Source organism: Ruegeria sp. CL6 (assembly GCF_056536465.1).
In genome coordinates this window covers 1-100,583 of sequence record NZ_JBQFPR010000010.1, presented here as the reverse complement: position 1 = coordinate 100,583, position 100,583 = coordinate 1, and the positions used below count along the sequence as shown (strand labels likewise).

The window sequence follows — 100,583 nt, the reverse complement described above, 5'->3', positions numbered from 1 at the left end:
GGCGCGATGATGAACGGGGTGACCATCGGCTATCTCGGCTATTTGCTGGAGATCTCGCCCGACGACCGCCGCCCGGCCTATTCCGCGTGGTTCAACAGCTTTGCGGCCCCGGCGGCGCTGGCGCCGCTTGTGGGCGGTGTGGTGGTCAGCATGATCGCCATCGAAGCCGTGTTCATCGCTGCGATCCTGGCCGCGCTGGGACAGGTCGCGATCGCCGCGCGGCTGACACGGGGTTGAAATAGCACCTTGTTCAGGACCAAAGCGTTTCCTCTCAACCCGCAATTCAGATGCGATCCTGTCAAAAGGCAAGATGGCATGTCTAAACATGGGCGAAGCAGAAAACGTTGAGCGCAGCGATTAGAATTGTTCCGTTCAGAACATGACGGCGAGGTCTCTTCTCGAAAACTCCAGAAAGCGGGGTACATGTCGAATTCCGCCACATAGCATCGCGGCGCTGATCGAGGGATATTCGAGGACTGACAAACGAACTTGGTGAGGCACGCGCCTCTGAACAAAGTTCACCGCGCCGTCACCCAATTTTGACCCGTGTGTCGGTGACGAACTCGTAAGGGGGCAGATCGAGGTTGCGGGGCGCGGGGCCTTTCCGAATTCTGCCAGACGTGTCGTAATGTGAACCGTGACACGGACAGAACCAACCGTCCCAGTCTCCGGTGGGTTCGCTGCCGCCCTGCCCGAGTGGTATGCATCCCAGATGGGTGCAAACGCCAATAACTACCAGCCATTCCGGTCGCTGTACGCGCTCGGCGTCAGGTTGCGGGTCGATCATTGGTGCATCGTCTTCTGCTATCGCCAGCGCGATCCGCTCTTTAGTCCGGTGGTCGATAAAGATCGGCTTGCCTTTCCATTTAACAGTGATCCTCGTTCCTGGTCCGACACCTTCAAGATCTATGTCGACAACGGCTTGGGCGGAGATGTCTGCACTGGGGTTCATGCTGTTAACAAGTGGCCAGACCGCCGCGCCCGTGGCCACGATGGCGGCACCGCCGGTGACGAAGTATAAGAAATCGCGCCGAGTTTCAGGCTCTGAAGGTGCCTGTCTTTCAGAAAATTCAGACATATTGTTCCTCCTGTGCGTCAGGACGGGTTCATCGAATTATAGGACTCGGACGAGGTGGATCAGTCGCCTTGGTCCTCTTCTTCACCGCGATGCCCCATTCCCTATTCATCAGAGTGATCTTCGTCGGTGTCACCGTGCAATGCCTTTACAGTTAGTGCACCGGCCGTCAGGTGCAGTTCAGTTGCTGCTCTCCGAATTGGATTTGCTAACATGGCAATTTCCCTTCCTTATTGGGTTACAAATTTGTTCTGATCAGTTGGCCGTTGCTGCTCCTTGTTGCGCAGTGTTCTTGCCGCAAAGCCGCCAGCCATACAGGGCGCCGTTCTCAGTGTTTGCCGTGGCCGCGATGCATTAAGAAATGCATGCCCACGCAGACCAGCAAGAACAGCAACGGAGAACTGAGCAAAGGATAGAGTGTCTCGCGGTATTCCCAGCCCAGAACAGCGGCGCCCAACGCGATCGCAATGACAACCGGGAGCCAATTACGCTTGGCACCGTTGGCCGTCTGATCTTCGGTTTTGGGCGCTTCGGCCGTTACGTCAGAGCTGACCCTTTCGGTCGTCTCCTGTGTGGCGCGGGTTTCGTCGAAATTTGATTGGGTCATAGCTGATTTGTCTCCTTTTCGATGATCCATTGTTTGAGAAAGATGCGCTCATAGACGAAGACCAAGCCGATGCCAGCAACGGCATATACTACGATCATCGGGTCGGAGCGCAGCTTGAGTATTGTGAACGCGGTCAGGACTACGCAGTCCAGCGCCAGGGCGGTCAGCAAGACCCATCCACGGGCTTTGATCTGACCGCGCAAGCGTCGCCAGACACCCCAATGCACCGCCATGTCCATCACCAGGTAAAAGAACGCCCCCAACGAGGCGATGCGAGACAGGTCGAACAACACCGCAAGCAGGCCCGCAATCACGACCGTGTAGATCAGCGTGTGAGACTGGATGCTGCCCGTCATGCCGAAATGGCTGTGCGGGATCATCTTCATGTCGGTCAGCATCGCCAGCATCCGGGACACAGCGAAAACGCTGGCGATCAGCCCCGAGGCCGTCGCCACCATCGCCAGCGCCACGGTCAGGTAGAACCCGCCCTGCCCCAGCACCGGCCTGGCAGCCTCGGCCAGGGCATAGTCCTGCGCCGCGCGGATTTGCTCGGGCGGCAGGCTGACACCGACGGCAAGGGCGACCAGCAGGTAGACCACCGCGCAGATCGCGATCGAGATCATGATGGTGCGCCCGACATTGCGGTGCGGGTCGACGATCTCGGCCCCGCTGTTGGTGATGGTGGTAAAGCCCTTGAAGGCGAGGATCGACAGGGCTACCGAGGCGACGAACCCCAGCGGCGCGGCCGGTTCCGAGCCCTGAACCTGCCAGGTTCCGCCCGCAGCCCAAAGTGCGGCGATGCCGAATATTGCGATCCCGCCTATCTTGAGCGCCGACATGATGATCGACCACAACCCCACCGACCGGTTGCCCGACCGGTTCACCGCATAGGCAAAGACGATCAGCGCAACAGCGACCAAAGACACCAGCGGTCCGCTCTCGATGTTGAACGGGCGGAGCGCATAGGTCGCGAAAGTACGCGCGACGAGGCTTTCGTTGATCACCATCGACAGTGCCATCAGCAGCGAGGCCGCCGCCGCAACCGCCCCGGGCCCATATGCCTTGGTCAGGATCATGGCGATGCCGCCTGATGAGGGCCAGGCGTTGGACATGGCGATATAGGTATAGGCGCTGAAAACCGTCACCACGGCCCCGACCACGAAGGACAGCGGAAACCATGGCCCCGCCAGCCCGGCGATCTGTCCGGTAAGTGCAAAGATCCCAGCGCCAATCATCACGCCGGTCCCCATGGCGACGGCTCCGGTCAGCGAGATTGATCCGGGCTTCAGCGCGCCACTGGCGCCGTGGGTACTATGCTCGTGCGTGCTCAAATCTTCGCCCCCCGCAATCGCAGCGCATTCAACACCACTGAAATCGATGAAGCACTCATAGCGAAGGCCGCAAACATCGGGCTGATCAGGATGCCGAAAAGCGGGAACAGAAGACCCGCCGCCACCGGAACGCCCGAGGCGTTGTAGATCAGGGCAAAGAATAGGTTTTGCCGGATATTGCGCATGGTAGCGCGGGCCAGCCTACGGGCGCGCACGATGCCATCAAGGCTTCCGTTGACCAGCGTGAAGCCTGCACTTTCGATCGCCACGTCGGCACCGGTCCCCATGGCGATGCCCACATCGGACTGCGCTAACGCGGGTGCGTCGTTCACTCCGTCACCCGCCATGGCGACCTTTGCGCCTTTCTCCTGCAGTTCGCGAATTATGCGGGCCTTGTCCTCGGGCAGTACGTCGGCTCGAATCTCATCGATACCCAGACGTTCGGCCACCGCCTTTGCAGTGCGTTCGTTGTCGCCAGTCGCCATGATGATCCGGAAACCCAGTTCGTGCAGCGCCTTGAGTGCGGCTGGTGTTGTTTCCTTGACCGGGTCGGCGACGCAGACCAACCCCGCCACTGAACCATCAAGCATCACGAACATCACCGTTTCGCCGTCATCCCGACGCGCATTGGCCTTGGCCGTCAGTTCGGCCGCCTCGAGTCCGAGATCGGTGACCAGTTTCAGATTGCCGAGCGCGACGGGGCGGCCATCCACCGTGCCTTTCACGCCTTTACCAGTCACCGCCTCGAAGTCACTGGCGTCGGACAGGGCTACGCCACGTTCCTCGGCTCCTGTGACGATTGCCTCAGCTAACGGGTGCTCCGAGCCCTTCTCCAGCGTTGCGGCCAGCCGCAGCACCTCGACCTCGTCATGGCCAGGTTCGGGTAATACAGCCACAAGCTTTGGCTTGCCCATGGTCAGCGTGCCAGTTTTGTCGACGATCAAAGTATCGATCTTCTCGAACCGCTCCAGCGCTTCGGCATTTTTGATCAGCACTCCGGCCTGCGCCCCGCGCCCCGTGGCCGTCATGATCGACATCGGAGTGGCCAGGCCAAGCGCGCACGGGCAAGCTATGATCAGTACCGACACCGCTGCGATCAAGGCGTAGGAGAGCGCCGGAGCCGGTCCCCAAATTGCCCATGCAATAAAGGCCAGCGCAGCTATACTTATGACCGCCGGTACAAACCAGCCCGCCACTTTGTCAGCGTATTTCTGAATTGGTGCGCGCGAGCGTTGCGCGTTGGCCACCATTTCGACAATCTGGGACAGCATTGTGTCAGAGCCCACTCGGGTTGCTTCGATCACAAGGCTACCGGTGCCGTTGATTGTGGCCCCTGTGACCGGCTCGCCTTGTACCTTTTCGACCGGAACCGGTTCGCCAGAGATCATGCTTTCGTCAACAGATGAGCGCCCTTCGAGTACAATGCCGTCTACTGGCACCTTGTCGCCGGGGCGTACGCGAAGGCGGTCACCTACCTGTACTTCTTCAAGCGGAATTTCCTCTTCACTGCTGTCAGGGCGGATAATGCGGGCGGTCTTTGCGGCCATGTCCAGCAAAGCGCGGATTGCCTTTCCTGTGCCTTCGCGTGCCCGCAGTTCCATCACCTGCCCGAGCAGAACAAGTGTAACGATAACTGCGGCCGCTTCGAAATAGACCCCAACATGGCCTTCTGAATCTCGAAAACCGTCCGGAAATATGTGGGGCATCAATACGGCGACAACGCTGAACAGCCACGCGGCCGAAACCCCCATGGCAATCAACGAGAACATGTTCAGGTTCATGGTGCGAAACGAATTCCACCCTCGTTCCAGAAATGGCCAACCGCACCAAAGAACAACCGGAGTGCCAAGTATCAGTTCAATCCATAGGGTTGTTCGCTCACCAAAAATCTCTCGCACACCAGACAGCCCAACGTAGGGGCCCATCGTGAAAACCAAAAGTGGAAGCGTCAGAATCGCACCTACCCATAGGCGCCGGGTGAAATCCACCAGTTCCGGGTTCGGCCCCTCGTCCACCATCGCCGCGCTTTCCAGCTCCAACCCCATGCCGCAGAGTGGACAGGACCCGGGATGGGTTTGCCGCACCTGCGGATGCATCGGGCAGGTATATACGGGTCCGTCATAGCCTGTCGGAACGATGTCATATTCACCGTTCTCGTCCGTCGCGCCATGATGCGCGGAATGGTGGTGATGCGCATGCGCATCCACCTCGCCCTCGGGCACAAGGTGCATCCCGCATTTGGGACAGTCGCCGGGCCCAGATTGACGCACGTCAGAATGCATGGGGCAGACGTAAGCGACCTCGGTCGGGCCGTTCGCGTGGATTCTGATGTCGTGGTCTTCTGTCATGTTCTGCTCCCTGGTTTAAGCTTTGGTCGTAGAGCCGTTTAATTACGCAATGCCGGGCACAGTCCTTCAGGGCAGAACAACCATCTGGTGGCCCTCACCCAGTATCGGCATTTCGGTAATAGCCGTCAGGCTGACTTGATCGACGATCCAGACCTTCGGTTCGGTTCGGCTTGATACCATCACTTTGCCTGAGTTCGGTATGGTCGTCAGGTGATAAGGTGCCGGTGACAGGTTGGTCGAGCGCTGTTTGCCCGTAGCAAGATCAATCGACAACAACCGGTCGGTGCCTTTGGCGGCCACGAACAGTACGCCCTCGCGGTCGGACAGGCCGATCCCGTGCAACTCGCCTCCAATGTCATAGGTTTCGGTGACAGAACCGCTGGCAAGATCTACGCGGAAGGCCTTGCCACCATCACTGTCGGCTACGAAGGCGGCGCTGCCGGTGGCGTTAAGTACAAGATGCTCAGGGCCTTCGCCGACGGGCATGTTGCGTACGACGAAGCCTTTGACGACATCCACTTCGCTAAGTGTACCATTGCCGGTATTGGTGACATAGACCCTGTCGCCGTCAGGCGCGAATACCGCATAGTTGGGCATTGGCCCGGTTGCTACGAAACCAAGGAAGCTGAGCTTATCGAGATCGACGATCGAAATACCGTCACCGCCCGGATGGGTCGCCACCGCGAACCGCCCGTCGGGCGACACCGCAGTGTGATGCACCGCACCTGGAACCTCGATCTGGCGGACGACCTCGCGTGTTTCCGCATCAAGGATCGTCAGCAGGCTCCGCCCCTTGTCTTTGGGCAACGCAGTGACATCGCGCTTGGCGTGGTGCGCAGCGTGTTCATCCTTGGACATACCTTCGGGTTTTGGTGGCGTTGTGGCCTCGGTTTCTGCGTAGCTGCCCGCGACCAGGTACTTAAAGCCGGGCGCGCCGGCCAGCCCATGGACCGCCACGAGCCTCGGCAGCCGCTCGACGGTCTTGCCGGTTTCGGAGTCGATCACCAGAACCGAGTCCGCGCTGCCTTCGGGAATGAACACGGTTGCCGCCAGCGTGAGCGAAGGCGCAGTCAAAGCTGCGACGGACAGGCCTGCGGCCAGATTGAACAGGGTCATTTAGGTTTCCTTTCGTCAACTGAAACGCGCGCATTGGCGGGCACGTGCAGAAAAATCCGGTAGATGACGGCCATCAGGAAGGGCGTCAAAAGCAGGGTCAGAGCGATGGCCTTCATGGCTTTGTCCTTTCAATCAGTTGAGTTTTGTGCGAGCCGCAAAGACATTGAACAGTCCGCCGAACAGCAACGCGGCGTACCAGCCGTAGAGAAACGCCCATAACAGTCCCAACAGGAATGAGGGCAGGCTGAGCCAAGTCATTCCGGGCATCAGGCCGATCCAAGCCCGGTACATGGCAAAACTTGGAAAGATCAGGTCAAAGGCCACGCACAGCAGGTAGGTTGCGGCCAGAAACAGGCTGAGCGCCCAGCCAAGGGTTGTCACCGGAACACCGGGATGATGTTCTTGTGTCCCCATCACACAGGGGCCACAGGTCAGGCGCAACAGTGCGAATAGCACCACGCCCGTGACGAAAAAGTACAGAATGGTAAGCATGGTAAGTGTCCTGAACTGAGTTGGGCCGCAATCAACGGCTTGGGCAAGACCCCGGAGCGATTCCGGAGCCATTGCCGGTCACGTTCAGGACAGGTTTGGCGGATGTGGTAGTGGTGCGACCGGCAGGCTTGCGCGTGGCCGGAACCGTTCTGGCGCCACGGGCGTAGCAATACGCATCGAGAGCAATTCAGGTGCCGCCATAACTGCCATCGCATAGCAGCCCGGGTGCACTGAGCAGTCTAATTCTTCTGATGGATGAGACGCGGGATACCCACCGCTGTCATCGATCACAAGCTCGGCCTGGGTGGCGGCCTTCGCGATGTCATGCCCGGCATGGGACGGCACAACAGAGATCAGCATCGAAACCACCAACGCACAGATCAACAGGACCTGCAGCCGGCCCATGCCCATATGCCACCCCGGCAGCGACAGCGATCGGAGCGCTGGGGATTGGGCTGGCAACCACTGCGGCTGTCATGAAGCCGATGATGACAACGGGTCCGAACGGGCCGGCCCAATCCACCCACGCAGTAATGACTTCGCGCGATAGTCCTGCGTCCAACGCGCCAGACAGCCACAACCAGATGGTGGCGATCAGCAACGCGATCAAAACCGCGATGAAAACCAAACGGCTATTGCTGTGCAGGCCCTCCAGCTTTCGTTCCTCCTATGACATAGCCCTCCACCCCTAAACGGGAGTGACGGATTCCGAGGTCACTTAGCGATGTATTTGATCAGCGCTACGATCGCCAGAACGATCAACACTGCGATCAGCAACATCCAGATCATTCCAAACCCCATTCCAGCGCCATAGCCCATCATCGCTTTGTTCCTCAGTGGTTTGTGCCGAGTGCGATGACCCGGCTACACGGTTGCGTTTCAGTTGTTGGTTTCAGAAGCCTTTGTCACAGGTTTCGAGGCCTTCATGCCGTGTTTCGGCGACATCGTCTTTGCGCCTTTCTCGATTTCCCCTGTGGTCACAACGCCATCGCCATTGGCATCAAGATGCTGAAATCGGTCCACCATGGTTTCGCGGATCATCCCGGAATGCAGCGCTTCGAACTCATCAATCGACAGGTTGCCATCTCCATTGACGTCATGCGCCTGCATCCGGGCCTTCAGACCTTCGGCGATCTCAGATTCGCTCGGGCGACCGTCCTCGTCCATGTCCAGAACCGCCAGCCAGTTGCCGCCCATCATCTGGCCATGCATTTTCACCATCATTTGCATCATGCCTGCGTGATCGCCCATCATGCCGCCGGGCGCACCCTGCATCATGCCGCCCTCATGGCCCTGCATCTGCGCGCTGCTGCCATGCTGACCGGCGGCAAGCGCGGGCAGCGCCATCAAAGTCGCGGCAATGGCTCCAGCGGCCAGCGTGAAGGTACGTTTCATGACTTTCACCTCTCGGGTTTTTGTTTCTACACAAAGCATATGGCCGCCCTCGGTCGCGCCACCACCCCCCTGCTCAACCCGGTTTGTATCGTTGTGTCGCAGCCCGCCCAACTGATACAAAGGGATACAAAAAAGCCGGGATTTGTACCGCGCCGGGGCTTATGATTGCGCCATGACTGAAGCACCACATATCTTGATTGTCGACGACCACCGCGAAATCCGTGATGCTGTCAGCCGCTATCTGGAAAAGAATGGGTTGCGCGCCAGTACCGCGCGCGACGCAACCGAGATGGACGCACGACTGGCGGCCGGTCGGATTGATCTTATCGTACTCGACATCATGATGCCGGGCGAAAACGGATTGTCGGTCTGTCGCCGCCTGTCCGCGGCCGGTGGCCCGCCGATCCTGATGCTGACAGCCCTCAGCGATGACACCGACCGTATCGTGGGTTTAGAGATCGGCGCCGATGACTACCTGCCCAAACCATTCAACCCACGTGAATTGCTGGCCCGGATCAAGGCGATCCTGCGGCGTTCCGAAACCACCGTCCCCCCGGCTGGCGATCTGAGCGGCAAACGGATCGCCTTTGGAAGCTGGGTTCTGGATGCCGACAGTCGCACCTTGATATCCGCCGAAGGGGCCGAAGAAAGTCTGACCACCGCCGATGTCCGGCTGCTGGCCGTATTCCTGCAGCGGCCCCGCAAACTCCTGTCGCGAGACGAACTGCTGGATTTGACCGCCGGCCGCAGCCCGCACTTGTTCGACCGTACGATCGACAACCAGGTCAGCCGCTTGCGTCGCAAGATCGAAGCTGACCCAACGCGGCCGAAGCTCATCACCACGATAAGAGGTGGCGGTTATTGCCTGTCGACCGACGTGAGCGAGCTTACGGGATGAAAGCCTTTGCCCAAAGTCTGCGCGGTCAGCTTATCCTTTTGATCATCGCCGCGCTGGCTGCCGCGCAACTGGTCAGCCTGTGGCTGTTCGTCGACGAACGCTCAATGGCAGTGCACATGGCCCTTGGCCTGGAAACCGCCGGACGCGCCGCAAACATCGCGCGGCTGATTGAAGAAGCTCCACCCGAGATGCACGACGCGATCCTGCGGGCGGCAAGTTCTCCACTGGTGCGTTTCAGCCTTACAGATACGCCCGCAGTCGATCACACCGGACATAGCGCTGGTGGGACGGTCGAAAACACAATCCGCAGAATTCTGCCAGGCTATGAAAACCGTCCCATCCGGGTAGAGTTGCATGAGTTCTCTCCCGATATGCTGCCGGTTGAAGGTGTTCCGTCTACAATGGCTGAAATGCACATGGCAATGATGCGTGATCACGTTTCCGCAATTGAAATGCAGCTGTCGATCGCTCTGACGACCGATCAATGGCTCAACGTGGATACCCGGTTCCATAACCCTCCTCTGCAATGGCCTTTGCAGTCCTTCGTCAGCTTCGGTTTCACTGCAACTTTAATTCTTGGAGCAGCCATTTGGTTTCTACTGACACGGCTGACCGGCCCGTTGCGCCGCCTGTCACTGGCTGCAGACCAGTTTGGTCGCGGTGAAGACGTCCAGGAACTGACGGTTTCTGGTCCGACCGAGGTGCGAGATTTGACGCAGGCGTTCAACCATATGCGTGATAGGCTGACTCGCTATGTTGCCGATCGGACCAGACTATTGGGGGCGCTGGGTCACGATTTGCGGTCGCCACTGACGGGATTGCGGGTTCGCGCCGAACTGGTGGAGGAAGAGGAGACCCGTGACCATCTGATCGAGACCATCGAGGAAATGCAGGAGATGGTGGACTCCACCCTGTCATTTGCCAAGGGCGTGGCCACGCGCGAACCTTCCAGTACCGTCCCAATTGGTGAATTCGTAACCAAAACGACCGAAGACATTGTGCAAGCCGGTGACACGGTTGAAGTATCGGTCGCAGACAATCCGGCCGTCACGCTTCGGCCGATGCTGATGAAGCGAGCTCTGCGCAATATCATTGAAAACGCCTGCCGGTATGGTGCCCGGGCCAACGTCTCAGTCATGCAAGAGGGGAATGAGGCAAAAATATTGATCCAGGATCAGGGGCCCGGCATCCCCGAGCATATGCTCGATGCGGTATTCGACCCATTCGTGCGGCTTGAAACATCCCGCTCGCGAGAGACTGGCGGAACCGGCTTGGGGCTGTCGATCGCACGTACGATCATCCAGTCGCACGGTGGCACGATAGAATTGCTAAACGGGGAAACTGGCGGCTTGTGCGCTAAGGTGGTTCTGCCAGTTTTTGAGGGCCAAACGTAACTTGTGAACACAATCGGCATGCCCCGAAAGCTTATTGGAAGCGTACCGCTTTGGGCCAGTTTCAGGTGTGGGCTCAAACGCAGCGGCGGAGAACACTGAACTGGAAAGACTGACTTTCCCCCCAAGAGGTTTGGTGCAGGTGATGGCGATGCGCGACGAGTTCAAAGTGTTCCTCAAAAAGCACGGCGATATCGCTCGGACTATAGCGGGCGACAGGGAGACCACTGCAAGTCTCCGGCCCATCAAGTGCAAACGTAGCAATGATCACATGGCCGCCAATTTTTACCCCTTTCTTCACGCTTTCCAGATAGGCCGCGCGTTGCGATGTATCCACGAGAAAGTGAAAAACCGCCCTATCATGCCAGACGTCATATCTGCGATCGGGGACCCAAGAAGTTATATCTGCAGAAATCCAAGTGACTGTTTCAGCGGCGCGCCCCAACCTTTCCCGGGCCGTGTCCAACGCGACCTGCGATAGATCGAGAACTGTCACGTCATGGAGCCCCTTCGCAAGCAACGCTCCAGCAAGACGAGATGTACCTCCACCAATGTCGATGACGGATGAAGGCTTAGACACTCTGATCAACTCGATGAGTTCAAGCGATATCTCTGGATCATCCTCGTGCCAACTCAATTGGGTGTCAAACTTCTCGCCATAGACATCGTCCCAGTGCTCTCTTGTGTTAGCTGTCATGTCGTATCGTTTTCCCAAGTCGTCGCCCTGGAGATATCCTCATTTTGACCGCTCCGCGCTGCGTTTTCGACTGAAGCAAAAACCAACAAGGCAACGCCCCAGACAATTCGACGCTGGTCCGTTGAATGGCCGCGTGAAGTCATCTCGGCGACAATGTAGTACACACATTCCAATTGTGAAATGTTTTAGGTGGGATTTGCTTGTCGGTCAGATTTCCACTGGGCTGCGCAAGTAGCTCCAGAATTTTGCGCAGTTTAACTGCAGTGGCGCGGGCCGGAGATACCGAAGCGTTGGCAGTTTGTGTACTGCTTGCCTGGATTGCTCTGTTCAATCAGTATAGCCGGAAGATTTTCTGAGCTTTGGAGCTTCAATCAGTCAACGAATTGCTTAAAGCGCCTTTAACCGACAATGGACTGATAACTTATGAGCAGAGCCACAGATCGTTGAAATACGATTTGGTTCTTGAGTGGCTCCTACTCCATTTCTCTTAGTTCATAGAATTTCCTACAGTCGTTGAAACGGCGAACAATCACATCATTGGTGAATAGCTGCCGCATCAACAGACTCAGTTTTTCATGATCGCGCCGATCGCATACATACCATCATCGCTTTTGACCAACATCAGTGTGACTTCGTCACCTGCGCTGATCTCACCCATCATCTGGGCATTCTCAAGAAGCTGCAAATCCATCGTCATCGCGGGCCACCCGATCTCGGGGATCGGATCATGGCTGACGTTAGCGGTTTCGTCGCCAATTGAGTTCACCAAAGCCTTTGCGTGGACCGCACCTTCCATCTGTTCGGAAGACATGGGCATGTTGGAATGGTCCATGCCGTGGTTCGTTTGCGCGATGCCGGATGTTGTAGACACGGCCAATAGGGCCAAAATTGCAGTCAAAGTTTTCATCAGATGCTCCTGTTTCAAGGTTGTGGGTATTATTCTGCCGGAAGCGCAGGGGGCACTTCCTGGATCGTGTGGGAGATCTCTCGGTTCACGCGATTGAGCGCGAGCCGTTTCCAAATCACGAATATTGCGGGAATGACAAAAAGCGTAAGAAGGGTCGCTGTCACCATGCCCCCAATCATCGGCGCAGCGATCCGCTGCATGATTTCAGAGCCTGTACCGGTGCCGTACATGATGGGTATCAGTGCTGCAAAGATCGTGGCTACAGTCATTACCTTCGGCCGAACCCGAAGAACGGCTCCTTCGAACACCGCGTCTTCGATATCGTCACGTGTCAGCTTTCGCTGTTCCGATTGCGCCAGCCCTCGACGTTTCTCCCAAGCAAGATTGAGGTACAACAACATGACAATCGCTGTTTCCACGGCAACTCCCGCCAGCGCGATGAAGCCCACGAGCACAGCAATTGAGATATCGAAGTTAAGATACCATAAGAACCAAACCCCACCTGCCAATGCGACCGGGAGCGCCGCAAGAATTATCCCGACCTCAATCACCCGATTGAACGCCAAGAAAAGCATGAGCGTGATAATTAGCAGGGTTGCAGGAGCAACGATCGTCAACCTGTCCTGCATTCTCTCTATGTACTCATACTGCCCTGACCAAGTCAGCGAGTAACCTGGAGGCAGGTCGACCTTTTCTGTAACCACCTCTTGTGCTTCGGCCACATAGCCGCCCAGGTCGCGCCCCGCGATGTCGATGAACACGAACCCAGTTCGTCGAGCGTTCTCTGATCGTATCATTCCCGGCCCGTCAACTATTCGAATATCGGCGAGAGCGGACAGTGGCACATGAGCACCCGACGGCGTGACGACAGGAAGATTTTCGAGCCGTTCCGGGCTGTCTCGCCATGCCTGAGGGTACCGAAGGTTTATAGGAAACCTCTCCAGCCCCTCCACAGATTCCGACACTTGCATACCGCCAATTGCGGTCTGCACTACGTCCTGAACTTCTCGAACACTCATCATGTATCGGGAGGCGGCATCTCGTTTGACGTCGATTTCGATGAAACGCCCGCCAACAGGTCGCTCTGCGTAGGCGGAAGCCGTTCCATCAATATCAGCGACCGCACGCTCTACTTCGATCCCTATATCTGTAATGACCTCCAAGTCGGTGCCGGATATTTTGACACCGACAGGAGTACGGATACCTGTCGCAAGCATATCGATGCGGTTCTTGATAGGTTGGATCCAAACATTTGTAACGCCCGGAACCTGAACGATACGATCGAGCTCATTCCGGATTTTCTCCATTGTCATGCCGGGGCGCCATTCTTCTTCCGGCTTGAGTTGGATTGTGGTCTCCACCATCGTTAGAGGTGCTGGATCGGTTGCAGTCTCCGCACGCCCAACTTTACCGTGAACAGTTTCGACTTCAGGCACGGTCGCGATCAGGCGGTTGGTCTGCTGCAGTACCTCACGGGCTTTTCCCGTCGAGATCCCGGGGTAGAAGCTCGGCATGTAGAGAAAATCACCTTCGTTCAACTCGGGCATGAATTCAGAGCCAATTCTCTGGTACGGGTACCACATGGACGTCACCAGAACGCCGGCCAACAGTGTTGTTGCCCATGGCCAGGCAATTGCCGCGTCCAGAAATGGGCGGTACACGAACACAACCAAGCGATTTAGCGGATTTTTTCGCTCCGGTAGAATACGCCCCCTTACAAAGTAACCCATCAAGACCGGAACCAGCGTTATCGAAAGGATGGCGGCTGCAGCCATGGCGTAGGTTTTGGTATAAGCGAGTGGCGAGAAGAGCCTACCTTCCTGATTTTCCAGAACGAAAACAGGCAAAAAACTAACCGTGATAATCGCCAGAGAATAAAAAAGGGCTGGTCCCACCTCAGAAGCGCACTCTTGCACAATCCGCCATCGGTTCTCTGCTGTGAGCTTTTCTTTTTCCAACCGCCTGTGCATCGCCTCGATCATCACAATCGATGCGTCGACCATCGCACCAATAGCGATGGCTATGCCGCCGAGCGACATGATGTTTGCGTTTACTCCTTGCGCCTTCATCAGAATAAATGCGGCAAAGATTCCCAGAGGGAGCGACAGAAGAATTACGAGGGATGACCGCAGATGAAGTAGAAAAGCCGCGCACACAAGAACAACGACAATGAATTCCTGCGTCAGTTTCTTCTGGAGGTTATCGATAGCACGCTCGATCACACCAGATCGGTCGTAGGTCGTTATGATTTCGACCCCCTCCGGCAGGTTTGAGCGCAACTCTTCGATGCGCGCCTCCACCGCTTTGATCGTTGCCAACGCATTCCCACCCCATCGCAGAATGACTACTCCACCAACCGCGTCTCCTTGCCCGTCGAGTTCTCCGACACCGCGCCGCATTTCCGGCCCCAGACGGATTTCAGCGACGTCTCCAAGCGTCAGAGCGGCGCCACGGTCGTTGACCATCAACGGCGCGCTTGCAAGGTCTGACAATTCGTCAATGTAGCCCGAGGACCTGACCATGAATTCGGCTTCCCCCATCTCAATGACGCTGCCGCCCGTCTCGCGGTTGGCCGCCTGAATAGCCGTCCTCAATTGTGCAAGTGTTATGTCATAGGCACGTAGTTTGTTTGGGTCGACGACGACCTGGTACTGTTTGACCATTCCGCCGATGGTGGCGACTTCTGAGACGCCTTCCACGGCTTGTAATTCGTATTTCAGAAACCAATCCTGCAGAGTCCTGAGCTGAGCCAGATCATGATTTCCGGTTCTGTCAACCAGCGCATACTGATAAATCCACCCGACCCCAGTCGCATCAGGGCCAAGTTGTGGTGACACGCCCTCAGGTAAGCTGCCGGTAATCTGGCCCAAGTATTCGAGCACACGCGACCGAGCCCAGTAGAGGTCCGTCCCGTCCTCAAAGACAACATATACAAAGCTGTCTCCAAAGAACGAGAACCCGCGAACGTCTTTTGCACCGGGTACGGCCAATAGGGCTGTCGCAAGTGGATATGTGATTTGGTTTTCGACAACTTGAGGCGCTTGCCCGGGATATGGCGTGCGAACAATTACCTGGACATCCGACAGATCCGGGATTGCATCAACCGGCGTCTCACGAATGGCCCAAATACCCGCAACTCCTATCATGAATGCGAGGGCCAAGATGACGAACCTGTTGGCGAGCGAAGAACGAATGATGGCCGTGATCACTGCGTAACACTCCCATCAAGCGCGACCTCTAACAGCGTCATCGAAAAGTCGGGATTGCGGCGAAGGATCAAAGAAACATCAATCCCTACAGGCAAGTTAGAAACCTCAATCCCCTCCGCAACCGGGAAATCCATGGTCATGCCCGGCATGCCGATCTCAGTCATCGGACCGTGTGTTACGTTCGCGGTACGCGCGTTCGGGTCGATACTGTTAATCCGGCCAGAAACCTGAAGTGGCGGTGCAATAGGCGTTGCCGCAGCCAACACCATTGTCATGCCATCTGCACGCGCGAAAGTCAGAGTCATTTCAGAACCGACTTCGAGCATGCTTGTGTCCAATGTAGGTTCTAATGGGAAATCCATGGTCATTCCGGGCATGCCAATCTCAGTCATCGGCCCGTGAGTGATGGTTGCCGTTCCCGCCTCAGCATTAACGAGGTTGATCGTGCCGGTGACTACAATCGGTGGAGCAGAAGGCGTGTCGGTTTCTTCGGGTTCAACGGAATCCGTCGGCGGCGAGCCCTCTTCGCGAATTGCCACAATCGAGAACATCCCCCCTTCTCCCTCAGCCAGATCAAACTCAATTGGCATGTCGATTGGCACGGTAGTGAGATCTACTCCTACAACAGGCAAATCCATTGTCATGGCGGCCCAACCGAGCTCGGGGATCGGTCCGTGCTCAAGCGTCAATTTGCCGTCTGAAGTGACGGCGCGCGCGATTCCGGCACCAGTTCCGGCAATACCATCGTCTGGTGCAAGCTCCATCAGGCTCAGAAGCCCATCCGCACCCCGTGCGATCACGAAAGCGACTGCGTCGCCTGCACTCAAGCTGTCGAGCGAAACACCAGACCTCACCGGAAACTGCGAAGTCATTGCGGGCCAATCGAGGCTTTCGAGAACATCGTGACGAACAGTTGCCATACGATTTTGGGCATCGAGTGAAACCAGGGTGCCTGCCCCGCGTGCTGGTTCGGTATCCGTTGGTGCCATTCGGGTGAAACCGGCGCTCAAAGCACTTTCACTGTCGATTAGAAACTGTGCGGATGCGACAACTTCCTCACCAGGTTCAAGCCCTTGCAGAACTTCTGTTCGACCCCCCTCGCCGAAACTGTCTCGAAGACCTGTAGTCACCAGTCTCGGGCGAAAAGTACCATCGCCTGTTTTTAAGATGACGCGTTCCGCCGAACCGGTACGAATTAACGCCTCTGATGGAACAGTGAGAACATTTCGGCTTTCATCCGGTATAAGGCTAACACTGCCAAACATGCCCGGCCGCAGCACGCCGTCGGTGTTATCGAAACTAAGCCTTACGGGAAGAGTTCGGGTTTGCGGATCAAGCTCAGGGTAAACATAGTCGATGTCGCCTTCGAAGGTGCGACCGGGTAGGTGCTCGAACCTTGCTATCGCGCGCATATCTTCCGACAAACGTGCAATATCTCGTTCAAATACATCAACGATCAGCCATACTTCAGAAAGATCGGTTACCGAAAAAGCAAGCGTGCCTGGCTGCAGGTACATGCCATCGGCGGCATTCAGAGCTATGACGACACCGTTTTGAGGTGCCTCAATTTCCACATTTCGAACCAACTCACCGCCCGCCTCAATCTCAGCAACCTGACGAGCGGACATACCGTGGCTGATCAACTTATTGCGCGCCGCGTCCAAAATCCGCGGGTCACCAGCTTCGACTGCGCGTACAAGATCGCCGGTCGCAGCTGCGATCAGTGGTGAAAAGAGTTCAAATAAAACTTGCCCCTTCTCAACGCGATCACCGACCGCTCGAACTTTCAGTTGCTCAATCCAACCTTCAACACGCGTATGAACGTGATTGGTCAGGTGTTCGTCAAAGCCGACGAAACCCACCGTTTCGATGCGAGGTTCGATATCAGTCATGCGTGCAACCGCAGTTCGCACACCAATTGCGTTGATTTCCGCAGCGCTCAGGGTGACTTCTTCAGGGTCGCCGGTAGGTTCCTGCCCAGAATAAACCGGGATCAAGTCCATACCCATCGGCGATTTTCCAGGTCCAGGCTGCCGAAAATTCGGATCCATCGGTGCTACCCAATAAAGGACCTCTGGTTCGTTCGACTGGCCCTGATCAATTGGATTCAGGTACAGTCTTTCAAGAAAGACACCTCCACCCAGGCCAATCGCCAAGGCAAGTACTGATAGTGCCGCATATCTTCCACGCATAATAATCTCCTGACGGTCGCAGTGCATGCTCGAACCGAAACAACATGAAAACCCGCGCTGACGGGCCTGTGGATGTTAGGAGATTTGTGGAGGACGATCGGGCGTCAGAGGCGCTTGAGAGTTGTGGATGTCGGAATCCATGTTACGGTTTTTCTGGCCAAAAGCTTCAGCCAAAACCGCAAGTCCTACGTGGGTCGGATATTCGCCAACACAACAGATACCGGAATGACATTCTCCGCTGTGATTTACGTGGCTATCCGTGTGGATTTGGCCAGTCGTCGGATGCAAACCGCTATGGTCGTGTTTGAAGTCTGATGACTTTGCAGCCATTGAAACGCCGTGAGGCTCAGAGGTGCTACTGTTTTTGACGTCACTGCTCGCGACCACAACAGTGCCGACGAAGGTCATCGCCAAGCAGACGCATGTCAGAAACGTCATTCGCAACACTGAGAAAAACTTCCACTTCATCCCGTGCAGTTAGGACGAACGTAACGAGTGTTCAAGCCAGTCGGAGGAAAAAACAGGTGAGTTGGTGCGCTGTATCGAAATGAAGCGGATTCCCGCGAATACACGTAACAAACTGCCAAAATAGGAGGCAGTTCATACGATGAGCGCATCTAAGTTTGGCCGAGGTTCTTCAGGATCGGGCAGTCGGGACGGTGGTCTCCGGCACATTCATCGATTAAATGAGACAGTGTAGCATGCATGGCCTTCAGGTCCGCGATCTTGGCATCTATTTCTTTTAGGTTCTGTTTGGCGATATCCTTCACGTCCGCGCTTGCGCGTTCTTTGTCCTCGTACAACGCCAGTAGTGAACGGCAATCCTCAATGGTAAAGCCCAATGAGCGGGCCCGCCCGATGAAGGCCAGTTTGTGCAGTTCCTTTTCGTCGAAATGTCGATACCCGTTCAGACTGCGCCTGGGTTTGATGAATCCGATATCCTCGTAATAACGGATGGTTTTGGCAGGCAGACCCGAACGTTCTGCTACATCTCCGATATTCACAGCGGTTCTCCTATTCTATTCAGCAGGCGCTGATCGCAGCGCCTGCTCTTCATTCTGCGAGATCTGTTCTCGCCCAACTTTGATCGGCTTAACCCAGCGCAACCGCAGCGCGTTGGTCAGGACAAATACACTGGACAGCGCCATGGCACCTGCAGCCAAAACCGGCGACAGCAACGGGCCGCCAAACGGATAGAGCACCCCCGCTGCAACCGGTATGAGCAGCGTGTTGTAGCTGAAAGCCCAGAACAGGTTTTGGCGGATGTTACGCATGGTGCGCTGACTAATATCGAAGGCGTTGACCACGCCTGTCAGGTCGCCTGACATCAGAACGACGTCAGCCGCCTCGATGGCGATGTCAGTGCCTGTCCCGATCGCAATTCCTACGTCAGCCGCCGCCAGAGCGGGGGCATCATTGATGCCATCACCCACAAAGGCCAGTTTTCCGCCATTTGAGCGCAGATCTTGCAACGCGGATACTTTACCCTCTGGCAGAACCTCGGCCACGACATGATCGATGCCAAGCTGCGCCGCGATGGATTTGGCTGTAGCGGTATTGTCGCCGGTAATCATCGCTACTTTCAGCCCCAGTCCGTGCAAAGCTTCAATTGCGTCTGGCGTGGTGGTCTTGATTGGGTCCGCCACGGCGATGACGGCTGCGATAACTCCGTCTACGGAGGCATAAAGTGGAGTCTTTCCGTTGATTGCGAGTTCAGCGCCCCGATCAGACAACGCGCCCATTTCAACCCCTTCGCGACTCATCAGGCGGTCGGCCCCGATCAGGATTGTATGGCCTTCGACTGAGGCGCTTACCCCGTAACCGGTGATCGACGTGAAGTCTTCTGGCTTCGAAAGCTCCAGACCACGGGTTTCAGCCGCGCGCACGATGGCCGTGGCGATCGGATGTTCGGATGTGACCTCAACGGCAGCAACAAGGCGCAGAACCTCATCCTCGGCCAATCCTTCGGCCACAATCAGGTCGGTCAGCTCCGGACGCCCTTCGGTCAAGGTCCCCGTCTTGTCCACCGCAACAACGGTGGTTTCCTGCAGCATTTGCAAGGCGTCGCCCTTTCGAAACAGGACACCCATCTCGGCCGCGCGGCCGGTGCCGACCATGATTGAGGTGGGTGTGGCCAACCCCATGGCGCAGGGGCAAGCAATGATCAGTACCGCAACCCCGGCTACCAACGCCAAGCTGAGCGCAGGATCGGGTCCGAACAACATCCAAACCAGCACAGTCATTACGGCCACAGCGATCACTACCGGCACGAACCACAGCGTGATGCGGTCAACCAAGCCTTGAATCGGAAGCTTGGCACCCTGTGCTTGTTCGACCATTTGAATGATCTGGGCCAACATAGTGTCTGCGCCGATCTTTTCAGCCCGGTACGTCAATGCGCCCGCGCCATTAACTGTTCCGCCGACCACAGTTGCGCCCTCGGTCTTTTCGGCAGGAACCGGCTCGCCGGTGATCATGCTTTCATCGACATATGACGCGCCGGTCACTACGGCACCATCCACCGCGATTTTTTCGCCCGGTCGAACGTGCACAATATCCCCTACAACGATCTGCTCGATCGGTAGCTCGACAACCGATCCGTCGCGCTCAACGCGCGCTGTTTTTGCCTGCAGACCGACCAGTTTTCGGATCGCTTCACCAGTTCGCCCCTTGGCGCGCGCCTCGAGGAACCTCCCCAGCAATATGAGAACCACGATCACCGCTGCGGCCTCGTAGTAGACGTTTGCGGTTCCGGCGGGAAGAACACCCGGCGCAAAGGTGGAAACAAGCGAGAACCCATAAGCCGCCGAAGTGCCCAGAGCCACCAGAGAATTCATGTCCGGCGCGCCTTTGAACAAGGAAGGGAATCCCTTAGTATAGAACTGCAAACCTGGCCCAAAAAGAACGATCGTGGTTAGAAGGAATTGCAGGTAATAGCTGTTCTGGATGCCGATCGTGCTCGCTATCAGGTGGTGCATGCCCGGAATAACATGCGAGCCCATTTCAAGGATAAAGACCGGCAAAGCGAGCAAGGCGGCAAAGCTTGTTCGCCGGGCCAATTGGCGAATCTCTTTGGCTTTGCGGTCTTGTGGTTCGGTCTGCGTCGCGGATCGCAGGCTCGCCGGATAGCCAGCAGATGCCGCAAGCGCCGCGATGGCTTCGGGTGTTGTGACTCCCTCAGCATAACGTACAGTTGCACTTTCGGTGGCCAGATTGACCGACGCGGACAAGACGCCATCATCTGCTTGCAATGCCCGTTCAACGCGCCCCACGCACGATGCGCAGGACATGTTCTGAATATCCAGCGTTACCTCTTCCGTCCGTGCCAGATATCCGGCGCTGTTTAACGCATCAGCAATGGCCGCTTTATCGGCTGGATCGCGGAAATCGACCTGAACGCTTTCGCTGGCGAGATTAACCGAAGCGGCATCTACCCCTGGCACATCTTTCAACGCGCGCTCAACCCGCCCTACGCAGGACGCACAGCTCATACCCTGAACTTGAAACCTTGCATGTGAAATTTCAGTCATATTGTCACCACCAATGTTCTGCTGACGGGAAACATAAGGGTTCCAGCAAGTGGAAGGTCAAGGGATGGGGCTGACTTTCTTTGCCACTAATTTTGACGATCCAATAATCACGACTTGACCTTCCTGTGCTGGAATACTTTAGCCGGGACGACGGAACACAGGAGCAAACATCCATGACGACCCTAAATATCCCGGATATGAGCTGCGGGCACTGCAAGTCAGCTATCGAAAAAGCCGTTGCCACGGTGGATTCCTCCGCACAGTTGGACTTTGACATGGAAAACCGCAGGGTACGTGTCTTAAGCACCAATTCACTTGATCATATCCTTGCAGCGCTGAAGTCCGAGGGATACGAAGCCACGATCGCATGATAAACTTAGGAGCGCACATGCTGTCGCCCCCTTGGTTCTATCTTGCGTCTCTGACTGCCACGATTAACCGGGTCATTTCATCTTCGGTGATCAGACCCGGGGCAAGCGCATCTCCAATCACAAACGAAGGAGTGCCACTGAAGCCAAGCTGTCGGGCCAATTCCATGGAAATCTGAATATGCGCGTCGACTTCCGGCGCTTCCATATCTGCGCGCAATTGATCCTCGTCCAGGCCAAGTTCCCGAACAACTTTCAGTACACTGGCCTCAGTGGCACGACCGTTCAGAGCCATAAGCGCCCAATGAAATTCTTCGTATTTTCCCTGGTTTCGTGAGGCCAGCGCAGCGCGTGCCGCGAAGTCGGAACCTTCTCCAAGTATGGGCCATTCTCGATAAACAATTCGCACATCGGAATCGCCCGCGATTACGTTCTTCACGACCGGGGCAGCGCGTTTGCAATATGGGCAGTTATAGTCGAAAAACTCGACCACGGTTACATCGCCTTCCGGGTTTCCGATTACAGGCGCATTCGGATCCTGTTCCAGCAATTCACGCTGATTTTCCAAGACGCTTCCAATTGCTTCGGCTTTTGCCTGATCCTCGCGCTGTTGAAGCAATTGAATCGCCTGCATGATGATCTCAGGGTTTTCCAAAATGGCTTCGAGAGCCAGCCGTTTTACATCGGAGTCAGACAGCTCGTCGGCGCGTGCCATAGGAATGCCAATCGACATGGCGATAGCGACTAAGCCTGCAAGTATTCGTTTCACATCAGTTTCCTTCCGTTTGTTCTGCTTCGGTGCGTTGCTCTTGCAGCTTGCGTTCCCGATCCGGCCAACTCTCCTTGATGAAGGCGAGGATGTCCCAGATATCCTGATCCGACAGAGTGTCCCCGAAGCCTGGCATGCCGCTTTTGACGTCAGCGACACCCATCTGTTTCAAAGTTTGGTCCCCGCCAAACTTTGTATAGTCGAACAACAGCTTGTCGCCGTGATGCCAGGTATGCCCGGTTCGGTCATGCGGGGGCGCCCGCAAGACGCCATCCGGATCAGGTGTTTGCCAATCCTGCTGACCCTCCAAATTTGCCCCGTGGCATGACGCGCAGTTTTCGGCGTACAAAACTGCACCACGTGCCGAATCCGCTGATGCACTGTTCTGCGCACGCCCACTCAGGCCCCAGCCAGCGACCGCGACAATGATCACTACAGCAGCCAGTGACACCCATTTCGCCGAACTCTTGTTCATCATGCCACGCTCAGCCAGGTCTTCATACCAGCGGCCTGATGCGACAGCATATGGCAATGAAACAGCCAATCCCCCGGGTTATCCGCAACGAACGCAATCTCCCGCTTTTCTATCCGGTCAACCAGGATTGTGTCCCGCAGCGGCCCTAGGTTGCCGTTTGGCAGAACTTCCTGAAAGTGCGTCCCGTGCAAGTGCATAGCGTGCGGAAAGACGGTGTCGTTCTGCATCTGAATCCGGACTATGTCGCCACGCGAAACGGCAGCAAGGGGGTTTTCAGGTAACCCGGCGACACCGTTGAATGTCCAGATCTGCCCTTCCTGAACCAATTCATTGGTGCTCATGACCTGGCCGTTAAAAGTGCCTTGACGCAGTCCGCCCATCGCCCCGCCTTCCATCACTAATGGGATTGTCAAAGCGTCAGAAACATCTTCGAGAAAGGAAACAGGGTTGGGTGGCAGGGCTTCTATTGCACCGCGGTTTGCGGATGCACCGCTTCCCGAAACCGGGATTTCAGCAATGACAAACGATTCATCGCGTTCGTGAAGAGTTATTTGAACGGCTTCGTTCGATTCCGCTGTGACATCAACAATTAAGTCTGCTCGCTGTGCAGGCCCAAAAACAAGGGTTTCAAAATCCTCTGGCTGCCTTACAGGCATGCCATCATAAGCGACCAGTTTCCCGTTTGCGCCACCTACTGAGACATACATGATCCGATCAGTTGCCACGTTGACCATTCGAAGTCGCAAACGCTGGTTTGTCAGAACTTCTGTCATGGGCGATATGTGTGCGTGAACGTAGTTTCCCATTCGGCCTGCATGCGTCCAGTCATGCATCGCGCCGAAATCATCGACGATTTGGGCGTCCTGACCCAACCTCCAGTCATCCAGCAGGATCGTAATGTCATGATCCGTGTCCGGCGGGTCCATTTCGTCGACGATGAACGCGCCGTAAAGGCCCCTGGCCACTTGTTCCGTTGACTGGTTATGAGAGTGGTACCAGAAGGTTCCTGCATCCTTCAGAGGCAAGTCATACTGAAACTCGCCGCTTGTTGGTACAGCCTCCTGTGTAAGACCCGGCACCCCATCCATGTTGTTTGGAACCCGCAGTCCATGCCAATGGATTGCCGTAGGCTGAGGCAGTGAGTTCAGGAGTGTCCGGCGAACCGTTTCGCCCTGCCGGGCACGAATTTCGGGGCCCGGAACACCGCCATCATATCCCCATATCTCGGTTTCAGGATAGCTGTCGGGGGCAACACGTGCCAATCCTGAACGCGCCTCGATTATTCGGGGGGCGGTAGCCGCCCTCCCGATAGTCGGCACTGCGATTAGTGCCGACGTGCCTGCAACGAATTGCCTGCGATTGAGCTTCATGAGGACTTCCCTCCAAAGAAAATTTGATCTCTCACTCGATTACCCCCCGTCGTGCACATCCAGCAGATAGGTCGCCATTGCCTTCCGGTCTTCGTCTGTCAGAAAGCTGGTGCCATAGTTTACGACCTCTCCCATGGCGCCGCCGAAGACATCGCCATCAGGCATGACGCCGGTGCGCAACGCGTAGGCCAAATCATCTACCGTCCAACCACGCTTTTGCAGGGTCTCAAAGTCGATGGCCGGTGCCTTGTCACCGCCCGGCAGAGAGTCACTTCCCTTGAAGTGTTCCGTGTCCGAATTTCTTGCGCCAGCCAGGTTCCTCCCGGTGTGGCAGGCCGCACAATGTGTGGCACCTTCGACCAGTAGCCGGCCCCGGTTCCACACTTCGTCATTGCCCGGCACGGGATCAGTGCGGGGTGGTTCCAGAAAAGCCGCGCGCCACAGCTTCAGGCCCCATCTCTGATTGAAGGGGAACGCCATTTCCTGTTCTTTTGACGGTTCCGCTACCGGTGGAACTGTTTGCCATGCGGCCCAGAGATCGGCGATGTCCTGATCCGTGAAATTGGCATAGAATGGATAAGGAAAGGCCGGGTAATAGGGTTGTCCGCCGGGTGATACGCCTTGACGCACCGCGCGGGCGAACTCCTCGATTGTCCAATCACCGATCCCGTGATCGGGATCTGTGGTCAGGTTCGGCGAAAAGAGCGTGCCGAACGGGGTATCCAACTCCACCCCACCGGCCAAGGCCGCGCCCCCTTTGGCAAAATCTGTGTGGCAAGCGATACAACCACTTGCCCTTGCCAGATACGCCCCGCGGTTAACGTCACCCTGAATGTCGAGAGCTTGTAAGGGCTGGCCAATCGGCCAAGCCATCACAGCAACAAGTCCCGCTGACGCCGCTACGGCGGCAGCAAGGCCCAATCGGAATATCGGTCTCATGACGCATTCCTATTCCGACCGAAATTGCGTGTGACACGCCGAGCATGTCTGGCTCAGCATCATGAACACACCATCTGCCGGCATTTCAGAAAGTTGTGCCTGGTTTGGACTGCCGCCCATCATTCCGGCACCCATCATAGAACCGCCACCCATCATGGATGCGCCGCCCATCATGCCCGAACCATGGCCCGACCCGGACATCATCAACCCGTTGTCCGCCGCAAGCACAAGGCCTTCAGAGTAGGATTCCAACTGCCTGGCTAACTCTGCAAATGAACCCCAATCCTGCCAGATCTCCGATTTGGCCTCCGAGGGTTTGCCATCAGATCCCTCTGGAAACAGCTTTGTCATGCTCTCGCCAGCGTGACGCCCGATTTTCTTGGCCTCGCTTCGTACCGTTTGCGCATTGTAGGGCGTTTTCCCCTGCATCATCGGCGTAAGGATCTTCATGCTGTCCTTCATCGCGGACATACCATCCATGCGTTCTTTGACGATGCCGGTTGCGCCACCATGCGCCAGGGCGGCGGCTGCAAACAGAGAAACCAGGGCAACGCCTGTGGTCATTTTCAGAATGTTCATTGTTTTGTCCTTGTCGTCTGCTTCGACGCGCCCAGGTTGAGCGCAATTCGACTGGTCAGATCAGGACACGCGGCGGTGGTGGGTCAAACGCCGCGATACCGAGAACCCGGTATTGGGCTCGAGGGATCGAGTATCTTTGTTCAGTATCTTGGGGGCCAGGCGGTGGTGGACCCATCGAAAATAGACCAACAGCGTTGCAAATCGTTCCGCCATGACAATGTCCGGGATGACCCTGCTTGACATGCTCAACGTCCGCGGAGTCCGTTTGGTCAATCACGTGCTGAGAACCACTGCCATGTGCATGAGCAGAATCGGCCGTCACAAGCAGCCCGCCAATGGTCAGCACCATTGACAGTATGATGTAACGAATTGCACTGCCCATTCGGCTCGTCACCTTCAGAAAATCCCGTTTTCCTGCTGCAGCTCTCTGATATACGCCACGATGCCCTTCACATCCGCACGGGTCAAGCCATCGACCGGCGGCATATTGCCGAACTTCCAATGGTGTGCCCGAACTCCATTCTGGACTGCCACATAAAATGACTCGTCCGAATGGTGGCTTGGTTCATAGATTTTATGCACCAAAGGTGGTGCAAGGCCTTCCAGACCTGTTGCATTCGCGCCATGGCACGCCGAGCATTTGGCGTCGAATGCCACTTTGCCGACGGCCGCAAATTCGCTTAGCTGGTCCGGCAGAGTGACGTTTTCGATTGGGTCTCCTTGCTCCAGTGCTGACGTATCGGGCGGCGTCATCGAGTGACCTGTTGGTTGCTGATTTAAGTTGTAGACGAACGCGGCGGCGCCTGCGATCACTACTCCGCCGATCAAGAGTGTAAGTTTATCCATCTCTGTTCTTCACATGATTGTCAGTTCTTAGGTTCAACGCGCGCAAAAAAAATCGGCCTGACCAAGGTCAGATCAGTTTTACCTGAGTGCCCACAGTGGCCAGTTCGAACAATTCCGCAATCTGCTCGTTGTACAAGCCAATGCAGCCGTTGGAGGATCTTCTCCCGATCTTGCGCGTGTCGTTGGTGCCGTGGATCCGGTAGTATTGCCAGCTCAAATAAAGTGCATGTGTCCCCAGAGGATTCTCCGGACCCGGGCCCACATAATCGGGCCAAGCGGGGTTGCGCTTTTTCATTGCTGGTGTCGGTCGCCAAGACGGCCCTTCGACCTTGCGAGTAACTGTGGTGTAGCCCAGCCTTGTAAGGTCTTCCGTCAGCGGTACGCTGGTTGGATACATTCGGTAGACGCTTTCGTCTTCCGACCAATATTGCAGGACCTTGGACTGTGTATCGGACAGGATCACACCATTCTTAAGCGTATCAAAGTGGTCCTGCCATTTAGCAACGCGGAATGAGGAAACATTGCGGCGCGTCCCCTCAGTTGCCGTTGATTGGGCCCAAACGGCCGGTGCTGGAAAAAGCGTCGTCGCAGCAAACGCGGCAATCACTCCACGTCGCGTAACAACCTTTCCTTCTTTGCTCCGTTTCATGCCTGCCATCCCAAAGTTTATTCTTTTTTTCCGACTCAAATAACTCGTATGCCCGGTTCCTGCGCTGGAAGGTCAACACGCAAATGACATTTCATATGGGATGTCTCGTCTGAATTGTCGTTGCCGTTGGCGCAGGGATATTTCCTTAGAAGGCGGACCCAAATCATCAAGTCATTGTGGAAAAGCAATTTTTCTTGGACGTAACTCCAGGCTGCTTTAAGCAAAACCTGACTTTCTTGAATCAACCGAACACAAAAAAGCAACGCTAACAATTGCTTAGTTCTTGGTGAATTGATGTGATCACCCGTCGATGCGAGGGTAGCAGGCACTACAAATGACAATCACAGTGGACTAAACACCATGTCCTTCAGGAAAGCTTTCCAAGCACTGGCCGCACTTTTGTTCATCGGCGCTTGTACCGAAACAACGTCAATATCTGCAGATAGCGAGCCCGGAACGCTTTCCCAAGTTCCTGACGCCGTAGCCCAGATTGCTGCTCCGGGCCAGGACCTGAACGCAGTGAAAATCATGCCTGAGGACGGTTGCTATTGGTATCGCTATGTTGGGCCAGTTGAAACAACCTACCTACCACTTAGGACTATTGAAGGGCGCCCAATCTGTACGCGCGCCTGACAAGCGCCTGTCAGCTGGTCGCGGTCAGAAGCCGCTCGGGAGGGTAGAGATGAGCCGTGGACCCTGGCCTGACACGATCATAAAGCCCGATGATATGTGGCATCGCCATCCTTACGCAGCCAGAACTTGCGCGACCTCCGATAGATCTTGGATAAGGCGTTCCGTGAATTCGCAGGTATGTGTCGCGACCACCTTCGAACAGATAAAACGCCCTTGATCCCAATGGGTTTGTCGGCCCACCGGGCACACCATCTGCGAATTGCGCATATTCATCAGGGTCGCGCTCAATCATTTCGGCTGTAGGAGTCCAACGCGGCCATTTGGCCTTTCGCTTGATCGTGTAGACTCCGGGCTCGTAAAGATTGCCTCGGGCAATGGCTACGCCGTAACGCATTGCTGTGCCACCGTCTTCGATGAAATACAGATATCGTGCCACCGCGTCGACATGAATGTCACCCGGAGTAAGTGGTCGATTGGTTTGCACACGCTGAGGCAGGAAACGTGGGTGTAAACCCCAGGGATTGGATGTTGCGGGATCAAAATTGGCTGGAGTTACTTGCGCATCCCACTCCGACCATTGCGAGGCCGCCGCCGACGTCACTCCAAAAACCGGCTGAGAGAAAATGGCGAGCGAGGCTGCAACAAAATGTCGTCTGGTCAGCATTGATAGCGCTCCTATTGGCTGGTTGGTGTCTGGAGTTAGTACCCAGGGGATTAGACAATCCGCGACGGGGGAAGATTTGTCCATTCAATTATTCGTTCGATATCGCTTCGACCCACCCGCGAGTTTTCAAGGCTTAAAGTGACCTAGGCAGCTTCGTGTTTAACCTGAAACTTCACCAGGCGTCGGGACGACAATGCCTGCTGTTCATACCCCTAAAAACTTCCCTGTTCCGGCCGTGTCTATGCACCAAGTAAGGCCCAAGCAAATGCTGGACTGGTTTGACAGCGTCAAATTCGCTTCGCGCCAAAACAGCTTGACCTTCCATCGTGGGAAGGCGTTAGCAGAGGTCTCCAATCCAAATTTTGGAGTTGAATGTGAAAGAAAAACAGACTGCAAACGCGCCGCAGGCGTCAGTACCGGTTAGCGGCGGCAAGATAATGAAATGGGGCATGATGGTATGTTGCATTGCCATGATAACGCCGATCGCTCTCTACTTGATCGCCGGCGGGACGGTTGGTGGGCTTTCTGACTCCTTGGGTCTTTTCGCACCGTTGATCCTGTGCCTCGGAGCCCATTTCTTTATGCACAAGGCGATGGAAAAATCCTGTCATTCGAACAAATCTGAATCGGAAAGACCAAAGGCAACAGACGCCGCGGTCGGACCGAACCCAGTACACCGGCAATAATCTTCAATCATGAAGCTTTGGTGCTCAAGGTTGGCCGCCATGTCGCTGGCCGCTCTTTCGCTGGCGGCTTGCGCACCACGCCCTAAACTATGCCCGCTGCAACCGCCGCAGCCTGAATACGCCCTGCCCCAAGGTTGCCGGGTTCAATGGGAGGGCGCGGATGGCGGGGCCTATTTCATCTGCGAAGACGGGCGCGAAGGTTTCGTGAGCTGATCGTGGGGATGTGACATTCCGGCTCGTTGACCCTCCAGCGCTGGAATCTGGCAGAGACGGGTGCAAAACAACCGATGGCAACGCGCAATGGCAAGAACACTCCTAAATTTATGTATTATGATCTTGGGGTTAATCTTTGGCCAGACTTCCGCCGGGACAAGCCTTGCAGCTACATCCCAAGCGTATGAATCAGAGCCCCTGGTCGCACACATAATTACCGCGCAGGACGGGATCGCGCCTGACGTCAAGACGATCACTGCAGGACTGCATCTGAAACTGGGCGAAGATTGGAAAACCTACTGGAAGTCGCCTGGTGAGGTGGGAATTCCGCCCAAGATCACTTGGAACGGCTCGCAAAACGTCAGCGACGTACAGTTTCACTGGCCCGCGCCGATCCGTTTTCGCGCCTTCGGGATCGAGAATTTCGGGTACAAGGACGAAGTGGTCTTTCCGCTGACCGTCACACTCGAGAACCCCGGAGCGCCAGTTGACTTGAAGGCCGCTGTGACAACGCTGATCTGTTCCGATATCTGTGTGCCGGTCGAGTTTTCGCTGGACTTGTCGCTGACTCAGGGAACGGGTCGGGATCAGGACTCGGCCCGGCTTATAAATGCCTTTCTGTCGCGGGTGCCAACCACGGGAAACACAAGCGGAATGAAGTCCGACGCCGCGACCCTGGATACCGAGTCCGAGATGCTGACGCTGAATTTCACCAGCGACCTGCCCTTTGATGCGCCTGATGTCTTTCCCGACATGGGACGTGACACCGCGTTTGGTGCACCCGACATCCGGCTCGCTGGCGACAGGCGTCAGCTATGGGTGCAGTTCCCGGTCCTCGCTCTGGCACAGGACCCCCCCGCCTTGTCCGTCACGGTTACCGACACCAACCGCGTGGCCGAGTTTTCGCCCCGTACCGACGCTCCCCCTACCCCGCCACCATATGAGATCGCGGCCGCCGAAACTTCAGCCAGCGCGCTGGTCTGGATCATTTTGCTGGCGGTGGGCGGCGGGTTGATTCTGAATGTCATGCCCTGCGTACTGCCAGTGCTTTCGATCAAGCTTTCCTCGGCGGTAAAGGCTCGCGACCGCTCTGCGGCTCAGATTCGCGCCGGGTTCCTGGCTTCGGCAGCCGGAATCCTGACATTCATGTGGCTGTTGGCGGCTATCACCATTGCGGCGCGGTCGCTGGGCTATTCCGTCGGCTGGGGCATCCAGTTCCAGAATCCGCTTTTCCTTGCGGTGATGATCGTGGTGCTGGCGGTTTTTGCAACCAGCCTCGCGGGCTTGTTCGAGATCACGCTGCCGCAGTCGCTGAACACCCGGCTTGCCCATGTCGAAAAGGGCCGCGTGTCGCTGGTCGGGGATTTCCTGACCGGAGCCTTCTCAGCAGTTCTGGCGACGCCCTGCTCGGCCCCCTTCCTCGGCACGGCGGTGGCCTTTGCCCTGACCGGCCGACCGGTGGATATCGTGGCGATCTTCACCGCAATGGGGGTCGGGCTGGCCATTCCTTACCTGCTGGTTGCAGTGCACCCGAAACTTACCGCCGCTCTGCCTAAACCGGGGCGTTGGATGGTGGGATTAAAATGGGCCCTGTCGGCGGCACTGCTGACCACGATCGGCTGGTTGGTCTGGGTGATGGTCGGGGTGGCCGGAGACACTGCTGCAACTGCTACCGTGCTGGCTGCAACTGTTCTGGTCCTGTTGATCTGGAAAAGTACGATGATGCCACCCGTTTTGCGCTGGACAGCCCTGTTGCTGACGCTGACCGCAGCGTTTGCCGCACCGGTTGCGATTGCCGGCAAAGACCGGTCCAGGCTGCTTGAACCAGCCGGAGAGATCCCTTGGATTACCTTCAGCCGCCCCGAAATCGCCCGCCTTGTGTCGCGCGGCGAGGTGGTTTTCGTCGATGTCACAGCCGACTGGTGTCTGACCTGCAAGGCCAACAAAGCGCTGGTGCTGGAACGCGGCGAGGTTCTGGCAACACTGCAATCGGACAAAGCAATTCCGATGCAGGCCGACTGGACCCGCCCCGACGATGTGATCGCCCGTTTCCTTGAGGACAATGGACGGTTCGGGATCCCCTTCAACATCGTCTACGGCCCGTCGGCCCCCGAAGGCATCGCCCTGCCAGAGATCTTGACCACGAACGCCATTCTCGACGCGATGGAACAGGCCGCGCCGATTGCGGGCGGAGCCGTGGAAAGCGGATCCTGACCCCGGAGTTCACATATCCCGGACGCGGTTGCTCTGCTGCGCTAAACGCATGGTCTCGTGCTCTTCCATATCCAGTATCGCCTGAAAGAGTTCGCGTGCCTCGGGTATCTCGGCACGCCCGTGCAAATACCGATATAAGTCGATCACCTGATTGTGAAGATCGAAGACCGCTTCGCAGATCTCATCGACGCTCATCTGTGCGAACGGCCTGTCGCAGGCGCGATGTGGGTCGATCGGCTCATTGCCCAAATAGTCATATACCCAGGTGTTGAGCGCTTTGGGATCGGCTCGTTTCACGAAACCATCGACGATTTTCTCCAGAGCAGCCTCATGATCGGCGAGGTAGGTAAGCAACATCCTGGCCAGCTCCTGCTCTGACTGTGTCGAACAGTGGGCCAAACATTCGGCGAGCCAATGATGCATTTCCCGCGTCCAGACAATTAGATCAGAAAACGTTTCAACTTTCATGGTCTCAACCTCCTAAAGATCGGCATGCGATAGCCTAAACCGGAATTTTCCAGATGGCTCACTGGGCATCAGCGCGAAGTCGGCGCCGGCCCGATCCACGCCGGGCTGCGGGAATCAACCCCCCAGTTCCAGCAATGCCCGGTCGATTGCCACCTTGCGCGGATCCCCCTGCGGCAGGTCATCCGCCAGATCCCTTGCCCTGCCATAGGCGTTCCGGGCGCCGTCGGTCTCGCCCAGCACCGAATAGGCGTTGCCCAGCCGCATCCAGCCGTCCAGATCGCCTGGGTTTTCCTGCATCCGGCTCGCAAGCCGTTCGACCATCGAGCGGATGAAGGCCTGCCGGTCTTCGTCTGACATCTCCTCGGCCGCCGCCACCTGATCGGCAGTTGGGCCGGGCATGGAAGGGGCAAAAGCCGCCAGATTCACCGGAGCCCGTCCGATCGACGGGGCGATGCGGTTAAGCTGGGCCACAAAACTCTCCATCCATGGCCGGAACTCCTCTTCGGCGTCCATCCGCGTCTTCAGTAGGTCATAGGCCTTATCAGGCGATCCAGCCTGCTCCAGACCAATGGCTTTGTAGAATGTCGCTGCTGGGTTCGATGGGTCCAGTTCCAAGGCTCGTTCAAACGCCCGATCGGCCTTGGGCGTAACGACACCGTCATCGGCATAGACCAACGCCTCGCCATATTGCGACACCAGCGCTGAATTCGCATTGGGTCGGTCCAGCAACCCCTCGAACGCGTCTGCGGCATCTCCAAAGCGTCCCATACGCATATAGGTCTGAGCCAACAACACCCATCCCTCGGTTGGCCCGCCGGTTTCATCCGCCTCAAGCCGCGACTTCAGGCGCACGGCAAGGTCGGCGATTTCACGGGCTTCGGCCTGCTCCCCCTCGCGTTGGGCAAATGGCTGGCTGGGGATGTAGGGACTACCCAGTTGCCAATAAAGACCGGCTCCGAGCGCTGGAACTACCAGCGCGGCAAGTAAAATCAGCGCACGCCCGGAATGGCCCATTATCGCTTTGTCGTCCGATTGCCGGTCAATCGCCTTCAGGCGACGTTCTATCTCGGCTCTGGCGGCCTTGGCCTCTTCGGCTGAGATAATTCCTCGTTCCAGGTCCTTCTCCACTTCGCCGATCTGGTCGGAAAAGATGGCAGAGGCGCTTTCGCGTCTCGACAAGTCCGAGGTCTTGCGCCCCAGGCCGGAGAGGGCGAGCGTCAGAAACACCGCCACGGCCATGAATGAAAAGATAATCCAGATCATGCGTGCGGCTCCGTGAGTGAATGGTTTTCGGGATTCCGTTCTTCGCTCGCGCCGCGTTCCGTCTCTTGTTTTCGCGACTTCCGATATCGGCGCGCATTTTGGGTCAATACCGCTGCAGTCGCGATACCACCCAGCCCCAGGATGACGATAGGCGCAACCCACAGAATGTAAGTTGATGGCTTCCATGGCGGGTTGAACAGAACATAGTCGCCATAACGCGCAACCAGAAAGTCCATAACCTGCTGGTCCGTGTCGCCTGCCACCAGCCGTTCGCGCACAAGCAGACGAAGGTCGCGCGCCACGCCAGCGTTAGAACTGTCGATGTCTTGGTTCTGGCACACCACGCATCGCACCTGTTTCGAAATCGCCCGGGCCCGCTCTTCCAATACCGGATCTGCAAGTATCTCGTCGGGCTCAACCGCGAATGCCGGCTGCGACACCAGCATCGCCAGAGTGACCGCGGTAATTACAATGCGACGTATCATGACGCCTCTCCTCCGGCCGCCCGCGCCTGATCCAGCGCGGTGCGCATCTTTGAAATTGCCTCGTCGCCCAGCACCGGGCCGACAAAACGGAATACGACCTTGCCCGCGCCATCAATCACAAAGGTCTCCGGCACGCCGGAAATCCCCCATTCGATCCCGGCTCGGCCGTCCAGGTCGGAACCGATGCGCTCATAAGGGTTGCCCAGATCGTCGAGCCATTTCCGCGCGTCCTGCGGCTTGTCTTTGTAGTTAATGCCCATCAGGCGAATGCCCTCATCGCGTACCATACGCGTCAGCACCGCATGTTCGGCCCGGCAGGGCACGCACCAGGACGCAAACACGTTGACCACGATCGGAGCTGACCCGTCATTTTCCACCAGATCGGTACTGGACAGCCCGTGGGTATCCAGCCCTTCGACCGGCGGCAAGTCGAACTCAGGCACCGGCTGCGAGATCAAAACAGACGGGATTTCGTTTGGATCGCGATCGGGATTCAGTCCCCATAGCAGGAAGGCACCCAGGATGCCGGCAATCGTAATTGGGAACAGTGCAAATAGACGTTTCATTGCCCTACTCCGCCGCCACCGCAACGGAGCTCTGCCCAGTCCGTTTTCGTGGTGCACCGACGCGTAGACGCCGATCGGAGAGTGACAAGACACCACCAAATGCTAACAATCCTGAACCTATCCAGATCCAGACCACCAATGGCTCATACAAGATACGCAGGGTCCATTTGCTCTGTTCTGATTCCGCCGCCGGTTCCGATATTGAGGCGTAAAGGTCCCCTGCCAACGTCGTTCGAATTGCTGACTCGGTCGTACTGGTACCCGCCACGAGATAGGCCCTGCGCTCGGGTTGAAGCGTGGTGACATAAGCGCCATCGCGAAATACCGTCAGTGTGGCCGCGCGAGACAGATAGTTCGGACCGCGAAGCTGTTCCACACCGTCAAAACGCACGTCGAACCCTGCTATCTCAATCTGTGTTCCGGGCTCGGCAAAAGTCACGACCTCGGATTTCCAAGCGCTGGACCCGATAAAGCCGATCATACAGACAGCCAACCCCGCATGGGCCACGACCATGCCGTAATGAGAACGCGGTAGGCTGCGGGCCCGACGCAGGGACTCGGCCAACGGTGCCTCACCCAGCTTAATTCGGCTGGCCCACTCTGTCAGCACAGCGCCCAGCAACCAAACCGCAAGGCCGATCGACACTACCGCCAAGGCTGGGCCGCCGGTATCCAGATACCACACAAGCAACGCTACGAGCAGGCTAACCCCGGCCACCCATTTGAGCCGGGACAGAACACCGCGCAAATCCGCCCGCTTCCATGACAACAGCGGCCCAATCCCCATTACAACGACTAGAACCAGCATGATCGGCACGAAACTGGCGTTGTAATAAGGTGGTCCAACCGAAATCTTTTCACCTGTCACAGCCTCAAGCAAAAGCGGATAAAGCGTACCGAATAGAACCGTCGCCGTTGCGGTGGCCAGCAGCAGGTTGTTAATAAGCAAACCGGCCTCGCGGCTGATCGGGGCAAAAAGACCGCCGCCCTCCATCTCCGGTGCGCGTATGGCAAACAGCGTCAATGAACCACCGATCGCGACAGCCAACAGCGCCAAGATGTAAATGCCGCGTTCGGGATCGACCGAAAACGCATGGACCGATGTAAGCAAGCCTGAGCGGACAATGAATGTCCCCAACAAGGACAACGAGAAGGTCAAAACGGCCAGTAGGATCGTCCAACTTTTGAAGCTGCCGCGCTTTTCGGTCACAATGGCCGAATGGAACAGCGCTGTGCCAGCAAGCCAGGGCATAAACGAGACATTCTCGACCGGATCCCAGAACCACCAGCCGCCCCAACCCAGTTCGTAATAGGCCCACCAGCTGCCCAGAACGATACCAAGTGTCAGAAACACCCAGGCCGCCAATGTCCAGGGTCGGACCCACCGCGCCCATGCCGGATCGACCCGCCCCTCAATCAGGGCAGCCACGGCGAAAGAAAATACGATAGAGAAGCCGACGTAACCCAGGTATAGGAACGGCGGGTGCATAGCCAGGCCGACATCCTGCAACAGCGGATTTAAATCCTGACCATCCAGCGGTGCCGGAAACACCCGGTCAAACGGGTTCGAGGTGAACAGCATGAATGACAGGAACCCCGCGCTGATCCAGGCCTGCACTGCCAGAGTGCGCGCCTTGAGTTTCAGTGGGATGTTCCGAGCCAACAGAGACACACCCAGCCCGAAAATCACCAATATCAGAATCCACAACAGCAGCGACCCTTCGTGGCTACCCCAGGTCGCAGCCACCTTGAAAAGCATCGGTTTCAGCGAATGAGAATTGCTGGCCACATTTAGCACAGTGAAATCGCTGACCACGAAGGACCACATCAGAGCGGCGAAGGCGATAGCAACCAGCGCTGTCAGTAGGACCGAGGTCGCAGATGCCGATCGCATCCACATGACATTGTTCCGTGCTGCTCCAATCAAGGGAAATACGCTTTGCACCAAGGACACGGCCAGGGCAAGCGCCAGGGCGAACTGCCCGATTTCCGGTATCATTCCAATCCCTCCGGATTTCCGGTTTTGCGGCCTTGTCCGACAATCCAGCGCTGGAGGGTCAAGCGCATTATTGCCGCACCCCCTTCGGCTGATGCATGCTTGACGAGCGCAAATCTGGCCGGCGGCCTTGACCTTCCAGCGCTGGAGACCCCCACCATTTCGACTTCACCGATGGACGTACCGAACACTTTGTTTTCAGGGCAGGGACTCAGGAAACAAACGAACACGAGGGCATCATGACACGGAGCAACAGCAAGATTACGTGCGTCTGGCAACGCCTCCAGGCTGTAATACTGGCTGGGGGGCTGAGCCTTGGGTCAACTGCCATGGCCCAACCGGAAACCCGTCCGGCTGACAACGTGGCGATGAACCCGCAAGCCTCCAGCAACATGTCAGGTATGGGAAGCATGTCCAGGATGATGCGCCCCGACGCGGTGCCGCCAACGGGTGTCGTTGGCGGTATGCATCCACCCGAGGGTGTTTTGATGCCTGTGTTCTCTTACATGAACATGGAGATGGACGGAAATCGTACCGGAACGCAGTCGCTGTCTACCTCGAACGTTCTGTCGCAGTATCCGATCGCGCCGCTCAGCATGAGCATGAACATGGCGATGGTCGGCCTGATGTACGGTGTGACCGACGAGATCTCGGTGATGGCGATGCTGCCCTATACCCGCAAGACGATGAAGCACCAGACCCGCATGGGCCAGACCTTTAAGACCAGGGCACAGGGGTTTGGCGATCTGAAGATCATCGGCGGATATGATATCTACAAATCCGACGGGCAGGTGCTGGAACTATCTCTTGGCCTCAGTCTGCCGACTGGCTCGATAGACGAGACCGACACCACGCCAGCTGGGCCGGACCAGCTGCTGCCCTACCCCATGCAACTGGGTTCAGGCACCTACGACCTGCTGCCGGGCGTCACCTATACGGGCCAGAACGCGGATTGGTCTTGGGGCGCCCAGCTGGCCGCCGTGATCCGGATGGGTGAGAATGATGCCGGTTACACCTTGGGTGACGTCTATTCAGCAACAGTTTGGGGTGCACGGCGCTGGAATGACCAGTTCAGCTCCTCGTTGCGGGTGGTCGGCGACATCGTGGAAAACATTGACGGGTCGGATGCGCGCCTGAACCCAGGCATGGTGCCCACCGCTGATCCGACCCTGCGCGGCGGCCAGTTTCTGAGTATCGGAATCGGAGTGAATTACCTTGTGCCGGGGTCGGGCGTTTTGGCGGGCACGCGCCTGGGTATCGAGGGCGTGATCCCTGTGTATCAAGATCTGGATGGGCCCCAGCTTGAACGCGATTACGCAGTCTCCTTCGCGATACGCAGGGCGTTCTGACCCTTCAGCCCCAAACCGACTGTAAACGGACAATCAGCGCCGCCGCGGTGGTCAGAACGACCACTGACACCGCCATCAGTAGCAGGGCCAATGTCACAGGTCCGCCGCGCCCAGGTACGCGACGTGCCAGTTGGGCTGCAAATCCAGTACCGTGGGCGATCTGGCTCTGAACGACGGATAGGTATAGCGGCAGCGCTCCGACCAGCGTGGCGTACAGGTAAACGCCTGAGATGTTCTCGAAGTAGGCGGAGCGTACCAGCGTCGGACCGACTACCCGCAACGCCACTACGGGATCACCGCCGAAAGACCCGAACCAGTCTGCCGAAAGCGCGTAGATCAGCGCGTGCAGCGCGATGAACAGGACGGCCCGTAGCAGCAGGTCAATTAGCAGATACCGGGCCGGGATGGCCCCCCTGCCCCGCGCCCTTACCCCAACGGCGAAAAGAAAAAAGCTGAGATAATTTAAAAGGAAAACGACCGGCAACCCATTCGTCACCACCTGACGCAAAAACCGAACAAACGCGGGACCACTGTTCAGGAGGTGCGTCGCAAAGCCCGGCGTGCGCAAAACGAAGATGGCCAACAGCGGAAACAACGCAAGGCAACTGACGATCAGCGTGTTTCTGGCAAACTTCCAGAAAGGCAATTCAGTGGCAAAATATCTGTTCATTTCATTTAGTTTGCCAACGGTTCCAGCGCAATGTCGATGCCAATTGGTTTACAGACCTGCGACAGAACCTCCGATTTTATTATTCCGCAAGCCCTCTACCTACTTTACGCGCAAAATCTGTTACTTTTGCTCGTTACTTTTGTTGCGCTATCAGTTTCAAGTTACACTCGATAAGTATCGCTTATCAAGTATAATTGATTTTGCGGGAAAATGGGCGCAGAGTGGGCCGTATGAGCACCCCTGAGCCCTATCTCCCCGCCCCCTCCCCTGCCCTGTCGCAGTCTGACCAGGACGCCCTGACCGATCTCTATGTCCGCGGCACACCCGCCAACACGCTCAGGGCCTATGAGCGCGATTTGCTCTATGTAACGGCCTGGAAGGCAGCACGGTTCGGAGTGCCGTTGGACTGGCCCGAGAGCGAGGCCACAGCGCTGGCCTTCATTCTCGATCACGCCCGCGATCTGGGAGATGCCGCGCCCGAGGATGTCGCGCGTCAGAGTGCCGAGATGTTGATCGCGCAAGGGCTACGCAAGTCCCTCGCCTGCCCGGCCCCTTCTACGCTGGACCGGCGCATCGCCTCCTGGCTGGCCTTTCATCGAATGAAGAACCTGACCAGCCCTTTTGATGCGCCGCAGGTGAAGCAGGCCCGTGCCAAGGCGCGCCGCGCCGCCGCCCGGCCCCCTGCCCCAAAATCGCAGCAACCGATTACCCGCGATGTGCTCGAGCAGTTGCTGTCCACTTGTCGGGGGTCCCGGCGGGATTGCCGCGACCGCGCCATCTTGATGCTGGGTTGGGCTTCGGGTGGTAGACGGCGCTCGGAGATCACCGGGTTGATGTTTGAAGACGTCTCGCTGAAGGAGTTCGACGAGAAAAGCCTGGTTTGGATTTCACTGCTGGAGACCAAGACGACAACCAAAGGTGAAACGCCGCGGCTGGTGTTGAAAGGCCGCGCAGCCCAAGCGCTGGCCCATTGGATCGAGGTGGGTGAGATTCAGGACGGCCCCTTGTTCCGGCCTGTTTCAAAAGCCGATCGGGTGTTAACCCGCCGCCTCAGCCCGGATGCCATCGCGCAGATCGTCAAGCGTCGGGCGAAACTGGCGGGCCTGCCGGACGGGTTCGCTTCCCCCCATGGGCTGCGCTCGGGCTTCCTGACCCAGGCCGCGCTGGACGGCGCCCCGATCCAGGCCGCGATGCGCCTCTCCCTGCATCGCTCCATGGCCCAGGCGCAGAAATACTACGACGATGTGGACATCGCGGATAACCCGGCGACTGATCTACTGGGGTGAGTAGTTACTGACTATTTAATAATCCCCGCTTGAGGGAAACTCCGGCTGCTGTGCCTATGTCTTGTTTCCTGTCGCATCTGTTAACGTGGCCAGCGCGGAAACATGTCGCGGCAGATCGCAACGGGAATGCAGGATATCAACAATGATCACCGCGTCCGGCTGATCCAGATAAACCAGGAAATGCTCTCCTGCGCGCACATATCTGAGATCCGCCGCCTCTTCGACCAATATAGAACAACTTCGGCTGGCCACCCTGCCCTCTGTGATGGCCTGACAGCGCGCTATTAGTTCTTGTTCATAAAGATCGGCTTGATGCGATCCAAACTTGTCGATGGTCCATCGGGCAATTTCCACCAGGCTGGATTCAGCGCGGCGTGTCAGTCGAAAGGGTCTGGTCACGCCTTGGCTCGTGCCCTTGCAAAGGCACGACGGATCGCATCCGAACCCCTGCCTTCTGCCAAATCTCCGGCCTGAGCCTGCGCTACACCCTCCTGCAAGCCTTGTTTGAGAGACTCCAGCCCCGCTTCTTCCCGCTCCAAAAGCCGAAGGCCGGCGCGCAACGCTTCACTGGCGTTCTGATATCGACCGGACGCAACCAGATTCTGCACCAGTTGATCCTGCGATTCTGTAAGTACAACATTGCGGGTTACCATGGCGTAAGCCTCCTTTTTGGCAATATATGCCAACGAGACCGTCTGTTCAACGATTGAGGAGCCCAAAATCACTAATTCGAGCAAGCTGGTTTTATGGACGCTAATGGGACGTGAACACACGGATCATGTCTGTGATCCCATATGAATCCAATGACGGTAGAGACTTGCGTCAAAAGCCGCGCCGCGCAAGCACAGCTGCACTGGATCGAGGACAGTTCCGTGTTCCGTCGCAACTTACAGGCGCACAATTCCCGAAACCCCGCCCTCACGGTATGCCATTTCTTGGGCAATTGGCGAGCGGCTGACTCTAGCCGGAATGTTCGCGTGTTTTCCTCTGCGCACGGGCTGAGCTCGGTGTATCTGACCCAGATCGCCATGCCATTCTCACCGCATCGTACTCCCGTACTGGCGCAGAAGTATTGTTACGAAGTTGGTATCGCAGAAAACTCGATAACGAAATTGTTGGTGAGAGAATTTGACCAATCAGCTCAACTAGCTCCCTGCCCTTCCCAATTGCGCAATTTGCGCCAAAAGCCGTTCGGCCTTCACTCCAACTCCATGCTAGAGGCGTTCTACTCAAAGCGGAGCATAGGGAGGAGTTTTACAGGAATGCCTTCGCATGCCTACGTTAGAACTTCATCGACTGAAAGAACCCATGATCCCGCTCAACCGAGTTTACAACTGTAAACCACCCTGCTCTGATGCAAAGCGTATGTAGTCCTCCGCGTTGGAAAACCTACAATATAGGCGAAAATCCTTGACTTAGTGCTATGAATCACGGCTGTTTATCTCAAGTGGCGCAAAAATGACCACATTCTTTAATTTGAGGCAACTACATGATTCCCGTGACACCACTTGCGGCAGAAAGACCATCGGCACTCGCCACGGAAATATCTGAGAGATTAAACTCGGCTATCCGGGAACATCTACTTGCTGCATTTGCCCCCGACAACACCAAATCACTGCGAAATTTTGCAGCGCCAGAAGCTGCTGAACTCTTAGGAGTCTCAGGTCAATTCATGCGCAAAGTCCACGCAGAGGGAACGATTCCTGAACCGAATGACGTACGCAGCGGTAGGCGTTACTATACTGCCCAAGAACTTTGGGAGGCTCGCGAAACGCTTGAGAAAACCTCACGCAAAAAAGGGCGCTATGTCCCTCGCCGGACTGAAGGAGAAAAGCTCCAAGTCTGGCAGTTGATGAACTTCAAAGGCGGCAGCAGTAAGAGCACCACAACAATTCACTTGGCTCACTATTTTGCGCTTCGCGGTTACCGTGTGCTGGCTGTTGATCTGGATCCTCAAGGCTCTCTTACATCCATGTGCGGCATAAGCCCCGAAATAGAGTTTGACGGGCTGACGATTTACGATGCTATTCGATATGAAGATCCGGTAGATATGGCGGACGTCGTGCTTCCGACGTACTTCCCCGGTCTCTCTGTGGCTCCGTCACGGCTTGTTCTTTCCGAATTTGAGACAGAATCTGCCGTTCACTCCAACCCAGACCATCCGTTCTTTACAAGAATACGGAATGCCCTGGCCCAGGTGGAAGGAGATTTTGACCTTGTTCTGATTGATAGCCCACCTCAGCTAGGATTCTTGACAATTGCTGGGATGGCGGCCGCCAGTTCATTGCTTGTGCCACTTACACCTTCGATGCTGGACGTGTCTTCGACGGCTCAATTTCTCGAACTCGCTGGTGCTTACATGGCAGTCATTGAAGATGCCGGCGCTACGCTCGAATACGACAACTTCAAATTCCTGATAACGCGTGACGAGCCAACAGACGTACCGTCTCAACAACTGGCTTCGTTCATGCGGGCACTGTTTCAGGATCGCGTTATGTCAGCCACAGCCCTCAAAAGCACCGCGGTCAGTGACGCCACAATGCTCAAACAATCAATTTACGAAGTCGTGCGGTCAGAAATGACACGCGCAACTTATGATCGGGCAAAGAACTCAATGGATGCGATCGGCTCTGAGGTAGAGCAAATGATCCATCAAGCATGGGGACGCAGCTAATGGCTAGAAAGTCGCTTCAGGAGATGTCGGGGATCGCAAACACCATCGCGCGCTCTGGCCCCAAGGCCATCGATAAAACTCCAAAACCCAATGCCCCTGCTCTTGGTGCGCTTCAGGGCTCTCTTGCCGCAATCAGGGAAATTGACCCTGCTCTGATCGACGACTGGGGGCCTGCCGATAGGCTCGGTGAGTTTACAGCTGTAAACATTGACGAAGAAGACGATAGTTTTGAAAGCTTGATGTCGAGTATACAAGACGGTGGCCAACAAGTTCCCATTCTTGTCAGAAGATCGAAATCCGACGGTCGATACGAGGCAATTTATGGACGGAGGAGGCTCAAAGCCTGTCGTGAACTTGGTATTAAAGTCCGCGCCAATGTTCAGGATATCGACGATGCTTCAGCGCTTCTCGCCAAAGGGCTTGAGAATGCTGCGAGGCGCAATCTTTCCTTCTACGAGAAAGCACGTTTCGCCGAGGCGATCCTGACTTCCGGGCATGACACGGCAACGGTGCGGCAAGTATTGAACGTTTCGAAATCAGGGCTGTCTCACCTGACAAAAATTACGCAACATGTTCCTGCAAAGATTGGTGACATGATCGGCGCAGCCCCAAAATCAGGCCGCCCAAAATGGACCGTGCTTGCAGAGCACTTCGTTGCAGGCAAGCTAGCGGAAGATGAAGCTGCAAATCTTCTTGCAACCATTGAGCCATCGATGTCGTCAGATGATCGGCTGGAAATGCTCCTAAAAGCAGCTGCCAAACGCGGTGCAAGACAAAGAGAAGGTGCAGCCGAACTCAACCCAATCGAAGGCGTTACAATCAAATCTACCAACGGATCACTAACTGTTTCGGTCAAAAGGACCGGAGCTAACGCTGGCTTCGCTAGCTGGTTGGACGAAAACATGGCTGAAATCATTAAGCGCTCACACGCTGAGTTTACAGCTGTAAACGCCAAGAAAAAGAACTGAGGACGAGCAGAAAGGAGGAAGGCAAACAAACAAAACCCCCGAAACCGGAGCTTCGAGGGCTGCTGCGCAAAGCGCAATTCTTAGATTAGACACCTAGAATCTAGCAGCACCCGAATCGCCACACAAGAAAAAACGCTCTTGAGCGAACGGGTAATTTTTGTCTGCCGATAGATAATCATGAAAACACTAACAGCATTGGCTCCAATTGGAGCGACCTTGTCGGGAACGGCAGGGCAGGGGAACAGTACGCCCAAAAAATGGATACTTCTTCGCGCCGTTGAAGAGGCCAGAGAACCTCTTGGGTTAAAATCCACAACTCTCAATGTCCTGAGAGCGATGGTTTCCTTTATGGGCGGTGATCAGATTGCTGCGGACCAGGATGATCATCACATCTGTTTCGCGTCCAACGCGGCGATAGCCAAACGAACTCATGTCAGCGTGCAGACAGTTGAGCGTCATATCTCGACGCTGGTGGACCTTGGACTTATCCGCCGCGTCATGAGCGCAAACGGTAAGCGATGGGCGCGCCGGGATCGCCAGGGCAGGGTGGTCACCGCAACTGGGCTCTCCTTGATGCCTTTGTCTGAACGGCACGCTGAGTTCATTCAGGAAGCCCAGAGGCATGCTGATCGCGTTCTCGAGTTCACTGTACTCCGTGACAAAGTTTCCGCCGCTCTGGCGCGCCTTAAGGAACTCGTAGCAAATGACACCGCGATCTCTGATTTGGTGACCACCGTACGCAATGCTCTGCGTCGCAAACCAGATGCGAATGTACTCAGCGAGCTGTTGGCAGAAATCTCTGTGGAAATCTCCGAGATAACACAGACTGATACAGAAAATTTGAGGGCCAGTGACAGTGAAATTGAGGGGCACAAAGAGGACTCTTTGAATCCGGAAGTTAAGAAAGAAAAGCTTTCTCAGATTCAGGTTTCTCCAGACCAAATGGAGCGCAGTTTTCCACGGCTATGCTCAGAACTACGCTTTGCAAAAGATCAGCACCACTGTGATCGGCTTATGGATGATATCGCCGAGTATCTACGGCTTGGCCAAACCTGGTATGCAATGAAATCAACTTTTGGCCCAGCTATTCGCTTCATTGTTCTCGGATACATCTTTCAACGTGCTGAGAACATACAATCTCCAGGGGCTTACCTGATTTCGTTGCTGGCCAAGATCGAAAAGGGCGAATTGTCTCCAAAGGCAATGCTCTCGCGGACATCCAATGCTACGTAAATTTGGGGAAACAGGATGAAATTTACCGTTTTCAGATTACACCTCCAAGTGATGACTGGATCGAAGGGTCTGAAAAAGGTGAGCTATAGGATTGACCTCTATAAATCACGCAACCATAAATAGTGAGTTATAGAAAGGAAGCTTATACCTCACGATGTGGAACTGGCAGAACCCTGACTGGCCTACCTTTCGTTACGACGCCGCAAGACTCGAACCATACGAGCAACAGTTCCTGTTGTCCTCAGGGGAAGTTCTTGGAGCGGTTCATCATGTGAACACATCGGATCGAGATCAATTGCGTATCGACCTGCTAAGCGAAGAAGCAATGAAGACCAGCGCGATCGAAGGTGAGATGCTGGATCGTCTCAGCGTGCAATCTTCCTTGCGCCGACATCTTGGACTGGCTCCCGACAGCTATCCATCCAAACCGCGCGAGCAGGGCGTTTCTGAAATGATGGTGGATGTTTATTCCAACTATTCGGAACCACTGTCACACGACACCCTGTTTCGGTGGCATGACATGCTTCTGTCCCATGACAGGCATCTGGAAACGATTGGATCATACCGGAGCCATGAGGATGCGATGCAAATCGTCTCAGGCAGGCTCGACCGCCCAACGGTGCATTTCGAAGCTCCACCTTCACATCAGGTTCCGGCTGAAATGGACCAGTTCGTAGCCTGGTTCAACCGGACCGCACCGGATGGTCCCGAACCATTGCGCGCACTGATCCGGGCCGGTTTGAGCCATCTGTATTTCGAGAGCATTCATCCCTTTGAGGACGGCAATGGCCGGTTGGGTAGGGCGCTGGCTGAAAAGTCCTTGGCCCAGAATATCGGTCAGCCAAGTCTGATTGCCCTTGCTTTCACGATCGAGCGAGAGCGGAAGGCTTACTACGACCAACTCGAACGCCATCAAAAGACGCTGGAAGTCACACCGTGGCTCGTCTGGTTTGCCGAAACTGTCCTTACAGCACAGCAGGTGACGCTTGAGCGGGTTGGTTTCTTTATTTCCAAGACGCACTTCTATGATCGGTACCGTGATCAGTTCAACACTCGCCAAAGCAAGGTAATCGCCCGTTTGTTCAAGGCTGGGCCGGATGGGTTCACAGGGGGATTGAGCGCTGAGAACTATATCTCGATCACGGGAACATCGCGCGCCACAGCAACGCGGGATCTCCAGAACCTGGTAGAGAAGGGCGCTTTGATCCGAACGGGTGAACTCCGGTACACGCGATATTGGTTAAAGCTAGATCGGGACGGGTAGGGGGCTGAAGTACGGCACGAAGCGCGGGAAGTGGAAGTTCGCTGCAGTCGCTACGCATGCTCGCAGGAAATGCGGAAGCTGACGTTTAGATAGCTTCCCAAGCGAGCATCTTTCTGTCCCGCCGCAAGGCGGCTCCGAGTTCGTACTTCATATGAATGGTCCATGCCGAAACTGGCGCAATGGGCGGGAAACGAACCTTCGTCGTGTCAATCCCGAACTCCGCTATGCGGCCTAAGCCGAGCTAGAGCTTGTCCACGCCGGTCATATTGATTGAATTCCGAAAGTGTGGAAACGTTCATATGGTAGACGCGTTAACGGCGATATTTCACATGAAGCGTATCCTGTTCTCAGTTGTGTTTTGTTTTCTGCCTGCGATGGTGCTGGCGGACAAAGTTGCCTTGGTAATTGGCAATGCGAACTACCAACATGTCAGCAATCTCAAAAACCCGTCGAATGATGCGATCGACATTGCAGAGGCATTGCGCAGGATCGGGTTTGAGGTCACAACAGGTCTTGATCTGGATTACCGCGACATGCGCCTTGCCATACGTGACTTTGGAGAAAAGGCAAAAAACGCCGAGTCGGTCATCGTATACTTCGCCGGCCACGGCATCGAGTTGGACAACACGAACTTCCTGATCCCTGTCAGTGCGGAACTGCGGAGCGACCGTGACATCGAACTCGAGGCAATCCGCCTCAACACATTGATTAGCTCCATCGCGGGCGCACCCGGCTTGAAGATCGTGTTGGTTGACGCCTGCCGCAACAATCCATTCCTCGCGACTATGGAGCGCACAAACAGCACCCGCTCAATTGGACGCGGACTTGCACGTATCGATCCGGGAGGTGTGTTGGTTGGATATGCTGCAAGGAGCGGAACGCTGGCGCTTGACGGCGATGGCCGCAACAGCCCCTATGCTCAGGCTCTGCTCAACCACATCGAGGAACCCGGACTTGAGATTGGCAAGTTGTTTCGGCGAGTCCGCGACAGGGTTTACACTCTGACAGAAGGCTATCAGGAGCCATTTACTTATGGCTCGCTTCCCGCCAGAGACATTTTTCTTGTTCCAGATGCGGCTGCAGGCTCGACGCCAGAGGAAGAAATTGAGCGTGTCGAAGACCAGATTTATGCGGACTTTGAACTTGCGCGTTCGCTCGGAAGGCTTGATGCGATCGAGATGTTTCTGGAGCGATACGAAGGCGAAAGGGATCATTTTGCAGTCGCGCTCGCCCTTTCGTTGCGGGACGACTTGCTTGCTGAGCACCAGAAGGACGAAGTGCCGGGCAACAGTAGTACTGCGCGAGACAAAGTAGCAGCTCTTGTGCCGACATCGCCTCAAAGCGCGAAGGATGATACAGAGACGCGCAGCCTGATCCGTGATATACAAACTGAGCTAAATCGCGTTGGCTGCAGCGCTGGCACAGCGGACGGTGTTGCGGGCCCACGCACGAGATCTGCTTTCTCTCGGTATATCAGCGCTAGAGAGAATCTTGGACTGACGCCTGAGAGCCTCGAGACCAGTGAAACTCTTGCCGCACTTCGAGGAGAGCAAGGAAGAGTCTGTAATCAGTTGGTCGCGCCGTCTTTCGCGACTTTTGATGGTGACTACATTGTCTTAATCAGACGCAGATGGGACGATGATTATTGGCAAACAACCAGTCGGCCCGACAAGGCCTATTTCCCCGGAAAAATCGAGCCACTTGCAGCCTTGCGCATCAATCGCAATGGAGACAAGCTGACCTTGCTATCTGCCCAAGGCTTTGCGGCCGAAGGGCCTTGGTTTAGGGACTTCACTGGCAAATTCGATGACTCCGGTCAGTTGAAATTGCGCTTCACATTGAGTTCGCATTTCGGGCAGGCGACACCCTATAAGGTCAATATAAGCGTCAAACTGCCCGAAGGACTTTCGCCAGGAAGAAGGCTTGTCTACGAGCCGCGCAGGATTGACGGGCAGTTTTTTCTGAATTTTCTAATACGCCGTGTCAGTTGAAACTTTAAAGCGATGTCCTTGCCTGCTCCGCAAGAAGACCGTCGCTCTGGGCTCCTCGTCGCTGTTCGCCGCAGATTTCGCCAAGGTCTTGTTTGGGCCGTCCGCGAAGACGGCCCAAGTTGTTAGATTTCAATGGCCTCTGCGATCGCAAGCGCATCTTCCAGCTCAACACCGAGATACCGGACGGTGCTGTCCATCTTGGTGTGCCCAAGTAGCAGCTGGACCGCCCGCAGGTTGCCGGTCTTCTTGTAGATCTGTGTGACTTTTGTCCTCCGCATCGAATGCGTTCCGTATGCACTGGCCTCCAGACCGATCGACGTGACCCAATCCCGGACGATCCGGGCGTACTGGCGTGTCGAGATGTGCAAGCGTTCATGGAAACGACCCGGCCATAGGTACTCCGAGCCGACCATGAGCTCATCTTCCATCCACTTTTCAACCGAGGCGCGTGTGCCTTCGGAGATTTCAAAACGAACCGGCTTCTGCGTTTTGCTTTGCAACACCGAAGCTCGTTCCTTGATCTGGCCGGACGCCATCACGTCGACGACTTTCATCTTCACGAGATCGCAGCCACGCAGTTTGCTGTCGATTGCCATATTGAACAGCGCCAGGTCCCGATGGTTCTCGGCGAGTTCAAGTCGAACACGGATTGCCCAGACGTGTTTTGGTTTCAGTGGCCGTTTTTGCCCAACGATGCGCCCTTTGTTCCAAGCCGGGCGAAGCGCACGAATGGCCGGTAAGTTTGGTGTTTCCATGACTGATCCTCCGATCCGCCATGCCCTCCCACAACGACAACCTGACGTTGACGATGCCTCCATATCACGGGATGCTGCGTCGCATCCGAGGTCGGGGCTGAGCCCAAATTGACCAATTCTGTCGTCAGGATCAATTGGCGCATACTGTCAAGAAGCTGCCACTCAAATTCGCGGATCAACGCAAAGCGAGTGAGAGTTTGCGGTCCGCACGTTCCACCAAATGCTTCAATCGGTGGCAGTTAACTTCGGGTCAGACGAAGATCGCTTCAGACGCCATATGTGCAAGATCGAACCCAGATGAATGCTGCACCAATGCGCGAATTGCGAGATTTTCCAGGCTCTGATGCTCAGGAAACGGGAGTGTGAATCCTACGGGGCAAAAGAATCCTTGACCAATTCCAACATCAGCTCTAGTAAAACTGAAATGACGTTTTGCTAGATGAAACGATTGCGAATGATTATGTGGAGCCGCGCATGTCGCGAAGCCACAAACCAACCAACAGTTCGGGAGGAGCCTGACATGATGAAAGATAACCAAAAACTGAAGCTCACCACGGCGCTAGTGGCAGGTGGCCTGGCCATTGCTTCGCCTGCCTTTGCCGAGGGAGAGGTCGTGTTTGCGTCCTGGGGAGGCTCGTTTCAGGATGCCTTGCGCTCAGCCATGCTGGAACCTGCCGCTGGTGCGCTGAATATCACTGTCAAGGAAGATACGACAAACGGCATTCAGGACGTGCGCGCGCAGATCACGGCGGGTGCCGTTGCATGGGACGTTACAGAACAGGATTTGCCTTCGTGTGAAACCCTGAGCCGGGAAGGCAGCCTTGAGCCGATCGACTATTCGATTGTTGACACCACAGGCATTCCGAAAGAGCTGATCCATGACAATTACATCGGCTTCATCAACTTCACCAAGGTGATTGCCTATCGCAAGGATGCATTTGGCGACAATGGCCCGTCCAATTGGGCAGAGTTCTGGGATCTGGAAAACTTCCCCGGCAAGCGCGGTATGCACGGCAAGGTGAACTATAACCTCGAAGCCGCGCTCATGGCGGATGGTGTGCCGATGGCCGAGATCTATGACACGTTGGCCACGAATGAGGGCAAGGCGCGCGCATGGGACAAGCTGGGTGAGATTGCCCCCGAAGTTACCGTTTGGTATCGCGGCGGGTCGCAATCGGCGCAGTTGCTGCGTGACGGCGAAGTGGACGTGATCCATATGGGCCATAACCGCGTAGAAAGCGTGATCGCGTCGGGCATTGATGTGGCCTATGCCTTTGATGGCGGCACGATGGACGTGGACTGCTTGTTGGTTCCCAAGGGGGCTCCGAATAAAGACAACGCGATGCGCCTTATCAACGAATTGCTGAGCGCCGAAGCACAGGCGAGGCTGGCGGTGACCATGCCGTTGGGTCCGGTGAATTCGGGTGCCTTCGGCACCGGGATAATCTCGGATGAGATGGCAGTGAAGGTCAACACACATCCCGACAACTATGGCAAGCAGCTTCTGGTCGATCCGAACTTTTACATCGGCCAGCTGGGCGAGTTGACCGAAGAGTTTGACACGCTGATCCAACAGTAAAAAATATCTGGGCGCGGCACATCTTGTGCTGCGCCCATTTTTGTCAGGTTAGGAGCCCCCATGTCACCTGCAGCCCACTCCCTTCCCATCGATATATCCAACCTGTGCAAGGCCTACGGATCGGTCAAAGCGCTGAATGACGTGTCTTTGAACATCGCCGCGGGCGAGTTCCTGACATTGCTGGGGCCATCAGGCTCCGGCAAGACGACGCTTTTGATGGCGCTGGCCGGATTTGTGCGTCCTGATGGCGGGTCGATCCGGTTTGGCGAACAGGAAATGATTGCAACGCCGCCCCACAAGCGCGGCCTTGGCATGGTGTTCCAAAGCTATGCGTTGTTTCCGTTCATGACGGTCGCAGAAAACGTGGCTTATCCGTTGAAAATTCGCGGGGTGTCCAAAAGCGATCAGAAGGCCCGCGCCGAGCGCGCGCTGGAGACCGTGCAGCTGGGCGGTTATGGCGACCGGCGCATCACGCAATTATCCGGGGGACAAAGACAGCGCGTGGCCCTTGCCCGCGCCATGGTTTTTGAGCCGCAGATCATTCTGATGGATGAGCCGTTGTCAGCGCTCGACAAGAAGTTGCGCGAACATATGCAAATCGAATTGAAGGCGCTGCATGAAAAGCTGGATGCAACTGTCGTTTACGTGACCCATGACCAGCGCGAAGCCCTGACGATGTCGGACCGGATTGCAGTGGTCAATCATGGGCGGATCGAACAGATCGCGACGCCTGAGCGGCTCTATCGCCAGCCGCATAGTTTCTTTGTGGCGGATTTTATCGGGGAATCCATTTCCCTGCCGGTTAGTGTAGCGAATGACACGGCGCAGCTTGGCGAGCGCGTTCTGAAATCCAATACGCCTATTGCGCTGGGCAGCGGAGGCCATCGTCTGATCATCCGGCCCGAGTTGCTGGAAGTCACAGCAGGCGCGGTGCCAGACGCCGCCAATGACCTGTCCGGCCAAGTGCATGACATCATTTATCAGGGCGACAGCGTTCTAGTGATCGTTCAGCACGACAGCGCTGGTCAGATCAATGTGCGTGTGCCTGCCAATCGCGCGGGCCAAACCGGGTTGCCGTCGAAGGGAGAGCAAATCGGCCTTGCCCTGCATCCCGAAGATACGATCATCGTACCGGAACATGTGGCATGAGTATCGCCGAGACGTATGAAGGTGCTGGGACTCTTCAGAATGCCAGCACGCTCAAATCCGAAGAACGCCGCGAAAAACTGACGTTTCTTGGGCTTTCGATGCCTGCGGTTTTGACGATCTTGATCGTCGTCTTCCTGCCGATTTTCTGGCTGTCTTCGCTGTCGTTTTTCAATGCGGCAGGCGAACTGAGCACGGAAAATTACACGCGCATCTTTAGTAGTGCTCTCTATCGGCGAACCTTTGTCGTCACGTTTCAGATCAGCATTGCCGTGACGGTGATTTGCGTCCTTCTCGGCTACCCGCTGTGCTACTGGCTGACAAAGATGCCGAACAAAACAGCGGCCATTCTGATGGTGTTTGTGCTGGTCCCCTTCTGGACCTCGGTTCTGGTGCGGACCTATGCGTGGCTGGTGCTTTTGCAGCGCAATGGGATCATCAATTCGTCGCTGATGTCACTTGGCATTATCGAAGAACCGCTGCAACTGGCGCACAATCTGACCGGCTCCATCATTGGCATGGTGCATATCATGCTGCCTTTTTTGGTTCTGCCGCTCTACGCCACTATGCGCAATATTGACGGCGACCTGGTCCGAGCCGCCGTGGGCCTTGGTTCCAGCCCGCGCGGGGCCTTTTGGCGGGTATTTTTCCCAATGTCCCTGCCGGGCCTTTTTGCCGGCATCGTGCTGGTTTTCATCCTGTCGCTTGGGTTCTTTGTCACACCGGCTTTGCTGGGCGGTGGCCGGGTTCAGATGCTGGCGCAGCGTATCGAAAGCACCATCACAGTCTATTCGAACTGGGGGGCCGCATCAGCCCTGGGCGTGGTCCTGCTGTTGCTGGCGCTGGCGATGATCTGGCTGATGAACCGTGTCTTCGGGCTCGACAAACTGTTTATGCGCTGAGGATCTGAAAATGGAACAAGTCGGACAACGTAAAATCGACGGCCTGTGGCTGACAGTGGTCGGCATTGCTGTGCTGTTCTTTCTCATCCTGCCCACGCTGATCGTTATCCCGATGTCGTTTTCGGGGGCATCCTATCTGGAATTCCCGCCGACATCGCTCTCGTTTCGCTGGTACGTGGCCTATGTCACGTCGCCGGAATGGATGAGCGCAACAAAGACCTCGCTGATCGCGGCGGCGCTGACCACGGCAATCGCGACGCCCCTGGGCTCACTTTGTGCCTATGGTCTGCATTGCTCTGCGCCTCGTATCAGGAGCGCGGCTCAAATCCTTGTGATCATGCCGATTGTCGTGCCAGTGATCCTGATCGCTGTTGGAGTGTTCAGCCTCTATGCCAAGCTGGGGCTCAATTACACACTGACCGGGATCGTGATCGCCCATACTGCGCTGGCGCTGCCATTCGTGATCGTGACGGTGATGTCGGGATTGCAGAATTATGATTTCGATCAGGAGCTTGCAGCGCGCAGCTTAGGGGCGTCCCGTGCATACGCATTGTGGACAATCACCGTACCGCAGGTGAAATTCTCGATCCAGACAGGGGCTTTTCTGGCATTTATCACGTCGCTGGACGAGGTTGTGATCTCGATGCTGGTCTCGGGCGGGGAAAACGCCACAATCACCCGGCGCATGTTCAATTCACTGCGTGATCAGCTTGATCCGACAATCGCGGCGATCTCGACCTGTCTGATTGTCGTGTCCATCACGGCGCTTATCGGTGTGCAGATGATCGGGCGTCGGAAAGACAAGGCACAATGATGCGGGTCTTATTTTTCGCCAAACTCCACCCGAATCTGGCGGGCGGCATCAAGGACCGCCGCGCGATACTTTTCGACGGCTGTGTCATTGAAGCGGACGCGCAGGCCGGACAAGCTGATCGCGCCCAGCAATTCATCTTCGAACCCAAGAACAGGAACCGACAGTCCGGCGACGTCAGGATCGCGTTCACCAAGGCTGAGATAATACCCGGCCTTTCGGATGCTGGCCGCCTGTTTTCCCTGCCGGATGGAATAAGCATCCAGCACCTGACCCGAAGAGCCCATGCTCAGCGGAATGATCTCGCCCTCCTGAACGTGATCCCGCGCAAGCCTTGGCGAATTGACCCGGTAGAGGCACACGCCAGAGTTGCCGCGTTGCACATAAAACGACGCACTTTCGCCGGTCGCATTCACCAAATTCGCAAGCACCGGTCGCACAATTGGCCCCATCCGCAGGTTTTGGCGAAACACGGATCCAAGACGCCACAAAGACGGCCCGAGGTGAAACAGACCCTCGGCGTCTCGCGTAATATGACCAAACTTTTCAAGCGACACGCTCAGACGCAGAATTGTCGCCTTGTTGACCCCGCTGCGGTCCGCAACCTCCTTCAAAGAGAGGCCTGCATCGCCCGGCTCAAAGATGTCCAGCACACGCAATGCGCGCTCTACCGCTTCGACACCACCATTGGCGTCAGGGGATCGGGGCTTGTCGGGCATAGGCAGACCTTTCGACGCAAATCCGTCGCTTTTTATAGCCGGTTTGAGCGCAATTGGAAATCGCAAATAACGAAGGCGTCTGGCAATGAATAGCGCGCGGAAACAAATGATAACAGCTGGTTATGCGGACCTTCCTTTTGGCATTCATTCGCAATGTAAGGCTGATTGTGTTGGGGTTATGGGCGTTCCGAGCGAAGTTAACACCGGGCCCCGATCCGGCACCTCTCTGGCACCCGATGCGCTGCGCAAAATGACTGCCCAACTTGGGATCGGACTGCCTGTAGATGGTCGGGATCTTGGCAATCTGGACCTGTCAGGGGATTGGCCTGCCGCGTTGGAACAACTTGTGACGCAAATGGTGGATCACGGTGTTGTACCCGTTGTCTTGGGTGGCGCGTCTGATGTCGCCTCGGGTGTGCTGGGGGCCTTGCCTGATCTGCCAGTTGTCGCGGCCATGCCGTTGGCCCGGCGTGATATCGCGACGCGAACAGCCAACACGATCTGGGTGGGATTGAACGGCGATCAACCTGCTGGTGTCTGGGATCTGATCAGCCAGCGCAAGATGGATTGGCGCACCGCGCGGCAGTTGGATGAAGGGCACGGCGACTATTCTGACACGCCCGAGCGCGCTGTCTTGTGGATCGACATATCGGTCATTGATCTGGGGCATGCAGCTGGCAGCGTCGGCCTAAATCCCGGCGGGATGAAACCTGAAACGCTGGTTTCCGTCATTGGTGCCATGTCCTGTAAATGGCAGGCGATTGTGATCACCGGCCTTGCGCCTGCGCGCGACACCAGGGGAATGTCGGAACTGGCGGCGATCGAAACCCTGAACGCGGCGTTGCACAATGAGTGAAGCGGCGCAAATACAGTTTGACGCGATCCCCAGTTTTCTGGGCGCATCCATTGGCGATCTGGAAGATCTCGTGCCCGGTCAGGTCGCGATTGCAGGCTATTTTTGTGACAATCTCGCCCGGCCATCGGCAGGGCAACGCTATCTCGCGCGCCAGCTTCGGTATGCGTCCTGCCCCACAGTAACACCCGCGAATGCAATTGACCTTGGGGACGTGAACGTCTTTCCGCTAGAACCTGACAAGCATTTTCTCGCAGTTGCCTCGCAATGTGAATCGGTTCTTGAAACCGGTGCCCGCATGGTGTTGGTAGGCGGCGATTCCAGCGGTTTGGAAGCGCTTGACGTCGCCGCAAGACAGGTCACAGGTGCGGATGTTCCCATCATTGGGGTCAATGGCGGCGCAGTGAGCCATTTGCCCCGCACCCAACCGGTCATCCTGTCTGTGGATTTACAAGAGCTTGCGGGCAAATGGGTATCGCACCCGCATCGCCTGACGGGAATGTCACCAGCACAAATGATCGCGCAAATTGACGCCACCCCGGGCGATACCATCGCGGCTGCGGTTTTTGGGCTTGCCCCGGAACTGGACAACCGTGGCAAGGCTGAAACCCGCGCTGCACTGGCGATCCTGCAAGCGGTCACAGCTCGTCTTGAGAAAGGAGCAGGCTGATGCCTCTACGTTCGGCCCCGTTGCCGCGCATGGCAGGGCATCTGTCGTTCATGCGCTCTCAGACCAAAGCAATCGGCGACGTCCGGTCTGGAGATCTGGCCGTACTGGGCATCCCGTTTGAAGATACAAACGCACCTCATGCAGGGCAATCTCTGGCGCCGCGTGCATTACGCGAAACCTCGGTCTATTTCGGTTGGCACGCAAATCCACAATTCAGTCACCCCGTAGATATCGATGCGCGTCAGGATATCAGTACCGATGGCCTGCACGAGCGGCTTTGTGATCTCGGAGATATTGCACCGGGGTCCGAAGATGCGATCCACGCGGCCTTGAAGGCGGCCATGCGTCAGATCAGCGACAATGGCGCCTGTGCAATCTTTTTGGGCGGATCAGATCGCATGTCCGAGACGGCGCGGAGCGCGCTCCCTCATTGTCAGACAGTGCAGCTTGGCGGTACACCAGCCGATGCGCGCGATTTTCATATTGCGCCCTTGCCGAACGGAACGACCACGCCGGTAAATAGAGATACTGCCGCGCAGCGTGCCGCGTTTTCAGAGTGGCGGGATCCATCAAAGCCGTTGTTTGTTCGGTTTGATCTCTCGGTGTTTGAAACATCGCTCAGTGCGCTTTGTGATCGGCCCCGTTTGGGGGGCTGCGATCTTGCGACGGTGGTGCAATGGCTTGAGCTTTTGGGACGGCACGAGGTCAGCGCCATTATGTTGACCGGTCTGAATCCGAACCGTCCCGGAATGGGTGTCGTGAAGGTTGGCCAACGCCTGATGGTCACGGCTCTTCTGGCGTTTATCTATGCGCGCCTCGGCTTTGGGATTGATTTTCCGCGCCGCCAAACTTCCAAGGAAAAAGTACTGACATGACTGCAGCGATAACGACATTTCTCCCGCCTCTGGCACAACCGGGGTATCGGCTGTTTGATGGGCCTCTGCTCGATGCCGCCGACGTCCGTCCGGGCCAAATCGGTGTGGTGGGTATGCCCAGCGATTGGACACATTCAAGCCGGCTCGGAACCAGGTTTGGTCCCGAGGCGCTGCGTAAGGCAACGACGGTATTGCAATCCATGCGACCGCAGGGGGTCAGTTTTGATCCAGATACGGGCCAAAGAAGCGCAACGGCCAGCGACTGGCTCGTGGATTGCGGGGATGCAGTGATCACCCCTGAGGATGTAGACGCAACCACCGAGGCCATTGCCGCAATGACCGAGGCGCTGAGCGTTGGAGGGGCGATCCCTCTGGCACTGGGCGGTGATCACTATAATAGCTTCCCGGCCTGCCTTGGCTATTCCCGTGGGTTGGCCAAACGCGCACCAAATGCACGTTTTGGGTATATCCAGATCGACGGTCATCTGGATTTCTCTGACCGGCTTGGCGCGTGGGGCAGCCATAACCACGCAACCAATGCCCGTCGGATTTCCGAACTGCCCAATGTCGACGTGTCCAATATGGTTTGGGTCGGGATCACCGGTTGGGTCGACAGCGGTGAACTCGCCTTGATCGAAGAGCAGGGCGGTCGGGTGTTTTCGGCTGGCGACGTACATAAATTGGGGACGGCAGAGGCAATTCGTCAGGCGTTGGAGCATGCCATGAAGGGATGTGACGAACTGTATCTGTCAATCGACATCGATGCGATGGACGCTGGCTACCTCCCCGGCACCGGCTCAATCGTTCATAGCGGTATTACACCGCGTCAGTATTACGATCTGCTGGATGGGCTGGCCGAGGCCCCGTTGGGTGGACTGGATATTGTTGAGGTGTCCCCTCCTCTTGATCCGTCGGAGCGTACCGAATTTCTGGCTGCAGAAATGTTGTTCCGGATCCTGCGTCGCTTCCGCACACAACCTGTGACCGGGGCGGTGACAGAGCAATGATGGACTACAAAGGAACAGAGCAGCTGGGTGGGTTTTCCCATGCAGGAAAAACACTTGCGCCCGCGACACGGCCCTGGATCACAGACCTGTCAGCGCTTTGCCCTTACGAGGGCCTGCAACCCGGGAACCTACCGGAATTTGAACGCGACCCGAATTGGGACAACTGGGCGCTCACCGACAGTCCCAAAGACCCGAACCTGCGCCTGAACTGGCATCTATTTGAGGACGGTGGAAGAAGATTGATGGTCGCCGACCGGATGCTTATGAGCCGCGTCAGCTGGCAGGATCTGGATGATGCGGGGTATGTCCATGGCACAGAGCTGTCGATTGATGGACGCCTGTTTCGCTGCCGGTTGCTTACGGGGGGGGATACGCCCTGTAGTGACCCTTTTCAGGGGGCGACGCGCCCCAATGAATGGGATGCGCTGGTGGGGGGCAGCGGGGCGTTGAACGCTCCGCAACCGGACCCGGCCAATAGTACAGCACCGCTTTGCCCGGATCATCTGACCTCGCCTCATAACCGTTTGTGGAACTGGTTCGGCGCGGTCAGCTGGACCGCCGAACCGGTTGCCAGACGGGCCGATGGGCGGGTGTGCAGGGGCTATCATGGCCCGACCTATTTTTACGTGAATACTGTGGACCACCGGCATGAAGATATCGGGTGGCGACCAGTTCTTGAGGAAGCGCTATGACTGCAAACCCCTTTGCCAACTTTATCGCCGGATCATGGGTTGCTAGCAGCGACGCGGCCCCCAATGTCAACCCGTCCGACCTGAACGACACGATCGGCGAGTATGCCCGGGCAAGCGCCGATCAAACGGTTGACGCAATCGAGGCCGCGGCCGCGGCCCTGCCGAATTGGCGCAAGACATCGCCTCTGGTCCGGTTCGAAGCGCTCGACCGGATCGGGTCGGAAATCCTCGCCCGTGTAGACGAGCTGGGCGATATGCTGGCCCGCGAAGAGGGCAAAACCTTGCCCGAAGCCAAGGCCGAAGCGCATCGCGCCGGGCATTTGTTCAAATATTTCGCGGCTGAGGCGTATCGTGCGACCGGCGACACCTACCAATCTCTGCGCGAAGGTGTGTCGCTAAATGTTGTACGCGAGCCAATCGGCGTTGTGGGCGTAATCACGCCCTGGAATTTCCCACTGGCGATCCCCGCATGGAAAATCGCACCCGCTCTGGCCTATGGCAATACGGTTGTGTTCAAACCTGCCGAACTGGTGCCCGGATCGGCATGGATGTTGTCCGATATTATTGCCCGTGCGGGCGTGCCTGAGGGGGTGTTCAACCTTGTGATGGGAAAAGGCCGTGAGGTTGGGGAGGCAATCGTTACGCACCCCAAGGTGTCCGGGGTCACATTCACCGGTTCCACACCCGTCGGTCGCCATATGGGGGCGGCGCTGTTTGCGCGAGGAGCGAAAATGCAGCTGGAGATGGGGGGGAAGAACCCCTTGATCGTGCTGGATGACGCCGATCTGGATCTGGCGGTGCACTGCGCCGTTCAGGGCAGCTTTTTCTCAACCGGACAACGCTGCACAGCGTCTTCCCGCCTGATTGTGACCGAGGGCATTCACGACGCATTTGTTGACCGTCTTTGCGCGGCAATGAAAGACCTTCGGATCGGTGATGCGCGCGCTCCGGAAACCCAGATTGGTCCGGTCGCCAGTGAAGCGCAGCTCGCCATCGACAAACGATACGTGTCTCAGGCTGTGGATGACGGTGCAACGCTTGCCGCAGGTGGTGGCGAGGTCAAATCCAAAACAACCGGCCATTACTTTGCGCCTGCGTTGTTTACGGATGTGTCACCCGACGCAGCCGTGGCACGAGACGAAATCTTTGGGCCCATCGCCGCCGTGTTACGCGTGCCGGATTACGACGCCGCCCTGGCCACGTCCAACGACTGCGAATTTGGATTGTCCGCAGGAATTGTCACGCGGGATCCCGCCAAAATCGATCACTTCTCGCAGAACGCCGAAGCAGGCATGATACAAGTCAATCTGCCCACCGCCGGCATGGATTTCCACGCACCCTTTACGGGCCGAAAGGGATCCTCTTATGGTGCACCGGAAAAAGGCAGCTATTGCCGCGAGTTTTTCACGGCGGCCAAGGTTGTACACGCGGGGCGCGGATAATGTCGCAGACACCTTTGAAGGGCATTCGTGTTCTTGATCTGACCAATGTCCTTGCCGGTCCGTTCTGTTGTCATCATCTGGCGCATCTGGGCGGCGAGGTTATCAAGGTCGAAGCCGTCGGTCGGGGCGATCTCGCCCGCCAACTGGGGGCCGACCCAGAGCTGAACAAAGTCAACATGGGCGTGTCCTTTCTCGCCCAGAACGCGGGCAAGAAATCGGTCACGGTCAACCTCAAGAACCCACGGGGTCGAGAGATTTTTCTGAAACTGGTCGAAACTGCAGATGTCGTGGTTGAAAACTTCCGGCCCGGCGTCATGACGCGCCTCGGCGTGGGCTACCAGACCCTGAAAGAGGCCAATCCGACCCTCATCTATTGTGCTATCTCCGGCTTTGGCCAAGAGGGCCCGTGGATACGCCGCCCGGCTTATGACCAGATCATACAGGGAACCTCGGGTGTGATGTCGATCACCGGGGATAGCGACAGCGCGCCGCTGCGCGTTGGATATCCGGTGGCAGACACTGTGGGGGGCATCACCGCAGCCTTTGCGATTTCATCTGCTCTGAACGCCAATCCGCGCGGCACCTTTATTGATGTGTCGATGCTGGAATCGGTGCTGGCGACAATGGGCTGGGTGGTGTCGAACTATCTGATCGCCGGCGTCAATCCGACTGCCAATGGCAATGAAAACCCCACTTCGGCGCCTTCCGGTGCGTTTGAAGCGAAGGGCGGGTTGATCAACATTGCCGCAAACAAAGACCAGCAATGGGAGCTACTGACGGACCACCTGGGATTGGCCGCGCTGCGCGAGCGGCCTGAATATGCCACGCGCGAGGATCGCAAACGCAATAGGCTGGCTCTGAAAACTGAGCTGGAGACCGTGTTGAAGACCCGGTCACCGCGCGACTGGGCCAAGGAACTCAATAGCATTGGTGTGCCATCAGGAGCGGTTTTGACAGTGCCGGAAGTATTGGAAATGCCGCAGGTTGCAGACCGCGGTTTCCTCGACCAGTTTGAAAACGTCCCCGGCGTCGGACGCGACATTCAGGTTGCCACGACCGGGATCAAATTGGACGGCAGCGCGCCCACCGTCGATGCACCACCGCCCACATTGGGGCAGCACAACTCTCAAATCTGGAGCGAGTTAGGTCTTTCACCGGAAGACATTGAAAAACTGGCAAAGGATGGCGCGATATGACGGACCCCGCAGGACGCAATGACGCCGATGCCATTTGCCACTGGTGGCGCACCGAAATTATCGACATGGCTCCGGGGCGGATCGCCTTTCGCGGCCACCCGATCCAGGACCTGATCGGAAACGTCAGCTTTGCTCAGATGATCTGGCTCATGGTGCGCGGCAATTTGCCCACGCCAGAACAGGCGGCGCTTTTTGAATGCGCGCTGGTGGCGGGCGTGGATCATGGTCCGCAGGCGCCATCGATAGCCGCAGCGCGTATGGCCGCGACCTGTGGGCTGGGGCTCAACAACGTCATGGCCACCGGGGTCAACATGTTGGGTGACGTGCATGGCGGCGCCGGTGAACAATGCGCCGAGCTTTATTTCGACGTCGCCAAACGGATGGATGACGGCGCTGAACAGGAAGTTGCCGTCCGCGACGGTATCGCCGCCTGGTGTGAGGAAAATGGCAAGATCGTCTCGGGTTTTGGCCACCGTTTCCACAAGCCCGTCGATCCCCGCGCACCGCGATTGATGGCGTTGGTACGCGAGGCCGCGATGTCAGGCACTGTAGAAGGGCGATTTGCCGATATCGGTGAAGCTATACAGACGGAAATCGGACGTAAGCGCGGTGCCGATATCGCGATGAATATCGATGGGGCCACGGCTGTTATCTTTTGCGAATTGGGGTTCCCGGCACCGCTTTCCCGGGGATTGTTCTGTCTTTCCCGCTCGGTTGGCGTCTTGTCTCATGGCTGGGAACAGATTCAACAGGGCGGGCGGAACAAGGGGCCAATGCCGCCGCGTTATCTGCCGGAATATATTGGTGTCAAATCGGAGCGCTAACCCGATGACCATTGATGGTGCGAACGCCTAAATTCACACCGAACTTGGCATTGAAGCGCCACTGGCGTGTGGACTGTTTTGCCGGTCTCGGTCATTGGGCATCCCCCCCTAGAAGCAGACCCAACATGTTAGTCTGAACAAAGATTCACTTCTTTGGTGTTGTCTTTGAAGGTATTTCAATCCAGGCGAGAATCGATACATTTTCACGCTTGTTCTGACGTCAGCGAAGCGCACCGAGCTGCCATCGCGACAAGCGCGGCGAATTCACACTTGGTCCGCGATGCGTGAGTTTGTCGATCGCTGGATTTCGCAGTCGCAGCTAAAGTCCGGTCTGGTGGGCCGCACCGCAGCGATGCGCGCCCTCGGTCAACGGCAGCAAAGGGCCGATCTCCTAACAAGTTGTGGAAAGAAATTACGGGATCACCTTAGATCTCAGCGTTATCGCTCAGATTGAACCAAGTTGGCTATGCTAGTTCGCTGATCATCGATTTCAGATGGCGCATGTCGGTACCGCAGCATCCTCCAAATACTTGGATCGACGGATTCTGCCTCGCAATCGCGGCAATCTGTTTACCAAGTTCAGCTGGATCGCCTTCGTCCAGCTCATCTGCTTCGTCAAGTTCCGCATGCGAGCAACTCGAAGCGTTCGCCACAAGGCCTCTCAGCCGGGGGTGGTTGCCAAGCGCTCCGGCGAAATGGGTAGGGTGAGCGCAGTTGACCATAAAAAACAGCGCCGCCGAGTCGGTTGCTGCGTCGATCTGGTCAATTCCGTCCACAAGTTTGGTCCCGTCTGCCAGGCACCCGTCTGTCTCAACAACCAGAGACATGATGATCGGCAGTTCAGCGTCCCGGGCGGCGAGGATGCATCCCGCTGCCTCGCTTGGGCGGTTGAATGTATAAGCGGTGACCAGATCGAGGCTTGTGTCTTTCAGGCTGTGCATTTGAGCGGCGTGGTATTGACGTGCATCTTCGACGGGTACCGGCGGGATGTCGGCGTAAGGATCATGGCGCGGGCCGATGCAGGCCGACACCAGTACATCATCGCGAGCGGCAGCTTGGCGCACGTCTTCCATTAGACTGACCGCATCTTTGTTTACTTCGGCGAGCCGCTCTGCATCGTACCCCAAGGGCGCTGCCCGGTCGGCGTTCGCCATCCATGTGGGCGCATCAAGGATGCATCCGACATTCATTTCACGGGCCAGATCGACAAGAGCCTGCATTTGACCGGCCAGTATCACCCTGGTGCCAGGTTCTTCCAGCAATGGAAACGACGCGAAACCGGGAAGCTCAATTCCATGATTGAAAATCAGGTCGGTGCCAGTGCCGGCGTAAACCAGAAAGGGCTTGTTACCTTCGAGTGGGAGCTGTCGCGCCATTCTGATCCACGCCTATTGCCGTTACCTCTGCACAAGAAACCTACTTTGTCTCGGGCCTCCTGTGAACCTTAGGACTGCGACAGGGTGTATTCCGTCACTCTGATCCCCACGCCAGGCCAAACACCAGGTCATGTCTCGGTCGAAATCACCAGTGGCGACCGGCGCGCTCTGATTACAGGTGATGCAATCCATACAACCGCCCAGTGCTGGCATCCCGAGTGGCATTTTATGTTTGATTCCGATGCTGAGATGGCCGTGACATCCCGTCGGAAACTGTTGGAAAGCGCCTCGGAAACGGGATGTATTGTGCTGGGAAACCACTTCGCTTTGCCGTCTATTGGTCGGGTGAAGGCGGACAACGACGCGTTTCGCTGGGAGGACTAGCCCAGGTTGTATTTTGATGTGCGCGGGTCTGTTGTGGGATGGCGGCTGACGTGAAAGTTCGACGCGCCGCGCAGCTTACAGGCAATGATCGGCGAAACTAAATCTCGAACCCATTGGGCTATGTCACATTCCCTTGAATTCTTGTTTCACAAGCTTTCTCTCTTCACCATTTTGTGAAAGCCTGAAGCAGTTATGAGTGACAGAGTGTGCAATTTTCAGAAAACAGTGGTTCTTTCTGAACTCCAATCAGCTCTCTTGGACGGAATTTGTGATCACTGCGAGGTGACAAGTTCGGAACTGGCCAAGAGTGGAGAGGTGCTGGAAATATGTGGACAAGAGTACTGTTTCGATTATGAAACCGGTGTGTCCACGGAGACTGAAATTTTGTTGTGCCCCAGCTGTCACGAGGCAAACCATCTGGACGCGCAGCGACAGCATAACCCTTGCCACATCTCTGCAAGACGCAGCCGGGAAAACATGGGTTAGTCGATGGGTTCAGGAGGCGAAGCTTTGGAACGGTTTTTGCAAGAACCATCGCTGGTCCAATTTCGGTAGTCTGACAGACCAAGCTCGTCCCACATCCAGCCGAAATCATACTCAGCCACCGGAGAGCCGGTCTGGCGCGCGCTGCGGTTTTCGATTGTCTTCAGCCAGTCTATGACTTTCTTCCTGCCCGCCGTGCTGCGAACGGCCTGGCGCGGGGTCTTGCCATCCAGGGCAGGAATCGGCTGGTCAAGCGTATCGCGGTAATGCTGTTCGAGATATTCGTGGGCCATCTGACGGGCAAGGGCACGGGGGATGTCCTCTTCTTCTGCCACTCCGTTACTCGTGCTGTCATCCGCCATCATCTGTTCGGCGGTCTGGATTGATGTCAGCGGAGATTTCACCAGGTCGCCCAGGAGGTCCCGGACCAGGGCTTCGCCGCGTTCAGCGCGCGCTGTAGAGCTCACAGAAAGTGTGAGTGTCCGACCTTTCAGATCTAGGGACCCAAGCACGGAGGCCCCTGACATTGATTTGTCCAACACGAGGCCGGTGCCGTGCTTGGTGCCGGACGGGGTGTCGAGGTCAAGCCAGGTCCAATCCTTCTGGCCTGAGATCACGAGTTCTGCGGACTGTGTTAGCTTTTCAGATACCTGGCTTTGCGTCACTTTGCTGGCGAGGGGGAAGCGCATGTCGTGAAAGAGCAGGTTGTCGCCATCGCTGTTGCTGATTTGTGGTGGTTCCGGATCCAGTAGGTTCGGCAGATGTGCGAAGAGCCAGGCATTGGTGAAGAGGGGTGCGGAACGGTGTAGCTGATCCTGTGTCAGCCTCAGTTCAACGTCGGGGTTCAATTTCAACACGGAGCGGAGCCCGTCTTCAAAAAACGCGACGGTGTCGGGGTCGAATGGGAGCAGCGCCCCCGAGATCACGTTATAATCCCCCTGTGCGACAACCCGAGCTGCGATGCGATCCCATCGCTGCAGCATCTGCGTCGCGCTGTGTTCCCGGACGGTAACCGGCTCTGCGTCCGAAAGCATGTTGCGCAAGACCATGGATCTGCCGGGGTCTACCTCGCTCACCTCATAAAGGCTGACCGACGCGTCCCGCAATCCTTTGATATAGGCGCGGGTCTGCGCACTCTCCTTGGAACCGCTCCCTTTCAGATAAGCATCCGCAGCGTTTTCGGCGTCCGCTCCGAATGTCCTGCCCAGCAAATCTTCCAGGCCACCACCCCACAGGACCATCGGCCAATCCTCGCCCAGCAAGTCGCCCAGATCCTCGAACTCAAGATCGAAGGCCTCGAGCGCTGGCAGAAAATGCTCGTCCAACACATCAGCGAGCCGCTCATGCCAAATCTCGTCACGGGTGATAAACCCGATGAGCCCACCAAGATCGTTCCCCGTTGTCATCTTCAGCTTCTCCCTGTTTGCCGGACAGGGGCGATTTAGCGCAGATTGCAACCGCCAGCCAGCCCACACGCGTATGCAGACCTGCGTTACATGGAGGGACTTGTCATGGCGAATGCTATGTCTTTGGCTCCCGCCCAAAAAGCTCTGTGAAAAGCTTTTCGGAGCGGCGCAGGCCTTCATCGGTCAGTACCACCGATTTTGCCTTTCCAACCGGGTCCAGGATCAATCCGTTACGGTGCAGGCGATCAAGCGCTCCCCAGTCAAAGCCTTAGGGCCGTCCTGAACCCAGCGAATTCGGGGATGTTGCGAGCCGCTTCGACGACGGGTGTGAGCCCAACTAGTGGATTCGTCAGGGCGTTTCCGCCGGTATTCTATGATTGCTAAAAGATGGTGGTGCTGATCGCTGTCGTATTAGATTTTCCGCAAATATGCCCAAGAGACGTATCCCTTAAGCTTGCGCGCGCGCTCCAAAGAGACGCGGCACCAACGGGTGCCACCGGTCTGCTCACAGCCGTGAACTCGTAGTGCGGTTCCATTTGGAAGACCAACGATCACATTGAACCCTGTTCCAGGCCCACTGCGCATTTTTAGCATGTCACCGTCTTCGACGCCAAAAACCTCATATGTTCCGAGTGACGCGGCCGCCGCCGGTTTAACGTCCATGACGACCCCCAGGAACAAAGCCATTAGGGGTAAAAAGATTGCATTGCGCATCGCGATGTCCTGCTTATTGCCTCAACGACAATCGTAGCAACTCGGGTCACCAAGAGGAACAACTCCAAGACAGAAATGTAGGTGATACCAAAGCTTCAAACGCTACATTTCTTCCAAATGGTGGGGAACCCTGGCCCAGTTGGGGGCATCTTTCACAAAAACCTTGCTCGTTGGCTTGAAGTTGTTTGGCTCATCCAATGTCCCAGCCGCAATGCTCGTCAATCCGAAGGCTGTCACGCCCCACAGGCCTGATCCGCAGGTGCCACAAAAATGCTTGATGACAGGTCGACCTTCCTTTGAGGTCTTCTCAAAGGTCCGTGGTTTGCCTTTCAGCAGCTGCAGGTCTTCCGACTTTATCATGTACCCGGCATAACCGTCCGTTCCGGTCATCGATAGGCAATCACTGCAAAAACACATGAGTTGCATTACTGCGCTGCCAGTGACCTGGTATCGAACCTCACCGCAAAAACATCCGCCTTCCAAGATTTCAGCCACGTTGCCTTCATCCTTCTATTTCGTTTTGCAAGATATGAGAAAACCGTACCTACTCTGGCCAGTGGTCACAACGGTTCCAGCAGCGGAATGTGGAATGGTGCCAATATGAGCTCCTGTACCTGGATGGGTACGAGGCAAGCATCAGACAGATTGAGTTGTCGAATGTTTTCATCACGGTTCTGAATCCTTGCCAATTGACTGTTCCAGCAAAGTCATTGGACAGACGAGCTTTATTGATCGACAATCGCGTCATGGAGCTGACAGACACCACACCTGTGCACCTGATCCATGTGGACCCTGAGATCAACATGGCGCGGTTCTATGGCATCGAGTTGCAGCCGACGTTGTTTGGGGAGGTTTCAGTGCTTCGTACCTGGGGGCGTATTGGCACGAACGGGCAAGCCATGATGGTGACGTATGATGACGAAGCCCTGGCTAGTGAAGCGCTCCACAATCTCGAAAAGCAAAAGCTCCGTCGAGGGTATGTTCCGGTCGGTGAGTGACTTCGGGCTGCAGTCTGTTTCTGTGGCAAATCCCGAGCCTTTCGGCTCGTGAGCAGGCTCTAGGTTTCAGCCGACGTATCGGCTTCCACCCAGAACACCCCAGAATGATCTCCCTGTCCCAGTAGCCCCTGACCCGTCTCTTGCGAGCCGGGGCAGGGGCTTTGGGTCATGGTCGGTCCATGCCGTGGTGATCTGCCCATTCGGGTGACGGTCCCTTTTGCGCTCACGCAGGATCAGAGATCCTTTGTCCTTTCCTTGTGGGTCAGGCGGGATTTGGACAAGCCAAACGCTACCTTCCGTAAGGGGGAAGGCGCGGCCTCCCCCCTCGGACAAGACAAATAGACAATACCGTGTCCTCGCGCGCCTGCGCTGCGGGCCGCACCACTCTTGTCGATTGGTCCTGTCTCGCCCCTCTCCGCGTTCGCCACGGGGCAGGTTTTAGAGACGACGCCCTTTCAGGGCTCGGCTCAAAACCAGCACCAAAGGGGATCAACCCCAGAGGTCGCACCACAAAAGGAGAGACGGTTTTGGACATTGAAAAGACAAAAGACATCGACACTGACACCAGCCTGCAGGCGGCAGAGATTGCGACCCAGAATGACCTATTTCGGAAAGCGCTGATCGATCCGACTGCGGCAATCGAGATGCATTCTAAGGGAATTCAGGGTCAGGTATTTGTCACGCCCGGCGTGTCAGGTGAAGGGATGGAGTTCCAGACTGCAGCTTTGGCAGCGGTGGCGTCGGATGACCAGTTTGACGAGGGCAATGACCCCTATGGCGATCACACCTTTGGGGCGGTGACAGTCCGTGACCAGAAGCTGTTCTGGAAGATCGATCTTTACGACACGGACTACACGTATGGGTCCGACCGGCCGTTTGACACGTCAGTGACGCGCCGCGTTCTGACCATCATGTGCCCCAGCGAATACTGATCTCAATCCCAAACCGGAAAGGAGGTGAACACCATGAGCAATGAAATCTTGCAGCAACGTATCGCAGAAGCGTGGGCGCTAATCAGGAAGGGCGACAATTTCCACATCGCGCGCCGCTTCCTGATCCAACACGCAGCCATCTAAACGGCTCCGCTCTACCCCGGAAGGGGTAGGGCACCCTTAACACGATCTCAAACACTCAAACAAGGATTTGCCCCATGAGCAAAGTCGAAACATTCACCGCACCGGAAACCATCGAAACCGTATCCCTGTCCGATCTCTACCTGTCTGACATCAACCCACGACAGGAGGTTGGTGAGGAAGGTATTGCACTTCTGGCCGACAGTTTGGTTATGTGTGGCTTGATCCAGAACCTCAGCGGGTTGCGCGATACCGATGGCAAAGTCGCAATCGTTGCCGGTGGTCGCCGCCTACGGGCTCTGAACATCGCCGTGACTGAGCGCGCTGATCTGGCACAGGTTCCCGTTAAGGTCACGGACAATCCCTTCGTGGCTGAGCAATGGGCCAATGCGGAGAACACCGCCCGTGAAGAACTGGACCCTGTGGACGAGGTCCGTGCTTATGGCAAAATGGCCGAGAAATCTCTGTCTATTGCCAAGATCAGCAATGCGTTTGGCGTGACCGAATCCCATGTGCGCCGCCGCCTCGCGCTTGCCAGTCTGCCCGCCGCCGTTCTGGATGCGCTCAAAGCCGGTGAGATCAGCATGGGGCTGGCCAAGGCCATGACCGTCAGCACCGAAGAAGAGAAAATTCTGGAGGTTCTGGAACGGGCCAAAGAATGTCGGTGGTTCAGTGAGCATGATGTCAAACAGGCACTGACGTCGGAGGCTGTTAGCAGCACTAGCCGCAAGGCCGTATTTGTCGGGCAGAAGGCTTATGTTGAGGCGGGCGGCACCGTCACCGCTGATCTGTTTGCCGATGAAACCCTATTCAATGAAGGCGCGTTACTGGATCGTCTGTTTGCCGAGAAACTGGCGGTAGAAGCGGAAAAACTGCGCGACGCGGAAGGCTGGGACTGGGTGGACACCCATGAGGAAAGCTACATTCCCTATGGGTTCTCGGGTACGAAAGACATGCACCGTTTGGACATGGTGAGCCGGGACTTCACCGAAGGACAGGCCGAACGGTATGACGAACTTGCCGAACTCTATGAGGGTGAGGCTCTGGACGCGGATGGTGAAAAGGAGCTGGCCGCGCTTGAGGACTATACGGCGCCGTTCTATTCTGACGCGCAGCGCAAGCTGTCCGGCGTGTTTGTCTATGTCACCAACAATGGCGAGATCAAAACATCCCCGGCCTATGTCGCGGCGGAACATGTTCAGGCTGCCATTGAGGCTGGTGTTCTGGCCCCGGTCAAAGAACCGGAGATCAAGGAAGAACCAAAACCAGTTTATTCGCAGAAGTTCATCGACGACATGGTGGCGATCCGGCTGGCAGCGGTTCAAACGGCCCTGCTGGACAAGCCTGATTATGTGTTGAGCCTGTTTGCTTTCTTTGCCACCCCGGCCTCCGGTCTGAGCAGCAATCTGTTTGGGTTTGGCTATGGTGGTGCCGAGCGGAACACACCCGAGATCGATGACCAGTTCATCCTCGACCCGCGTCTTGGCGGAGAACGGGATGAAGCGGCACAGGCAGCCTATGACCAGTTCCACGAGATTGCCGCACAAGGCAGCGTGGAAGCGTTCAAAGCGTTTCGCGATCTGGGCAAGAAGACCCGCAATGGTGAGATCACGGGTTTTCTGGCCCGGCGGTTTCTGACCCAACGCCCGGAGTTCATGGCGGAGATCGAGGCTGAGATCGAGGCTGACATGCGCGCGATCTGGACCCCTTCGGCTGAAAACTGCTTCAAGCGTCTGAAAGGCTGGCAGCTGGATGATCTCTACAAAGACCTGCTGGACCTGCACATCGACGCCGACATGTTCAAAGCCTTCGCGAAATCCAAAAAGGGTGCCAAGAACGAGGCGCTGCACAAGCTCTTCAATGATCCAGAGCATCAAAAGGCACTGGGCGTGACCGAGGCACAGAAAGCCCGGATCGATGCATGGGTGCCGGATTGCTTCTGAAACTGGCAGGGCAGGGCGCAACGCGCCCTGCTTTTCAGCAATGATTTTTGATTTTAGTTCAATGGTATAGGTTGTTTTGACTTGAAAGGTTGTAGCCTGTAGGCTACATATAGGTATGATAGAAATTCGTAAGACGGACCTGTTCGACAAGTGGCTCAAGGGCCTGAAGGACCAAAGGGCGAGAGCCAGGATCTTGGTTCGCATCACGCGGTTGAGCCTGGGCAATCCCGGTGATGTGAAACCGGTTGGTGAAGGTGTGAGTGAACTGCGTATCTCCGAAGGGAAGGGGTATCGCGTTTACTATGTGTCGCGCGGTGACGTTTTGATCGTTTTGCTGTGCGGGGGAGACAAGTCATCCCAGCAAGCCGACATCAAAACCGCCAAGGCGATGGCAAGAGAGTTGGAGTGAAAAACATGGGTGTCAAAACAACGAAGTTTGAAGCGGCTGACTATCTGGACAGCCCGGAAGCCATTCAAGCCTATCTTGAAGCGGCTTTTGAAACCAGCGACACGGCGCTGATCGCGTCGGCACTTGGCGATGTTGCCAAGGCCAAAGGTATGTCGAGTGTGGCCGACAAATCTGGTCTGTCTCGGGAAAGCCTCTACCGCGCACTTAGCGAAAATGGCAATCCCGAGTTTGGCACGGTGCTGAAAGTGCTGAGCGCTGTGGGTGTGACGCTCACCCCGAAAATGCACGTGAATTAACCCACTTTAAAGGCTATCCACCATGTCCACCGATGCAGCTCCGTCTACGGTTGAAAAAGCCGCCCGCCGCGTCTGGAAATCCGCGCAGATGTTCGTCGGGTTTCATACAGACCAGAAGGGCAAGCCGCGCACACAGCCGAAGCTCTGGCCGCCAAAAAACGGGAGCGCGTCGATCCATGGTGATCCCAGCGCGCAGGAGGCCATCGTGGTCGTCAAAGCCGCTGATCCGGACGAGGTACAGGACGTGCAGATCAAGCTGCACCCAAACCGCATTGTTGTGCGCCGCGATGCAGATGCCTGGTGGCAGGGTGTCGCTGTAGATGAGCATACCGTGACGGTCCGAATGGCCGACAACACGATCATCGAAATCCGCCATGACGGATCGGTGAAGCGGCGCTCGGCAGAGGACGAAACCCATGTTGAAGCAGATGGCAGCATCTTCAAGTTCACGGAATTTGCCGAGGCGCATATGACGGGTGACGGGGTGGAAATGACCCGCCGCACAGAGGATCGCATTGCCACGATCACAGCTGACGGTGTTGTCGATCGCGCGCGCAAGCGTTAGCCTGTAAAGAATACCTCCAGATTTTCCTTTGGTTAAACTCGTGGCCCGCTTCGGTGGGCCTTTTTCTTGGCGTACTCATCACTGTATCTGCCCGTGCGCCGGTCTCGCCCCGCGACAGCGCTTGAGAGAGTTCTTGCGGATTACCGGGGCGTCCTACCGAACCCGCCAATCCAAATTGAGTCCGGCTGTTTACCTGATCCGCACAAGCACGGACCAGGGCCGGACCGTCCGGTCTTTGGCCTCCGCCAGTTGGATAGGGCGGTTTGCACCGTCCGTCATTCTTCATCCTTTGCGACGACGGTCATACCGACCCAGAAGGGCAACCCCCAACTTAGAACTGAGCGCCGCGCCTGTGTCGGATCGAGGTGATGTTGCCGCCATCAAAGACATCGTTTTGTTCAGATGTTCCGCGCGCAGCGATCCCAGAAAGCCTTGCCTTTCACCAGGTCTGACAGTTTCAAGTACGTTGCCGGAGAAGATCCTCGGCTGCGGTGTTTCTGAAGGGATGAACATAAGCGGGCAGTCGGGGAAGACGCGCGGCGCCCGGGCCGGGCGCCGCGCTTCAACAAGGAATGTCCCCTGCGCCTGCGGCGCATTCCGCGCGGATCAAATTCCCTGCTGACATCCCCTTGATGCCCGCTTTTCCCTTGTTCATCGAAACACGCCATAGCGAGGATCAAACAATGGCAACTCAAACTCTGAAACTGAGCGTCAAGACCGGTGAAAAAGAAGGCAAGACATTCTGGGATCGATGCGGGGTGCTCTTCGTCAATACCGATGAGACCGGCACCATCACCTCGATCCAGGTCAAGCACAGCATGTTCCCTGGCGTTGAGATGGTGGCCTTCCCGAAGCGCACCGATGACGATCCCGTCACCGAATGACGGGAGGGCAGGGCGGCGCAAGCCGCCCTTTCTTCTGCTCCGGCCGCAGGCCGGACCACATATGCGCCACAGGTGGCGCGCGGTCCTAAGACCGGGCAGGGGTGCCGACCTGCCCCAATGCGGCAGCAGACAACCCTGCCACACCCGCCGCGAAAGCGGCGGGACATTGAGCGCGCTGAGGCGCGCGGAAAATGCCATACTGACCTTGAACGTGCCGGTATGTGACGGGCGCTGTTCGGGCAGCTCCCGCTTTGCGTGATTGCCCTGCGCCGGTCCACCGGCACCCACGCCTGCTGGCTGGAAAAGGGGCAGGACCCTTTTCCCGGCGTGGAGATTGCCTCCAAGAGCAAAACTGTTCCGGGGGCAATTTGAGAAAATACGGATTTCTAAAATCACCCCCGGTTTCCTCTTGGAGAGTATGACAGGATAAGGTAGTTGTGTTACAAGTCATAAAAACAACCAGAGGTATACATTGAGCAAGCCCGGCGACACCACTGTCTTTTCCGTTCGATTGCCGTCAGATGCGTTGGTGCGTTTGGAGGAGGCCGTGCAGTCGCTTGGGGCCAAGAGCCGCAACCAGATCATCCAACGACTGATCTATCGTCTGATCGGGTATCTCGATCCTGACCCGGCCGTTGTCGATCTCTGGCAGACGCACTTGCGGCAGGTTCAGGGTGGATACACCAACCTCAATCAGCTCGCAAAATCGGCCAAACGCGGTTCGGTGATCTGGACCGATGACGACCGGCGCGATGTCGAAAACCTCCATCGTGCGATCATCCAGCACCGGCAAGACCTGAAGGCGCTGATCACCGCGGCCCGCCGAAACCGAGAGCCAGACTCCGCCATTCGCCGAATCTTGCGCGACGATGAGAGGACATCTGAAGCATGAACGTCGCGGCTCACAATTTGACGGCAGGGGACTTTCTGGAGCTAGCCTTCCGGGAAGCGCAGAAGGGTATCGATCGGTCCAAGCAGATCAGCCAGCAGCTGCAAACCGCCAAGCGCATGAAGTTCATGATCTCGCGGGCCTCATCCATCAAGGCGCGGCTTGGTGCTGTGGTTGGAAAGCCCGAGGCGGTTGTGAAACACGTCCGCAAAGGTGGGGTGAAAAAAGCGCATGAGCTGCGCCGCCAGATCAATTACCTGACCGTCAGGGCAGAGGGCGTGTTGGACATCCGCGACAATGGTGTGACCCCGCTCGATGCCGATCAGGTGAGTGATCTGATCGAGACCTGGGCCGAGGATTTCAACGGGAAAACCAACTATGGTTATACCCGTCACATGATCGTTTCTTTTCCCGAAGGCACCTATCCGGATGCCGCGCATGAGGCCGGTTTGGACTTCGCGGATCGCCTGTTTGGGAGCGGTGATTTTGGCGATACCTGGGACTATCTGACCGTGTTCCACAACGACACTGACAACCCCCATGTCCACATCGTTGTGAATAACCGAGGCGTGGAACATGGGCAGTGGTTGGCTATGGGTATGAGCAGCGACATGAACATCGACGTTCAGCGCTCTATCCAGGTTGAGGTTGCCGAAGGATACGGAATTGAGCTGACCGCAACGACCCGCCTTGAGCGCGGTTTGCGGCAGGAAGTTGAGACCGACACGTGGAAGGTTCAGGCCGGACTGTCTGTTGTTGAAAGCACTCCGGAGGTTGAAGTTACGGCCCGCGACATGGCCGGTGATGTGATGACACTCTCCATCGCAAGAATGTCGGATCTGTTTGATGAGCGCGCCAACGCTGTCAAAGACCGGATCGAAGAGTTTGCCATCCAACTCGTTGAAAGTGAGGAACCTATGGTATCGAGAATGGAACATCTGCTGGATCAAGCCCATCATTTTGATGATTACGGCGAGCCAGGAGACCCGTCTTATGTGTCGCCCGAAGTCATGAGCAACTTGCGGCGACACATCGAATTAGGCGGTTCTGAGGAAACAATCGCACCCGAGCTGAAGGCTCAGGTTGTTGCCCATATCAGCGACGTTCGGGACAACGAACAGAGCCATCCGTATCTGTCTGCCCTTGCTGATATTGTCGATGACAAGGCGTTCCAGTCGTCCGCTGATTATGCCCCGGCAGCACGCCGGTACGAGGTCTATATACAGGACACCTTGGGCAAGGGGGCCTATGAGGACTTCCAGACTCAGACCAAAGAATTGCTGCAATCCATCGACAAGATGGAAGGGCTGGCCCGTGAGGTTGACGACCCTCATCTGCGTGTCGCTATGGATATTCAAATTGGCGAGTTGAAGGGCGACGTTGCGGACCTGCGCACCAACGATCCGGACCTTCAAGCCTTCATCATCGAGGACCGCCGCTATTCAACGATGATGGGAATGGGCACTGCCGAAATGGATGTCTTGGATTATTCAGAGGCCGGCAAGTGGGCAGCGATCCGCAAAGAAGTCACCGACACGGCCAGCAGCTACGGCCTCGATGGCGAGGCGTTCGTTGCCCGCTTTGGCGATCATCAGAACGTCACCCTGGGTACAACAATGGGATGGCGCAGCGACGACATTTCGACCGCCGCGGCCCACTTCCAGGCGCAAGGATTACCCGACAGCCACGACCGCGCTGAGGCCGTTGTTGACGAGCTGCACCAGCTTGCGTCTTCCAGGATCATCGCAATCTCAGAAGAACTTTCAGACGTTCACGCCCACGCAACGCACCCGCTCTTGCAGGGGCGCGGTGACGATGACGGGCACAGCTTGTAAGGACTTTAACCGGTCTGCCTGATGCGCGCGCCAACGCCCCAGGCAGACCCATCACAGAGTTTTCCATCAACTCGCAAAGGAAAAACTATGGTTTCGCGTACAGACTATCTTTTGAACGAAGTCGAACACTTCGCACCCTATTCCAGATTTGATCAATCCGCCCCGCGTGAAGATCGCGTTTCAGAGCAGATCGACATCATCAGGAAAGAACAGCAGGCGATGGGCTTTGATCGTGCAGCCATCGCCTCAAACAGCTTCGACATCGAGGACCAGGCCAACCGCCGTGTTGACGAACATACTGCGCAACAAGATCTGGTCGAAGAATTCAAAATCGAATTTGAAGCTGCGGAGCGGTCAGGGGAGCCGGTTGATCTGAACGATATGCAGGCTTTGGTTTCTCAGCACATGAGTGATGCTCAGGAATACGATCTGTATCACCCTTACTATTCGTCCCTTGCGGATCTGAGTGGTGACAAGGATTTTCAGGAGTCCGACGACTACCAGTCGCCCGGTGATCGCTATGTTCAGTATATGCAATCCGCTTTGGGGGAGGCCATCTTTGAGAACTACGAGCAGCAGACCAAGGACATCGTGAACTCCATCGAGAACATGGAGGCTCTTGCACGAGAGGTCGAAGATCCACACTTGCGTGCCGCAATGGACGTTCAGATCGGGGAGTTGAAAGGCGATGTTGCCGAACTGCGCCCATATGACACCGACCTGCAGGCATACACTTTGGCTGATGACAGCTACACCACATCCATGAATGCGGCCGAGTTGGACAACCTGGACCCCACGGAAGCCGAAAAATGGCTGGCTGTGCGTGATGACATTGTGGCGACCGCGCACAGCTTCGGTCTCGACGGAAGCAAGTTCCTGGCCCGCTACAACGATCATGACAGCGTTTCAATCGGCACAACGGCGACTTGGAAAGACGCGGACATTTCCACCGCTGCCGCCCATTTCAACAGCCAAGGCGTTCCGGACAGCTACGAGCGCGCGGAGGCCGTTGTTGGTGAGCTGCACCAAGTTTCATCCAGCAAGATTGCCGCCGTGGTGCAAGAGATTGCCCATACCCGCGAACAGGCTACCCACGTCCATGAGTATGATGGACACAGTCTTTAACCACGGAGGACATGATAGATGATTGTTCGCGCCGGTGAATGTGTTGCCGGGAACAGCGAGACCACCGGGTTGGAGTAATGTGGGGTCTGTTCCGATTGGGACGGACTCTTGTCCTTGGACATTCCGGGCATTCGCTGCACCACGTTTGAATAGGCAAGAAGCGGACAAAACAGTCTTTCGCTGGGACTAAAGCAATGTCCGCTCATAGTTTAGTGATCGTGGTGACAGAGTTTATGATCGGCAAGAGACGCGAGCACATAGCAGTTCTCTGACACTCCTTCGTCATCACAGCCCTTCGAAATCCGAACCAGCTCTTTTTCAAGAGCCCGTAGTCGTTTGATCTTTGCTCTTACTTCGGAAAGTTGTGAGACGGCGATGTCCGTTGCGGCTTGGCATGAACGATCCGGGTGGCCTTGAAGCACAATCAATTCGGAGATCGCTTCAATTGAGAAACCAAGATCGCGTGCATGCTTGATGAAACTGAGACGCTCTAGCCCTGCCACATCGTAGCGCCGTTGGTTGCCTTCGGTGCGTTCTGGTGCGGCAAGCAGGCCCATTTCCTCATAGTAGCGGATAGTCGGAACTTTGACCTTCGTGCGCTTGGAAAGCTCCCCGATAGAAAACATGAAAATACCTCTTGAACCTCTAGTAACTAGAGACACTACACTATGGTCACGACAGATACAAAAAGGGCTTCCCAATGTCAGCATGTTGCGGACACAACGCCAAATTCGACGGCGTATCAGACGACTACAAAAGGAGGCTGTGGATTGTCATTGCTCTGAACGCGGTGATGTTCGTCGTCGAGATGACTGCCGGTCACTATGCAAAGTCTCAGGCACTTCAGGCCGACGCTCTAGACTTCCTTGGGGATGCTTTGACCTACGGTATCTCGCTGGCAGTGATCGGGGCTTCAATCCGTGCACGCACCAATGCCGCTCTGGCGAAAGGGGTGAGCTTGCTGCTGATGGGTCTTTGGGTGTTTGGATCGACCGTGTACCGGGTGTTCTATGTCGGAGTGCCGGAGGCCGAGATCATGGGCATCGTTGGCTTTTTCGCTCTTATGACCAATCTCGCAAGTGTTCTCTTGCTCGTCCGTTACAAGGACGGCGATGCAAATGTGCGCTCTGTCTGGCTATGTTCGCGTAATGACGCCATTGGCAATGTGGCCGTTATGTTTGCAGCTTTAGGCGTCTGGGGCACAGCTAGCGGTTGGCCTGACCTGATTGTTGCGGCGGTCATGGCAACGTTGTTTCTTTCCTCTGCTTTCCAGATCGTGCGCCAAGCGCTCGCCGAGCGTCGGGAAGTTGGCGAACATGAGCATGTTTGACGTGGATTATGACCTTTGATCTCGAATGATACGAAATCGGCTCAATTTAGTTGGAAATACCAAGGACTCTCGCCATGAACCTGAAACGCCGCCAAGTACTGACTTACGCCGCTGGCTTTGCCAGCACAGTACCATTTGCCGCGTTTGCGCAAGACACGCCTTCCGTCCGTGTTCTCAAGGATCCGAACTGCGGCTGTTGCCAGGTTTGGATCGACATCCTGCGGCAGGAAGGCTTTCGCATTACCGAGGAGCGCAGCTTTGGAACACAGCTTGTCCGCCACAAATTGGACAACGGCATTCCCGAAGAAATGATGTCCTGCCACACAGGCGAGATCGATGGCTATATGATCGAGGGGCATGTGCCGGTTGCAGACATTCGTCGTCTGCTGGAGGAGCAACCCAGTGCTGTTGGACTTGCTGTTCCTGGCATGCCCTACGGTTCCCCTGGGATGGGGCCGGAAGATCGTCGTGAGGCCTACGACGTGTTTTTGATCCTCAAGGACGGTAGCACCGAGGTGTTCAAGAGTTACGAAGCGGCCTGAGGCGACGTTCATCGAGCGGAAACAGTAAGGAGGAGAAGATGACGAAGCTTGGATTACGCACTCTTACCTTAAGCGTTCTGTCTATCACCATTGCTACAGTGGGTTGCGCACAACAACAACGAGGAGATTGGTGGGGTCACGGGCCAATGGGATCTAACCACATGAGGTCTGAGCACATGCGTGGTTGGGGGCACGGCAATATGGGGCCTGGCCAGCAGCAGCGCATGCAACGACATTGGACGTATATGAACGAGGACGTGCCCGCAGCCTACCGCGGGGCTCGGAGCACCATTCGTGCAACGCCCGAGAATGTTTCGGAGGGCAAGACGCTATATACGGAAAACTGCGCAAGCTGTCATGGAGCTGAGGGTTTGGGCGATGGTGAAGCCGGACGTTCGCTCGCGCCCTCTCCCGCTCTCCTACGATGGTTCGTTCAGATGCCGATGTCGGGGGACGAGTACCTTCTTTGGGCAATTTCCGAGGGCGGCGAACGCTTCGGAACAGACATGCCAGCCTTCAAGGAAGCGCTGAGCGAAGAAGACCTTTGGAAGATCATCGTTTATATGCGTGCGGGGTTCCCTTGATCTGTCGTCAATCTGTTGGTTTTTGATGAGTGTTTTTGCTGTCGATACTATGACGACAATTCTCAGCAGGCATAAAGCTGACAATGCGCCATTCTAGTAAGCTTCACGGAAGCGGACATATATGTAAGTCGCAGCACGAGCAGGTTAGGGCTCTCTCCTGCCGTTCTCTGCATATTGAAGTAAGGTCCGGTTCGGCCGCGTCCTGTTACCCCCGTCAAGTGAAGGCGCTACTTTCAGCCCGTTTGGCTTTCATTTTCTCCATCGCCATATCTTTCGCTGACCGACTTTTCCGCTTTGCGACCGTGCGCTGCGCATCAAATGCCGCCTGAAGTTCCTGGTCTTTTTCAGAAACCTCTTTCACCGGGGCAGGGGCCGGATTCGCATCCGCCAGAGCCTTTGCCGTGTCCCTGGCCTGTTCTTCAGCAAGATCCAGATGTGTACCTTTGATCTTTGGAGCATCACCCCCAAGGAACTGCATGAAATAGGGATCTTCGAAGTATCGGATCTTGTTTGCAATCACCGGCATCTTGCCTTCGCGGATCAGCACAACTTCATTTTCAGGCAATCGGCCAACGTGTTCGGGCCGGAGCAGGCGAATGCCTTCTTCACGCTCTGATATGCTGCCCATTTCCATCTTGCCGAGTGCTCGAGACTTCGACTTGCTTATGACCGTTTTGTCCCCGATGGACCTGGACACATGTTCGCGTACTTCGGAATCCTCTGAGGCGGCAAACATCTGGGTTCCAGCGTTTGCCAGCATCGCCCGCACACCCTCGTGCCCATAAATGTCCTGTAGGCGCGACAGTGTTTGCGAAATCACCACGAGCCTGCCCCCGAACGATCGCATGGTGTCATAGGCTTCAACAACGCGCTCAAGATGGCCGAGGCGTTGGAACTCATCGAGCAGCATCAAAACCTTGAACGGCTCATCTTCGCCCGGCTCAACAGTTTCGATGGTGTTCACCAGATCGAGGAAGAACAGGCGAATGAGCGTCCGGAACTCTTTGACCTTTTTCCCTGGCACGGAAAAGTAGATCGAGCTGGGGCGCCGACGCAGATCTTCAAAGTTGATGTCATTGCCCTGCGTGGCTCTTGCTACCGACGGGTTGCGCCAGAGCTGCAGGCCGGAGTTCAACATAACCGAAATCGTTGACCGCAGGATTTTGGATTCTTCGGCTGCAAGATTCAGAAACTCATCTGCAGCTCGCGCATATCCAACTTCTTCAGCCATTTTCTCATAGTCCTTTTGCTTGGTCGTTTTGACCAGGCGCAGGACTTCGGAAATGTATGGCCGCTTTCTTTTGATCGCCAGCATCGCCATTGCGCAGAACATGCCTTCAACACCACCCATAAAGCCCTGCGCGGACGAGCTGGGCGTGTCGAACATCTGAGTTGCAACCTGAATCACTTCTTCCCATCGCCGGTCCAGATTGTCGGCACGTGCTGCGCGGCGCAGAGGGTTGTAGCTGTGGCTTTTGTCGGGGTTCTCGGGGTCGAACACAAAAACCTCATCGCCCATTGCTGCCCGACGCGCGCCGGTTGTCTGGAAAATCTCGCCCTTGATGTCCAGGACGACGCAAGACCCATTGAAACGCAGGACATTCGGGATCACAAAGCCGCTGGTTTTGCCCGAACCAGACGGGGCAATGAACATCGCGTGCGGCTTTTGGACACCGGGGCCGGGCTTATAGTAGATCGCGTTTTTGTCCTTTGGCTCACCAAATTTGGCAAACACGATTTCACTATCCAATTTGTCTTTGAGCTTCAGAACCGACGCATAGCCTTCCTGGACGAGCTGAGGGGCCTTTGCAAAGGTCGCATCACCGTATTTCGTTGAGGGACCACGCAGCGCAGCCGCCACAAATGCAAAGGTCAAAACACCCACTGCGACCACCGCCACCAGACCCATGATCTGCTGCGTCTCTGCAGGCTGTGCCATGAACTTCTCTGGGATCGCCCAGATGTCCAGCCCGCGAAAGCCTCTGGTGTTGATGTATTCGAGCGCCAGCCCGACCACCAACACCGCGCAAGCCGAGGTAGCGATAAAGCCCATAGTACCGGCTATCGCGACCTTCTTGCCTTTGGGTAGATCCTGAAACTCAGCCATCGGTCAGCTCGCGTTTGAAGAAGCACACGATGCCAAATTCTGCACGTGCGACACCAACCATTTCCCAACCTTCTTTGCCCAGCTTTGCGAATTTCTCGCTGGCGTCGTCGCATTCCGAAAAAGGCACGTCTCGGTACTCGAATTTCTTCATCTTTGTACTCCTTCAATTCAGTTGTTCAGCAGTCATCAGAGGCGGGAAGATCACGCCGTTGACCTTCCGTTCGTCCCCGATTTTCTTCATGTGAACGATCATGTGAATGGTGGCCCGGATGTCATCGACCACTTCTGACTTTTGAACGGTCGGAGATCCGCGACGCACCATTTTGCTCATCCGTCCAATGGCATCTACGGGCGAGTTCGCGTGCATGGTGCAGACAGATCCATCGTGGCCGGTGTTCACCAGTTCCAAGAACATATTCGCGTCGTCGCCTCGGATTTCACCGCAGACGAGGCGGTCAGGCCGGAGGCGAAGCGCCGATTCCAGCAGCTTTGTTGGTGATCGAGGGCCATCTTCTTCGGAACGGTCGGCAAGCAGATCGACAGAATTGGGTTGCTCGATGTCCAACTCGGCCACTTCTTGAATCGTCACGATCCGTTCGCCCGGATCGACGCGCTTCAGCATTGCATTGAGGACAGTGGTTTTGCCGGACGAGGTGCCCCCGGCAATGATCACGTTCCATTTGCTAAGCATTGCAAGGTCGGCCAGCTCGTCAAAGTTCATTGTTCCGTCAGCGAGAACAGCCCGAGCATTTTCAAGCGCGCTATGATCGTTGTTTTCTGCCAACGCCGCCTCTTTGCTGGCGAAGCTGAACGCGCCCAGATCGACGTTTTTCACGCGCAGGAGACGGATCGCAACGGACCCCACGCCGGTTGTTGCTGGCGGAATCACGACCTGAACCCGCGCTTTACCCTGCTGTGTCGGCACGTTGGCCGTCGCAATCGGCTTCTTTTCTCCGAATGTTACATCGCTGAAACCGGCCACGCAGCGCCCGATGTTTTCTACATCGTCTCTGTTCAGAGTGATGTCTGTCCTGGTCATGTGCGTTGTGCCCATTTCTTCGACCCAGACCGATCCGTCAGGGTTCACAGAAATTTCGCTCAGGCTTTCATCGTGTAACAGATGCTCGATCTTGCCTGTATAGTATTCCAGAAGGCTATTCCCGTTCCGCCCGCTCATGTTCTTGTCCTTGGTAGAGCACTTTTTGGAACACTGGAGGTTGCCTTCGCTGCATCTCGGCTTTGCCTCGAACACGAAGGCATCCACATAAGATTCATTGCTTCCAAAAAGTGCTGAATTTGCTTCAAAAAAGGCCGCTACCGCACTCGATCATGCTGGCAGCGGCCGGAAAGACCGCTGAGGCGGTCGGCTCATTGGCTCGCTCTCAGAAGCTATCGAACACAACGTCGCGCTGCAGGATCGCGTTGATACGACTGCCCTGATCGACAAAGATTGTCGGAGTGATGCGCAGGTATTCATCAAGCGCCGCTGCCGTGGCGTTCTGCAGGTTAGACCCCACTTGGGTTGCCAGATCCGTTCTGACCGAGTTGTTGCTGTCGCTGTCAGACACCAGCGCCACAGGGGCAATACCGATGATGGACAACAACGCAGCCGTGCCGAACCGCTTCCCAAAGTGTGTGTTCACCCTGCCGGTCGCGCCGGTGCGGCCCTGTCCGTCCGTGCCAACTGAGCCGATCTGAGCGGAAAGGCCATCCGGTGTAATGACACGGCTCCAAACAATCATGATGCGCGTTTGCGCCAATGTCGTATCCGCTCGATACTCGCCATAGAGCTTCGATCCACGAGGCAGAAGCAAACGTGTGCCGTCCATCGAGTAGACGCCGCGTGTGATCGTTGCCACGACACTACCGGGCAGTTCCGAGCTGACCGCCCCACCGAATAGCGCCGACAAGACCGTGCCTTGCGTTAAGGTGCGCGACGGATCGTCAATGATCGAGGCCCCGACGATGGGTGGATATTCTTCGACCAGATTGTTTTGCCATGTCGTATTCGGGTTTTCCTGATAGCCGCGCTGTTCTTCAGGTAAGCGGGTGTCGTCTGGCTGGACTTGAACCGGCTGCGGCGCAGCAGGGAAGGGTTGGAAAATGACCGGCTGCGATCCACCATTGATCGGCTGGTAGTTTTGACCGGGTGCTTCCTGTGCCATCGCGCTTGACGCCAAAGCAACCAGGGCGAGGGTGAGTGCTGTTCTGTTCATCGTCAGCTCCATTAGTTTCTGCCGTATGGGTTTTCATCGAACACGATGCCGTCTGACTGGTTCTGGCGCTCGCGCATCCGCTTGAGTTCTTCAAGCCTGCGCCGCTCATCATCAGTCAGACCCGTAGTCTGCAAGTGGCTCATACTGGCGAGCGCCCGGGCCTCTGCATCAGCAACCGCCTGGGCAAGCTCAGTCTGAAACTTTTTCTCGCGCTCATCATATCTGACCTGAAGGCGTTCATTGGTCAGGTTCAGCGTTGCGATTTCACCGTCTTTTTCTGACAGCGAAACTTTGGCGTCCGTCAGCTCGTCTTGCAGATCGGAAATCCGGCCATTCTGTTGCTCGATTGTTTTCAGGGCTTGTTTCAGCCCTTCGGAATCGACCTGCGGCACTGCTACCGGTGTTGCCACCGCAATTTCCTCGGGCAAAGCCTCTTGTTCCGGCTCATCGACCTCTGGTCCCCGTGCGGTCAAAAGCCCGTATCGCTCGCCACCGCCTTGTTGCAAAGCGTCAACGCGGACACCCGTGTTGGTGCTTTTGTTTTCGTCGCCCATGACAAACCATACAAAGCCCAGGAACACCGCCCCTGCGATTGCAACAGTTATCAGCTTCTTTGGGTCGAACTTCTTCCGGACACGTTGCGACGGCTGTTCAGCCGCCGCCCGTGCCGCAATTGTCTGATCGCGGTTCATTACTTGCTGCCCCCCGGTTTAACTGTCTGTGAAGTGACGGGCCGACCGCTCACACTTGCCTGCTGAAACGCGTCGCCATCGTTTCGTACACAGATCGAAGTGTCCTCGATGCGCAGTGTCCAAAGATCTGAAAGGCCTTGCACCTGGATAATGCCGCGCTCTTTGACTGTGGTGTTCACCATCAGCTCGCGGCCATCAGGCAGGACACGGAAGATCCCCGGCAACTCCGCATCCTGCGGGATCTGCATATAGGTGTGAACGCCATCGTCCCACACGGCAGTAGGCGCGAAGTCAGCTTTGCCCGAGCGCGAGTAGTTTTGGTTGACGAAGCGGCCTGTTGGTTTCGGTTCGCTGCGCGCTACCGTGCCACGGCGCGTTGTAGTCCCGCCGCTGTTGTTTTTGTTGTAGAACGTGACCCGGAACGGAACACGTTTGCGTTCGGCGGCGCTCTCGGCCGGAACCAGATAGAAGTTGTATGTGCCGCGATTGGTCAGGACAGTCAGGTTTGAATCCGAGTTCAGGATTTCCGGCTTGAACGCAATAACGCGACCTTCCTGAAGGCGAGTGATCTGAAAACTTTCAGTGTCGCCCGCACCAATGCTGCGGACGGTTTCGCCCTGCGGAAAGTGAACATAGGTAATCAGGCGTTCACCCACAGGGATGCGGTACACCTGGTTCTCGACGTAATGGAAATGCGTGATGCGGTGATCCGCGTTCTTTCCGTCCGGTGTCGGTGTGATTTCAGCGAGCAGAGGCGTAGAGAATGCCAAAACTGCTGCGGCGGTGGCGGTGAGTGTTTTGAAAGAACGCTGCATCAGATGTCTCCCATTGCGTCTACGCGATAGTTGGTGACGACGAAGCCGAATGGATTTTCCAAAAGTTCGTCCATCGACGTCACGATTTTTTCCTCAAACCCATAGGTCACTGTGACCACGTAGCGGGCTGAGGCCGTTGCTTGGTTTGGAACGATCAGGGACTTGCGGATCTCGACCTGCACCGTCGCATCGTTGACCGGCGACACGCCCAGAATTTCGGTCTGCACCTTTGTCTTGGGCGTATAGATTTCGTCCGGATGGTTGTCGTTCGACCCGTCCCACAGTTCGCGGTAGGACGTTTCGGCCAGCTCATCAGAACGACGCAGCACCGATTTCAGGCGCTCGTTGTTGTCCTGGACATCATAGGTTTCCCGGTCGCGCACATAATTTGCGACTTCACGGAAGGCCATCGCCTCAGAAGGTTCCAGTTCTTCGACTTTTTCAGTCAGCAGGACCGGCAGTTTCGTGTCCGGATCAATGGAGAATGGCACCGCGCGGATTTCCTTCAAGGGAAGGAGCATCGCCCAACCAATCATAGAGGCCACGCCCATTGCCATGCCGACCATGCCGAATACCTGCCATTTGAAGGCATCGCGGCGTGCACCCAGAAAGAGTTCTTTTTCGTGATCTGTCACGTGTGACATCAGCTCAATACCTCGATTTAGGAAGATTTATTGACGCGAGCTTGTCGAATGCTCTGCCGGTAACGGTCAGCGGCGTAGCTCTGTCGAGCCGCCCCATCCTGATTGCGGGCTCTGTGTGCAATGTCCCGACGCGCTTGCATCGCGCGCGAGGCGCTGTCACGAACACCTGTCCCATCGCGGGCTGCGGAGGCCATCGCGGCGGCGGTTTTCCCACCGGCTACTGCACCCCTTGCGCCGTCGCTTGCAGTGCCCAATGCACTTCTTGCGGCAGCGACGGCACCAGTTGCCACGGCAAGACCCGAGGATGCCGAAACGATTGCACCCGACATTCCGCCCGCGAGCGATGGGATCTGCGTGAGCATCACGATTGACACAATGCAGATCGCCAAAAACCGGCCACTGGCCTCCATATTGTTCACATCCTCAACAGCGGTCAGTTCTGAGCTGAAAAGGGCCTGAATAAGAGAAACAATACCTGTCAGAACGACGATGACCATGATCAGGCCAACAGTCGTTTTCGCCCAGGCTGCGAAGATATTGGCTGTTGCTGAGCTGAGCAGCGTTGCGATGAAAACAGGCGCTAGTCCCAGCAGGACCGCCAGACCGCCTTTTGCGATCAGCGCCATGCCGGTGCCAAAAGCTACGATGACAGCCCCAACAACCCAGAGAATAGCCCCGGTGATGCTCAGGCCCCAGGTCGCGTTTTCAATGGCCTGCTGGCCCATCAAGAAACACTGAAGCGCAATGTCATCGAGTGCTTCCCAGACATTTGTTGTGCCGGTCAATTCTCCGGCAATCGTGTCTGGGAGGCTCGAAATGCCCTGATAAATGGGCTGAAAGAAGCTCCAGCTGGAAGCCATACCAATGATGATCGTCGCCCGAATGATCCAGCCGACATAGCCACCAAACCCGATTTCCCGGATTTGAAGCACACCGTTGATCAGCATTGCCACGAAGATCAGCGCGGCTATTGCCCAGAGGGCGGATGCAAGATCCGCCGCCAGGCTGTTGTATGCTTGCTGCGAGAAGTTATTAAGCGCAGCCTCAATCGAGCTGACGAAATCTTGGATCACGGCCCACAAGCCTCCTCAATTGCAGGGCGCAGAGCTTCCAGACGGGTCCGTTGCTCTTTTTTAAGCGCGGCAAGATTGTCGGACGGTTGGGTCCAAAACTCGTCTTGGTCAGCTCCGACCTTTTGGGCCGCGTCCTCACGGCTCAAACCACCCAGCGGACATTCGGTGCTGTAGGTCTCGCCAGACTTGCGCAGATTACATTGCTCGATGGTGGCCTCGTGCGCTGCTATGACCTGTTCATTCAGGATCACCACCGACCAGTTGGTCACAAGAGGCTGCTTGTCTGCGGATTGGCCCGCTTCGGCCATGCGCGCTTGATCGTCTTTGACGAATTGACGACCGTACTCACTCGCGCCCGAGTACCCAAGGCACTTACGATATTCATCGAACGGCATATCGACCTTGGGTGACGGGCGCAGCTTCACCTGTGCCGATGCAGCACCCGACATAACGACGGCGGCTGCAATGGTCAGGATGAGAGTTGAGCGGAGTTTCATTGTGAGGTTCCTCGTACATAGTTGCTGAGTGTCGAAAGATCAGCAGCGGTTGCAGCCAGATCCGTGCCCGACGCCAGAGCATTAGCCGAGGTTGCGCGCAAGATTTCAATTTCAACTTGCAGGAGTTTCAGGAGAACCGCCGTGTTATAGTCGATTGCATCCTTCAGATCTTCTTGCTGACCGATTTCACCGCGCAGTTTTTCAGCATCTTCGGAGAGCTGACCGGCCATGTCATAGCCATTCTCACCCAACGCCGACGCCATCAGGCCCGCACCACCACGCTCAGACAGGATGCGGCGAGCCTGCACATCCGATCCGCTGAAGTCGGACAAGATGCCATCGTTCAGGCCGAGGTTGATTGATCGACGTTCCATTGCCTGCGCAGCGACATCGGGCAGGCCGGAGATACCGCCCTCCGCTGCATCCAGTGCGTAGCCGAGCGTGTCAGCAGCAGTCGCCAGTTTCAAAAAGCTGCGGCTGTTGAACTCATCCAGATCTGTCAAACCGCTGATGGTTTTGAAGGAGTTTTCGAGCAATGCCCGCTGTTGTTCCAGTTTCTCGTACTGTTCCAGCAATTGCTCGTACTGGCGGACCATTTCAGCGATTTCTTTGGCCGAATTGGCGGCGTCCTGCGTGATGGATGCAGAGTCCACCACCGGAACACCCTGGGCCGATGCCATGACGGGCAGGGCGGCCAGAACTGAAACAGCAATGGTTGTGCGGAATTTCTTTGAAATATTCATCAGACAAGCTCCAAGTTTTCAGGGGGGGTCATGCGCTCAAAGTCGCAGGCGCATTTGCTGCGATAGCCCGAATAGGTGCTGGTGCAGGCTGAGACAGCGGCCAGAACTACAAGGGCGATTACAAGGCGGGTTTTCATGTGATTTCCTTCCAGAAGTTGGGGTTTTTTCGCCAGTCAGGATCAGGGAACGATTTTCCGTCTGATCCGCTCAGAACACGGAGAAGCGGGCCGAGAGCGCCGACATCGACATCGAGCCAAACACTCTCATCACCCTTTTTCATGAGCATTACGCGGTCGCCAAAATGCGCCCTCAGCGCGGCCAGCTCTGAATCGTTCAAGCCGATTGCCCGGTAGTCTGCTTCATTGCCGGATCGAGAGGGGAACAAGAGCTGCGTGCTGGTGTTTTCCAGGATCGACTTACTTGCCGCCGACGACAGGAGGTGATCGGGGATCTGCGTCATCATCATCATCATGACGTTCAGCTTCCGATACGTGGTGTAGGCATTTATGAGAATGCCAGCGCCATAAGGGTTGCCAGCAATTACCCATGCTTCATCAATCACAAAGACAGTGGGTATCTTGGTGGCGCAGCGGCGTTCGATCTGGCGCATGACGTAGCTGATCCATGCCAGCCGCACCAACTCGTCATCCAGAACCTCGGAAATGTCGAAAACAAGATGACGGGCGCCAGCAGCAAACGGATCTGAGCCACCCTCGCCAAACATCCAGGACAAGCGGCCTTCGCCAGCCCATTCACTTGCACGCTTGTACAGGTTCTTGTCATCGTCAAAGGCTCTGAACCGTTCCACCAATGAATCGAAGTTCTGAAGCGCAGGCGGCAAAGTGGCATTCGCTTGGCAAGCCCGCGTGATTTCATCCTTTTGATCGGTGGTCAGTGGTTCGTCATAGCTCAACAGGGCAATGACCCAATTGGCGAGCCAGCTTTGCCCAGCCTCATCCGTCTCGGTCTGAAACGGGTTCATGCCGGTTGGTTCACCAACTCGGACGCGGGTGTACTGTGCGCCGAGCGCACGCATGGGGGCCTCCATCGCCCGGTCTTTGTCAAAAGCGATGATCCGCGCGCCCTGTGCAACCGCCGTTGTCGCCAGCAGCATCGCGGTCACAGTTTTACCCGATCCGTTCGGCCCCAGAACGATTGTGTGGCCGGAGGGCAGGTTTTCAGCGTCTTTGCTGGTCTTGGGAAGGTGCAGCGAAACATCGTAGCTGTCCCCGTGCGTTGTCGGCAAAGTCGCCAATGGCCCCGGCCAGGGCAGCTTTTCCGCATCCAACCCTTTAGGGCGCATGTGGAACGCAACCATGTCCGCAAAGTTCTGGTCCGTGATCAGTTCTTCACGAGGACGGAATGCGAAGTTGCCGGGGTGCTGCGCGAAGTACACCGACCGCGCCGACATCGCTTCGCGTTTGACCGTGCCGCCCGAAATCTGGATTTCACCGATGATGTGTTTTTCGGCGGTTTTCAGATCTTCCTCGTTCCCAAACACACAGATCGACAGGTGGTGCTTGCCGAGTGACATGGTGCCGGAGGCAATGCCGTCCGCCAGAATGGACAAATCTTCTTCAAGCGACTTCGCTTTGTCGCCTGCCGAGCGCATTTGTCCCGACTTGCGGCGTTCCATTTCCTGCGCCTGGGCGCGGCTGATCGGCAGGAAGGATTGCGAAATCACAACATCAACCGGCAGGTCCAGCCCGTCGAAAATGCCGGGGAACGAAGCCATCGGGTAATTCTTCAGGGAATAGACACGGATGGAGCGTTCCTGATCGTCGCCCGTGACCAGTTTGCCGGTCTTGCCCTGAAACAGCACATCCTCTTGCGGCATGTTGAAGGCGATGGGTTCTGCAATGTTCGTGTGAATGATCGGCTGATACCGACCGTTCAACAGCATTCCATAATAGCCGAGCCAACGCCCCTCGCTGAGCTTCAGCCGGCGCACCCGGCTTTCGCCCAGCGTGCCCGCCAGTGTTGTGAAAACACCGTCGAGCTGTTCGATCATTTCGCGGCGTTCCTCGTCTATCGTTCCAGACGACATGCCGAACATCTGTTTTGCCCGCTCATCCTGCCGCTTTTGGAGAATGGCGCTGATGATGATCTTGCGTTCTTTCAGCTCTGCATCGACGGAAGCTGAGCGCATGGCCTGCGCCACTGCACCGGCAAAGCCGGTTGGATCTGTGATGACATGACCAGTCTCAGTCGGGACGGTCAGTCGATGAACATAAAATGCCACTTCATTGGGTGTTGTGCGCAACACACGCTCAAACCGTTCGGCCAGGAACTCAAACTCGTTTTCGTCCAGCGTGTTTGCGTTAATCCCGGTGATTTCTACAGCGGCGATAAGGCCACCGTTGCGTGTGGAAATGACCTCATCGTCCACGACATAGCCATAAGGCAACATCTGAAAGAGGCTCATTTCATCCTTGCGCCAGCTCGGCTCGATCAACGAGCGGGCAAGGGTCCACAAATCCTGTGCAGCAGGCTTAGGCACTATAGTAATCTCCCCCATGATGCTGGCGGTTTTTGGTGCGCGGAGTTTTGGAAAGGGTTACGGACAGGACGCGGAAGAAAGCCGGTTCCCATTCGTAAAAGAGGCGAAGCCCGGTGTAGAAAACAAAACCCGCAATGATTGCTGGCGCTATCCCGAACATGAAGAACGAAAGCATGGTCATCCCGAGGATCACCAGCAGATAGATCACGGGTAGGCCGCCCCATTCTGCGGGGCGGCTCAGGCCGCGAAAGACCGTATTGCGGCGCGGCATCAATCAGGCTCCGATGAATGTATCAGCGAGGCCGATAACAGCGCCGACGACGATAGCGATTACCGGGCCTTTCAGCGAACCCCAGCCGAACACGTAGGCCAGACAGCCCCAGATGAAGCCGACAGCGGCAAGGCTGACGCCAACGACCTTCGAGTCAGCCAGCGTTTCGTTGATGAAATCGCCAATGGCATCTTGCAGCCAGCCAGCAGAGGCGGGCGCTGCTGTGATGATGAACGCTGTGATCGCGAAAAACGCCATCTGCTGGTAGAAGTGGGTTCTTTTCATGAGGAAGTGCTCACTTTGCTGAGGATGGTCCGCACGTAGTTGCGGGTTTCGGTGAAGGGGGGGACGCCACCATATTCGACGACGCGGTGAGGCCCGGCGTTGTAGGCGGCAAGCGCCAGCTTCCAGGTTCCGAACGCGCGGTACTGCGCCGCCAAATAGCGGGCACCACCGTCGAGATTTTCTGCAGGGTTCTTTGGGTTCACGCTCAGGTCTTTCGCCGTTCCCGGCATGAGCTGTGCAAAGCCATAGGCACCCTTGGGTGACAGAGCGTCAGCCCGATACCGGCTTTCCTGCCAGACCAGCGCCATGAACAACTCGGCCGGAATGTCATGGCGTTCCGCCGCTGCGTGGATTTCTTTGACGATCCGCTCCTGCGACCAGCCGCCCGAGGATCTGCGAGGCCGCGGCGCCTTGCCCGCAATCTCGATCTTTGCCTGCGGTTTGGGGGTTGGTGCTTCCGGCTTTTCATTAAGCGTGTATTCACGCATCCGGATTGGACGAACGACGCCATCAACGATTTCTGCGCGAATGCCGTTTAGATACACGCTTCCATCAGGTTCGTATTCAATGACCTGGGCACAGACATCCGTTCCGAAAGTCGCCGTCAAGAACGCCAACAACGGCCAAACGGCGTTGATCCGACATCTGTTATCGGTGAAGCTTTTGATGGAGCTGGTCACTAATTTGTCCTCCAAATTAGGTCAGTAGTTTTTACATAATTACTATTATGGGGTCGACTTCAGGTCATCTGAGCGGTGGGGAATCGGGTGCTGGGACACAGCACTGAACCTTCAGTGGCGCCGCAAAAGACCAATGTCTGGTTCGGATCTCTTAGTCAGATGTTTTGGCTGGAACGTTCGGATGTCCCGCGCGCCTCAATCGTCAGACAGCGCTAAGGGATCGGAGGTGCAGACGCGTTGTCTAGGTTTGCACCCATTGACTCTGTCGCGGTGCTGCCCAATCTAGGACCGGCATCTCGGACTACTGTTTTTACCATAGTACAGTTCTCTCTTGATGTTGGAGGAATGCCCGGATGGATTAAGGGCGTTTCTTGTCCTGTCGATTGTTGGCGCAATCGGCAGGACTGCTTATTGCTTAGTCGTTTCTCTCTGCTGTCATAAATCGTTGTTTTATCCTTTCTTTCAGCCGCACCAGGACTGGCGCTTGCCACCCGAGTACGGGCGCGCCAGACCTTCAGAAATCAGGATGGCCCCGACGTTCTGTCCAGACACGCGCCCAAGCGCCAAGAAGCGATCGTGGACGTCAAAGTGCAGCTCAATCTCAAGTTCAATTACGCCCGCGAAGTTGATGAGCTCCGTCAGCCGGTCCTTGGCTCGTAGACCCAAAGCTCTCTCAGCATCGCACTGAGCCCGGAATGTCTCAGGCGTATCAAACCCAATAAGCCGGTATCGGTCGTCACCATGGTCGATCGTGTCACCGTCAACGGCAATCACCTCGGATGCGCCGAGAGTCTTTGTTTTCCTAGCTGGTTCAATCCAAACTGCAGCAATGAACAAGGACGCGAGTGCAGCGCTGAGAAACAAGAGCCGTTTCATGCGCCCTGCCCCAGCATTTTGATGAGCCGGGTTCTCGAACGTGACCGATCAGGTTTTGGATTTCGCGTCCAGGGCCTGAGCTGCTTCGAGACCCTCTGGGGTAATCGACTCGATCGTATAGTCTGATTTGACGCAGAGAATGCGCCCATCACCAAATTCCTGATGATGCTTGAAGAGGCCCGGCCAAAGATCGAACTCTCTGGGCTCAGCGCCCGCTCGAGAGATCTTCGACTTGCACAAGGCCCCGACATAGTTCGGCGAGCTGTAAATGCAGTGGTACTTAGGTCGTCCAAGGGAAGCGAGTCCGATAAATTCGTAGCGGCATGTAAAGGGAACCTGATCCTCTTTCAGGCCCCGGACCATCTCGATGGTTACCACAGTGTATTGTCTCTTGTTGTCCGCCATGACGACCCCCTATGGGCCGTCTTCTACATCCAAAAGTTGTGGACTAAAACACAATCTACGTCAATATAAGAAAACCCGCCAATATACGATATTGGATTGTCAGAAATATATTGGCCGGATATTGCTTAGGCGATTCGCAAGCAGGAGAGACCATCTTGAAACACTCAAAATCCGGAAATCGAACTCGCGCGAAGGCCCTTGCAGTTGCACTCGCTGCACTGCCAGCCACGCAGGCTCGTGCCTATCCAATTGACTGTGCCATATTCCTTTGCCTCGCCGGGGGTTGGCCAAGTTCGGCTGATTGCGTCGCAGCCAAGGCGGAGTTCATTCGGCGCATCACACCCTACCCGGTCGAACCGCCGCTTCAACTCTGGCGCTGTCCGATGAATACGTCACACAGCCCCTCGGACTTGGGTCCTATGGAACGGTTGGAAGCCATCAAGCGCACCAGTGCTAGCCCAGTTCCAGAGCTTCCATCGGATGACACCGCTAAGCCAATACTGGTAGACGCAGCGATCTCGATAGGAAGGATCGATGCACATCACGGCCAATACGGTGACGGTTTCCAAGCCACCCCGATCAGCGTCGATCTTTCTTCTTCCGATTTCGACGTTGTGAGATCCATCAGGGTTTGGGATGTGCGCCACTACAGCTATCGCCGTCGTTCAAGGGAGGGAGATTGCGAGCGTTCGCTTGATCTTGTGGTTGGCACCTACGACGATAATACGAATTTTCGCTGGTCCGAGCGCGCTCCTGCCCCAATCCCTTACTGGCTGCCACTGGGCAATCGCTGTGAACCTCCCAGCTACTTCCGCGGCGTTGGCGTCGAGTGGACCGACACATTCGGGTTCAGCGACTACGAACTCATCCGATATTGAGGTGCTGACCTGCGGTACAACGCGTTGCTCCTGGCTATGCCACCAAAAATCGCCAGCTGCATTTTTAAACCAGGCCGATTGGCCCGGAGGAAAAACTTAATCCCAGAAACAAAAACCCCCGCAAGGCGGGGCCTCAGCGGGGATCTTCTTAAGTCACGTTTGATCACCTGATTTATAGGAAACTCCAAAATTACTGACAAGGACAAACGCATCTGTGCGAACGGTTTTTCTGTGTCTTTTTGCTGAGGTTCGAGCCGCCTTGCTTCCCCAATGAGAAGCAGACCATGAGACCGTTGAACCATTCCGAACACCCTGCCCCGCGAAGCCGCGATATCAACACTGACCTTTGCCAAATGAGGCCAAATCCATGAGCTTTCGGCAGATCGCATCCGCCCATCACCACGATAATATTCGCTTTCACAACGGCCTTCCTGAGGGCTGGAACCGTGACAGGTTACGTCAGCTCTGCGTGGGATATGCGCAGATCAGAGGCGCATCAGCCCAGTGTATTCGCACCTTAGAGATCATCATCGATATGATTACGCCATGTGCTTTTCGAGACCCGTCTCAGGAACCCTTTTGCTACGCGCGCCAGGAAACCCTCATTGCCGGGCGAGGCGTGACAGATCGGACAATCCACAATCACGAACGTGAGCTGGAAAGGATTGGTCTGATCGAACGCAGGCTTGGCGCAAATGGCGCGCGCTGTAAGCGCAAGAAGCTTGGACTCTTCCTGACCCCTGCCCTGAACCTCATTCCCGAGATGCGCGACGCGGACGTGCGCAGCAAGGCCGAGAAGAAAGAACAGGACGAGCTGCGCGGGGATCGATCACGGCTTTACCGATATGTGAAACATAGTCTGGCCGTGCTTCTCTTACTCCCCTGCCCTCCTGAAAGTCTGGAAGGCATGAAGGAGGAACTTCGATCCTGGCCGCGCGCCGACAAGTTGAAATACATGACGCTGGAGGCGCTCAAGCTACATGTTCAGGCGGCTTACGACCTTTGGAGCCGGATCGAAGAGCATGTCGCAAAACCCGGTGAAATTTCGGGTGAACCCGAAGCTTGTTTCGGGTGCCATATACAAGACCAAATTGAAGAAACAATTCTGTCCTGTAACGCCGATGGCGAGAGTTCAATGTCCTCGGCAAAAGCCTCGGAACCAGATTGTTCCGGCTCCGGGCCTGACGGCCCTCCGCATTGCTTAGAAAGCAATCATCCGACAGATACGGCATCGCGCAAGGCCCAAAAACTACCGCGGGTGAATAACCGCATCCTATATGAACTGGCCTCACCCGAGCTGCGCATGCATATCGATATCGCGGGTGGCGGAGATCAGAATTCCAGCCCGTCGCTCTACGCGATTGAGACCGGCGTTTGGTCGCGATTGTCGGAGATCGGCGCCAATGCCTCGGCTTGGCGTACGGCGATTGACCGATTGACCGTGATGGGTGCAATCCTGGCCGGGTTGATCACAGACGCGAGGCTGAGCGATCCACGGTTGCCGCCAGTGGTTAATCCGGGCGGATATCTGCGCGGTATGGTGCACGCAGATGAGCGCGGTGAACTGAACCTGATTTCCAGTTTCATGGGGCTTTTGGCGCGTAGAGCCCGAGAGGAGGAAGACGGGCTTCCGCAAGATCACTGCAGCGGGTTTTAGCCGTGCCGGGTTATGAGCCGCCAGCTTCTCCAATTCATGTGTCTCATCGGCAGGTTTTCGCTCCGTTTCCGCCTCCAGAACAGAACTGTATTCAAATGCATGATTGGCTACGGGAATTCCCGAGTGGTTTGTTCAGCTTTAGGTTGCTAAGCGGCCTCGACGGCAACGCGGAACAGAAAGACGATCTATGAAAATCGCGGACATTGGCAATTCTGAACTGGATTTCAGGCAGACCGGGGAGGCGCGCCTTCAGGAAATTTGTTCGAGGTTCGGACTGGAGAATGCGTCCTACGCCCATATCGACAAGCATCACAACGTTGTCCACGGCTGCACCACGTTCCCGGCCGAATGGGTCAGGCACTACGTCGACAACGACATGGTCCTGGTCGATCCCCTCATCCGGTTTGGCGCCGCAATGATCGCACCAATTGATTGGGCTGTGTTTGATGATCAGCGTGAACACGCACCGCTATTCGATGCAGCGAGAAAATTTGGTGTGGGTCAGCACGGACTATCCATTCCGGTTATCAATCCGTTTGGGGAGCGTGGTGTCTTTACGGTTACCTCCAACCTGCGCCGATCCGACTGGGACGCCTTGGTCGGGAGTATGCTCCCTGCCCTTCGCCACGAAGCGCAGGTCCTGCATCTACTCGCGCTCGATGTGATTGATACAGTTTTCAACTTTCCTACGGATGCGTTGTCCGATCAGGAGATGGATGTTCTGAAGATGCTCGCATCAGGATTGATCCCATCCGTAGTTGCTGGCCAGACGGGGCTCTCCTCCAGGATGGTGCATGCTTTGACGTCTTCGATCGTCACAAAACTCAAGTGCCGGACAACGGAACAAGCAGTGGCGAGAGCTGTCAGCACAGGTATTCTTAAATGGACCGATTTCTTTGCCGACCCGGTCGCCGAACTTGCGGATGTTGAAGGACAGACCCTTTGCGGCGGGATCGTGCGTTGGTCTGGAAGATCACACGAGTTGATCACCTTTGAAGATGGTCGAACGGTGCGGAACTTGGATAGCTTTCAGGCGGTTCAGGTCCAGGAAATTGCCAAAGACTTCAATCTGGATGCTGAAAGGATCCTCGAAGAACTTGGACCCAACCGGGATCAATGCGTGTGGATCAGGCATCTCTGAGTTCGGCCCACGTGCACCGCTTGATTTGCAAAATTGTGAGCAGGGGCAAGTTTCACATAATTTCACTTATGCTTCCGCAATCTGTAGCCGCAAAGCTCAAATGTCACCCATGAGCAATTCAGGAATGTCACTCTCGCCTGCGATGAGGACAGGCAGAGAGTTCGGGCATGGGGTGGGTAATGATGAGCGAGCCGGATTTGAGCCGCATTGTAGTCTTTCCGCAAACTGAGTTGGCCAGATTCGATCCTTTCCGGGCGTTGCAATTAGGTGTCGTTTATTTTTTCTTTGGCGATAGGCTCGTTGAGCAACGCCGTTAGCAGGGGGCATGAGGCCGTACCCTCGGTGCAGGTCTGCACAAGTTCTGCCAGTGCTTGCTCCAACCGTTGGAGGGCGGCGATTTTTGACCTGACGTTGTCGAGATGTCTTGTTGCGACGTCTTCGACGTCACGACAAGCTTGCTCGGGCGCTTTGGACAATTCGCGAAGTGCGCATGCACCCTGAATGGTAAAGCCAAGATCGCGGCAGCGTTTGATGAATCTGAGCTCGGAGATTTCCCGTTCCGTGTATGCGCGGCGTCCCGAGGCGGTTCGACCGGCTTTCTCGACTATGCCTTCCCGTTCGTAGTAGCGGATCGTCTCGACCGACAGACCGGTCAATCTCGCCGCTTCGCCAATCGCAATCATGTGATGACCTTTCCCTTGAACCTGTAGCTACTACAGGGTGCATGTTGTCGGTCATGATGTCGAATTTCACATACCGCGCGAAGCAAAAATCGAGGAAGTCGAACCGGCTTCCGCTCGAGTTCGTCAAAGCCGGAGAAAGCTGACCATGAGCAAGTTTGTTGGCGCAAGCTTTCTTGGATCGTTTACCGCACTTGGCGTTGCGACCTGCTGCATCTTGCCGATGGCCTTGATTTTGCTTGGCTTGGGAGGGAGCTGGCTGGCCGTATTCGGCAAGATCGCCGCCGCGAGTTATTACGTGCTCGGCGGTTCGACGGCCCTGCTGTTTCTCTCTGGCATCGTCGCGTATCGCCGTGGTTCGCTCGACCGCTTCAAATGGTGGCTGACAGGCAGTTTTGCGTTGACGGCCATCGCTTGGGTTATCGTGCTCAACGAAATCCGAATAAATGATTTCCTGATAACCTTGATGTGACGCCATGAGTGAAAAGCACCCGAACCTTGTCAGCACGATCATCTGCCCGGAATGTGGACATTCAAGGCCTGAAACGATGCCAACAGACGCGTGCCAGTGGTTCTACGAATGCACATCTTGCGGAAAAGTCCTGAAGCCACTTCCCGGCGATTGCTGCGTCTACTGTTCCTACGGATCGGCCCCATGCCCGCCAATTCAGGCGGGCGACAAATGCTGCGGTTGATACGGCGACCGGGATGTCGGTTTTGTCCGCAAAGCCGGTCATCAGGCTTTGCGGACGCAGGTATTTTTTCACCGTAGGCTGGAACTTGCCCGGTAGGACAAGGCAGGCGTGAAGTCACGGATCAACTGGTTTGCCGTGAAGAATGTCACGTAAACCAGGCAGCAGAAGCGAGCGCCGTGTTTGTCAGGATCTTGCCAGCGCCATCGGGAAATTATGCGGCCGGGTAGCTGGCGAACACCTCTGTGGTTCCATCCTTGCGGATCAGAAAGACGTCGAAGGCTTCGCGTTCACTTTCCGGCCCCATGCCCGGTGAGCCGAAAGGCATTCCCGGAACCGACAGTCCGACAGCATTCGGGCGTTCGCCCAGCAGGCGCCGAATGTCAGCGGATGGGACGTGTCCTTCGATCATGTAGCCCTCCACGCGACCCGTGTGGCATGACATCATGCCCTCCGGAATCCCATTGGCGGTTTTGTAAGCGTTCAAGGCCTCCCAAGCACTGTTTTCCACGCCTACTTCAAAACCTTCCGCCCGCATGATTTTGATCCACGATCCGCAGCACCCACAATTCGGATCCTTCAGGACATGGATTGAGGGACCGGTTTTCGCGAAGGCGGGAAGCGCCGCGCTGCACGCAATTGCCGCGGCTCCTTGCATCAAGCGGCGGCGGCTCAGGTTATTCATTGTCATGTTCCCTCTTGGGTAAACTTGTCTTAAACCGATATAAAATCGCACCGGTAGGATAAAAGCTGGACCGCATTTACAGGGCCGACTTGTCCGTCACCCTCCGACACTCATCAGATATGGCTTTCTGGGCGACGCAGGGATTTCTCACAATGATCTGGCGCAAACTCTGCTCGGAAGCGGAACCCTCGCTCTCCTTTTTTCGCTGCACCTGCCGTTCTGGGTCCTGCTTGGCAATAACCCGGTTCGCAAGCAACGCCGCTACCCTCCGTTCAAGGCCGGAATTGCGCCTATTTCTCACTGCTGCGTTCTATGGCGCCCACGATCGAACAGTTCTGAATTCCACCACGCCCCGGACACGCCGCGATCAGCTCGTCCAGATTGTTCCTCAACCGTGCAAGCCCTTCGATCCGTTCCTGAATTTCGTCCCGCTTTTTGCGCGCTCTGGCCTGCATCGCGACGCACTCGGTATTTGGTGCCGTGCGCAACTCCAAAATTTCCGCGATTTCTGCCAGCGAAAATCCGAGCTTCTTAGCGCCGGATATGAATTTCAGCCGCCAAAGCGTGTCACCACCATAGTCCCGCGCGCCGCCGTCAATTGGGCGCGGCGGCTGAGTGACAAGGCCCTTCTTTTCATAAAATCTGATCGTCTCGACGCCTATCCCGGTCTCGCGCGCGGCCTGGCCGATCTTGAGTGGTTGCATCGCAGTCTCCCTCCGTCACCGTCATCTTGACACCGTATCATGATACGGAGGTTAAAACATTGAGGTCTTGGTAGTTGCGAGGATGTCAAATGCGGACCTTCCTGAAACGGTGGCTGCTGCCGATATTCGGCTCCGCCCTGGCGCTCTATCTGGTGTTTGCGCTCTACGGCAGCCTCGATTTTGCGCTGTTTCTGCAGGGCCTGCGCGGAGCCAACATGTTCTGGATCGCGATTCTTGCCGCCACCATCCTGCTGGAGCAGCTGATGAGCGGCTGGAAGTGGCGGCAGATCCTGTTCGACGTGAAACCCGTCGGCACCCTGCGGCTGACGGGGGCGCTACTGGCAGGTTATGGCGCAAATGTCCTTGTCCCGCTCGGCATCAGCCCGCTGGTCCGGGCCTGGCTGGTTGCCCGGCTCGACCGCTTGAAGATGGCGACCGTGCTTGCAACCGCGATCATCGCCCGGTTCCTCGACGGCGTCGTTTTCGCCCTTTTTGCCGGAGCGGTGGCCGCCGCCGGCCAGATTCCACAGATCGAGGGTGACCTGCGGCTGGGATTGAGCGTTGCGGGCCTGTTGAACCTGATGCTTTTCGGCAGCCTGCTTTGGGTTCTGTTCCGGTTCCGCGCGTCACTTCTGAGCGAGGACCCTCTGGTCTGCCGACTCTTCGACTGGGCTGCCGCCCGCATCGGGGCCGATGGCGCGTATCTGCGCACCGCGCTCGGTGAAGGGATCGTCTGGCCACAGGCACGGGCCCGCCGCGTCGCCGCCATTGCCGCAGCCATTGCGGGTAAGCTGGTGGCGACAACCCATTTCCTGTGGGCCGGGCTGGCGGTTGGCGTGGTGCTGAGCGCGTGGGATTACCTGTTCCTGATGGTGTTTGCCGGGTTCGCCATGGTTCTGGGTCGTTTCGTGCGCATCCCGGCGAGCTTTGTCTTTGGAGCGGGGTTCGCGCTCAAGGTGCTTGGCGTTCCGGACGAAACCGCCCTTCTGATGATCCTGTTCAACTATGTGCTGACGATCCTTCTGGTGGTCGGGATCGGCCTGACGGTGTTGTGGCAGAGCGGCATCGACATCCGCCGCGCCCGGGCGGAGGCAGAGGCGGCGAATGGCAAGGCGTAATCCCGAAGACACGAGATTTTGGCGCATCGCCGGTGCTGGTGCGGTGTTTCAGGGCGGGTCGGCGGCGGTGGACAGCGCGACGGTGGTGGCCAGTCTGGTGCATATGCTGACCGGTAGCGCGCTGGCCGTGGGCTATGCCAGCACGGTCCTGCGTCTTGGCTGGCTGCTGCCCCAGTTCGCGGTGGGCTACCTCGCCGAGCGCACCGATCGGCGGATGCCGTTCTACGCCCTTGGTGCCTATGGGCGGGCGATCACGGTCGCGATGATCGGTATTCTTCTGTGGTGGGGGGCCGACTGGCCTCAGGTCGATTGGCCTCCGGTTCCGCTGGCGCTCGGGATGCTGGGATTGTGGACGGTCTATGCCTTTGTCAGCGGCGTGGTCGCGGTGCCCTACAACGACATCGTCGGCCGGGCGATCCCGTCCGAGCGCCGCAGCCGGATGTTGGCCTGGCGCTTTTTCGGCGGCGGTGTTCTGGCGGTTCTGGTGGCGGGCTTTCTGCGACACGCGCTCGACGTGATGCCGCCGCTCAGGGCCTATGCGCTGATCTTCTGGCTCGGCGCGGTGCTGATGATCGTCTCTGCGACGCTTTTTGTCTCCGCGGGTGAGCCCGCTACCGCTGCAAGGGCGCCACGGGACCGTCCTGCCAATCTGTCTGGATTTCTGCGCGAAGGTTTCTCGACGCTGCGGCAGGACCACCGGTTCCGGCTGTTCCTGATCTTCCAATGGCTTGGTGCAGCGACGCTGATGGCGTTGCCGTTCTATGTCGTTGCCGCCAGCCGCAGCGGCCTCGGGGCGGCGGATGTCGGAACGCTGTTGGCGGCGCAGACTGTCGGCGCGCTGGCCTCGAATCCGCTCTGGGGCCACATCGGAGACCAGGCGGGCAAATTGCGCCTGCTGGGGATAGTGGCACTGGTGCGTCTCGGACCTCCGGTGCTGGTTTTGCTGCTTGTGGTCACGGGTTCGGGGCTGACCGGTTTCGCGGTGCTGTTCTTCCTGATCGGCGCGATGATGAACGGGGTGACCATCGGCTATCTCGGCTATTTGCTGGAGATCTCGCCCGACGACCGCCGCCCGGCCTATTCCGCGTGGTTCAACAGCTTTGCGGCCCCG

Annotated in this window: 106 protein-coding genes; 47 read left to right on the top strand and 59 right to left on the bottom strand. The window is 56.5% G+C overall.

Annotated elements, in window-relative coordinates:
• On the top strand, positions 1-237 hold a 237-nt coding region (locus tag ACR0LH_RS20235), incomplete at its 5' end, for a hypothetical protein (protein WP_480722218.1).
• A 292-nt stretch (positions 238-529) separates the two neighbouring features.
• On the opposite strand, the gene petA is transcribed toward ACR0LH_RS20235, so the two are convergent.
• The 8 genes from petA to ACR0LH_RS20195 form a co-directional block, all read right to left on the bottom strand.
• The gene (gene petA, locus ACR0LH_RS20230) at positions 530-1,078 is read right to left on the bottom strand and encodes a ubiquinol-cytochrome c reductase iron-sulfur subunit (RefSeq protein ID WP_050605700.1); all 549 of its coding nucleotides are present in this window, start codon (positions 1,076-1,078) and stop codon (positions 530-532) included.
• Positions 1,079-1,403: 325 nt separating this feature from the next.
• Entirely contained in the window at positions 1,404-1,682 is a 279-nt protein-coding gene (locus tag ACR0LH_RS20225; protein WP_170417934.1) for a DUF2933 domain-containing protein, read from the bottom strand.
• Positions 1,679-3,013, bottom strand: a complete 1,335-nt coding sequence (locus ACR0LH_RS20220) for an APC family permease (RefSeq protein WP_255612171.1) — start codon at positions 3,011-3,013, stop codon at positions 1,679-1,681. The genes ACR0LH_RS20225 and ACR0LH_RS20220 overlap by 4 nt, the downstream gene beginning before the upstream one ends.
• Entirely contained in the window at positions 3,010-5,295 is a 2,286-nt protein-coding gene (locus tag ACR0LH_RS20215; RefSeq protein WP_170418025.1) for a copper-transporting P-type ATPase, read from the bottom strand. Before ACR0LH_RS20215 ends, ACR0LH_RS20220 begins: the two co-directional genes overlap by 4 nt.
• A gap of 132 nt (positions 5,296-5,427) precedes the next feature.
• A complete protein-coding gene (locus ACR0LH_RS20210; protein WP_170417931.1) occupies positions 5,428-6,477 on the bottom strand; it encodes a YncE family protein in 1,050 nt (349 codons plus the stop codon).
• A gap of 132 nt (positions 6,478-6,609) precedes the next feature.
• Positions 6,610-6,969, bottom strand: coding sequence for a hypothetical protein (locus ACR0LH_RS20205; protein WP_152460765.1), 360 nt, complete (start codon positions 6,967-6,969; stop codon positions 6,610-6,612).
• Between the two features lie 84 nt (positions 6,970-7,053).
• Positions 7,054-7,374: a hypothetical protein gene (locus tag ACR0LH_RS20200; protein WP_050605704.1), complete on the bottom strand. Its 321-nt coding sequence runs from the start codon at positions 7,372-7,374 to the stop codon at positions 7,054-7,056.
• A gap of 474 nt (positions 7,375-7,848) precedes the next feature.
• Positions 7,849-8,364: an EF-hand domain-containing protein gene (locus tag ACR0LH_RS20195; protein ID WP_170417928.1), complete on the bottom strand. Its 516-nt coding sequence runs from the start codon at positions 8,362-8,364 to the stop codon at positions 7,849-7,851.
• Positions 8,365-8,536: 172 nt separating this feature from the next.
• Between ACR0LH_RS20195 and ACR0LH_RS20190 the strand changes: the two genes are divergently transcribed.
• Both ACR0LH_RS20190 and ACR0LH_RS20185 read left to right on the top strand, forming a co-directional pair.
• Positions 8,537-9,262: a response regulator gene (locus ACR0LH_RS20190; protein ID WP_170417925.1), complete on the top strand. Its 726-nt coding sequence runs from the start codon at positions 8,537-8,539 to the stop codon at positions 9,260-9,262.
• Entirely contained in the window at positions 9,226-10,656 is a 1,431-nt protein-coding gene (locus ACR0LH_RS20185) for an ATP-binding protein (protein WP_237217564.1), read from the top strand. Before ACR0LH_RS20190 ends, ACR0LH_RS20185 begins: the two co-directional genes overlap by 37 nt.
• Positions 10,657-10,729: 73 nt before the next feature.
• Here the strand turns inward: ACR0LH_RS20185 and ACR0LH_RS20180 are convergent, their stop codons facing one another.
• From ACR0LH_RS20180 to ACR0LH_RS20155, 6 genes are all read right to left on the bottom strand, one after another.
• Positions 10,730-11,350 carry a class I SAM-dependent methyltransferase gene (locus tag ACR0LH_RS20180; protein ID WP_170417923.1) on the bottom strand — a complete coding sequence of 207 codons (621 nt, stop codon included), beginning with the start codon at positions 11,348-11,350 and terminating at the stop codon, positions 10,730-10,732.
• A 565-nt stretch (positions 11,351-11,915) separates the two neighbouring features.
• On the bottom strand, positions 11,916-12,257 hold the full coding sequence (locus ACR0LH_RS20175) for a copper-binding protein (protein ID WP_170417920.1): 342 nt from the start codon (positions 12,255-12,257) through the stop codon (positions 11,916-11,918).
• A 29-nt stretch (positions 12,258-12,286) separates the two neighbouring features.
• A complete protein-coding gene (locus ACR0LH_RS20170) occupies positions 12,287-15,466 on the bottom strand; it encodes an efflux RND transporter permease subunit (protein WP_170417917.1) in 3,180 nt (1,059 codons plus the stop codon).
• Positions 15,463-17,658, bottom strand: coding sequence for an efflux RND transporter periplasmic adaptor subunit (locus ACR0LH_RS20165; protein WP_170417912.1), 2,196 nt, complete (start codon positions 17,656-17,658; stop codon positions 15,463-15,465). The genes ACR0LH_RS20170 and ACR0LH_RS20165 overlap by 4 nt, the downstream gene beginning before the upstream one ends.
• A 617-nt stretch (positions 17,659-18,275) precedes the next feature.
• The gene (gene cueR / locus ACR0LH_RS20160; RefSeq protein ID WP_152460772.1) at positions 18,276-18,662 is read right to left on the bottom strand and encodes a Cu(I)-responsive transcriptional regulator; all 387 of its coding nucleotides are present in this window, start codon (positions 18,660-18,662) and stop codon (positions 18,276-18,278) included.
• A gap of 15 nt (positions 18,663-18,677) precedes the next feature.
• Positions 18,678-21,188: a heavy metal translocating P-type ATPase gene (locus ACR0LH_RS20155; protein ID WP_170417908.1), complete on the bottom strand. Its 2,511-nt coding sequence runs from the start codon at positions 21,186-21,188 to the stop codon at positions 18,678-18,680.
• Between the two features lie 173 nt (positions 21,189-21,361).
• Here ACR0LH_RS20155 and ACR0LH_RS20150 point away from each other — a divergent pair, with 173 nt between their 5' ends.
• Positions 21,362-21,559, top strand: coding sequence for a heavy-metal-associated domain-containing protein (locus tag ACR0LH_RS20150; RefSeq protein WP_170417905.1), 198 nt, complete (start codon positions 21,362-21,364; stop codon positions 21,557-21,559).
• 37 nt (positions 21,560-21,596) lie between these two features.
• On the opposite strand, the gene ACR0LH_RS20145 is transcribed toward ACR0LH_RS20150, so the two are convergent.
• From ACR0LH_RS20145 to ACR0LH_RS20105, 9 genes are all read right to left on the bottom strand, one after another.
• On the bottom strand, positions 21,597-22,325 hold the full coding sequence (locus ACR0LH_RS20145) for a DsbA family protein (RefSeq protein ID WP_414478956.1): 729 nt from the start codon (positions 22,323-22,325) through the stop codon (positions 21,597-21,599).
• A gap of 1 nt (position 22,326) precedes the next feature.
• Positions 22,327-22,800: a c-type cytochrome gene (locus ACR0LH_RS20140; protein ID WP_170418019.1), complete on the bottom strand. Its 474-nt coding sequence runs from the start codon at positions 22,798-22,800 to the stop codon at positions 22,327-22,329.
• On the bottom strand, positions 22,800-24,170 hold the full coding sequence (locus ACR0LH_RS20135) for a multicopper oxidase family protein (protein WP_170417903.1): 1,371 nt from the start codon (positions 24,168-24,170) through the stop codon (positions 22,800-22,802). The genes ACR0LH_RS20140 and ACR0LH_RS20135 overlap by 1 nt, the downstream gene beginning before the upstream one ends.
• Before the next feature lie 39 nt (positions 24,171-24,209).
• Complete coding sequence (locus ACR0LH_RS20130; RefSeq protein ID WP_170417899.1) at positions 24,210-25,109, bottom strand: c-type cytochrome; 900 nt, start codon at positions 25,107-25,109, stop codon at positions 24,210-24,212.
• A gap of 9 nt (positions 25,110-25,118) precedes the next feature.
• Positions 25,119-25,688 (bottom strand): c-type cytochrome, encoded by a 570-nt coding sequence (locus ACR0LH_RS20125; RefSeq protein WP_170417895.1) that lies wholly within the window; start codon positions 25,686-25,688, stop codon positions 25,119-25,121.
• Positions 25,689-25,748: 60 nt separating this feature from the next.
• Positions 25,749-25,901, bottom strand: coding sequence for a hypothetical protein (locus ACR0LH_RS20120; RefSeq protein ID WP_170746572.1), 153 nt, complete (start codon positions 25,899-25,901; stop codon positions 25,749-25,751).
• Positions 25,902-26,084: 183 nt separating this feature from the next.
• Positions 26,085-26,534 (bottom strand): c-type cytochrome, encoded by a 450-nt coding sequence (locus ACR0LH_RS20115; protein ID WP_170417891.1) that lies wholly within the window; start codon positions 26,532-26,534, stop codon positions 26,085-26,087.
• A gap of 67 nt (positions 26,535-26,601) precedes the next feature.
• Complete coding sequence (locus ACR0LH_RS20110; protein WP_170417888.1) at positions 26,602-27,192, bottom strand: L,D-transpeptidase; 591 nt, start codon at positions 27,190-27,192, stop codon at positions 26,602-26,604.
• Positions 27,193-27,826: 634 nt separating this feature from the next.
• A complete protein-coding gene (locus tag ACR0LH_RS20105; RefSeq protein ID WP_050605720.1) occupies positions 27,827-28,480 on the bottom strand; it encodes a L,D-transpeptidase in 654 nt (217 codons plus the stop codon).
• 374 nt (positions 28,481-28,854) lie between these two features.
• Between ACR0LH_RS20105 and ACR0LH_RS20100 the strand changes: the two genes are divergently transcribed.
• The 3 genes from ACR0LH_RS20100 (at position 28,855) to ACR0LH_RS20090 (ending at position 31,593) form a co-directional block, all read left to right on the top strand.
• On the top strand, positions 28,855-29,166 hold the full coding sequence (locus ACR0LH_RS20100; protein WP_255612174.1) for a DUF2933 domain-containing protein: 312 nt from the start codon (positions 28,855-28,857) through the stop codon (positions 29,164-29,166).
• A gap of 39 nt (positions 29,167-29,205) precedes the next feature.
• Complete coding sequence (locus ACR0LH_RS20095; RefSeq protein ID WP_170417885.1) at positions 29,206-29,379, top strand: hypothetical protein; 174 nt, start codon at positions 29,206-29,208, stop codon at positions 29,377-29,379.
• An 87-nt stretch (positions 29,380-29,466) separates the two neighbouring features.
• Positions 29,467-31,593, top strand: a complete 2,127-nt coding sequence (locus ACR0LH_RS20090) for a protein-disulfide reductase DsbD family protein (RefSeq protein WP_253285959.1) — start codon at positions 29,467-29,469, stop codon at positions 31,591-31,593.
• Positions 31,594-31,602: 9 nt separating this feature from the next.
• Here the strand turns inward: ACR0LH_RS20090 and ACR0LH_RS20085 are convergent, their stop codons facing one another.
• The 5 genes from ACR0LH_RS20085 to ACR0LH_RS20065 form a co-directional block, all read right to left on the bottom strand.
• Positions 31,603-32,061, bottom strand: coding sequence for an ATPase (locus tag ACR0LH_RS20085; protein WP_170417881.1), 459 nt, complete (start codon positions 32,059-32,061; stop codon positions 31,603-31,605).
• A gap of 114 nt (positions 32,062-32,175) precedes the next feature.
• Positions 32,176-33,324, bottom strand: a complete 1,149-nt coding sequence (ccmI, locus tag ACR0LH_RS20080; protein WP_170417878.1) for a c-type cytochrome biogenesis protein CcmI — start codon at positions 33,322-33,324, stop codon at positions 32,176-32,178.
• The gene (locus tag ACR0LH_RS20075) at positions 33,321-33,809 is read right to left on the bottom strand and encodes a cytochrome c-type biogenesis protein (RefSeq protein WP_170417876.1); all 489 of its coding nucleotides are present in this window, start codon (positions 33,807-33,809) and stop codon (positions 33,321-33,323) included. The genes ccmI and ACR0LH_RS20075 overlap by 4 nt, the downstream gene beginning before the upstream one ends.
• Positions 33,806-34,375 (bottom strand): DsbE family thiol:disulfide interchange protein, encoded by a 570-nt coding sequence (locus ACR0LH_RS20070; protein WP_170417873.1) that lies wholly within the window; start codon positions 34,373-34,375, stop codon positions 33,806-33,808. Before ACR0LH_RS20070 ends, ACR0LH_RS20075 begins: the two co-directional genes overlap by 4 nt.
• Positions 34,376-34,379: 4 nt before the next feature.
• Positions 34,380-36,374 carry a heme lyase CcmF/NrfE family subunit gene (locus tag ACR0LH_RS20065; RefSeq protein WP_170417870.1) on the bottom strand — a complete coding sequence of 665 codons (1,995 nt, stop codon included), beginning with the start codon at positions 36,372-36,374 and terminating at the stop codon, positions 34,380-34,382.
• A 236-nt stretch (positions 36,375-36,610) separates the two neighbouring features.
• Here ACR0LH_RS20065 and ACR0LH_RS20060 point away from each other — a divergent pair, with 236 nt between their 5' ends.
• Positions 36,611-37,720, top strand: coding sequence for a transporter (locus ACR0LH_RS20060; protein WP_170417865.1), 1,110 nt, complete (start codon positions 36,611-36,613; stop codon positions 37,718-37,720).
• 4 nt (positions 37,721-37,724) lie between these two features.
• On the opposite strand, the gene ACR0LH_RS20055 is transcribed toward ACR0LH_RS20060, so the two are convergent.
• On the bottom strand, positions 37,725-38,390 hold the full coding sequence (locus tag ACR0LH_RS20055; protein ID WP_050605729.1) for a hypothetical protein: 666 nt from the start codon (positions 38,388-38,390) through the stop codon (positions 37,725-37,727).
• A gap of 230 nt (positions 38,391-38,620) precedes the next feature.
• On the opposite strand from ACR0LH_RS20055, the gene ACR0LH_RS20050 reads away from it, so the two are divergent.
• A complete protein-coding gene (locus ACR0LH_RS20050) occupies positions 38,621-39,676 on the top strand; it encodes a tyrosine-type recombinase/integrase (RefSeq protein WP_170417862.1) in 1,056 nt (351 codons plus the stop codon).
• Positions 39,677-39,730: 54 nt separating this feature from the next.
• On the opposite strand, the gene ACR0LH_RS20045 is transcribed toward ACR0LH_RS20050, so the two are convergent.
• A complete protein-coding gene (locus ACR0LH_RS20045; protein WP_170417859.1) occupies positions 39,731-40,075 on the bottom strand; it encodes a type II toxin-antitoxin system RelE/ParE family toxin in 345 nt (114 codons plus the stop codon).
• The gene (locus ACR0LH_RS20040) at positions 40,072-40,329 is read right to left on the bottom strand and encodes a type II toxin-antitoxin system ParD family antitoxin (protein WP_170417856.1); all 258 of its coding nucleotides are present in this window, start codon (positions 40,327-40,329) and stop codon (positions 40,072-40,074) included. Before ACR0LH_RS20040 ends, ACR0LH_RS20045 begins: the two co-directional genes overlap by 4 nt.
• Before the next feature lie 836 nt (positions 40,330-41,165).
• On the opposite strand from ACR0LH_RS20040, the gene repA reads away from it, so the two are divergent.
• The 5 genes from repA (at position 41,166) to ACR0LH_RS20015 (ending at position 47,806) form a co-directional block, all read left to right on the top strand.
• On the top strand, positions 41,166-42,350 hold the full coding sequence (gene repA, locus ACR0LH_RS20035) for a plasmid partitioning protein RepA (protein WP_170417853.1): 1,185 nt from the start codon (positions 41,166-41,168) through the stop codon (positions 42,348-42,350).
• A complete protein-coding gene (gene repB / locus ACR0LH_RS20030) occupies positions 42,350-43,318 on the top strand; it encodes a plasmid partitioning protein RepB (protein WP_170417850.1) in 969 nt (322 codons plus the stop codon). The genes repA and repB overlap by 1 nt, the downstream gene beginning before the upstream one ends.
• Positions 43,319-43,495: 177 nt before the next feature.
• Positions 43,496-44,551, top strand: a complete 1,056-nt coding sequence (locus ACR0LH_RS20025) for a helix-turn-helix domain-containing protein (protein ID WP_170417847.1) — start codon at positions 43,496-43,498, stop codon at positions 44,549-44,551.
• A gap of 154 nt (positions 44,552-44,705) precedes the next feature.
• A complete protein-coding gene (locus tag ACR0LH_RS20020; protein ID WP_170417844.1) occupies positions 44,706-45,815 on the top strand; it encodes a Fic family protein in 1,110 nt (369 codons plus the stop codon).
• 329 nt (positions 45,816-46,144) lie between these two features.
• Complete coding sequence (locus ACR0LH_RS20015; protein WP_170417841.1) at positions 46,145-47,806, top strand: caspase family protein; 1,662 nt, start codon at positions 46,145-46,147, stop codon at positions 47,804-47,806.
• Positions 47,807-47,928: 122 nt separating this feature from the next.
• Here ACR0LH_RS20015 and ACR0LH_RS20010 read toward each other — a convergent pair whose 3' ends face one another.
• Positions 47,929-48,561, bottom strand: a complete 633-nt coding sequence (locus ACR0LH_RS20010; protein WP_093037018.1) for a tyrosine-type recombinase/integrase — start codon at positions 48,559-48,561, stop codon at positions 47,929-47,931.
• A gap of 520 nt (positions 48,562-49,081) precedes the next feature.
• Between ACR0LH_RS20010 and ACR0LH_RS20005 the strand changes: the two genes are divergently transcribed.
• The 4 genes from ACR0LH_RS20005 to ACR0LH_RS19990 are packed head-to-tail and all read left to right on the top strand — an operon-like array spanning position 49,082 to position 53,002.
• The gene (locus ACR0LH_RS20005; protein WP_170417838.1) at positions 49,082-50,140 is read left to right on the top strand and encodes an ABC transporter substrate-binding protein; all 1,059 of its coding nucleotides are present in this window, start codon (positions 49,082-49,084) and stop codon (positions 50,138-50,140) included.
• A gap of 60 nt (positions 50,141-50,200) precedes the next feature.
• The gene (locus ACR0LH_RS20000) at positions 50,201-51,289 is read left to right on the top strand and encodes an ABC transporter ATP-binding protein (RefSeq protein ID WP_170417835.1); all 1,089 of its coding nucleotides are present in this window, start codon (positions 50,201-50,203) and stop codon (positions 51,287-51,289) included.
• Positions 51,286-52,188 carry an ABC transporter permease gene (locus ACR0LH_RS19995; protein ID WP_170417832.1) on the top strand — a complete coding sequence of 301 codons (903 nt, stop codon included), beginning with the start codon at positions 51,286-51,288 and terminating at the stop codon, positions 52,186-52,188. The genes ACR0LH_RS20000 and ACR0LH_RS19995 overlap by 4 nt, the downstream gene beginning before the upstream one ends.
• 10 nt (positions 52,189-52,198) lie before the next feature.
• Positions 52,199-53,002: an ABC transporter permease gene (locus ACR0LH_RS19990; RefSeq protein ID WP_170417829.1), complete on the top strand. Its 804-nt coding sequence runs from the start codon at positions 52,199-52,201 to the stop codon at positions 53,000-53,002.
• A gap of 8 nt (positions 53,003-53,010) precedes the next feature.
• Here ACR0LH_RS19990 and ACR0LH_RS19985 read toward each other — a convergent pair whose 3' ends face one another.
• Positions 53,011-53,718, bottom strand: coding sequence for an IclR family transcriptional regulator (locus ACR0LH_RS19985; RefSeq protein ID WP_170417827.1), 708 nt, complete (start codon positions 53,716-53,718; stop codon positions 53,011-53,013).
• A gap of 85 nt (positions 53,719-53,803) precedes the next feature.
• On the opposite strand from ACR0LH_RS19985, the gene ACR0LH_RS19980 reads away from it, so the two are divergent.
• Genes ACR0LH_RS19980 through ACR0LH_RS19945 form a run of 8 tightly spaced genes read left to right on the top strand, consistent with a single transcriptional unit; the run spans position 53,804 to position 61,277 of the window.
• Positions 53,804-54,574, top strand: a complete 771-nt coding sequence (locus tag ACR0LH_RS19980; protein WP_170608326.1) for an arginase family protein — start codon at positions 53,804-53,806, stop codon at positions 54,572-54,574.
• Positions 54,567-55,241, top strand: coding sequence for a hypothetical protein (locus tag ACR0LH_RS19975; RefSeq protein ID WP_170417821.1), 675 nt, complete (start codon positions 54,567-54,569; stop codon positions 55,239-55,241). The genes ACR0LH_RS19980 and ACR0LH_RS19975 overlap by 8 nt, the downstream gene beginning before the upstream one ends.
• Positions 55,241-56,116 (top strand): arginase family protein, encoded by an 876-nt coding sequence (locus ACR0LH_RS19970; protein WP_170417818.1) that lies wholly within the window; start codon positions 55,241-55,243, stop codon positions 56,114-56,116. Before ACR0LH_RS19975 ends, ACR0LH_RS19970 begins: the two co-directional genes overlap by 1 nt.
• Positions 56,113-57,123 carry an agmatinase family protein gene (locus tag ACR0LH_RS19965; RefSeq protein ID WP_170417815.1) on the top strand — a complete coding sequence of 337 codons (1,011 nt, stop codon included), beginning with the start codon at positions 56,113-56,115 and terminating at the stop codon, positions 57,121-57,123. Before ACR0LH_RS19970 ends, ACR0LH_RS19965 begins: the two co-directional genes overlap by 4 nt.
• On the top strand, positions 57,120-57,815 hold the full coding sequence (locus ACR0LH_RS19960) for a hypothetical protein (protein WP_170417812.1): 696 nt from the start codon (positions 57,120-57,122) through the stop codon (positions 57,813-57,815). The genes ACR0LH_RS19965 and ACR0LH_RS19960 overlap by 4 nt, the downstream gene beginning before the upstream one ends.
• Positions 57,812-59,257, top strand: coding sequence for an aldehyde dehydrogenase family protein (locus ACR0LH_RS19955; RefSeq protein ID WP_170417809.1), 1,446 nt, complete (start codon positions 57,812-57,814; stop codon positions 59,255-59,257). The genes ACR0LH_RS19960 and ACR0LH_RS19955 overlap by 4 nt, the downstream gene beginning before the upstream one ends.
• Positions 59,257-60,453, top strand: coding sequence for a CaiB/BaiF CoA transferase family protein (locus tag ACR0LH_RS19950; protein ID WP_170417806.1), 1,197 nt, complete (start codon positions 59,257-59,259; stop codon positions 60,451-60,453). The genes ACR0LH_RS19955 and ACR0LH_RS19950 overlap by 1 nt, the downstream gene beginning before the upstream one ends.
• Positions 60,450-61,277: a citryl-CoA lyase gene (locus tag ACR0LH_RS19945; protein ID WP_170417803.1), complete on the top strand. Its 828-nt coding sequence runs from the start codon at positions 60,450-60,452 to the stop codon at positions 61,275-61,277. The genes ACR0LH_RS19950 and ACR0LH_RS19945 overlap by 4 nt, the downstream gene beginning before the upstream one ends.
• A 464-nt stretch (positions 61,278-61,741) precedes the next feature.
• Here ACR0LH_RS19945 and ACR0LH_RS19940 read toward each other — a convergent pair whose 3' ends face one another.
• Positions 61,742-62,653 (bottom strand): homocysteine S-methyltransferase family protein, encoded by a 912-nt coding sequence (locus tag ACR0LH_RS19940; RefSeq protein ID WP_170417800.1) that lies wholly within the window; start codon positions 62,651-62,653, stop codon positions 61,742-61,744.
• Positions 62,654-62,737: 84 nt separating this feature from the next.
• Here ACR0LH_RS19940 and ACR0LH_RS19935 point away from each other — a divergent pair, with 84 nt between their 5' ends.
• Positions 62,738-63,037: an MBL fold metallo-hydrolase gene (locus ACR0LH_RS19935; protein ID WP_170417797.1), complete on the top strand. Its 300-nt coding sequence runs from the start codon at positions 62,738-62,740 to the stop codon at positions 63,035-63,037.
• Positions 63,038-63,519: 482 nt separating this feature from the next.
• Here the strand turns inward: ACR0LH_RS19935 and ACR0LH_RS19930 are convergent, their stop codons facing one another.
• The 4 genes from ACR0LH_RS19930 to ACR0LH_RS19915 all read right to left on the bottom strand — a co-directional run bounded on the left by ACR0LH_RS19930 (position 63,520) and on the right by ACR0LH_RS19915 (position 66,135).
• Positions 63,520-64,926 (bottom strand): DUF7986 domain-containing protein, encoded by a 1,407-nt coding sequence (locus ACR0LH_RS19930; protein ID WP_174819503.1) that lies wholly within the window; start codon positions 64,924-64,926, stop codon positions 63,520-63,522.
• Between the two features lie 115 nt (positions 64,927-65,041).
• Positions 65,042-65,152, bottom strand: coding sequence for a DUF6429 family protein (locus ACR0LH_RS19925; protein WP_371732129.1), 111 nt, complete (start codon positions 65,150-65,152; stop codon positions 65,042-65,044).
• 185 nt (positions 65,153-65,337) lie between these two features.
• Positions 65,338-65,640 carry an SH3 domain-containing protein gene (locus ACR0LH_RS19920; protein WP_152460662.1) on the bottom strand — a complete coding sequence of 101 codons (303 nt, stop codon included), beginning with the start codon at positions 65,638-65,640 and terminating at the stop codon, positions 65,338-65,340.
• A 102-nt stretch (positions 65,641-65,742) separates the two neighbouring features.
• The gene (locus tag ACR0LH_RS19915) at positions 65,743-66,135 is read right to left on the bottom strand and encodes a GFA family protein (RefSeq protein WP_152460663.1); all 393 of its coding nucleotides are present in this window, start codon (positions 66,133-66,135) and stop codon (positions 65,743-65,745) included.
• 233 nt (positions 66,136-66,368) lie between these two features.
• On the opposite strand from ACR0LH_RS19915, the gene ACR0LH_RS19910 reads away from it, so the two are divergent.
• From ACR0LH_RS19910 to ACR0LH_RS19865, 10 genes are all read left to right on the top strand, one after another.
• Positions 66,369-66,638 carry a WGR domain-containing protein gene (locus tag ACR0LH_RS19910; protein WP_245220702.1) on the top strand — a complete coding sequence of 90 codons (270 nt, stop codon included), beginning with the start codon at positions 66,369-66,371 and terminating at the stop codon, positions 66,636-66,638.
• A gap of 527 nt (positions 66,639-67,165) precedes the next feature.
• Positions 67,166-67,570 (top strand): DUF3768 domain-containing protein, encoded by a 405-nt coding sequence (locus tag ACR0LH_RS19905; protein ID WP_152460664.1) that lies wholly within the window; start codon positions 67,166-67,168, stop codon positions 67,568-67,570.
• Between the two features lie 218 nt (positions 67,571-67,788).
• Positions 67,789-69,654, top strand: coding sequence for a ParB/RepB/Spo0J family partition protein (locus ACR0LH_RS19900; RefSeq protein WP_170417794.1), 1,866 nt, complete (start codon positions 67,789-67,791; stop codon positions 69,652-69,654).
• A 115-nt stretch (positions 69,655-69,769) separates the two neighbouring features.
• On the top strand, positions 69,770-70,063 hold the full coding sequence (locus ACR0LH_RS19895) for a type II toxin-antitoxin system RelE/ParE family toxin (RefSeq protein ID WP_170417791.1): 294 nt from the start codon (positions 69,770-69,772) through the stop codon (positions 70,061-70,063).
• 5 nt (positions 70,064-70,068) lie between these two features.
• On the top strand, positions 70,069-70,359 hold the full coding sequence (locus ACR0LH_RS19890) for an addiction module antidote protein (protein WP_152460667.1): 291 nt from the start codon (positions 70,069-70,071) through the stop codon (positions 70,357-70,359).
• A gap of 22 nt (positions 70,360-70,381) precedes the next feature.
• Positions 70,382-70,924, top strand: coding sequence for a hypothetical protein (locus tag ACR0LH_RS19885; RefSeq protein WP_170417788.1), 543 nt, complete (start codon positions 70,382-70,384; stop codon positions 70,922-70,924).
• 683 nt (positions 70,925-71,607) lie between these two features.
• Positions 71,608-71,808, top strand: coding sequence for a hypothetical protein (locus tag ACR0LH_RS19880; RefSeq protein WP_170417785.1), 201 nt, complete (start codon positions 71,608-71,610; stop codon positions 71,806-71,808).
• Positions 71,809-72,280: 472 nt separating this feature from the next.
• Positions 72,281-72,700 (top strand): hypothetical protein, encoded by a 420-nt coding sequence (locus ACR0LH_RS19875; protein ID WP_170417782.1) that lies wholly within the window; start codon positions 72,281-72,283, stop codon positions 72,698-72,700.
• Positions 72,697-74,532 (top strand): relaxase/mobilization nuclease domain-containing protein, encoded by a 1,836-nt coding sequence (locus ACR0LH_RS19870; RefSeq protein ID WP_170417779.1) that lies wholly within the window; start codon positions 72,697-72,699, stop codon positions 74,530-74,532. Before ACR0LH_RS19875 ends, ACR0LH_RS19870 begins: the two co-directional genes overlap by 4 nt.
• An 87-nt stretch (positions 74,533-74,619) precedes the next feature.
• Positions 74,620-75,657 carry a hypothetical protein gene (locus tag ACR0LH_RS19865; protein WP_170417776.1) on the top strand — a complete coding sequence of 346 codons (1,038 nt, stop codon included), beginning with the start codon at positions 74,620-74,622 and terminating at the stop codon, positions 75,655-75,657.
• A 209-nt stretch (positions 75,658-75,866) separates the two neighbouring features.
• Here the strand turns inward: ACR0LH_RS19865 and ACR0LH_RS19860 are convergent, their stop codons facing one another.
• A complete protein-coding gene (locus ACR0LH_RS19860) occupies positions 75,867-76,283 on the bottom strand; it encodes a MerR family transcriptional regulator (protein WP_170417773.1) in 417 nt (138 codons plus the stop codon).
• Positions 76,284-76,357: 74 nt separating this feature from the next.
• Between ACR0LH_RS19860 and ACR0LH_RS19855 the strand changes: the two genes are divergently transcribed.
• The 3 genes from ACR0LH_RS19855 to ACR0LH_RS19845 all read left to right on the top strand — a co-directional run bounded on the left by ACR0LH_RS19855 (position 76,358) and on the right by ACR0LH_RS19845 (position 78,113).
• A complete protein-coding gene (locus ACR0LH_RS19855) occupies positions 76,358-76,987 on the top strand; it encodes a cation efflux transmembrane domain-containing protein (protein WP_170417770.1) in 630 nt (209 codons plus the stop codon).
• Between the two features lie 74 nt (positions 76,988-77,061).
• A complete protein-coding gene (locus ACR0LH_RS19850) occupies positions 77,062-77,529 on the top strand; it encodes a DUF411 domain-containing protein (RefSeq protein ID WP_170417767.1) in 468 nt (155 codons plus the stop codon).
• A 161-nt stretch (positions 77,530-77,690) separates the two neighbouring features.
• Positions 77,691-78,113 (top strand): c-type cytochrome, encoded by a 423-nt coding sequence (locus tag ACR0LH_RS19845; protein WP_170474328.1) that lies wholly within the window; start codon positions 77,691-77,693, stop codon positions 78,111-78,113.
• Between the two features lie 214 nt (positions 78,114-78,327).
• On the opposite strand, the gene ACR0LH_RS19840 is transcribed toward ACR0LH_RS19845, so the two are convergent.
• The 17 genes from ACR0LH_RS19840 to ACR0LH_RS19760 form a co-directional block, all read right to left on the bottom strand.
• Positions 78,328-80,220 (bottom strand): type IV secretory system conjugative DNA transfer family protein, encoded by a 1,893-nt coding sequence (locus ACR0LH_RS19840; RefSeq protein WP_170418000.1) that lies wholly within the window; start codon positions 80,218-80,220, stop codon positions 78,328-78,330.
• On the bottom strand, positions 80,213-80,371 hold the full coding sequence (locus ACR0LH_RS19835; RefSeq protein ID WP_170417997.1) for a hypothetical protein: 159 nt from the start codon (positions 80,369-80,371) through the stop codon (positions 80,213-80,215). Before ACR0LH_RS19835 ends, ACR0LH_RS19840 begins: the two co-directional genes overlap by 8 nt.
• A gap of 12 nt (positions 80,372-80,383) precedes the next feature.
• Entirely contained in the window at positions 80,384-81,397 is a 1,014-nt protein-coding gene (locus tag ACR0LH_RS19830) for an ATPase, T2SS/T4P/T4SS family (RefSeq protein WP_170417994.1), read from the bottom strand.
• A gap of 205 nt (positions 81,398-81,602) precedes the next feature.
• Positions 81,603-82,436, bottom strand: coding sequence for a TraB/TrbI/VirB10 family type IV secretion system protein (locus ACR0LH_RS19825; protein WP_170417992.1), 834 nt, complete (start codon positions 82,434-82,436; stop codon positions 81,603-81,605).
• Between the two features lie 11 nt (positions 82,437-82,447).
• Positions 82,448-83,128: a hypothetical protein gene (locus ACR0LH_RS19820; protein ID WP_170417989.1), complete on the bottom strand. Its 681-nt coding sequence runs from the start codon at positions 83,126-83,128 to the stop codon at positions 82,448-82,450.
• Positions 83,128-83,943 carry a TrbG/VirB9 family P-type conjugative transfer protein gene (locus ACR0LH_RS19815; protein ID WP_170417985.1) on the bottom strand — a complete coding sequence of 272 codons (816 nt, stop codon included), beginning with the start codon at positions 83,941-83,943 and terminating at the stop codon, positions 83,128-83,130. The genes ACR0LH_RS19820 and ACR0LH_RS19815 overlap by 1 nt, the downstream gene beginning before the upstream one ends.
• Entirely contained in the window at positions 83,943-84,587 is a 645-nt protein-coding gene (locus ACR0LH_RS19810; RefSeq protein ID WP_170417982.1) for a VirB8 family type IV secretion system protein, read from the bottom strand. The genes ACR0LH_RS19815 and ACR0LH_RS19810 overlap by 1 nt, the downstream gene beginning before the upstream one ends.
• A gap of 17 nt (positions 84,588-84,604) precedes the next feature.
• Positions 84,605-85,660 (bottom strand): TrbL/VirB6 family protein, encoded by a 1,056-nt coding sequence (locus ACR0LH_RS19805; protein WP_170417979.1) that lies wholly within the window; start codon positions 85,658-85,660, stop codon positions 84,605-84,607.
• Positions 85,657-86,157 (bottom strand): hypothetical protein, encoded by a 501-nt coding sequence (locus ACR0LH_RS19800; protein ID WP_170417977.1) that lies wholly within the window; start codon positions 86,155-86,157, stop codon positions 85,657-85,659. The genes ACR0LH_RS19805 and ACR0LH_RS19800 overlap by 4 nt, the downstream gene beginning before the upstream one ends.
• Positions 86,154-86,900, bottom strand: a complete 747-nt coding sequence (locus ACR0LH_RS19795) for a type IV secretion system protein (protein WP_170417973.1) — start codon at positions 86,898-86,900, stop codon at positions 86,154-86,156. Before ACR0LH_RS19795 ends, ACR0LH_RS19800 begins: the two co-directional genes overlap by 4 nt.
• Positions 86,900-87,037 carry a hypothetical protein gene (locus ACR0LH_RS19790; RefSeq protein WP_170417970.1) on the bottom strand — a complete coding sequence of 46 codons (138 nt, stop codon included), beginning with the start codon at positions 87,035-87,037 and terminating at the stop codon, positions 86,900-86,902. Before ACR0LH_RS19790 ends, ACR0LH_RS19795 begins: the two co-directional genes overlap by 1 nt.
• On the bottom strand, positions 87,034-89,400 hold the full coding sequence (locus tag ACR0LH_RS19785; RefSeq protein WP_170740592.1) for a VirB4 family type IV secretion/conjugal transfer ATPase: 2,367 nt from the start codon (positions 89,398-89,400) through the stop codon (positions 87,034-87,036). The genes ACR0LH_RS19790 and ACR0LH_RS19785 overlap by 4 nt, the downstream gene beginning before the upstream one ends.
• Positions 89,393-89,671, bottom strand: coding sequence for a VirB3 family type IV secretion system protein (locus ACR0LH_RS19780; RefSeq protein ID WP_152460684.1), 279 nt, complete (start codon positions 89,669-89,671; stop codon positions 89,393-89,395). Before ACR0LH_RS19780 ends, ACR0LH_RS19785 begins: the two co-directional genes overlap by 8 nt.
• A 3-nt stretch (positions 89,672-89,674) precedes the next feature.
• Positions 89,675-89,956 carry an HAD family hydrolase gene (locus ACR0LH_RS19775; RefSeq protein WP_170574749.1) on the bottom strand — a complete coding sequence of 94 codons (282 nt, stop codon included), beginning with the start codon at positions 89,954-89,956 and terminating at the stop codon, positions 89,675-89,677.
• Positions 89,953-90,636, bottom strand: a complete 684-nt coding sequence (locus ACR0LH_RS19770; protein ID WP_331252138.1) for a lytic transglycosylase domain-containing protein — start codon at positions 90,634-90,636, stop codon at positions 89,953-89,955. Before ACR0LH_RS19770 ends, ACR0LH_RS19775 begins: the two co-directional genes overlap by 4 nt.
• A gap of 462 nt (positions 90,637-91,098) precedes the next feature.
• Positions 91,099-91,512: a thermonuclease family protein gene (locus ACR0LH_RS19765; protein WP_170417964.1), complete on the bottom strand. Its 414-nt coding sequence runs from the start codon at positions 91,510-91,512 to the stop codon at positions 91,099-91,101.
• 48 nt (positions 91,513-91,560) lie between these two features.
• Positions 91,561-91,917 (bottom strand): hypothetical protein, encoded by a 357-nt coding sequence (locus tag ACR0LH_RS19760; protein WP_142638830.1) that lies wholly within the window; start codon positions 91,915-91,917, stop codon positions 91,561-91,563.
• A gap of 383 nt (positions 91,918-92,300) precedes the next feature.
• Between ACR0LH_RS19760 and ACR0LH_RS19755 the strand changes: the two genes are divergently transcribed.
• The 3 genes from ACR0LH_RS19755 (at position 92,301) to ACR0LH_RS19745 (ending at position 95,593) form a co-directional block, all read left to right on the top strand.
• Positions 92,301-92,795 (top strand): hypothetical protein, encoded by a 495-nt coding sequence (locus ACR0LH_RS19755; RefSeq protein ID WP_170417962.1) that lies wholly within the window; start codon positions 92,301-92,303, stop codon positions 92,793-92,795.
• 367 nt (positions 92,796-93,162) lie between these two features.
• Positions 93,163-94,452 carry a helix-turn-helix domain-containing protein gene (locus ACR0LH_RS19750; RefSeq protein WP_170417959.1) on the top strand — a complete coding sequence of 430 codons (1,290 nt, stop codon included), beginning with the start codon at positions 93,163-93,165 and terminating at the stop codon, positions 94,450-94,452.
• A gap of 187 nt (positions 94,453-94,639) precedes the next feature.
• Positions 94,640-95,593, top strand: coding sequence for a LuxR family transcriptional regulator (locus ACR0LH_RS19745; protein WP_170417956.1), 954 nt, complete (start codon positions 94,640-94,642; stop codon positions 95,591-95,593).
• A 263-nt stretch (positions 95,594-95,856) separates the two neighbouring features.
• Here the strand turns inward: ACR0LH_RS19745 and ACR0LH_RS19740 are convergent, their stop codons facing one another.
• Complete coding sequence (locus ACR0LH_RS19740) at positions 95,857-96,276, bottom strand: MerR family transcriptional regulator (RefSeq protein WP_170417953.1); 420 nt, start codon at positions 96,274-96,276, stop codon at positions 95,857-95,859.
• Between the two features lie 145 nt (positions 96,277-96,421).
• On the opposite strand from ACR0LH_RS19740, the gene ACR0LH_RS19735 reads away from it, so the two are divergent.
• Both ACR0LH_RS19735 and ACR0LH_RS19730 read left to right on the top strand, forming a co-directional pair.
• Positions 96,422-96,745 carry a hypothetical protein gene (locus ACR0LH_RS19735; RefSeq protein WP_170418031.1) on the top strand — a complete coding sequence of 108 codons (324 nt, stop codon included), beginning with the start codon at positions 96,422-96,424 and terminating at the stop codon, positions 96,743-96,745.
• Between the two features lie 4 nt (positions 96,746-96,749).
• On the top strand, positions 96,750-96,968 hold the full coding sequence (locus tag ACR0LH_RS19730) for a GDCCVxC domain-containing (seleno)protein (RefSeq protein ID WP_237215937.1): 219 nt from the start codon (positions 96,750-96,752) through the stop codon (positions 96,966-96,968).
• A 211-nt stretch (positions 96,969-97,179) separates the two neighbouring features.
• Here ACR0LH_RS19730 and ACR0LH_RS19725 read toward each other — a convergent pair whose 3' ends face one another.
• Positions 97,180-97,656: a DUF411 domain-containing protein gene (locus tag ACR0LH_RS19725; RefSeq protein ID WP_170417950.1), complete on the bottom strand. Its 477-nt coding sequence runs from the start codon at positions 97,654-97,656 to the stop codon at positions 97,180-97,182.
• A 284-nt stretch (positions 97,657-97,940) separates the two neighbouring features.
• The gene (locus ACR0LH_RS19720; protein ID WP_170417943.1) at positions 97,941-98,354 is read right to left on the bottom strand and encodes a heavy metal-responsive transcriptional regulator; all 414 of its coding nucleotides are present in this window, start codon (positions 98,352-98,354) and stop codon (positions 97,941-97,943) included.
• Positions 98,355-98,443: 89 nt separating this feature from the next.
• Here ACR0LH_RS19720 and ACR0LH_RS19715 point away from each other — a divergent pair, with 89 nt between their 5' ends.
• Together ACR0LH_RS19715 and ACR0LH_RS19710 are read left to right on the top strand one after the other, a co-directional pair.
• Positions 98,444-99,472 (top strand): lysylphosphatidylglycerol synthase domain-containing protein, encoded by a 1,029-nt coding sequence (locus ACR0LH_RS19715; protein ID WP_170417940.1) that lies wholly within the window; start codon positions 98,444-98,446, stop codon positions 99,470-99,472.
• Positions 99,459-100,583, top strand: a 1,125-nt coding sequence (locus ACR0LH_RS19710) for an MFS transporter (protein ID WP_480722209.1), incomplete at its 3' end; no start/stop codon positions are given. The genes ACR0LH_RS19715 and ACR0LH_RS19710, both read left to right, overlap by 14 nt.

What these genes read in the sequence shown, in the direction of transcription:
- ACR0LH_RS19730 (WP_237215937.1), top strand. Translation starts at nt 96,750, where the DNA reads ATGAGTGAAAAGCACCCGAACCTTGTCAGCACGATCATCTGCCCGGAA.
- ACR0LH_RS20015 (WP_170417841.1), top strand. Translation starts at nt 46,145, where the DNA reads ATGAAGCGTATCCTGTTCTCAGTTGTGTTTTGTTTTCTGCCTGCGATG.
- ACR0LH_RS19750 (WP_170417959.1), top strand. Translation starts at nt 93,163, where the DNA reads ATGAGCTTTCGGCAGATCGCATCCGCCCATCACCACGATAATATTCGC.
- ACR0LH_RS19930 (WP_174819503.1), bottom strand. Translation starts at nt 64,926, where the DNA reads ATGACAACGGGGAACGATCTTGGTGGGCTCATCGGGTTTATCACCCGT.
- ACR0LH_RS20115 (WP_170417891.1), bottom strand. Translation starts at nt 26,534, where the DNA reads ATGGATAAACTTACACTCTTGATCGGCGGAGTAGTGATCGCAGGCGCC.
- ACR0LH_RS19850 (WP_170417767.1), top strand. Translation starts at nt 77,062, where the DNA reads ATGAACCTGAAACGCCGCCAAGTACTGACTTACGCCGCTGGCTTTGCC.
- ACR0LH_RS19840 (WP_170418000.1), bottom strand. Translation starts at nt 80,220, where the DNA reads ATGGCTGAGTTTCAGGATCTACCCAAAGGCAAGAAGGTCGCGATAGCC.
- ACR0LH_RS19950 (WP_170417806.1), top strand. Translation starts at nt 59,257, where the DNA reads ATGTCGCAGACACCTTTGAAGGGCATTCGTGTTCTTGATCTGACCAAT.
- ACR0LH_RS19940 (WP_170417800.1), bottom strand. Translation starts at nt 62,653, where the DNA reads ATGGCGCGACAGCTCCCACTCGAAGGTAACAAGCCCTTTCTGGTTTAC.
- ACR0LH_RS19810 (WP_170417982.1), bottom strand. Translation starts at nt 84,587, where the DNA reads ATGTCACACGTGACAGATCACGAAAAAGAACTCTTTCTGGGTGCACGC.
- ACR0LH_RS19970 (WP_170417818.1), top strand. Translation starts at nt 55,241, where the DNA reads ATGCCTCTACGTTCGGCCCCGTTGCCGCGCATGGCAGGGCATCTGTCG.
- ACR0LH_RS19885 (WP_170417788.1), top strand. Translation starts at nt 70,382, where the DNA reads ATGTCCACCGATGCAGCTCCGTCTACGGTTGAAAAAGCCGCCCGCCGC.
- ACR0LH_RS19870 (WP_170417779.1), top strand. Translation starts at nt 72,697, where the DNA reads ATGAACGTCGCGGCTCACAATTTGACGGCAGGGGACTTTCTGGAGCTA.
- ACR0LH_RS19990 (WP_170417829.1), top strand. Translation starts at nt 52,199, where the DNA reads ATGGAACAAGTCGGACAACGTAAAATCGACGGCCTGTGGCTGACAGTG.
- ACR0LH_RS20200 (WP_050605704.1), bottom strand. Translation starts at nt 7,374, where the DNA reads ATGGGCCGGCTGCAGGTCCTGTTGATCTGTGCGTTGGTGGTTTCGATG.
- ACR0LH_RS20085 (WP_170417881.1), bottom strand. Translation starts at nt 32,061, where the DNA reads ATGAAAGTTGAAACGTTTTCTGATCTAATTGTCTGGACGCGGGAAATG.
- ACR0LH_RS20210 (WP_170417931.1), bottom strand. Translation starts at nt 6,477, where the DNA reads ATGACCCTGTTCAATCTGGCCGCAGGCCTGTCCGTCGCAGCTTTGACT.
- ACR0LH_RS20040 (WP_170417856.1), bottom strand. Translation starts at nt 40,329, where the DNA reads ATGGTAACCCGCAATGTTGTACTTACAGAATCGCAGGATCAACTGGTG.
- ACR0LH_RS19765 (WP_170417964.1), bottom strand. Translation starts at nt 91,512, where the DNA reads ATGAAACGGCTCTTGTTTCTCAGCGCTGCACTCGCGTCCTTGTTCATT.
- ACR0LH_RS19715 (WP_170417940.1), top strand. Translation starts at nt 98,444, where the DNA reads ATGCGGACCTTCCTGAAACGGTGGCTGCTGCCGATATTCGGCTCCGCC.
- ACR0LH_RS20020 (WP_170417844.1), top strand. Translation starts at nt 44,706, where the DNA reads ATGTGGAACTGGCAGAACCCTGACTGGCCTACCTTTCGTTACGACGCC.
- ACR0LH_RS20205 (WP_152460765.1), bottom strand. Translation starts at nt 6,969, where the DNA reads ATGCTTACCATTCTGTACTTTTTCGTCACGGGCGTGGTGCTATTCGCA.
- ACR0LH_RS19835 (WP_170417997.1), bottom strand. Translation starts at nt 80,371, where the DNA reads ATGAAGAAATTCGAGTACCGAGACGTGCCTTTTTCGGAATGCGACGAC.
- ACR0LH_RS19760 (WP_142638830.1), bottom strand. Translation starts at nt 91,917, where the DNA reads ATGGCGGACAACAAGAGACAATACACTGTGGTAACCATCGAGATGGTC.
- ACR0LH_RS20165 (WP_170417912.1), bottom strand. Translation starts at nt 17,658, where the DNA reads ATGCGTGGAAGATATGCGGCACTATCAGTACTTGCCTTGGCGATTGGC.
- ACR0LH_RS19865 (WP_170417776.1), top strand. Translation starts at nt 74,620, where the DNA reads ATGGTTTCGCGTACAGACTATCTTTTGAACGAAGTCGAACACTTCGCA.
- ACR0LH_RS20105 (WP_050605720.1), bottom strand. Translation starts at nt 28,480, where the DNA reads ATGCTGACCAGACGACATTTTGTTGCAGCCTCGCTCGCCATTTTCTCT.
- ACR0LH_RS20125 (WP_170417895.1), bottom strand. Translation starts at nt 25,688, where the DNA reads ATGAACATTCTGAAAATGACCACAGGCGTTGCCCTGGTTTCTCTGTTT.
- ACR0LH_RS20055 (WP_050605729.1), bottom strand. Translation starts at nt 38,390, where the DNA reads ATGAACAGATATTTTGCCACTGAATTGCCTTTCTGGAAGTTTGCCAGA.
- ACR0LH_RS20120 (WP_170746572.1), bottom strand. Translation starts at nt 25,901, where the DNA reads ATGGCGGAACGATTTGCAACGCTGTTGGTCTATTTTCGATGGGTCCAC.
- ACR0LH_RS20155 (WP_170417908.1), bottom strand. Translation starts at nt 21,188, where the DNA reads ATGACTGAAATTTCACATGCAAGGTTTCAAGTTCAGGGTATGAGCTGT.
- ACR0LH_RS20140 (WP_170418019.1), bottom strand. Translation starts at nt 22,800, where the DNA reads ATGAACAAGAGTTCGGCGAAATGGGTGTCACTGGCTGCTGTAGTGATC.
- ccmI (WP_170417878.1), bottom strand. Translation starts at nt 33,324, where the DNA reads ATGATCTGGATTATCTTTTCATTCATGGCCGTGGCGGTGTTTCTGACG.
- ACR0LH_RS19855 (WP_170417770.1), top strand. Translation starts at nt 76,358, where the DNA reads ATGTCAGCATGTTGCGGACACAACGCCAAATTCGACGGCGTATCAGAC.
- ACR0LH_RS19775 (WP_170574749.1), bottom strand. Translation starts at nt 89,956, where the DNA reads ATGAAAAGAACCCACTTCTACCAGCAGATGGCGTTTTTCGCGATCACA.
- ACR0LH_RS19720 (WP_170417943.1), bottom strand. Translation starts at nt 98,354, where the DNA reads ATGCAACCACTCAAGATCGGCCAGGCCGCGCGCGAGACCGGGATAGGC.
- ACR0LH_RS20060 (WP_170417865.1), top strand. Translation starts at nt 36,611, where the DNA reads ATGACACGGAGCAACAGCAAGATTACGTGCGTCTGGCAACGCCTCCAG.
- ACR0LH_RS20130 (WP_170417899.1), bottom strand. Translation starts at nt 25,109, where the DNA reads ATGAGACCGATATTCCGATTGGGCCTTGCTGCCGCCGTAGCGGCGTCA.
- ACR0LH_RS19965 (WP_170417815.1), top strand. Translation starts at nt 56,113, where the DNA reads ATGACTGCAGCGATAACGACATTTCTCCCGCCTCTGGCACAACCGGGG.
- ACR0LH_RS20110 (WP_170417888.1), bottom strand. Translation starts at nt 27,192, where the DNA reads ATGGCAGGCATGAAACGGAGCAAAGAAGGAAAGGTTGTTACGCGACGT.
- repA (WP_170417853.1), top strand. Translation starts at nt 41,166, where the DNA reads ATGATTCCCGTGACACCACTTGCGGCAGAAAGACCATCGGCACTCGCC.
- ACR0LH_RS19900 (WP_170417794.1), top strand. Translation starts at nt 67,789, where the DNA reads ATGAGCAAAGTCGAAACATTCACCGCACCGGAAACCATCGAAACCGTA.
- ACR0LH_RS19880 (WP_170417785.1), top strand. Translation starts at nt 71,608, where the DNA reads ATGGCAACTCAAACTCTGAAACTGAGCGTCAAGACCGGTGAAAAAGAA.
- ACR0LH_RS19845 (WP_170474328.1), top strand. Translation starts at nt 77,691, where the DNA reads ATGAGGTCTGAGCACATGCGTGGTTGGGGGCACGGCAATATGGGGCCT.
- ACR0LH_RS20075 (WP_170417876.1), bottom strand. Translation starts at nt 33,809, where the DNA reads ATGATACGTCGCATTGTAATTACCGCGGTCACTCTGGCGATGCTGGTG.
- ACR0LH_RS20090 (WP_253285959.1), top strand. Translation starts at nt 29,467, where the DNA reads ATGGCAAGAACACTCCTAAATTTATGTATTATGATCTTGGGGTTAATC.
- ACR0LH_RS19945 (WP_170417803.1), top strand. Translation starts at nt 60,450, where the DNA reads ATGACGGACCCCGCAGGACGCAATGACGCCGATGCCATTTGCCACTGG.
- ACR0LH_RS20005 (WP_170417838.1), top strand. Translation starts at nt 49,082, where the DNA reads ATGATGAAAGATAACCAAAAACTGAAGCTCACCACGGCGCTAGTGGCA.
- ACR0LH_RS20000 (WP_170417835.1), top strand. Translation starts at nt 50,201, where the DNA reads ATGTCACCTGCAGCCCACTCCCTTCCCATCGATATATCCAACCTGTGC.
- ACR0LH_RS19975 (WP_170417821.1), top strand. Translation starts at nt 54,567, where the DNA reads ATGAGTGAAGCGGCGCAAATACAGTTTGACGCGATCCCCAGTTTTCTG.
- ACR0LH_RS19755 (WP_170417962.1), top strand. Translation starts at nt 92,301, where the DNA reads ATGAATACGTCACACAGCCCCTCGGACTTGGGTCCTATGGAACGGTTG.
- ACR0LH_RS19800 (WP_170417977.1), bottom strand. Translation starts at nt 86,157, where the DNA reads ATGAAACTCCGCTCAACTCTCATCCTGACCATTGCAGCCGCCGTCGTT.
- ACR0LH_RS20010 (WP_093037018.1), bottom strand. Translation starts at nt 48,561, where the DNA reads ATGGAAACACCAAACTTACCGGCCATTCGTGCGCTTCGCCCGGCTTGG.
- ACR0LH_RS19985 (WP_170417827.1), bottom strand. Translation starts at nt 53,718, where the DNA reads ATGCCCGACAAGCCCCGATCCCCTGACGCCAATGGTGGTGTCGAAGCG.
- ACR0LH_RS19890 (WP_152460667.1), top strand. Translation starts at nt 70,069, where the DNA reads ATGGGTGTCAAAACAACGAAGTTTGAAGCGGCTGACTATCTGGACAGC.
- ACR0LH_RS19735 (WP_170418031.1), top strand. Translation starts at nt 96,422, where the DNA reads ATGAGCAAGTTTGTTGGCGCAAGCTTTCTTGGATCGTTTACCGCACTT.
- ACR0LH_RS20070 (WP_170417873.1), bottom strand. Translation starts at nt 34,375, where the DNA reads ATGAAACGTCTATTTGCACTGTTCCCAATTACGATTGCCGGCATCCTG.
- ACR0LH_RS19780 (WP_152460684.1), bottom strand. Translation starts at nt 89,671, where the DNA reads ATGCCGCGCCGCAATACGGTCTTTCGCGGCCTGAGCCGCCCCGCAGAA.
- ACR0LH_RS20225 (WP_170417934.1), bottom strand. Translation starts at nt 1,682, where the DNA reads ATGACCCAATCAAATTTCGACGAAACCCGCGCCACACAGGAGACGACC.
- ACR0LH_RS19795 (WP_170417973.1), bottom strand. Translation starts at nt 86,900, where the DNA reads ATGAATATTTCAAAGAAATTCCGCACAACCATTGCTGTTTCAGTTCTG.
- ACR0LH_RS20180 (WP_170417923.1), bottom strand. Translation starts at nt 11,350, where the DNA reads ATGACAGCTAACACAAGAGAGCACTGGGACGATGTCTATGGCGAGAAG.
- ACR0LH_RS20135 (WP_170417903.1), bottom strand. Translation starts at nt 24,170, where the DNA reads ATGAAGCTCAATCGCAGGCAATTCGTTGCAGGCACGTCGGCACTAATC.
- ACR0LH_RS19745 (WP_170417956.1), top strand. Translation starts at nt 94,640, where the DNA reads ATGAAAATCGCGGACATTGGCAATTCTGAACTGGATTTCAGGCAGACC.
- ACR0LH_RS19790 (WP_170417970.1), bottom strand. Translation starts at nt 87,037, where the DNA reads ATGAAAACCCGCCTTGTAATCGCCCTTGTAGTTCTGGCCGCTGTCTCA.
- ACR0LH_RS20215 (WP_170418025.1), bottom strand. Translation starts at nt 5,295, where the DNA reads ATGCATTCTGACGTGCGTCAATCTGGGCCCGGCGACTGTCCCAAATGC.
- ACR0LH_RS20150 (WP_170417905.1), top strand. Translation starts at nt 21,362, where the DNA reads ATGACGACCCTAAATATCCCGGATATGAGCTGCGGGCACTGCAAGTCA.
- ACR0LH_RS19955 (WP_170417809.1), top strand. Translation starts at nt 57,812, where the DNA reads ATGACTGCAAACCCCTTTGCCAACTTTATCGCCGGATCATGGGTTGCT.
- ACR0LH_RS19725 (WP_170417950.1), bottom strand. Translation starts at nt 97,656, where the DNA reads ATGACAATGAATAACCTGAGCCGCCGCCGCTTGATGCAAGGAGCCGCG.
- ACR0LH_RS19995 (WP_170417832.1), top strand. Translation starts at nt 51,286, where the DNA reads ATGAGTATCGCCGAGACGTATGAAGGTGCTGGGACTCTTCAGAATGCC.
- ACR0LH_RS20175 (WP_170417920.1), bottom strand. Translation starts at nt 12,257, where the DNA reads ATGAAAACTTTGACTGCAATTTTGGCCCTATTGGCCGTGTCTACAACA.
- ACR0LH_RS19960 (WP_170417812.1), top strand. Translation starts at nt 57,120, where the DNA reads ATGATGGACTACAAAGGAACAGAGCAGCTGGGTGGGTTTTCCCATGCA.
- ACR0LH_RS20025 (WP_170417847.1), top strand. Translation starts at nt 43,496, where the DNA reads ATGAAAACACTAACAGCATTGGCTCCAATTGGAGCGACCTTGTCGGGA.
- ACR0LH_RS19815 (WP_170417985.1), bottom strand. Translation starts at nt 83,943, where the DNA reads ATGCAGCGTTCTTTCAAAACACTCACCGCCACCGCCGCAGCAGTTTTG.
- petA (WP_050605700.1), bottom strand. Translation starts at nt 1,078, where the DNA reads ATGTCTGAATTTTCTGAAAGACAGGCACCTTCAGAGCCTGAAACTCGG.
- ACR0LH_RS19920 (WP_152460662.1), bottom strand. Translation starts at nt 65,640, where the DNA reads ATGCGCAATGCAATCTTTTTACCCCTAATGGCTTTGTTCCTGGGGGTC.
- ACR0LH_RS19830 (WP_170417994.1), bottom strand. Translation starts at nt 81,397, where the DNA reads ATGAGCGGGCGGAACGGGAATAGCCTTCTGGAATACTATACAGGCAAG.
- ACR0LH_RS19860 (WP_170417773.1), bottom strand. Translation starts at nt 76,283, where the DNA reads ATGTTTTCTATCGGGGAGCTTTCCAAGCGCACGAAGGTCAAAGTTCCG.
- ACR0LH_RS19740 (WP_170417953.1), bottom strand. Translation starts at nt 96,276, where the DNA reads ATGATTGCGATTGGCGAAGCGGCGAGATTGACCGGTCTGTCGGTCGAG.
- ACR0LH_RS19980 (WP_170608326.1), top strand. Translation starts at nt 53,804, where the DNA reads ATGAATAGCGCGCGGAAACAAATGATAACAGCTGGTTATGCGGACCTT.
- ACR0LH_RS20190 (WP_170417925.1), top strand. Translation starts at nt 8,537, where the DNA reads ATGACTGAAGCACCACATATCTTGATTGTCGACGACCACCGCGAAATC.
- ACR0LH_RS20195 (WP_170417928.1), bottom strand. Translation starts at nt 8,364, where the DNA reads ATGAAACGTACCTTCACGCTGGCCGCTGGAGCCATTGCCGCGACTTTG.
- ACR0LH_RS20065 (WP_170417870.1), bottom strand. Translation starts at nt 36,374, where the DNA reads ATGATACCGGAAATCGGGCAGTTCGCCCTGGCGCTTGCCCTGGCCGTG.
- ACR0LH_RS19895 (WP_170417791.1), top strand. Translation starts at nt 69,770, where the DNA reads ATGATAGAAATTCGTAAGACGGACCTGTTCGACAAGTGGCTCAAGGGC.
- ACR0LH_RS20050 (WP_170417862.1), top strand. Translation starts at nt 38,621, where the DNA reads ATGAGCACCCCTGAGCCCTATCTCCCCGCCCCCTCCCCTGCCCTGTCG.
- ACR0LH_RS20095 (WP_170417885.1), top strand. Translation starts at nt 29,206, where the DNA reads ATGTCGCTGGCCGCTCTTTCGCTGGCGGCTTGCGCACCACGCCCTAAA.
- repB (WP_170417850.1), top strand. Translation starts at nt 42,350, where the DNA reads ATGGCTAGAAAGTCGCTTCAGGAGATGTCGGGGATCGCAAACACCATC.
- ACR0LH_RS19820 (WP_170417989.1), bottom strand. Translation starts at nt 83,128, where the DNA reads ATGAACCGCGATCAGACAATTGCGGCACGGGCGGCGGCTGAACAGCCG.
- ACR0LH_RS19825 (WP_170417992.1), bottom strand. Translation starts at nt 82,436, where the DNA reads ATGAACAGAACAGCACTCACCCTCGCCCTGGTTGCTTTGGCGTCAAGC.